The organism is Kitasatospora sp. NPDC090091 (assembly GCF_044747365.1).
Lineage (GTDB): Bacteria > Actinomycetota > Actinomycetes > Streptomycetales > Streptomycetaceae > Kitasatospora.
In genome coordinates, this window is sequence record NZ_JBIVDY010000020.1 from 57,672 (window position 1) to 160,883 (window position 103,212).

General features: G+C 74.9%; 85 protein-coding genes and 1 pseudogene (1 of these 86 cut by a window edge). 49 read left to right on the forward strand and 37 right to left on the reverse strand.

The window, feature by feature from the left end; all coding sequences use genetic code 11:
• Window positions 1-119, reverse strand: partial view of a TIGR03086 family metal-binding protein gene (locus ACIPSC_RS29810; RefSeq protein ID WP_400829831.1) — the 5' portion only. The gene continues 496 nt to the left of window position 1, outside the view; the window shows 119 of its 615 coding nt (coding positions 1-119); the start codon lies at window positions 117-119; its stop codon lies off the left edge, out of view.
• Window positions 120-417: 298 nt separating this feature from the next.
• The gene (locus tag ACIPSC_RS29815; protein WP_400829833.1) at window positions 418-2,001 is read right to left on the reverse strand and encodes a phytoene desaturase family protein; all 1,584 of its coding nucleotides are present in this window, start codon (window positions 1,999-2,001) and stop codon (window positions 418-420) included.
• Between the two features lie 161 nt (window positions 2,002-2,162).
• On the opposite strand from ACIPSC_RS29815, the gene ACIPSC_RS29820 reads away from it, so the two are divergent.
• The 4 genes from ACIPSC_RS29820 to ACIPSC_RS29835 all read left to right on the forward strand — a co-directional run bounded on the left by ACIPSC_RS29820 (window position 2,163) and on the right by ACIPSC_RS29835 (window position 9,395).
• Window positions 2,163-3,206, forward strand: a complete 1,044-nt coding sequence (locus ACIPSC_RS29820) for a magnesium and cobalt transport protein CorA (protein ID WP_400829836.1) — start codon at window positions 2,163-2,165, stop codon at window positions 3,204-3,206.
• A gap of 147 nt (window positions 3,207-3,353) precedes the next feature.
• Window positions 3,354-5,483: a SpoIIE family protein phosphatase gene (locus ACIPSC_RS29825; RefSeq protein ID WP_400829838.1), complete on the forward strand. Its 2,130-nt coding sequence runs from the start codon at window positions 3,354-3,356 to the stop codon at window positions 5,481-5,483.
• Between the two features lie 215 nt (window positions 5,484-5,698).
• Window positions 5,699-6,646: a polyphosphate kinase 2 family protein gene (locus ACIPSC_RS29830; protein WP_400829840.1), complete on the forward strand. Its 948-nt coding sequence runs from the start codon at window positions 5,699-5,701 to the stop codon at window positions 6,644-6,646.
• 34 nt (window positions 6,647-6,680) lie between these two features.
• Entirely contained in the window at window positions 6,681-9,395 is a 2,715-nt protein-coding gene (locus tag ACIPSC_RS29835; RefSeq protein WP_400829843.1) for a cation-translocating P-type ATPase, read from the forward strand.
• A gap of 28 nt (window positions 9,396-9,423) precedes the next feature.
• Here the strand turns inward: ACIPSC_RS29835 and ACIPSC_RS29840 are convergent, their stop codons facing one another.
• Window positions 9,424-9,915, reverse strand: coding sequence for an Lrp/AsnC family transcriptional regulator (locus ACIPSC_RS29840; RefSeq protein ID WP_400829845.1), 492 nt, complete (start codon window positions 9,913-9,915; stop codon window positions 9,424-9,426).
• A gap of 183 nt (window positions 9,916-10,098) precedes the next feature.
• On the opposite strand from ACIPSC_RS29840, the gene ACIPSC_RS29845 reads away from it, so the two are divergent.
• On the forward strand, window positions 10,099-11,772 hold the full coding sequence (locus ACIPSC_RS29845) for a histidine decarboxylase (RefSeq protein WP_400829849.1): 1,674 nt from the start codon (window positions 10,099-10,101) through the stop codon (window positions 11,770-11,772).
• Window positions 11,773-11,842: 70 nt separating this feature from the next.
• Here ACIPSC_RS29845 and ACIPSC_RS29850 read toward each other — a convergent pair whose 3' ends face one another.
• The 7 genes from ACIPSC_RS29850 to ACIPSC_RS29880 all read right to left on the reverse strand — a co-directional run bounded on the left by ACIPSC_RS29850 (window position 11,843) and on the right by ACIPSC_RS29880 (window position 19,427).
• Window positions 11,843-12,589, reverse strand: a complete 747-nt coding sequence (locus ACIPSC_RS29850) for an anti-sigma factor family protein (RefSeq protein ID WP_400829851.1) — start codon at window positions 12,587-12,589, stop codon at window positions 11,843-11,845.
• Window positions 12,586-13,146 carry a sigma-70 family RNA polymerase sigma factor gene (locus ACIPSC_RS29855; RefSeq protein ID WP_313766989.1) on the reverse strand — a complete coding sequence of 187 codons (561 nt, stop codon included), beginning with the start codon at window positions 13,144-13,146 and terminating at the stop codon, window positions 12,586-12,588. Before ACIPSC_RS29855 ends, ACIPSC_RS29850 begins: the two co-directional genes overlap by 4 nt.
• 57 nt (window positions 13,147-13,203) lie before the next feature.
• Window positions 13,204-14,265: a DUF1996 domain-containing protein gene (locus ACIPSC_RS29860; RefSeq protein ID WP_400829855.1), complete on the reverse strand. Its 1,062-nt coding sequence runs from the start codon at window positions 14,263-14,265 to the stop codon at window positions 13,204-13,206.
• 126 nt (window positions 14,266-14,391) lie between these two features.
• On the reverse strand, window positions 14,392-15,021 hold the full coding sequence (locus ACIPSC_RS29865) for a hypothetical protein (protein ID WP_400829858.1): 630 nt from the start codon (window positions 15,019-15,021) through the stop codon (window positions 14,392-14,394).
• 266 nt (window positions 15,022-15,287) lie between these two features.
• Complete coding sequence (locus ACIPSC_RS29870; protein ID WP_400829860.1) at window positions 15,288-16,874, reverse strand: alpha/beta fold hydrolase; 1,587 nt, start codon at window positions 16,872-16,874, stop codon at window positions 15,288-15,290.
• On the reverse strand, window positions 16,874-18,124 hold the full coding sequence (locus tag ACIPSC_RS29875) for an alpha/beta fold hydrolase (protein WP_400830048.1): 1,251 nt from the start codon (window positions 18,122-18,124) through the stop codon (window positions 16,874-16,876). The genes ACIPSC_RS29870 and ACIPSC_RS29875 overlap by 1 nt, the downstream gene beginning before the upstream one ends.
• Before the next feature lie 712 nt (window positions 18,125-18,836).
• Window positions 18,837-19,427: a cysteine hydrolase family protein gene (locus ACIPSC_RS29880; protein WP_400829862.1), complete on the reverse strand. Its 591-nt coding sequence runs from the start codon at window positions 19,425-19,427 to the stop codon at window positions 18,837-18,839.
• A 236-nt stretch (window positions 19,428-19,663) separates the two neighbouring features.
• Here ACIPSC_RS29880 and ACIPSC_RS29885 point away from each other — a divergent pair, with 236 nt between their 5' ends.
• On the forward strand, window positions 19,664-20,656 hold the full coding sequence (locus ACIPSC_RS29885; protein WP_400829865.1) for a GlxA family transcriptional regulator: 993 nt from the start codon (window positions 19,664-19,666) through the stop codon (window positions 20,654-20,656).
• 79 nt (window positions 20,657-20,735) lie between these two features.
• Here the strand turns inward: ACIPSC_RS29885 and ACIPSC_RS29890 are convergent, their stop codons facing one another.
• Window positions 20,736-21,305 (reverse strand): DinB family protein, encoded by a 570-nt coding sequence (locus ACIPSC_RS29890; protein ID WP_400829867.1) that lies wholly within the window; start codon window positions 21,303-21,305, stop codon window positions 20,736-20,738.
• A gap of 269 nt (window positions 21,306-21,574) precedes the next feature.
• Here ACIPSC_RS29890 and ACIPSC_RS29895 point away from each other — a divergent pair, with 269 nt between their 5' ends.
• The 3 genes from ACIPSC_RS29895 to ACIPSC_RS29905 all read left to right on the forward strand — a co-directional run bounded on the left by ACIPSC_RS29895 (window position 21,575) and on the right by ACIPSC_RS29905 (window position 24,548).
• On the forward strand, window positions 21,575-22,282 hold the full coding sequence (locus tag ACIPSC_RS29895; protein WP_400829869.1) for a hypothetical protein: 708 nt from the start codon (window positions 21,575-21,577) through the stop codon (window positions 22,280-22,282).
• Between the two features lie 125 nt (window positions 22,283-22,407).
• Window positions 22,408-23,229, forward strand: coding sequence for an alpha/beta fold hydrolase (locus ACIPSC_RS29900; protein WP_400829871.1), 822 nt, complete (start codon window positions 22,408-22,410; stop codon window positions 23,227-23,229).
• A gap of 263 nt (window positions 23,230-23,492) precedes the next feature.
• Window positions 23,493-24,548 carry an NAD-dependent epimerase/dehydratase family protein gene (locus tag ACIPSC_RS29905; RefSeq protein ID WP_400829873.1) on the forward strand — a complete coding sequence of 352 codons (1,056 nt, stop codon included), beginning with the start codon at window positions 23,493-23,495 and terminating at the stop codon, window positions 24,546-24,548.
• A gap of 161 nt (window positions 24,549-24,709) precedes the next feature.
• Here the strand turns inward: ACIPSC_RS29905 and ACIPSC_RS29910 are convergent, their stop codons facing one another.
• Both ACIPSC_RS29910 and ACIPSC_RS29915 read right to left on the reverse strand, forming a co-directional pair.
• Window positions 24,710-25,855 carry a sensor histidine kinase gene (locus ACIPSC_RS29910; protein WP_400829876.1) on the reverse strand — a complete coding sequence of 382 codons (1,146 nt, stop codon included), beginning with the start codon at window positions 25,853-25,855 and terminating at the stop codon, window positions 24,710-24,712.
• Window positions 25,852-26,580 carry a response regulator transcription factor gene (locus tag ACIPSC_RS29915; protein ID WP_400830051.1) on the reverse strand — a complete coding sequence of 243 codons (729 nt, stop codon included), beginning with the start codon at window positions 26,578-26,580 and terminating at the stop codon, window positions 25,852-25,854. The genes ACIPSC_RS29910 and ACIPSC_RS29915 overlap by 4 nt, the downstream gene beginning before the upstream one ends.
• A 218-nt stretch (window positions 26,581-26,798) precedes the next feature.
• On the opposite strand from ACIPSC_RS29915, the pseudogene ACIPSC_RS29920 reads away from it, so the two are divergent.
• The 3 genes and pseudogenes from ACIPSC_RS29920 to ACIPSC_RS29930 form a co-directional block, all read left to right on the forward strand.
• Window positions 26,799-27,533: pseudogene (locus ACIPSC_RS29920) on the forward strand (glycosyltransferase family 2 protein); the annotation flags it as partial.
• A 108-nt stretch (window positions 27,534-27,641) separates the two neighbouring features.
• Entirely contained in the window at window positions 27,642-28,169 is a 528-nt protein-coding gene (locus ACIPSC_RS29925) for a DUF2064 domain-containing protein (RefSeq protein WP_400830054.1), read from the forward strand.
• Window positions 28,166-28,837 (forward strand): SAM-dependent methyltransferase, encoded by a 672-nt coding sequence (locus tag ACIPSC_RS29930; RefSeq protein WP_400829879.1) that lies wholly within the window; start codon window positions 28,166-28,168, stop codon window positions 28,835-28,837. Before ACIPSC_RS29925 ends, ACIPSC_RS29930 begins: the two co-directional genes overlap by 4 nt.
• Window positions 28,838-29,235: 398 nt before the next feature.
• Here the strand turns inward: ACIPSC_RS29930 and ACIPSC_RS29935 are convergent, their stop codons facing one another.
• Window positions 29,236-30,615: a glycosyltransferase 87 family protein gene (locus ACIPSC_RS29935; protein WP_400829881.1), complete on the reverse strand. Its 1,380-nt coding sequence runs from the start codon at window positions 30,613-30,615 to the stop codon at window positions 29,236-29,238.
• Window positions 30,616-30,773: 158 nt separating this feature from the next.
• Between ACIPSC_RS29935 and ACIPSC_RS29940 the strand changes: the two genes are divergently transcribed.
• Entirely contained in the window at window positions 30,774-31,904 is a 1,131-nt protein-coding gene (locus ACIPSC_RS29940) for a molybdopterin-dependent oxidoreductase (RefSeq protein ID WP_400830058.1), read from the forward strand.
• Window positions 31,904-32,380 (forward strand): hypothetical protein, encoded by a 477-nt coding sequence (locus tag ACIPSC_RS29945; RefSeq protein WP_400829883.1) that lies wholly within the window; start codon window positions 31,904-31,906, stop codon window positions 32,378-32,380. Before ACIPSC_RS29940 ends, ACIPSC_RS29945 begins: the two co-directional genes overlap by 1 nt.
• Here the strand turns inward: ACIPSC_RS29945 and ACIPSC_RS29950 are convergent.
• The 4 genes from ACIPSC_RS29950 to ACIPSC_RS29965 all read right to left on the reverse strand — a co-directional run bounded on the left by ACIPSC_RS29950 (window position 32,346) and on the right by ACIPSC_RS29965 (window position 36,380).
• Window positions 32,346-33,200 (reverse strand): S-methyl-5'-thioadenosine phosphorylase, encoded by an 855-nt coding sequence (locus tag ACIPSC_RS29950; protein WP_400829885.1) that lies wholly within the window; start codon window positions 33,198-33,200, stop codon window positions 32,346-32,348. The two genes, ACIPSC_RS29945 and ACIPSC_RS29950, sit on opposite strands and share 35 nt — an antisense overlap.
• A 122-nt stretch (window positions 33,201-33,322) precedes the next feature.
• Entirely contained in the window at window positions 33,323-34,171 is an 849-nt protein-coding gene (locus tag ACIPSC_RS29955; protein ID WP_400829887.1) for an SURF1 family protein, read from the reverse strand.
• A 42-nt stretch (window positions 34,172-34,213) separates the two neighbouring features.
• Window positions 34,214-34,831, reverse strand: coding sequence for a TetR/AcrR family transcriptional regulator (locus ACIPSC_RS29960; RefSeq protein ID WP_400829890.1), 618 nt, complete (start codon window positions 34,829-34,831; stop codon window positions 34,214-34,216).
• A 34-nt stretch (window positions 34,832-34,865) separates the two neighbouring features.
• Complete coding sequence (locus ACIPSC_RS29965; protein WP_400829892.1) at window positions 34,866-36,380, reverse strand: MFS transporter; 1,515 nt, start codon at window positions 36,378-36,380, stop codon at window positions 34,866-34,868.
• A 365-nt stretch (window positions 36,381-36,745) separates the two neighbouring features.
• Between ACIPSC_RS29965 and ACIPSC_RS29970 the strand changes: the two genes are divergently transcribed.
• The 13 genes from ACIPSC_RS29970 (at window position 36,746) to ACIPSC_RS30030 (ending at window position 58,862) form a co-directional block, all read left to right on the forward strand.
• Window positions 36,746-39,037 (forward strand): MMPL family transporter, encoded by a 2,292-nt coding sequence (locus ACIPSC_RS29970; RefSeq protein ID WP_400829895.1) that lies wholly within the window; start codon window positions 36,746-36,748, stop codon window positions 39,035-39,037.
• A gap of 141 nt (window positions 39,038-39,178) precedes the next feature.
• Complete coding sequence (locus ACIPSC_RS29975) at window positions 39,179-42,769, forward strand: amino acid adenylation domain-containing protein (protein WP_400829898.1); 3,591 nt, start codon at window positions 39,179-39,181, stop codon at window positions 42,767-42,769.
• The gene (locus ACIPSC_RS29980) at window positions 42,766-46,764 is read left to right on the forward strand and encodes an amino acid adenylation domain-containing protein (RefSeq protein WP_400829900.1); all 3,999 of its coding nucleotides are present in this window, start codon (window positions 42,766-42,768) and stop codon (window positions 46,762-46,764) included. The genes ACIPSC_RS29975 and ACIPSC_RS29980 overlap by 4 nt, the downstream gene beginning before the upstream one ends.
• A 236-nt stretch (window positions 46,765-47,000) precedes the next feature.
• On the forward strand, window positions 47,001-48,128 hold the full coding sequence (locus ACIPSC_RS29985) for an acyl-CoA dehydrogenase (RefSeq protein ID WP_400829903.1): 1,128 nt from the start codon (window positions 47,001-47,003) through the stop codon (window positions 48,126-48,128).
• Between the two features lie 10 nt (window positions 48,129-48,138).
• Window positions 48,139-49,185, forward strand: coding sequence for an SDR family oxidoreductase (locus ACIPSC_RS29990; RefSeq protein WP_400829905.1), 1,047 nt, complete (start codon window positions 48,139-48,141; stop codon window positions 49,183-49,185).
• Window positions 49,182-50,423, forward strand: a complete 1,242-nt coding sequence (locus ACIPSC_RS29995; RefSeq protein ID WP_400829907.1) for an aspartate aminotransferase family protein — start codon at window positions 49,182-49,184, stop codon at window positions 50,421-50,423. Before ACIPSC_RS29990 ends, ACIPSC_RS29995 begins: the two co-directional genes overlap by 4 nt.
• Window positions 50,420-50,875 (forward strand): type II toxin-antitoxin system RatA family toxin, encoded by a 456-nt coding sequence (locus tag ACIPSC_RS30000; RefSeq protein ID WP_400829909.1) that lies wholly within the window; start codon window positions 50,420-50,422, stop codon window positions 50,873-50,875. The genes ACIPSC_RS29995 and ACIPSC_RS30000 overlap by 4 nt, the downstream gene beginning before the upstream one ends.
• Before the next feature lie 5 nt (window positions 50,876-50,880).
• Complete coding sequence (locus ACIPSC_RS30005) at window positions 50,881-52,653, forward strand: condensation domain-containing protein (protein ID WP_400829911.1); 1,773 nt, start codon at window positions 50,881-50,883, stop codon at window positions 52,651-52,653.
• Window positions 52,650-53,414, forward strand: a complete 765-nt coding sequence (locus ACIPSC_RS30010) for a thioesterase II family protein (protein WP_400829916.1) — start codon at window positions 52,650-52,652, stop codon at window positions 53,412-53,414. The genes ACIPSC_RS30005 and ACIPSC_RS30010 overlap by 4 nt, the downstream gene beginning before the upstream one ends.
• 139 nt (window positions 53,415-53,553) lie before the next feature.
• Entirely contained in the window at window positions 53,554-54,897 is a 1,344-nt protein-coding gene (locus ACIPSC_RS30015; RefSeq protein WP_400829918.1) for a salicylate synthase, read from the forward strand.
• A gap of 58 nt (window positions 54,898-54,955) precedes the next feature.
• The gene (locus ACIPSC_RS30020; RefSeq protein WP_400829920.1) at window positions 54,956-56,611 is read left to right on the forward strand and encodes a (2,3-dihydroxybenzoyl)adenylate synthase; all 1,656 of its coding nucleotides are present in this window, start codon (window positions 54,956-54,958) and stop codon (window positions 56,609-56,611) included.
• A 151-nt stretch (window positions 56,612-56,762) separates the two neighbouring features.
• Window positions 56,763-57,989, forward strand: a complete 1,227-nt coding sequence (locus ACIPSC_RS30025) for a 3-deoxy-7-phosphoheptulonate synthase (protein ID WP_400829923.1) — start codon at window positions 56,763-56,765, stop codon at window positions 57,987-57,989.
• Between the two features lie 57 nt (window positions 57,990-58,046).
• Window positions 58,047-58,862 (forward strand): MOSC domain-containing protein, encoded by an 816-nt coding sequence (locus ACIPSC_RS30030; RefSeq protein WP_400829926.1) that lies wholly within the window; start codon window positions 58,047-58,049, stop codon window positions 58,860-58,862.
• A 19-nt stretch (window positions 58,863-58,881) separates the two neighbouring features.
• Here ACIPSC_RS30030 and ACIPSC_RS30035 read toward each other — a convergent pair whose 3' ends face one another.
• Entirely contained in the window at window positions 58,882-59,781 is a 900-nt protein-coding gene (locus ACIPSC_RS30035; RefSeq protein ID WP_400829928.1) for a M56 family metallopeptidase, read from the reverse strand.
• Window positions 59,778-60,146, reverse strand: coding sequence for a BlaI/MecI/CopY family transcriptional regulator (locus tag ACIPSC_RS30040; RefSeq protein ID WP_400829930.1), 369 nt, complete (start codon window positions 60,144-60,146; stop codon window positions 59,778-59,780). Before ACIPSC_RS30040 ends, ACIPSC_RS30035 begins: the two co-directional genes overlap by 4 nt.
• 277 nt (window positions 60,147-60,423) lie before the next feature.
• On the opposite strand from ACIPSC_RS30040, the gene ACIPSC_RS30045 reads away from it, so the two are divergent.
• Window positions 60,424-62,826 (forward strand): collagenase, encoded by a 2,403-nt coding sequence (locus tag ACIPSC_RS30045; protein WP_400829932.1) that lies wholly within the window; start codon window positions 60,424-60,426, stop codon window positions 62,824-62,826.
• A gap of 276 nt (window positions 62,827-63,102) precedes the next feature.
• Entirely contained in the window at window positions 63,103-63,687 is a 585-nt protein-coding gene (locus tag ACIPSC_RS30050; protein WP_400829935.1) for a DUF6434 domain-containing protein, read from the forward strand.
• Between the two features lie 18 nt (window positions 63,688-63,705).
• Here ACIPSC_RS30050 and ACIPSC_RS30055 read toward each other — a convergent pair whose 3' ends face one another.
• Window positions 63,706-64,542, reverse strand: coding sequence for a LysR family transcriptional regulator (locus tag ACIPSC_RS30055; RefSeq protein WP_400829938.1), 837 nt, complete (start codon window positions 64,540-64,542; stop codon window positions 63,706-63,708).
• A 69-nt stretch (window positions 64,543-64,611) separates the two neighbouring features.
• On the opposite strand from ACIPSC_RS30055, the gene ACIPSC_RS30060 reads away from it, so the two are divergent.
• Window positions 64,612-65,307, forward strand: a complete 696-nt coding sequence (locus ACIPSC_RS30060) for an SDR family NAD(P)-dependent oxidoreductase (RefSeq protein ID WP_400829941.1) — start codon at window positions 64,612-64,614, stop codon at window positions 65,305-65,307.
• A gap of 66 nt (window positions 65,308-65,373) precedes the next feature.
• Here ACIPSC_RS30060 and ACIPSC_RS30065 read toward each other — a convergent pair whose 3' ends face one another.
• A complete protein-coding gene (locus tag ACIPSC_RS30065) occupies window positions 65,374-66,186 on the reverse strand; it encodes an alpha/beta hydrolase (RefSeq protein ID WP_400829945.1) in 813 nt (270 codons plus the stop codon).
• Window positions 66,187-66,357: 171 nt separating this feature from the next.
• Window positions 66,358-66,702 (reverse strand): DUF6401 family natural product biosynthesis protein, encoded by a 345-nt coding sequence (locus ACIPSC_RS30070; protein ID WP_400829949.1) that lies wholly within the window; start codon window positions 66,700-66,702, stop codon window positions 66,358-66,360.
• A 217-nt stretch (window positions 66,703-66,919) separates the two neighbouring features.
• Here ACIPSC_RS30070 and ACIPSC_RS30075 point away from each other — a divergent pair, with 217 nt between their 5' ends.
• The 5 genes from ACIPSC_RS30075 to ACIPSC_RS30095 all read left to right on the forward strand — a co-directional run bounded on the left by ACIPSC_RS30075 (window position 66,920) and on the right by ACIPSC_RS30095 (window position 71,898).
• Window positions 66,920-67,846 (forward strand): LLM class F420-dependent oxidoreductase, encoded by a 927-nt coding sequence (locus ACIPSC_RS30075; protein WP_400829951.1) that lies wholly within the window; start codon window positions 66,920-66,922, stop codon window positions 67,844-67,846.
• A gap of 256 nt (window positions 67,847-68,102) precedes the next feature.
• A complete protein-coding gene (locus ACIPSC_RS30080) occupies window positions 68,103-68,858 on the forward strand; it encodes an AAA family ATPase (RefSeq protein WP_400829955.1) in 756 nt (251 codons plus the stop codon).
• Between the two features lie 300 nt (window positions 68,859-69,158).
• The gene (locus ACIPSC_RS30085; RefSeq protein WP_400829959.1) at window positions 69,159-70,172 is read left to right on the forward strand and encodes a zinc metalloprotease; all 1,014 of its coding nucleotides are present in this window, start codon (window positions 69,159-69,161) and stop codon (window positions 70,170-70,172) included.
• Between the two features lie 394 nt (window positions 70,173-70,566).
• Window positions 70,567-71,010, forward strand: coding sequence for a universal stress protein (locus ACIPSC_RS30090; RefSeq protein ID WP_400829961.1), 444 nt, complete (start codon window positions 70,567-70,569; stop codon window positions 71,008-71,010).
• 51 nt (window positions 71,011-71,061) lie between these two features.
• Window positions 71,062-71,898, forward strand: a complete 837-nt coding sequence (locus tag ACIPSC_RS30095) for a DNA-formamidopyrimidine glycosylase family protein (RefSeq protein ID WP_400829965.1) — start codon at window positions 71,062-71,064, stop codon at window positions 71,896-71,898.
• 42 nt (window positions 71,899-71,940) lie between these two features.
• Here the strand turns inward: ACIPSC_RS30095 and ACIPSC_RS30100 are convergent, their stop codons facing one another.
• From ACIPSC_RS30100 to ACIPSC_RS30110, 3 genes are all read right to left on the reverse strand, one after another.
• A complete protein-coding gene (locus ACIPSC_RS30100; RefSeq protein ID WP_400829968.1) occupies window positions 71,941-72,576 on the reverse strand; it encodes a uridine kinase in 636 nt (211 codons plus the stop codon).
• Between the two features lie 128 nt (window positions 72,577-72,704).
• Window positions 72,705-74,018: a PQQ-binding-like beta-propeller repeat protein gene (locus ACIPSC_RS30105; RefSeq protein WP_400829971.1), complete on the reverse strand. Its 1,314-nt coding sequence runs from the start codon at window positions 74,016-74,018 to the stop codon at window positions 72,705-72,707.
• A 141-nt stretch (window positions 74,019-74,159) separates the two neighbouring features.
• Complete coding sequence (locus tag ACIPSC_RS30110) at window positions 74,160-74,504, reverse strand: DUF4326 domain-containing protein (protein ID WP_400829972.1); 345 nt, start codon at window positions 74,502-74,504, stop codon at window positions 74,160-74,162.
• Window positions 74,505-74,597: 93 nt separating this feature from the next.
• Here ACIPSC_RS30110 and ACIPSC_RS30115 point away from each other — a divergent pair, with 93 nt between their 5' ends.
• Window positions 74,598-77,159, forward strand: a complete 2,562-nt coding sequence (locus ACIPSC_RS30115) for a SpoIIE family protein phosphatase (RefSeq protein WP_400829975.1) — start codon at window positions 74,598-74,600, stop codon at window positions 77,157-77,159.
• 115 nt (window positions 77,160-77,274) lie between these two features.
• Here ACIPSC_RS30115 and ACIPSC_RS30120 read toward each other — a convergent pair whose 3' ends face one another.
• The 3 genes from ACIPSC_RS30120 to ACIPSC_RS30130 all read right to left on the reverse strand — a co-directional run bounded on the left by ACIPSC_RS30120 (window position 77,275) and on the right by ACIPSC_RS30130 (window position 79,002).
• Window positions 77,275-77,685 (reverse strand): peptidoglycan-binding protein, encoded by a 411-nt coding sequence (locus ACIPSC_RS30120; protein WP_400829977.1) that lies wholly within the window; start codon window positions 77,683-77,685, stop codon window positions 77,275-77,277.
• A 238-nt stretch (window positions 77,686-77,923) separates the two neighbouring features.
• Window positions 77,924-78,340 (reverse strand): peptidoglycan-binding protein, encoded by a 417-nt coding sequence (locus tag ACIPSC_RS30125; protein WP_400829980.1) that lies wholly within the window; start codon window positions 78,338-78,340, stop codon window positions 77,924-77,926.
• Between the two features lie 239 nt (window positions 78,341-78,579).
• Window positions 78,580-79,002 (reverse strand): peptidoglycan-binding protein, encoded by a 423-nt coding sequence (locus ACIPSC_RS30130; protein ID WP_400829983.1) that lies wholly within the window; start codon window positions 79,000-79,002, stop codon window positions 78,580-78,582.
• 306 nt (window positions 79,003-79,308) lie between these two features.
• Between ACIPSC_RS30130 and ACIPSC_RS30135 the strand changes: the two genes are divergently transcribed.
• Window positions 79,309-80,994, forward strand: coding sequence for a sensor histidine kinase (locus tag ACIPSC_RS30135; protein ID WP_400829986.1), 1,686 nt, complete (start codon window positions 79,309-79,311; stop codon window positions 80,992-80,994).
• A 62-nt stretch (window positions 80,995-81,056) separates the two neighbouring features.
• Here the strand turns inward: ACIPSC_RS30135 and ACIPSC_RS30140 are convergent, their stop codons facing one another.
• Window positions 81,057-81,440, reverse strand: coding sequence for a hypothetical protein (locus tag ACIPSC_RS30140; protein WP_400830060.1), 384 nt, complete (start codon window positions 81,438-81,440; stop codon window positions 81,057-81,059).
• 217 nt (window positions 81,441-81,657) lie between these two features.
• Between ACIPSC_RS30140 and ACIPSC_RS30145 the strand changes: the two genes are divergently transcribed.
• The gene (locus ACIPSC_RS30145; RefSeq protein WP_400829989.1) at window positions 81,658-82,326 is read left to right on the forward strand and encodes a response regulator; all 669 of its coding nucleotides are present in this window, start codon (window positions 81,658-81,660) and stop codon (window positions 82,324-82,326) included.
• 58 nt (window positions 82,327-82,384) lie between these two features.
• Here ACIPSC_RS30145 and ACIPSC_RS30150 read toward each other — a convergent pair whose 3' ends face one another.
• Window positions 82,385-82,816: an Lrp/AsnC family transcriptional regulator gene (locus ACIPSC_RS30150; protein ID WP_400829992.1), complete on the reverse strand. Its 432-nt coding sequence runs from the start codon at window positions 82,814-82,816 to the stop codon at window positions 82,385-82,387.
• A gap of 70 nt (window positions 82,817-82,886) precedes the next feature.
• On the opposite strand from ACIPSC_RS30150, the gene ACIPSC_RS30155 reads away from it, so the two are divergent.
• The 5 genes from ACIPSC_RS30155 (at window position 82,887) to ACIPSC_RS30175 (ending at window position 87,686) form a co-directional block, all read left to right on the forward strand.
• Window positions 82,887-83,579 carry a lysine transporter LysE gene (locus tag ACIPSC_RS30155; RefSeq protein WP_400829995.1) on the forward strand — a complete coding sequence of 231 codons (693 nt, stop codon included), beginning with the start codon at window positions 82,887-82,889 and terminating at the stop codon, window positions 83,577-83,579.
• A 528-nt stretch (window positions 83,580-84,107) separates the two neighbouring features.
• The gene (locus tag ACIPSC_RS30160) at window positions 84,108-84,860 is read left to right on the forward strand and encodes a transglycosylase family protein (RefSeq protein WP_400829997.1); all 753 of its coding nucleotides are present in this window, start codon (window positions 84,108-84,110) and stop codon (window positions 84,858-84,860) included.
• Window positions 84,861-85,065: 205 nt separating this feature from the next.
• Entirely contained in the window at window positions 85,066-85,815 is a 750-nt protein-coding gene (locus tag ACIPSC_RS30165; protein WP_400829999.1) for an SDR family NAD(P)-dependent oxidoreductase, read from the forward strand.
• 265 nt (window positions 85,816-86,080) lie between these two features.
• Window positions 86,081-86,692: a TIGR03086 family metal-binding protein gene (locus ACIPSC_RS30170; protein WP_400830003.1), complete on the forward strand. Its 612-nt coding sequence runs from the start codon at window positions 86,081-86,083 to the stop codon at window positions 86,690-86,692.
• 232 nt (window positions 86,693-86,924) lie between these two features.
• Window positions 86,925-87,686: a hypothetical protein gene (locus tag ACIPSC_RS30175; RefSeq protein ID WP_400830008.1), complete on the forward strand. Its 762-nt coding sequence runs from the start codon at window positions 86,925-86,927 to the stop codon at window positions 87,684-87,686.
• A gap of 112 nt (window positions 87,687-87,798) precedes the next feature.
• Here the strand turns inward: ACIPSC_RS30175 and ACIPSC_RS30180 are convergent, their stop codons facing one another.
• On the reverse strand, window positions 87,799-88,257 hold the full coding sequence (locus ACIPSC_RS30180; protein WP_400830010.1) for a (2Fe-2S)-binding protein: 459 nt from the start codon (window positions 88,255-88,257) through the stop codon (window positions 87,799-87,801).
• 17 nt (window positions 88,258-88,274) lie between these two features.
• Window positions 88,275-90,674: a molybdopterin cofactor-binding domain-containing protein gene (locus ACIPSC_RS30185; RefSeq protein WP_400830013.1), complete on the reverse strand. Its 2,400-nt coding sequence runs from the start codon at window positions 90,672-90,674 to the stop codon at window positions 88,275-88,277.
• 446 nt (window positions 90,675-91,120) lie between these two features.
• On the opposite strand from ACIPSC_RS30185, the gene ACIPSC_RS30190 reads away from it, so the two are divergent.
• The 3 genes from ACIPSC_RS30190 to ACIPSC_RS30200 all read left to right on the forward strand — a co-directional run bounded on the left by ACIPSC_RS30190 (window position 91,121) and on the right by ACIPSC_RS30200 (window position 95,189).
• Window positions 91,121-92,446, forward strand: coding sequence for an MFS transporter (locus ACIPSC_RS30190; RefSeq protein WP_400830016.1), 1,326 nt, complete (start codon window positions 91,121-91,123; stop codon window positions 92,444-92,446).
• Between the two features lie 273 nt (window positions 92,447-92,719).
• Window positions 92,720-94,312, forward strand: a complete 1,593-nt coding sequence (locus ACIPSC_RS30195; protein WP_400830018.1) for an alpha/beta hydrolase — start codon at window positions 92,720-92,722, stop codon at window positions 94,310-94,312.
• Window positions 94,313-94,496: 184 nt separating this feature from the next.
• Complete coding sequence (locus ACIPSC_RS30200) at window positions 94,497-95,189, forward strand: O-methyltransferase (protein ID WP_400830021.1); 693 nt, start codon at window positions 94,497-94,499, stop codon at window positions 95,187-95,189.
• Window positions 95,190-95,338: 149 nt separating this feature from the next.
• Here the strand turns inward: ACIPSC_RS30200 and ACIPSC_RS30205 are convergent, their stop codons facing one another.
• From ACIPSC_RS30205 to ACIPSC_RS30215, 3 genes are all read right to left on the reverse strand, one after another.
• Window positions 95,339-96,598 (reverse strand): NAD(P)/FAD-dependent oxidoreductase, encoded by a 1,260-nt coding sequence (locus ACIPSC_RS30205; protein WP_400830023.1) that lies wholly within the window; start codon window positions 96,596-96,598, stop codon window positions 95,339-95,341.
• A 164-nt stretch (window positions 96,599-96,762) separates the two neighbouring features.
• Window positions 96,763-97,566, reverse strand: a complete 804-nt coding sequence (locus ACIPSC_RS30210; RefSeq protein WP_400830025.1) for an MBL fold metallo-hydrolase — start codon at window positions 97,564-97,566, stop codon at window positions 96,763-96,765.
• Between the two features lie 228 nt (window positions 97,567-97,794).
• The gene (locus tag ACIPSC_RS30215; RefSeq protein ID WP_400830028.1) at window positions 97,795-99,171 is read right to left on the reverse strand and encodes an MFS transporter; all 1,377 of its coding nucleotides are present in this window, start codon (window positions 99,169-99,171) and stop codon (window positions 97,795-97,797) included.
• A 101-nt stretch (window positions 99,172-99,272) separates the two neighbouring features.
• Here ACIPSC_RS30215 and ACIPSC_RS30220 point away from each other — a divergent pair, with 101 nt between their 5' ends.
• Window positions 99,273-100,370 (forward strand): DUF5937 family protein, encoded by a 1,098-nt coding sequence (locus tag ACIPSC_RS30220; RefSeq protein ID WP_400830031.1) that lies wholly within the window; start codon window positions 99,273-99,275, stop codon window positions 100,368-100,370.
• A 72-nt stretch (window positions 100,371-100,442) separates the two neighbouring features.
• On the opposite strand, the gene ACIPSC_RS30225 is transcribed toward ACIPSC_RS30220, so the two are convergent.
• Window positions 100,443-100,838, reverse strand: a complete 396-nt coding sequence (locus ACIPSC_RS30225; protein ID WP_400830062.1) for a RidA family protein — start codon at window positions 100,836-100,838, stop codon at window positions 100,443-100,445.
• A gap of 141 nt (window positions 100,839-100,979) precedes the next feature.
• Between ACIPSC_RS30225 and ACIPSC_RS30230 the strand changes: the two genes are divergently transcribed.
• The gene (locus tag ACIPSC_RS30230; RefSeq protein ID WP_400830035.1) at window positions 100,980-101,951 is read left to right on the forward strand and encodes a helix-turn-helix transcriptional regulator; all 972 of its coding nucleotides are present in this window, start codon (window positions 100,980-100,982) and stop codon (window positions 101,949-101,951) included.
• Between the two features lie 189 nt (window positions 101,952-102,140).
• On the forward strand, window positions 102,141-103,025 hold the full coding sequence (locus ACIPSC_RS30235; RefSeq protein WP_400830038.1) for a PhzF family phenazine biosynthesis protein: 885 nt from the start codon (window positions 102,141-102,143) through the stop codon (window positions 103,023-103,025).
• The last annotated feature ends 187 nt before the right edge of the window (window positions 103,026-103,212 follow it).

The following is a 103,212-nucleotide window of genomic DNA, read 5'->3' on the forward strand; positions in this document are numbered from 1 at the left end:
GTGGGCGCCGTCCACTGCTCCTCGGCGACGGACTGCACCAGTCGGGTCACCTCCGCCCCGGCCGTCGCGTAGTGGTCGCGGACTTCGGTGTGGAATCCGTACGGGTGTGGGCAAGCCATCGCCGGGCCTCCGTTTCCCTGCCCTGCTCACTCCCAGTAAACCGCTACGGGGAGTGACGCGCCAGGTTTCCGGGCCGGCGGCCGACGGCGGGGGCGGACGGTGACCGCCGTGCCACCCTGGGCGTCCAGTTGGGGTGCTCGCCGGGGGAGTGGGACGGCTTCGGTGGACGCTCGGTGATCGACCCCGTCACTCGGCGTGTTCGGGCGCGGGAGTGCAGCCCGGCGCCCGGTCGGCCCCGCCCCGGCCGCCCCCGCCCCCGCCCCCGCCTCCGTCGAGGCGCGAGGGCCGGCCGGTGCGCTACCGGCCCAGCTCCTCCAGCACCGCCTGCGCCGCGTTGTGCCCCGGGATGCCGCTGACGCCGCCGCCGCGGACCGCGCCCGCGCCGCACAGCAGCACGTCCGGATGCGCCGTCGCCACGCCCCAGCGCGCCGCGGCGCTGTCCGGACTCCCCTCCGTGAAGGGGAATTCGAGGTCCCGGTGGAAGATGTGCCCGCCCGGCAGGCCGATCTCCCGCTCCAGGTCGGGCGGCGTCTTGGCCTCCACACAGGGGCGCCCGGCGGCGTCCGTCGCCAGACAGTCGGCGATCGGCTCGGCCAGGACCGAGTCGAGCTGCGCCAGGCTCGCCGCCAGGGCGCGCTCCTTGGCCGCAGGATCGGTGAACAGCCGGGCGGGCATGTGCAGGCCGAACAGCGTCAGGGTCTGGAACCCCTGCCGGACGGCCTCGGGGCCGAGGATCGAGGGGTCGGTCAGGGTGTGGCAGTAGATCTCGGACGGCGGCGCCGACGGGATCCGCCCGGCCTCCGCCTCCGCGTAGGCGGTCTCCAACTGCCGGTAGCCCTCGGCGATGTGGAAGGTGCCGGCGAAGGCGTCCCGCGGATCGACGGCGGCGTCCGAGAGCCGGGGCAGGCGGCGCAGCACCATGTTGACCTTCAGCTGGGCGCCCTCGGGCGCGGGCCCCGGCCCGGGCTGCTCGCCGAGCAGCCGGGCCAGTGTCGCCGGAGCGGCGTTCACGAGCACCCGGCGGCCCACCGCCGTTGCCTCGCCGCCCTGATGACGGTACGTCACCTCGGCGTCGCCGCGGCCGTCGGTGGCGATCGCGGTGACCTCGCAGTCGGTCCGGATCTCGGCGCCGGCGGCCCGCGCGGCCCCGGCCAGTGCGCCCGTCACCGCGCCCATCCCGCCGACCGGGACGTCCCAGTCGCCCGTGCCGTTGCCGATCACGTGGTAGAGGAAGCAGCGGTTCTGCCGCAGCGCGGCGTCGTGGGCGTGGGTGAAGGTGCCGATCAGGGCGTCCGTCAGCACCACGCCGCGTACCAGGTCGTCGGCGAAGGTCCGCTCGATCGTCTCGCCCAGCGGCCGTTCGAACAGGGCGTCCCAGGCGGCGTCGTCCGCGACCAGCCGGCGCAGTTCGGCGCGGGAGGGCAGTGGCTCGGTGAGCGTCGGGAACACCCGCCGGGCGACCTGCCCGGTTGTCCCGTAGAAGCGCTGCCAGGCCTCCCACTCCCGGTCCGCCCCGGTCAGTGCCCGGAACGACTCCCGCGTCCGGCCCGGGTCGGAGGCGTCCACCAGCAGCCCGGTGGGCTTCCCGCCCCGGACGGCGGGCGTGTAGGAGGAGATCCGCCGCCGCCGCAGGTCGAGCCGGAGCCCCAGGTCGCGCACCACCTTCCGCGGCAGCAGGCTCACCAGGTACGAGTAGCGCGACAGCCGGGCGTCCACCCCCGCGAACGCCCGGGCCGACACCGCCGCCCCGCCCACCTGTGGCAACCGTTCCAGCACCAGCACCCGGAGGCCGGCCCGCGCGAGGTACGCCGCCGCCACCAGCCCGTTGTGCCCACCACCGACGATCACGGCGTCGTGCCGCGCGGACGAGTTCGCGTTCACGCGGCCACGCTACGGCACCGGGGAGGCCCGGGGAACAAGGCGTGCAGACGCCGGTCGGCACCGCCCCCGCGGCCCCCGGGCGCGGACCGGAGGGAGCCGCGCACCGGATCGGCGGGATCATCGGAAGAGGGCGGCAGCGGCCGGACGCGAGGAGGAAGGCCATGATCGTCGACTGCGCGCACTACCGCGACGGACGCCGGCAGCACGAGGGCCCGATGCCGCTGGAGGAGGCGGCGGCGCGCTGCACCCAGGGCGGCTTCGTCTGGCTGGGCATGTTCGAGCCGGGGGAGGAGGAGCTGGCGAAGGTCCGCGAGAGCTTCGGGCTGCACGAACTCGCCGTGGAGGACGCCCAGGCCTTCCACCTCCGGCCGAAGGCCGAGCAGTACGAGGACGGCACGGAGCTGATCATCCTGCGCACCGCGCGCTACGACGACGAGCGCGAGGAGGTCGACACCGGCGAGATCAGCGTCTTCCTCGCCGAACACTTCGTGATCACCGTCCGCCAGGGGGTCGCCAGCGAGCTGGCCGGCGCGCGCAGCCGGCTGGAGCGCCGGCCCGAGCTGCTGCGCACCGGCAGCGCGTCGACGCTCTGGGCAATCCTCGACCAGGTGGTGGACGGCTACGCGCCCGTCGTCACCGAGCTGGAACGCGACATCGAGCAGATCGAGGCCACGGTGTTCTCCGGCGCGGTCGCCCCGACCGAGCGGATCTACTCCCTGCGCCGCGAGGCCACCGACTTCTACCGCGCCGTGCACCCGCTGCTCGGCGTGGTGGCCCGTCGGCTGCAGGCCGGCCGGGCGCCGAGCGAGCTCCTGCCGTACCTGCGCGACGTGCACGACCACCTGTTGCTGGTCAACGAGGAGGTCGCGGCCCAGCGCGACCTGCTGGCGACGGTCCTGGAGGCGAACATCGCGGTCATCTCGGTCGAGCAGAACCGGATCAACCTCCGGCAGAGCGCCACGATGGAGCGGCTCACGATTGTCGCCACCGTGTTCCTGCCGCTGTCCTTCGTCGTCGGCTTCTTCGGGCAGAACTTCGCATGGCTGGTCAGCCACATCAGCGGCTTCGCGCAGTTCCTCGTGCTCAGCGTCTGCGGCCTGGTGCTGCCCTGCGTGCTGCTCACCGTCTGGCTGCGCCGCCAGCGGCGCGCTGCGGCGCCGCCGGTGCCGGGGGTGGGCAACGGGAGGGCCGTGCGGAATCCGTGACCGCGCCCCCGCCGACCGTGAGGACGCCCCCGCCGTCGGGCCGGCAACGGGACGGATGGCACCCGGCCGGGCCAGTATGGAGGGGAGGCTACGGGCTCACCCGTCGGCTCGAACGGGGTTCGCTCGAATGGGGTTCTAGTGGTGGGCATGTCACGGGGTCCGTCCTCGGAGCCCGCACCCGAGGCTGCCGAGGCGACGGCGGGCCGCGGTCCTGAGCTGGTGGCGCAGATCCTGCGGTCGGTGCCGGAGCGCCTCGGCGCGCACCTGGGCGGCCTCTACCTGCTCTCGGACGACCGGCAGCTGCTCGAACTCGTCATGACGTTCGGGGCCGCCCGGCAGTTCACCAGGCCGTGGCAGCACGTCGGCATGACCGTGCCGATCCCGGTGGTCGACGCCACGCGCAGCGGCCGGGTCGTCTGGGTGGGCGGCGCCGAGGAGATGGCGCGCCGCTACCCGCGGGTGGCGGTCGCGATGCCGTACGCCTTCTGCCTCGCCGCCGTCCCGCTGGTCTCGCGGAGCACGACGTACGGGGCCCTCTTCCTGCTCTGGCCCGCCACGCACCCCCCGGAGCTGCCGCCCCGCGAACGCGAAGCGCTGGAGGCGCTCGCCCGGCGGCTGGCCGAGGTCCTGGCGGAGGCGGCCCGGGCGGGCCGTCCGGTCCGGCCCGGCCCGGTCCCGGTGGTGGCGGAGAACCGGGCCGCCGACCCCCTCGTCACCATGCCGGCCCGGCTGCCCGAGGGCGTCTGCGACATCGACCTGGACGGCCGGCTGGCCGCGGTCACCCCCACCGCGGCGGAGCTGCTGGGCGTGCCGGTGGAGAAGCTGCTGGGCGCGCGCCCGTGGTCGGTGCTGCGCTGGCTGCGCGACCCGGTGTACGAGTACCACTACCGGGCGGCGGTGATCGGCGGGCAGCCCACCTCCTTCGTCGCGCTGCGGCCGCCGGACCGGTGGCTGTCGTTCCGGCTCTTCCCGGACGCCTCCGGGGTCACCGTGCAGATCGTCGCCGCCGACGTCGCCCGGCCGGACGGACAGGGCGAGCGGCCCGCCGAGCGGACCGTGCACACCCGGCCCGGCGCGCTCTACCACCTGCTCCACCTCGCCAGCGCGCTCACCGAGGCCATCAGCGTGCAGGACGTGGTGACCATGGTCTCCGACCAGATCCTGCCGGCCTTCGGCGGCCAGGCCGTCGCCGTGCTGATGGCCGAGGGCGGCCGTCTGCGCATCGCGGGCCACCGCGGCTACCCGGCCGGGCTGGTCGACCAGTTCGACGGCACGTCGCTGAGCGAGTCCACGCCCGGCGTCCAGGCGTCGACCAACCCGGTGCCTGCGTTCTTCGAGACCCGTGCGGAGCTGGAACGGCTCTACCCGGACCGCCACGAGACCCAGGACGGCATGGCCGCCTGGGCCTACCTGCCGCTGGTGACCTCGCGCCGCCTGATCGGCACCTGCGTGCTGGCCTTCGCCGAGCCGCACCGCTTCGACACGGAGGAGCGCGCCGTCCTCACCTCGCTCGGCGGTCTGATCGCCCAGGCCCTGGACCGCGCCCGGCTGTACGACACCAAGCTGGTCCTCGCCCACGGCCTGCAGGAGAGCCTGCTGCCCCGGGCGCTGCCCGCCGTCCCCAGCCTGGAGATCAGTGCCCGCTACCTGCCGTGCACCGAGGACATGGACGTCGGGGGCGACTTCTACGACCTGATCCGGGTCGGGCCGGACAGCGTGGCCGTGGTCATCGGCGACGTCCAGGGCCACAACGTGAACGCCGCCGCGCTGATGGGCCAGGTCCGCACCGCGGTCCGCGCCTTCGCCGCGGCCGACGCCGACCCGAGCACCGTGCTCACCCGCACCAACCGCCTGCTGGCCGATCTCGACACCGCCCTGCTGGCCAGCTGCACCTACTTCTGCGTCGACCTCGACCGCCGCGAGGCCTGGCTGGCCAACGCCGGCCACCCGGTGCCGCTGCTCTACGGCCCGGACGGCCGGGCGCGCGCCCTGGAACCGCTCACCGGCATGGTGCTGAACGTCGACCCCGCCGCCGAGTACCCGCAGATCCGCATCGACCTGCCGATCGGCACCACCCTGGTCCTGTACACCGACGGCCTCATCGACGCCCCCGGCACCGACCTCGACCAGGCGGTGGCCGGCCTGATCGCCACCCTGGCCCGCCACGGCCGCGAACCGCTCGACCGCCTCGCCGACGCCCTCATCGGCCGCGCCGGCCAGGCCGAGCACCGCACCGACGACATCGCCCTGCTGCTGGTGCGCTCCGTGCCCCGGTAGACCTTCCGGCCCCAGACCTGCCGGCCACCGGCCCCGGAGCGGGCGCCGCAACCCGAACGGCCCAGCACGGTTGCCGCCCATGGCCGCTGGTCGGAGGGTGACAGAAGCGGTCCCGGGGTCGCCGGCCGCGGCGCGGTGCAGGCGGGCCGGGGCGCCCGACGGTCCGGGCCGTTGGCGGCGGTGCCTGCCGGACCGACGAGAGGGTGGTGCGGGCGATGGCGGACGGGCGGACGGCCGAACGCATAGCGGAGTTCATCGAGCCGCTGCGGGTGGAGCCGGGATCGACGGTGGACCTCACGCGGGACTTCGACCCGCGCTACAAGGCGGGGATGAAGAAGAAGGACGGAGCCGAGCTGCTCCGCACCGGTGTGGCGCTGCTGGCGGAGTACCAGGCACGACTGGCCGCCCAGGACACCTACGGGGTGCTGCTCTGCCTCCAGGCGCTCGACGCCGGCGGCAAGGACGGGACGATCCGCCACGTCATGAGCGGGGTGAACCCGCAGGGCGTCCACGTGAGCAGCTTCAAGGTGCCCTCCGCGGAGGAGCTGGACCACGACTTCCTCTGGCGGTACGCGCAGCGGCTGCCCGCCCGCGGGGACATCGCCATCTTCAACCGGTCGCACTACGAGGAGGTCCTGGTGGTGCGCGTCCACCCGGAGAACCTCGACCGGCAGCGGCTGCCGGCGGAGGCCCGGGGCCGGAAGATCTGGCGCCGCCGCTTCCGCGCGATCAACGACTGGGAGCGCCACCTCACCGACAACGGGTTCAAGGTGGTGAAGGTCTTCCTGAATCTCTCCAAGGAGGAGCAGCGCACCCGCTTCCTGAAGCGGATCGACCTGCCGGAGAAGAACTGGAAGTTCTCCGCGGCCGACATCCGCGAGCGCGGGTACTGGGACGAGTACCAGGAGGCGTTCTCCGAGATGCTGTCGGCCACCAGTACGCCCTGGGCCCCCTGGTACGTGGTGCCGGCCGACCGCAAGTGGTTCGCCCGCATCTGCGCGGCGGCGGTGCTCGCGCACACCCTGATGGAGATCGACCCGCAGTACCCGACGGTCGGCCGGACGGCTCTGAAGGAGCTCCGGGCCGCCAAGCGGCAGCTGGAGGCCGAGGCCCCGCACGGCGCCGCCCGGGATCCGTACGCGGCGCGGCACCGGGCCGGCTGAGCGGCCCGGACAGGCCGGACAGGAGGAGCGAGAGATGGCCGAGCCGACCGAGCCGCCGGGAGCGGACGCCGGGACACCGTGGTACGGGCGGTCCGCCGAGGAGGCCGCCGCCCGGTTCGGGGTGGATCCGTCCACCGGGCTGAGCGCCGCGCGGGTGGCCGAGCTGCTCACCGCGAACGGGCCGAACGCGCTGCCGGAGGAGCGGCCGAGGCCGGGCTGGCTGCGCTTCCTCGACCAGTACCGCAGCTACATGCAGCTCATCCTGGTGGCGGCCGCGGTGGTCTCGCTGGCGATCAAGGAGTGGTCCACCGGCATCCTGCTCGTCGTCCTGACCCTGTTCAACGCGGTGGTGGGTCTGCGGCAGGAGGGCAAGGCCGAGAGCGCGATGAACGCGCTGAAGTCGATGATGAAGGCGACCGCCCGGGTCCGGCGGGACGGCGCCGAGTCGGAGATCCCGGCCGAGGGGCTGGTCGTGGGCGACGTCGTACTCGTCTCGGCGGGCGACCAGGTGCCGGCGGACGGGCGGATCGTCCGGGCCAGCGCCCTGCAGATCGACGAGTCGGCGCTGACCGGGGAGAGCGTGCCGGCGGTCAAGGACACCGGCATCGTGCCGGGGGAGCGGCTGGCCCCGGGCGAGCAGTCGAACATGGCGTTCATGAACACCCCGGTCACCCACGGCAGCGGACTTCTCGTGATCACCGCGACCGGATCCGACACCGAGCTGGGCAAGATCTCCGGGATGCTCTCGGCGACCGAGAAGGAGCAGTCGCCGCTCACCCGCGAGCTCAACACCCTGACGCTGTGGATCGCGGGCGCGGCCGGACTGACCATGGTCGTGATGTTCGCGCTGGGCCGCAGCCGCGGGCAGGAGTGGGACGCGCTGTTCGTGAGCGCCGTGTCGCTGGCCATCGCCGCCATCCCGGAGGCGCTGCCGACCGTCAGCCAGGTCATCCTCTCGGTCGGCAGCCTCAGCCTGGCCAAGCGGAACGCGATCGTGAAGGAGCTGCCGTCCGTCGAGACGCTCGGCTTCACCTCGGCGATCAACTCGGACAAGACCGGCACCCTGACGATGAACCAGGTCACCGTCGTCGAGGTGCTCAGCCCCACCGACCGCTACACCGTCTCCGGCACCGGCTACCGTCTCGACGGCCGGATCCATCACGTCGCGGGGGCCTCGGCGGACGTCGAGGACGCCGTCCTGCCGTTCCTGATCGCCAACGACGCCGAGCTGGTGGACGGCGAGGTGGTGGGCGACCCCACCGAGGGCGCCCTGCTCGTGCTCGGGCACAAGGCCGGGCTGGACACCGAGGCCAGCCGGGAGCGGTACCCGCGGCTCGCCACGCTGCCGTTCGACCCCACCTACAAGCTGATGGCGGTCTTCACCGACGCGGTGGACGCGGGCGGCCGCCGGGTGGTGCGGTGCTTCGTCAAGGGCGCCGCGCCCGCGGTGACGTCGCGGGCCACCACCGCGCAGGCCGACGGGGCGGGCATCGCCTGGGACGCGGACCTGAGCGGGCGCGCCGAGGCGCAGGTCGCCCGGATGGGCGCCGAGGGCCGCCGGGTGATGGCCGCCGCGTTCCGGGACCTCGACCCGGCGGATTTCGACCCGGCGGGCGACCTGCTGGGCTACGTCACCGCGCTGCGGATGACCAGCCTGGTCGGCATGGTCGACCCGCCGCGTGCGGAGTCCAAGGACGCCGTCGCCAGCGCGCAGGCCGCCCACATCCGGGTCCGCATGGTGACCGGCGACGACGTGACCACCGGCGCGGCCATCGCCCGTCAGCTCGGCATCACCGGCGAGGCCGTGCTCGGTGCGGACTTCGCGGCCCTGCCCGAGCACGAGCGGCTGGCCCGGATCGACGGCATCGGCGTGGTCGGCCGGGTGGCGCCGGAGCACAAGGTGCTGCTCGCCGACACGCTCAAGAAGAAGGGCGACGTGGTCGCGATGACCGGCGACGGTGTCAACGACGCGCCGGCGATCAAGGCCGCCGACATCGGCATCGCGATGGGCAGCGGCACCGACGTGGCCAAGAACGCCAGCCGGATGGTGCTCGCCGACGACAACTTCGCCACCATCGTGCACGCCGTGGCGGAGGGCCGGAAGCTCTACGACAACCTGACCAAGTACATCCGCTTCGTCCTCCTGCTGCTGGTCGCCTTCGTGCTGACCTTCCTCGGCGCCACCGTCCTCAACATCGCGGCCGGCGAACCGTTCACCCCGCCGCAGGTTCTCTGGATCCACTTCGTGGTCAACGCCCCGTTCGGCTTCGCGCTGGGCTTCGACCGGGAGAGCCCCGGGCTGATGGCGCGCACCCCGCGCCCGCGCGGCGAGTCGGTGCTGACCAGGCCCGTGGTGGTCACCGTGGGCCTGGCCGGGCTGGCCGTCACGGCCGCGCTGCTCGGCCTGATCAAGCTGGGGGAGCGCCACTACGGCAGCGTTCACATCGGCAACTCGATGGCGTTCACGGCCTTCGCGCTCTGCCTGATCGTGGCGGCGTTCGAGTGCCGCAGCGAGCGCGCGTCGGTGCTGAGCACGCACACCTTCGACAGCAAGCAGATGAACCTGGCGGCCCTGGCGGAGTTCGTCCTGGCGGTGCTGGTGACGCAGATGGACGCGTTCCGCCGCATCCTCGGCACCACCGAGCTCAACGCGCGGCAGTTCGGCTGGGCGCTGCTGGCCGCGCTCGCGCTGCTGCTGCTCTGGGAGCTGGGCAAGCTCCTCGCCCGCCGCCGGCCCGCCCCGGCCTGACGGGGCGGGCCGAGGCCGTCGCGGGGCCTCAGCGCTCCGGGGCGAGGTAGCGGCGGCCCGGTATCTGCTCGAAGATCAGGTTGGTCCGGGTCTGGGCGACCGCCGGGTGGGTGGTGAGGTGGTCGACGACGAAGTCGCGCAGCGCCTCGGGGCCGGCGACGCCGACGTGCAGGAGGTAGTCGTCGGAGCCCGCCATGTGGAAGACCGCCAGCACGCCGGGCAGGTCGGGGGCGGTGCCGCGGAAGCTCTCGTTCTGCTCGCGGGTGTGCGCCCTGAGCCGGACCGAGATCATCGCCTGCAGCGGCAGGCCGATCGCCGCCGGGTCCACCTCGGCCCGGAAGCCCCGGATGATCCCGCGCTCCTGGAGCGCGCGCACCCGGGCCAGGCAGGTCGAGGGGGCGATGCCCACCGCCTCGGCGAGGGCGTTGTTCGGCAACCGGGCATTGTCGGCCAGGGCGCGGATGATCGCCCGGTCGACGTCGTCGACGGGCGCCCGGCGGGGCTGCGGATTGTTCGGCACGGCTCCCAGGATTCCAGCCGATCCCGTTGATTCGCAAGATCGTGCGGGCATCGGCCGAATGATGTTCGGAGACCCTTCCATCCGGTGGCGAGAAGTTCCATCCTGGGGCGCGAGCGGCGAACGCCCTCCGCCGTTCCCGCGCACGGGCCGGCCGATCTGTGACGACCCCGGAGTGCCGCAGCCATGAGCCCGACCGCCACCTTCGCCGCCGCGCCCACAGCCGCGCCCGCCGTCGACCCGGGGGCGGAGCTGGACCACCGGGAGTTCGTGCTCCCCGCGGGCGGCCTCGACGACGACCAGCGGCTGCGCGCCCTGGACACGGTGGACGAGTACCTGACGCGCAAGCGCCGGCACCTGATGGGCTACCAGGCCACCCAGGACATCCAGGGCACCGCGCTGGACCTGGCCCGGTTCATGCCGAACAACATCAACAACCTCGGTGACCCGTTCCAGAGCGGCGGCTACAAGCCGAACACCAAGGTGATCGAGCGCTCGGTGCTCGACTACTACGCGAAGCTGTGGAACGCCGAGCGCCCGCACGACCCCGCCGACCCCGAGTCGTACTGGGGCTACATGCTCTCCATGGGCTCGACCGAGGGCAACATGTACGCGCTCTGGAACGCCCGGGACTACCTGAGCGGCAAGGCGCTGATCCAGCCGCCGGCCGCGCCCTTCGACGCCCTGCGGTACGTCCAGGCGGCGCCCGACCGGGACAACCCGAACGCCCACCGCCCGGTGGCCTTCTACTCCGAGGACACCCACTACTCCTTCGCCAAGGCTGTCCGCGTCCTGGGCGTCGAGACCTTCCACGCCGTCGGCCTGGAGAAGTACGCCGACGAGTGCCCGCTGGCCGACCCCGTCACCGGCCGCCGCGAGTGGCCCACCGAGGTGCCCTCCGCCCCGGGGCCGTCCGGCGGTTCCTGGGACGGCCCGGGCGAGATCGACGTCGACGCCCTCGCCGTGCTGGTCGAGTTCTTCGCCGCGAAGGGCCACCCGGTCTTCGTCAACCTCAACCTCGGCAGCACCTTCAAGGGCGCCCACGACGACGTCCGCCGGGTCTGCGAGCGGCTGCTGCCGATCTTCGAGCGGCACGGCCTGGTCCGCCGCGAGGTGGTCCACGGCAAGGACCCGCGCACCGGCGAGCCGCTGGTCGACGTGCGCCGCGGCTTCTGGATCCACGTGGACGGCGCGCTCGGTGCCGGCTACGCGCCCTTCCTGCGGATGGCCGCCCAGGACCCGGCGGCGTACGGCTGGACCCCCGAGGTCGAGCTGCCGGAGTTCGACTTCGGCCTCCGGCTGCCCACCGCGGAGCTCGGCGACGTCGACATGGTCTCCTCGATCGCGATGAGCGGCCACAAGTGGCCCGGCGCACCGTGGCCGTGCGGCATCTACATGACGAAGGTGAAGTACCAGATCTCGCCGCCCTCCCAGCCGGACTACATCGGCGCGCCCGACACCACCTTCGCCGGCTCCCGCAACGGCTTCTCCCCGCTGGTCCTCTGGGACCACCTGTCCCGGCACTCCTACCAGGACCAGGTGGACCGGATACGCGGCGCCCAGGAGCTGGCCGGCTACCTGGAGGGCCGCCTGCAGGCGATGGAGCGGGAGCTGGGCGTCGAGCTCTGGCCGGCCCGCACCCCGGGCGCCGTCACCGTGCGGTTCCGCCAGCCCAGCCCGGAGCTGGTGGCCAAGTGGTCGCTCTCCTCCCAGGACGTGCTGATGGTCCCGGGCGACGAGTCCACCCGCCGCAGCTACGTGCACGTCTTCGTGATGCCCTCGGTCGACCGGGAGAAGCTGGACGCCCTGCTGGCGGAGCTCGCCGCGGACCGGGTGATCCTGGCCGGGCCCGCCGCGTAGTGCCCGCGTAGTGCCCGTGCAGTGCCCGGAGGGGGCCGGGCGGTCGTCCGACCGCCCGGCCCCCTCCCGCCTACACCGGGACCGTCACGAACGTCCGGCCCGCATCGTTCACCACCGAGACCGATGCGACGTCGTCCGGCGCCACCAGGGCCGAGCCGTCCAGGGTCGTGCCCTTCTCGGCGCCGGCCGGGGAGACCAGCCAGCTGCCGGCGTCGACCTTCGCCCCGCTCTTGCCGTTGACCACCAGGCGGCAGCGCTGGCCCGCCGGGATCCCCGTGACCGCCGCGCTCACCCGCACCCAGCCCATCGCCGGAGTGACCGTCAGCGTCATCCGCGCGCCCGTGGACGGCTCCGTCACCGAAGCGGTCCGGGTGCCCGCCGGGGGCGGTGCCACGGTCGCGGACGACGGGCCCGGACCGACCGCCACCGGAGGACGGTCGGACACCGTGCTCCGGCCCAGCGACACACCCGCGGCCAGCACCGCCGCAGCCGCGGCCACCGCGGCCACGCCGATCCAGGCCCGGCGCCGCAGGACGGCCGAGCCCCGCTCCGCCCGCGCCTGCCGCAGGGTCCGCTGCAGCAGCAGGTCGCCGCCCTCGGGCGGCCCGTCCACCAGGATCTCGGGCGGCACCTCGCCCAGGACACGCTCCAGATCCTGCAACTCGGCCACCTCCTGGGCACAGGGAGCGCAGCCGGCCAGGTGCCGCTGGACCGACGCCGCGTCCGCCGGCTCCAGCGCGCCCAGGACGTAGGCGCCGATGAGCTCCGCGTTCCGCTCGTGCTGCTCCGTGTTCGTTCCGTGCTGTTCCGTGCTCACACCGCCACCTCCTTCAACGTCCCGGCCTTGCCGGCGTACGACCGCTTGAGCGCCCGCAGTGCGTAGTGCGCACGGGACTTGACCGTCCCGGCCGGCACGCCCAGCTGCTCGGCGGCCTCGGCGACCGACAACTGCTGGAAGTAGATCGACCGCAGCACGTCCCGGTGCTCGGGCGAGAGCTGTTCGAGTGCCTCCGTCATCACCAGCGCCTCCACCACGCCCTCGGCGTGGTCGCGCTGCACCGGCACGGTGGCCGACTGCTCGGACACCTCGGCGACCTCGGCGGGGCGCGCGGCCTTGGCCCGGAACCGGTCGGTGATCAGGTTCCGCTCCACCGTCAGCAGCCAGCTGCGCACCGAGCCCCGGGCCTCGGTGAGGGCCTCGGGGTTCCGCCAGGCACGGATCAGGGTCTCCTGCACCGCGTCCTCGGCCGCCGCCCGGTCACCGGTGAGCCGGATGGCGTACGCGAGCAGCGCGCCGCCGTGTTGCTCGTAGAGCGTTCTGATCAGTGCCTCGTCGGCCGCGCCGCGCTGTGTCGCGGGTCGTGTCCTCGCCATCCGCCATTCCTCCGTCGTGGGGTGCCACGAAGAGCACGTACGCGGCGGCCGTCCGGTTCAACCGGATTCCCGGCAGCTGCGATTCTGGTTCAGACAGGCCACCAGCGCCGCCATCCGTTCGTCGGTCATGACCCCGATGAAGACCCCGTGGTCGGTGAGCGGGCTGTGGTGCTGTTCGGGGAAGGCGTCCAGGGCGAACGCCCGGCCGGGCGGGGGCCGGTAGCCGACGGTCACCCGGAGGTGGGGGATCGGGAAGGTCCGGTGCGGGCAGACCCCGGTGGCGGAGGGGAACACCGCGTGGGTGCGGTGGTCGGGACTGTCCGTGCCGCGCCCGTCCCAGCAGCTGGGGAAGTCGAGGGTGCGGGTGAGCAGGCTGCCGGCGGGGCAGAGCGGGTAGCGGTCGGTCGTCCGGGCGGGGAAGCCGGTGCAGCCCCACCGGGCCCTGGCCTCCGCGCCGCCGTCGGTGGCCGCGGTGGGATCGCCCTCCAGCAGCCGCAGGAAGCGCGGCATCGGCACGACCTTGCTCCACGGGTTGCCGCGGAAGTCGACGGTCACCGTCTCGGGGACGAGGATCTCGCCCACGTTGTCGTGCCCGGTCCGGCCGTTCTGCTCGCCGTGTGCGGAGTGTCCGACGTCCCCGTCCTGCCCGGCGGCCGGGCCGCCGGCGCGGTCGGTCCGGCGCAGCACCGGCCAGTAGTAGCTGGAGCGGTCGCCGCCGGTGCAGGTCGTCCCGGCGGCGGCGAGGGATGCGTCGGTGGCCAGGGCGTCGGTGGACAGGTTGCCCACGTAGTCGTGGACGTGGTGGGCGCCGCCCACGACTCCCGGCGAGATCACCACGTTGTCGCTGTTGCGGTGCCCCTCCAGGTTGCGGCCGCAGTCCTCGGTGTACGAGCCGGTGGAGGCGTCCGGGCCGGATTCCTCCGGTGCGGGCACACCGTCGGCGGCGCCGCCGGCGTGGACGGCTCCGACGGCGCCGATCTCGACGTAGTCGCCGGACTCCGCGGTCTTCGGCCAGAGCCGCACCGTCAGGAGGGAGAGCGCGAGGACGAGGCAGAGCAGGACGCCGAACGGGAGCACGGCGCCCGCCGACCAGCGGTGATCACGAACCAGGTGCAGCACCGCGACAGTCTCGCGGGGGGCTGCCGTGGAGGCAAGCACGCTCCGGAGGAGCCGCCCGCCTCCCGTGACGCTGTTCGGCGGGCCGTCCCGAGGCCGGTCGTCCGGCGACCTGCTTCGAGTGGCCCGTCAGTAGCCGTTCGGGTAACCGCCGGTCTGCGGCTTGCTCGCGGACGGTGCCGGAGCGCTCGCCTGCCCGGTGGCCGCGCCGCCGGCGGCGGCCTGGGCCTTCTTGCCCTCGGGCGTGCTGGCGAACCAGGTGCCGCCGACGCCCTGACCGTTGGTCTGCCCCGCCGCGGTGTCCCCGGCGAAGCGGTACAGCGGCCAGCCGTTCAGCGTGAGCTGCTTGCTCCCGTCGGGCCGGGTCACGGTGCCGACCAGGGCCGACTCGACGCCGGTGACGTCGACCTTCTCCTGGGCGGGGACCGGCGGCCACTTCGCGGCACAGGCGTCGACGCAGGTGCTGGCGGAGGGCTTGCTGGTGTCCTTGTCGAAGCGGTAGAGCGTGCGGCCCGAGCCGTCGGTGACGATCGCGCCGAGCGTGGGCGAGTCCGCCGCCACCAGCCGGCCGCCGCCGGCCGCCCCGGCCGCCCCGGGCGCGGACGCCCCCGAGCCGGCCGGGGCGGCGGCGGTTGCGGCGGCCGTGGCGGCGGCGTCGGTGGAGTCGTCGTCCCCGGGCCCGCAGGCGGTCGCGGTCAGAACGATGGCGGCGAGGCCGGCGGCGGCGAGCAGACGACGGCTTCCGGTGAACTTGGGCATGGCGAACTCCCCCTGTTGGTGGGTGTGTTGGCTTCGGGCCCGGGGCCCGGTGCGGCTCGGTACCGCGTGCACCACCAACACGGATGCCGGCGCGAGGTGGTTCAACCCCGGCGAGATTTCTTTTCCGCCGCCTACCCGCTGCTGACCCGCCGCCGACCCGCCGCAGCTCGGCGGGGTGCCTGTCCGCCGTTGGAGGACACCGGCATCGTGTCCTTGCCAGGTGTCCTCCCGGGGTGCGCGGCCGGCGGTTCGGTGGCCGGCCGGCCTCACGCCCCGATCTCGAACTCGGGCGGCCGGAGGCCGGCGAGGCATCCGGTCCTCGGTGCGCTCGGAGTGTCGAAGAACGACACCGTGATCGTCTGCGCGCACGCCGAGTCGGCGAAGACCACGTGGGCCACGTAGGGGACCGTGACCGCGGTCGACCGGCTCAGGGTGCGGGCGGCGTACGCCCCGTTGCTCGGCGCGGTCTGGGAGTCGAAGCCGCCGGACATGACGAGCGTCGGGATGTCGCTGCGCGTCACCTCCCGGATCGAGGGCGCCGCGGGCGGGACGTTCCAGGCGCGGCAGTCGTCGTGGAAGAAGGGCAGCGCCGGGGCGTTGGCCAGCACCGACCGGGGGAACGACGGGAACAGCCGCCGGCCGGCCCGGATCACGTCCTCCTCGCTCTCGAACGGTGTCCACTCGCTGCAGAAGACGCCGTAGGAGAGCCCGTGCGAGACCCGGCCCATGGCCGCCGGGCTGAGCTTGCCGCCCGCCCACTGCGCGGCGATCCGCTGCGGGTTGCCGTGGGCCAGCTCGTCGATGGAGCGCGGCACGCCGGCCGCCAGATGGCTGGCGAAGGTCAGCCAGCTCACCAGGACGCCGCCGTCCAGCACGACCTCCACCGGCGCCGGCTGACCCGGCACCGTGACGGTGGTGGTGACCGGCCGGGCCTCGACCTCACTCACGAGGCGTTCGAAGGTGGCCTTCAGGCCCGGATAGCGGCTGTTGCAGGCGGGCTGCTCCGCGCAGGCCTCGAAGATGCCGTCGAAGCCCTCCCTCGCGGCCTTCCAGGTGACGGCTCCGCTCGCCAGGGACGGCGGCAGGATGCCGTCGATCCCGACCGACCGAAGGCCCTCCGGGTGCCGGCGCATGTAGACGAGGGCCAGGTCGGTGCCGTAGGAGATGCCGAACACGTTCCACTGCCGCAGGCCGAGCGCCCTGCGCAGGTCCGCGTAGTCGTCGGCGCTCTCGGTGCTGTTGTACGTGCCGAGCTCGGCCCCGAGGCCCACCAGCCGCTCGCGGCAGGCGCGCGTCGCCCCGACGTGCAGGCGCCCGGTGGACGGCGCGCCGTAGACGAGGTCGAGGGAGTCCGCGTTGAACCGGTCGATGTTCGGACAGGTCAGTGCCGGGTCGGCCGAGTACGTCCCGCGCTGGGACATGAAGATCACGTCGCGGTCGCGGTTCAGGCCGCCGTTGAGCGCCATCCCGATCTCGGAGTTTGCGTCGTCCCCGGGCCCGCCGGCGAGCCACACGATCGGGTCGGGTGCCCGCCTGTGGGTGGCCGGCACGATCGCGACCGCGAGGGTGATCCGCTTCGCCCCGGGGCGGGAGCGGTTCTCGGGCACGGTGAGGGTTCCGCAGCGGGCCGTCTCCAGCGCGGGGGTCGGGTCGGCCGTCCGCGGGCAGGGGCCCGGGGCGTAGTGGGCGTGGCCGGCCGAACGGGCGACCGTGCCCAGCGGCTCGTCGGCGCCGTCGTCGGCCCGGGCGGGCAGTGCGGCGAGGCCGACGAGGAGGGCCCCGGCCGTGGCCCCGGTCAGAGCGGTCCGGAGCCGGCGCCAGGCGTGCCGGTGGTGGGGCGGGCGGTTGGACATCAGGTGCTCTCCGGCTCGGGGGTGATGGTGAACGGCTTCGGCGCGAGCCCCGCCACGCAGGCGGTGTCGGGCGCGGTCGGGTGGTCGAGGAAGGAGGCGAGGACGCTCGCCGCGCAGGGCGACTGGGGAACCACCCAGTGACCGATCCCGGGAATCTGCACGGGGGTCGAGCGGGTGAGCGTCCGGGCCGTGTACGGGCCCCAGCTCGCCCCGGTCTTCGCGTCGAAGGTCCCGGAGAGCACGAGCGCCGGCACCTTGCTGTAGGTGGCCACCCGCTGGACGGCGGTGCGGTCCGGGACGTTCCAGGCACGGCACACGTCGTGCTCGAAGGGCAGCTGCGGTGCCTGGGCGAGGACCGTGTCCGGCCACCCGGGGAAGGCCAGGCGCCCCGCCGTCAGCAGGTCGGACTCCGAGTGGCCCGGCACCCATTCGCTGCAGGCCACCGACTGCGTCAGGCCGTGGGCGAACTCGCCGACGACGGGCGTCGCCTCGGCGGCGCGGGCCCGCGCGAAGCGCTCCGGGTTGCCGTGGGCGAGCTCGTCGAGCGCCGCCGGGACGTCGACGGCCTTGACGGAGTTGGCGACCAGGATGTTCACCAGCGTGCCGCCGTCGAGGACGACCTGGACCGGGCTGCCTCCCCCCGGCGGCTGCGCCGTCAGCGTCAGGGGCTGCTCCTCCAGCCGCCGGACCTGCTCCGTCAGCGTGCGCCGGAGGTCCGGGTAGCGGCTCTGGCAGAGGGGCTGGGCGGCGCACGCCGCGAAGATCGCGTCGATCCCCTCCCGGGCGCTCTCCCAGGTCCACGGCAGGCTCACGACCCGCGGGGGCGCGACGGAGTCGATCGCCACCGAACGGATCCCCTGCGGATGGAGACGCAGGTAGGTGAGGGCCAGGTCGGTGCCGTAGGAGTACCCGTAGACGTTCCAGTGCTCGACGCCCAGCGCCCGGCGCAGGTCGGCGAAGTCCGCGGCGTTCTCGGTGGTGTTGTAGGCGCTCAGCTCGACGCCGTCGGCCGTCAGGCGGTCCCGGCACTCGGTGGCCGCGCGCACCAGGAGCCGCCCGGTCGACGGCGCGTCGTAGCGCAGCCCGACGGCGGCCGCGCCGAAGCGGTCGATCTCCGGGCAGGCGAGGCTCGGCTGCGAATGCAGCGTTCCGCGCTGGGCCATGACGATCAGTGCGCGGTCCCGGTTGACGCCGGAGGCGATCAGGAAGGGGATGCTCCCGAAGGCGTCGCCGCCGGGGCCCCCTTCCATGAACACGACCGGGTCAGTGGCCGGATCCGTCGACGCGGCCGGGACGACCGCGACGGCCAGCCGGATCGTCCGCCCGTGCCGCTCACGGCTCCCGGGCGCCCCGGGGTCCTCGGCCGCCTCGCGGCTCTCGGGCACCTCCAGGAACCCGCACCGCCCGGGGACCGGCTCGGGCGTCTCCGGACAGGGACCGGGCACGAACCGCGCCGGACCTTCCGGCCCGGGCCCGCGGTCGGACGGTGCGGCGCTGCTCGGTGTCACGCCCGCCGCGAGGAGGAGGGCCAGCACACCCGCGACGAGCGCCGCGCCGGTGGGCGCACCCCGGGAGCGTCCCCGTGCGTACCGGTGCTGCGCCCGCCTCCGTACGGACCTGCCCGTCCCGCGAACGGGCGGCAGACACCCCGGATCGATGCCCTGCTCCGTCATGTGATTCCGTCTCCCTGCTCCCGGCCGCCCCGGTCGGGACGGTGCCGCGCTGCTGCGTCGGCCCGCCGGCGTGGTCACGGGCGGGCTCCGGCCAGCGTGCGGCGGTGGGGAGACGCCCACCACTCGTGGGCTCCACTTGGAGCAGGTCCACGTCATCACACCGTCGGTTCCCCGGGCCTCCTGTCGCCCGGTCAGCCCCCCGGCCCCGACCTTGCGACGTGCGGGTCGGGAGCCAGGGACGGGGCGGCCGTCGGCCGAGCGCGGCCGGGGCCGCAGGGAGCTCCCGGGCTCAGCCGAGCGACGCCGCGGACTCCACGACGACCCCGTACAGGTCGGCGACGGTCGCGAGCGCGCTGCGGTGGAGCTCCCGGGCGGAGACCTCCACGCCGCCCGAGGGCAGCGGCCGGGTCGCGCAGGCGTCGGCGACCACGGTGGGCCGGTTGCCGCGCAGGAACGCACCGGCCGCGGTGAACGTGACGCACATGTGCGTCATGAAGCCGGCGACGACGACGTCCTTGCGGCCGGCCGCGTCGATCCGCTCACCCAGGTCGGTGCCGACGAACGCGTCCGGTACCTGCTTGACGACGACGGGCTCGCCCTCGACCGGCGCCACCCCCGGGTGGATCCGGCCGATCTCGGCCCGGATGTCGTAGGGGGTGTCCGGGCCGCCGTCGTTCACGACGTGGATGACCGGGGCGCCGGCCTCCCGGGCCCGGGCCAGCAGCGCGGCGGCGGAGTCGATCGCCTCCTGCCAGCCGGTCAGCTCCATCACGCCGGTGGTGTAGGTGTTCTGGTAGTCGATCAGGACCAGCGTCGCGTCGGCCAGGGACGGGGGCGTCTCGTCGAAGCCGTTGAGGGCGCGCAGGGTGGTCGTGGGCATGGGAGTACCGCCTCGGGTGTGGTGGTCGGGATGGGGCGGCGCACCCGCGGTGAGCCGCCTCCGAAACGCTAGGCGCGGCTCCGGCATGTCGGCAATGTCGTCTAACATGCAGAAACCGACATCGGCGATGTCGGTAGCGTGGGCGTCGGCACTGTTCGGGCGTTGGGCACCGGTGCCGTCCTGCGTCGGTACCGCGGACGCCGGCGCCGCAGCAGCCGACCGGGCGGAGGTCCCCATTGAGCACCGTCGAACGACTCGTCGTCATCGTCCTCTTCGAGGGCGTCGACCTGCTCGACGTGACCGGGCCGCCCGAGGTGTTCTCGCTCGTGCAGCGCGAGATGGACGACGCGACCGGCTACCGCGTCGTCCTCGCCGCCGAGACCACGGCCCCCGTCACCACCTCCGCCGGCGTGCGGATCCTCCCCGACCTGAGCTTCCGGGAGGCGTCCGCCCGGAGCATCGACACCCTGCTGGTGCCCGGCTCGGTCGAGGTCGACAGCCGGCGCCGGGTGCACGCGCTCACCGATCCGGTGGTGGTGGGCTGGGTGAAGGCGCTCGCCGAGCGGAGCCGCCGGGTGGCGTCGGTCTGCGTCGGCGCGCACCTCCTCGCCGCCGCCGGACTGCTCGACGGCAAGCGCGCCACCACCCACTGGTCCACCGCGCAGCAACTCGCCGCCGACTTCCCGGCGGTGGCGGTCGATGCCGACCCGATCTTCATCCGCGAGGGCGACGTGTGGACGGGCGCGGGCATCAGCGCCTGCCTCGACCTGTCGCTCGCCCTCGTCGCCGACGACTTCGGCGAGGGCGTCGCGCTGCGCGTCGCCCGGCAGTTGGTGATGTACCTCAAACGGCCGAGCGGGCAGAGCCAGTTCAGCGTGCCCCTCGAACCGGCCTCCACCACACGGCGGATCGATGACCTCCGTCTCCACATCGCGCGCAACCTGGCCGGCCCGCTGACCGTCGCCGGCCTCGCCGCCCACGCCCACGTCGGGGAGCGGCAGTTGACCCGGATCTTCAAGGCCGAGCTCGGTACGACGCCGAGCGCCTACGTCGAGTCGGCCCGCGTCGAACGGGCCCGCAACCGACTGGAGTCGAGCGACGAGACGCTCGAACGCATCGCCGCCACCTGCGGGTTCGGCACGACCGACACCCTGGTCCGGGCGTTCCGCCGGCAGCTCGACACCACCCCGACGGAGTACCGGCGCCGGTTCCGGACCGGGCCGGCCTGAGCAGGCCGCGCCCAGGACCGGCACCGGCGCCGTGAACTCCCTTTTCCACGAGAGCCGTTGATCGCCAGAAGGGGTCGGATCAGCCCATGCTCTTCGCGCCGTCCAGGCCCTCCCGGATGATGTCGGCGTGGCCGGCGTGCTGGGAGGTCTCGGCGATGATGTGCAGCAGCACCCGGCGGACGGACCAGTGGGTGTCCGTGAACCACGGGGCCGCCGGCAGCGGCTGCACGACGTCGAGGTCGGGCAGGGTCGCGACCAGCTCGTCGGTCCGGGCGGCGACCGCGGCGTAGTCGGCCAGGACGCCCTCCAGCGTCTCGCCGGGCAGCATCCGGAACTGACCGGCCCACGAGGCCTGGTCGGCCTCGGTCATGGCCGTGAAGTCCGGCATCGCCGACGGGCCCTCCAGGATGAAGTCCGCCCACCCCCGCTCCATCGCGGCGACGTGCTTGATCAGCCCGCCCACGCAGAGCTCGCTCGCGGTGGTCCGCAGCCCGGCCTGCTCGTCGGTCAGGTCGCGGGTGGTGAAGCGGAGGAAGTGCCGGTGCTTGGCCAGTACGGCCAGCAGGTCGGCGCGCTCGCCGGTGGGGGCCGGGGCCGCGGCGGCCGGGGCGGTGGCGGCGGGGGTGGTCTCGATCGCGGTGCTGCTCATGGATTTCTCCTCCGTCGGGTGTCGTTCCGTCGACGAGAACCACAGTAGGAGGCAACTGGGTCAGATCCTGTCCTAGATCGCGCGGTCGGGAGGCCGGTGTTCGTCCGGCCTCGCCGTCCCCGGCGGCGGTGCAGTTCCTTCCGGGGCAAGCCGGTGTGCAGCACGGGAGCACCGGCCCCGGGCCGGGCGGCCTAGCGTCTGTGGTGCGGCCGGGACGTTGCACCCCGGTCCGCCCCACCCACCCCAGCCACCTCGACGGAGCGGACACCATGACCACCAACGACAGCCCCGGGAAGGACGGTTCGGGCGGACGGCACTTCGAGGCGGATCTGCGCGGGATGACCCGGATCAACCTGCGCCCGATCGCCTCGCCGATGCCGCTCGGCTTCTACACCGTCGGCATCGCCTCGGTGATGGTGGGCTGCTTCCAGCTGGGCGTCTTCGAGGACGGCCGCCGGGCGGTCGGGCTGGCGGTCCTGCCGGCCTTCGTCCTGCAACTGGTCGTCGCGGTCTTCGCGCTCGGCGCCCGCGACGTCCTGGCGGCCACCCTGATGGCCTGCTTCTCCGGGCTCTGGCTGGCGAGCTCGCTCGTCCTGGTGCTGGAGCCGCCCGGCGGCACCGAGGTGCTCGGCGTCCTCAACGCCACCTTCGCCGCGTTCGCCCTGATGATGGCGGCGGTCGCGGGCCGGAAGCGGGCGCTCTGGCTGGTGCTCTGCGCCGCGGTGCCCCGCTTCGGGGTGGCCGCCCTGGCCAATCTGACCGGCGTCGGCTGGCTCGGCCGGCTCTCCGGCGGCCTCGGGCTGCTGCTCGCCGCCGTCGCGCTCTACACGGCGTTCGCGCTGATGCTGGAGGACATGCGGGGCGAGCAGGTGCTGCCGATCGGCCGCAGCGGTCCGGCCCACCACGCGGTGGTGGGTGATCTCGCGGTCCAGCTGCGCGATCTGGAACGCCAGGCGGGCGTGCGGCGCACGCTCTGACCGCCCCGCGGCGGCCCGACCGCCACCGCGACCCCTCTTTGACCTCCCGCCCACGCCGGTCCCGTCCGGGGCCGTGCACCCGCCCCACCGGTCGACACCGTTCGACATCACTCGAAAGGCCCACCATGCCCTTCATCACCCTCGCCGACGGCTCGCAGAAGTACTACAAGGACTGGGGCACCGGCCGTCCGGTGGTCCTCTCCCACGGCTGGCCGCTGAACGCCGACGCCTGGGACAGCCTCGCCGTCGCCGTCGCCTCGGCCGGCTACCGGGTCATCGCCCACGACCGCCGCGGACACGGCCGTTCCACCCAGACCTGGGACGGCAACCACATGGACCAGTACGCCGACGACCTGGCCGAGCTGATGGACCGGCTCGACCTCACCGACGCCGTGCTGGTGGGCCACTCCACCGGCGGCGGCGAGGTGGCCCGCTACCTCGGCCGCCACGGCAGTGCCCGGGTCGCCAAGGCCGTCCTGCTCGGCGCCGTCCCGCCGCTGATGCTGAAGACCGACGCCAACCCCGAGGGCACCCCGATCGAGGCCTTCGACGGCATCCGGGCCGGCGTCGCCGCCGACCGGTCGCAGTTCTACTGGGACCTCAGCGAGTCCTTCTTCGGCTTCAACCGCGCGGGCGCGGAGGTCTCCGAGGGCAAGCGCCGCGAGTTCTGGCTCCAGGGCATGCAGGCCGGGCTCAAGGGCGCGCTGGACTGCATCGCGGCCTTCTCGGCGACCGACTTCACCGAGGACCTGAAGAAGATCGACATCCCGGTCCTGGTCGCGCACGGCGACGACGACCAGATCGTGCCGATCGCCGCCTCGGCGGAGAAGAGCGTCAAGCTGCTCTCCCAGGGCGTCCTGAAGGTCTACCCGGGCGCCCCGCACGGCCTGGTCGGCGCCTACGAGGCGGCGTTCACCCGCGACCTGATCGAGTTCATCGGCGGCTGACCCGGGCGCCGGGGGCGGGGGGCGAGGCAGGCCGCGCAGGCCGCCTCGCCCCCGCTGCCTGTGCGGGCCCGCCGCCGGGGCCCGGAGAACCCGGTGGCGAAGAGCCCGGAGAACCCGGTCGCGGAGGGCCCCCGGAGAACCCGGTGACGCCCGGGCCGGCGCGGAGCGCCCCCGGGCCGCCGGGGTCCGTCCGGCTTACGGAAGGCTGACGGCCCGTGTGGGCCCCGGGCCTGCAGTGCCTCCGACCGCTAGCGTCAGGGGCCATGGAGATTCTGGTCACCGGCGGTGCCGGGTTCATCGGATCGGCCGTGGTACGGCGGCTGGTCGCCGCGGGCCACGGGGTACGGGTGCTCGACGCGCTGCTCCCCGCCGTCCACCCCTCGGGGCGGGCGCCGGACCTGCCGGACGGGGTGCCCTTCCTGCACGGGGACGTCCGGGACGCCCCGGCCCTGGAACGGGCGCTGGACGGGGTGGACGCGGTCTGCCACCAGGCGGCGATGGTCGGGCTCGGGACCGACCTGGACGACGCGCCCGCCTACGCCGGCTGCAACGACCTGGGCACGGCCGTACTGCTCGCCGCGATGGCCCGCGCCGGCGTTCGGCGGTTGGTGCTCGCCGGGTCGATGGTGGTCTACGGCGAGGGGCGCTACCGCTGTCCGGAGCACGGTGAGGTCGCACCGGGCCCGCGCCGCCCGGCCGACCTGGACGCGGGCCGGTTCGAGCCGCCCTGCCCGCGCTGCGGCGCCGGGCTGCTCCCCGGACTCGTGCCCGAGGAGGCCCCGGGCGACCCGCGCAACGTGTACGCGGCCACCAAGCTCGCCCAGGAGCACTTGGCCGCGGCCTGGGCGCGCGCCTGCCAGGGCGCGGTCCTGACGCTCCGCTACCACAACGTCTACGGCCCGGGCATGCCGCGCGACACCCCGTACGCCGGGGTGGCCTCGCTGTTCCGGTCCGCGCTGGCCCGCGGCGAGGCCCCGCGCGTCTTCGAGGACGGCGGTCAGCGGCGGGACTTCGTCCATGTCGAGGACGTCGCCACGGCCAACCTGGCCGCGCTGGCGGCGATCGGCGACCGGCCGCCGGGCAGCGCGCGGGCGTACAACACCGGCAGCGGCGAGGCGCACACGGTGGGCGCGATGGCGGCGGCCCTCGCGGCCGCGTACGGGGGCCCGGAGCCGGTGGTCACGGGGGAGTACCGGCTGGGCGACGTCCGGCACATCACGGCCGACTCGTCCCGGTTGCGGGCGGAGCTGGGCTGGCGGCCGCAGATGCCGTTCCTGGCCGGGATGGCCGAGTTCGCCGCCGCGCCGCTGCGCGACTGAGCACCGTCCGCGGGACGCCGGCCCGGGGCTCGCGCGGCGCCGGTGCTCGCGCGGCGCCGGTGCTCACGCGGCGCCGGTGCTCACGCGGCGCCGGTGCTCACGCCGTGGCGGGGCCGGCGAGGGGCCGGAGCCGGAGCCGACCGGCCCGGCTCCGGCCCGGTTCAGGTCCGGGGCGCCGGCAGGGCGATCTCGAAGCAGCAGCCGCCGGCGACGTTGTGCACGCGCGCCCGGCCGGCGTGCGCCTCGACGATGCCGCGCACGATGGCCAGCCCGAGCCCGGCGCCGCTGTCGCCGCCCTCCCCGCCCGTGCCCGGGTCGCGCCGCGGGGTGCGGGCGGCGGCGCCGCGCCAGCCGGTCTCGAAGACCCGCGCCAGGTCCGGCTCGGGGATGCCGCCGCAGCCGTCGGTGACGGACAGCACCACCTCGTCCGCCTCCCGCCGGGCGGCCACCTCGACCAGGCCGTCCTCCGGGGTCGCGCGGATCGCGTTGACCAGCAGGTTGCCGAGCACCCGGGTGATCTCGCGGCTGTCCACCTCGACCGGCTCGGCCGCCACCTGACGGCCCACCAGCCGGACACCGCGCCGGCGGGCCAGCGGATGGGCCCCGGCGAGGGCGTCGTCGACCAGGTCGTAGACGGACACGCGGCTGAGCGAGAGGGAGAGGGCGCCGGCCTGGATCCGGGACAGCTCGAACAGGTCGTCCACCATCCCGGTGAGCCGCTCGACCTCGGTGCGGATCCGCGCCAGGTACCGCTCCGGCTCGTCGGCGACGCCGTCCTCCAGCGCCTCCGCCATGGCGCGCAGCCCGGCCAGCGGGGTGCGCAGGTCGTGCGAGATCCAGGCGATCAGCTCGCGCCGGGAGCGGTCGAGCGCCTGCTCGCGGGCCCGGGACTCGGCGAGCCTGGCACTGGTGGCGGCCAACTCCGCACTGAGCGCCGCGAGTTCGGCGCCGAGCGGGCGGGCGGGGGCGGTGAACCCGGCGTCGGTGCCCACGGTGCGGGCCGCGACCGTAAGCGCCCGGCTGCCGGCCACCACCTGGCGGCCGAGCAGGGCGGCGGTGGCCAGCGACACCACGGCGGCCATGCCGAGGACGGTGATCACCACCCCGAGGTCGTGGGTGGAGAGGAACATCGCCTCCGCCACCGCGAACGTCCCGGAGGTCACCGCGAGGACGGTCACCACCGCGACGCAGAACAGCGAGAGCGCCACCGAACGGCGGCGCAGCAGTCGGACGGCCGGCCAGCCGAGCAGGCCCGCCCCGCCCGCGCCGAGGGCGGCGAACATCGCGATCAGCAACAGGTCGTTCATGCCCGGCGGTCCTTCGGGTCGGCCGGGTCGTAGCGGTAGCCGACGCCCCAGACGGTGTTGATCAGCGTGGGTGCGGCCGGGTCGTCCTCGATCTTCTCGCGCAGCCGGCGGACGTGGACCGTGACGGTGGAGAGGTCGCCGAAGTCCCAGCCCCAGACCTGTTGCATCAGGTCCTGTCGGGAGAACACCGCGCCGGGGTGCTGGAGCAGGAACGCCAGCAGGTCGAACTCCCGCATGGTGAGCGAGAGTTCGCGATCAGCGCGGTGGGCGCGGCGGGCCCGCGGGTCGAGTGTGATGTCCCCGGAGGCGAGCGGAGCGGCCGGGCCGCCGTCCGGACCGCCGACCGGCGCGGTGGCGGCCCCGGCGCGGGAGCGGCGCAGCACCGACTGGACCCGCAGCACCAGTTCGCGCGGGCTGAACGGCTTGGTGACGTAGTCGTCGGCGCCCAGCTCCAGGCCGAGGATCCGGTCCGCCTCGTCGCCCTTGGCGGTGAGCATCACCACCGGCAGCCCGGCGCCGCCGTCGGTGGCGCGCAGCCGGCGCAGCACCTCCAGGCCGTCCATGCCGGGCAGCATGAGGTCGAGTACCAGCAGGTCGGGGCGGGCGTTCCGGGCGAGGGCGAGGCCCTGCGGCCCGTCGGCGGCCCGGTCGACGTGGTGTCCGGCGCGGGTGAGGTAGCCGGCGACGACTTCGGCCACGGTCGGGTCGTCGTCGACCACCAGGATGCGGGAGGTGTCGGTCACCCGCTGAGGATAGGAGGCCGCGGGGCCCGACGGTTGCGCACCCCTCTTCCGTTCGGGTTCCGTAAGATCCGCCGGCCCCGCGGGGCGGAGGCCGCCCCCGGCCGGCTCCGCCGGACGGGTCGGCCGGACGGGTCGGCCGGTGCGACGTCCGACTTCCGTAAGGCTCCGGCACCGTCGGAGGCCGCAGCGGCGCGGTTAGCGTGAGCCGGGTGACCACACCCACCCCTTCTCCCACCACCGCCACCGCCGCGCCGGGCACCGTCGACGTCGTCCTGCCGTGCCTGGACGAGGCCGCCGCGCTGCCCTGGGTGCTCGGGCGGATCCCCGCCGGCTGGCGTGCGGTCGTCGTGGACAACGGCTCCCGGGACGGCTCCGCCGACCTCGCCCGCTCGCTGGGCGCCACCGTCGTCGAGGAGCCTCGACGGGGGTTCGGCGCCGCCTGCCATGCCGGGCTGCGCGCGGCCACCGCCGAGCTGGTCTGCTTCCTGGACTGCGACGGCTCGCTCGACCCGGCCCAACTGCCCCGGGTGACCGGCCCGGTGCTGGCCGGCACGGCGGACCTGGTGCTCGGTCGCCGCCGACCGGTCGCCGCCGGTGCCTGGCCGGCGCACGCCCGTCTGGCCAACGCCGTTCTGGCCCGGCGCCTGCGGGCCCGTACCGGTGCCCCGCTGCACGACCTCGGCCCGATGCGGGCCGCCCGCCGCGACCGGCTGCTGGCCCTCGGCCTGGGCGACCGGCGCTCCGGCTATCCGCTGGAGATGGTCCTCGCCGCCGCGTCGGCCGGGATGCGGATCGCCGAGACGCCCGTCGACTACCTGCCGCGCACGGGCCGGTCGAAGGTCACCGGCACGCTGCGCGGCACCCGGCAGGCGGTGCGCGACATGCGGGCGGTGCTGGCCGCGCCGCCGCCGACCCTGCTGGTGATCGCCAAGGCGCCGGTCCCCGGCCGGGTGAAGACCCGCCTCACTCCGCCCTGCACGCCCGAGCAGGCCGCCGCCCTGGCCGAGGCGGCCCTCGCCGACACCCTGCACACCCTGTCCACGGTGCCCGCCGGGCGGCGCCTGCTCGTCCTGGACGGCGAGCCCGGCGAGTGGCTGCCGCCCGGCTGGGAGGTCGTCCCGCAGTCCGGCGGCGGGTTGGACGAGCGGCTGGCCGCCGCCTTCGCGCACGCGGCCGCGGCGGCTCCGGACGCGCCCGCACTGCTGGTCGGCATGGACACTCCGCAGCTGGCCGCCGCCGCCCTGGCCGAGCCGCTGTCCGCCGCCCGCCGGGCCGGCGTGGACGCCTGGTACGGCCCGGCCGCCGACGGCGGTTTCTGGGCGCTCGGGCTGGCCCGCCCCACACCGGAGTCGGCCGTCCGGCTCCTGCGGGGCGTGCCGATGTCCGCCCCGGACACCGGCGCCGTGCTTCTCGAACGACTGGCCGCCGAAGAATTGACGATTCGTCAACTCCCTGTGCTCGTCGACGTGGACGTCATCCAGGACGCCCGCCTGGTCGCGGCCGAGGCGCCGCACACCCGGTTCGCCGAGCGGTTGCGGGCCGCCGACCCCGCCCCGGAGGTGCCGCGTTGACGCGCACCGCCGCCTGGGCGGACGACCCCTTCGCCGAGGCCGTTCGCACCGGTCGGGGCCCGCTCTGGCTGCGCGGCGAGGACGGCAGCCGGCTGCCCCTGGACATCGAGCGGTGGTGCGCGCCCGCCGCCGGGGCCGACCACAGCCTGCTGCTGCGCTGCGCCCACCTGGCCGCGCCGGTGGTGGACCTCGGCTGCGGGCCCGGCCGGCTGGTGGCCGCGCTGCTCGCCCTCGGCGTCCCGGCGCTCGGGATCGACGTCACCGGGGCGGCCGTGGCGCGCACGGTCGGACTGGGCGGTCCGGCGTTGCGCCGCTCGGTCTTCGACCGGTTGCCCGCCGAGGGGCGCTGGGGCGCCGCGCTGCTCGCCGACGGCAACGTCGGGATCGGCGGCGACCCGGACGCGCTGCTCCGCCGGGGCGCCGAACTCATCGCGCCGGACGGGCTGCTGCTGGTCGAAGTGGAGCGGGACGAGGTGGAGGAGATCGTCGTCGTCCGGGTCGAGGGCCGGGACGGCAGCCTCGGCCCGTCCTTCCCCTGGGCCCGGCTCGGAACGACCGCCGCCCTGCGCCGGGCCGCTGCCGTCGGCCTGACCGAGGCCGAGCGCTGGGCCTCGCACGGCCGGCGCTTCCTCGCACTTCGGCGGGGGCCGGGTCCGGGCCGGGAGTGAGATCGCGGGCGGGACCGGGGCGCGCTGTTCCCGGTCCGGACCGGAGTCGGGACCGGCGCCGCCGTGCTTCCGCCGCGCGGGGGCGGGGATGGGAGATTTGGGCCGGGGTCCAGGGGAGTCTTGCAGGGTGCCGGTCGTGCACCACGCGTGCGGCTGTCGCCCAACCGCCTCTCGGCTCCTCGGTCAGGGGTGCCCCGGCGGCACCCTTCGAGGCGTCGCGGCCGAGCCTGCCAGATGTGCCGGGCGGCAACAAGGGGTCGGGGGAAGAGGCCGGAAGAGCGCCACACGAGCGCCACACCAGGATCACAGTGGCACAGGAGGATCACAAGGAGTTCGGCGCCCACCTCCCGCCGCGGCCGGGTCCGCAGGTCACCTCCCGCCGCGGCCGGGTCCGCAGGTCACCGGCCGGCGGAGAGCTCCGCCCCGTCGGGCAGCGGCCGGCCGGGTCGCCGAACCCCCCGCCCGGGCCCCCGCCCCCGCCCCCGCCGCCGCAATGCCGCTCCCCCCGCCACGCACAACAGCGCCGCGCCGTACGCGGCCTGCTGGGCGCCCGTGCCACCGGTCAGGTAGAGAACCTGCCCGGCGGCCGGGACGGCAAGCCACTCCCACCGGCCGTCCAGTGCCACCAGGGCCACCACCAGCAGCCCGTACCAGGGGTAGGCCGGGGCCACCAGCAGCAGGGCCGTCCCGGTGACCAGCAGCGCGCCGCCCCAGGGGCGGGCCGGGTCCCCGCGCCGCAGGACCAGGACGACCACGGCCGCCAGCACCAGCCCGGCGGCCCAGGGCAGCAGCAGGTCCGGCAGAACCAGCCGTAGCAGCCCGAAGCGGTTGATGCTCCCCTGCTGGTAGCCCTCCTCGCGCAGGTAGCCCGGCAGGTATCCGAGCACCCCGGTGCCCGAGGCGGCCACGTACGGCAGGTAGGAGAACGCGAACGCGCCGATCGCCGCCCCCAGCAGCGCGACCGTCTCGCGTGCCGGGCGGCGGGCGAGAGCCCCTGGCAGTGCGAGGCCCGGGAGCAGCTTGGCCGCGATGGCCGCGCCGAGCAGCGCGCCCCCGGCCAACGGGCGCCGCCGGGCGGTGCAGCCCAGCCCGGCGACCAGCAGCAGGGCCCCCAGCGTGTCGACGTGGGCGTCGTTGACCGCCCAGACGGCGACGCCGGGGCACCACCCCCACAGCGCCGCCCGCCGTCCCTCCCGCGGGCGACCCCGGCCGACCGCGAGCAGCGCCCCCGTGGTCGCCACCGCCAGCAGCGCCCCCGCCGCCTGAACCCCGCGCACGCCGCCGCCGAAGGGATGGACGGTGAGGAACCACCCCTCCGCCACCGGTGGATAGATGGTGTGCACGGCGGGCCGGTTGATCCGGGTGCAGTCCCCGGCCGCCGTCCGACGCTCGTCCCAGCCGTCGCACGAGCCGCCGGTGGGCCAGAGCCCCGGCTCGCGCAGCCGGGCGAGCGCCGGGTCGTCGGGGGCATGGGCGTACGGGGAGATGCCGGCGGCCTGGACGCGGCCGTCCCAGACGTAGCGGTAGGAGTCGTCGCTGGTGCGCGGCGGTGCGAGCAGCCCGACGGCGGCCACCGCGACGCTGCCGGCCAGGACCAGCGGCACCACCTGACGATCCGGCACCCGCCGCAGAGCGAGCAGGGCGAGCGCGAACAGCGCGGCGTCGGCGGCGTACCAGCCGAGGAGCGGGGCGCGGTGGCCGAGCGTGCCGCCGCCGGTGACGGTGAGGGCGAGGCCTCCGACCAGGGCGGACAGGGCGAGCAGAGCACGAGTGAGCACGGGCCCACCCTGCCACCGGCCGGCGCCCCCCGGCCGCAGTGGCGTGGCGCCGTTCGGATTCCGTAAGCACGTCGGAGCCCCACCGGACGGCGGTCCGGCGGTTCGATGAACCCGTGACCTCGAATCCCCCCGGCGCAGGCCGCCAGTACGATCCTCCGCTGCCCGAGCCGCCCGCCTACCTGCGCCGCGGCCCGTTCCGTGCCGGCGCCTTCACGTCCGTGCTGCACGAGCCGCGGACGGCGGTCGTGCTCGGCCGCTGGCTCGGCGCGGCGCTGCTGACCTGCTTCCTGACCGGGCTGCTCAGCCACGTGCTGCAGGAGCCGCCCCACCGGCTGGTCCCGTACCTGTGGAGCCGGCCGGTGAACGGCTACCGGATCACCCAGGGCCTGCACGTGATCAGCGGGATCGCGGCGATCCCGCTGGTCGGGGCGAAGCTCTGGACGGTCTACCCCAGGCTGTTCGAGTGGCCCCCGGCGCGCAGCGTGCTGCACGCGCTGGAGCGCCTGGGCATCGCCCTCCTGGTGGCGGCGACCCTGCTGGAGCTGTTCACCGGGCTGTTCAACACCCTGCAGTGGTATCCGTGGCCGTTCCCGTTCCGGCAGACCCACTTCTGGCTGGGCTGGCTGGCCGTCGGCGGGCTGTTGGTGCACATCGCGGCCAAGGCCCCTCTGATCGCGCGGAACTGGCGCCGTCCGGCGGTGGGCCTGCCGCAGCGACGGGCCTTCCTCACCGCGGTCACCGCTGCCGTCGGTGCCGTCACCCTCACCACGGCCGGGCAGACCGTCCCCTGGCTGAGCCGGCTGGACCTGCTGGCGCCGCGCCGCCCCGATCTCGGTCCGCAGGGTCTGCCGGTCAACCGGACGGCCGCCCAGGCCGGGACGCTCACCGTTCCGGCCGACTGGCGGCTGCTGGTGGACGGCCCGCGGCCGTACCGGATGAGCCTTGCCGAGCTGGGTGAACTCCCGCAGCACAACGTGGTGTTGCCGATCTCCTGTGTGGAGGGCTGGAGCGCGTCCGCGCGCTGGACCGGCGTCCGGGTGGTCGACCTGCTGGCCCTGGCCGGCGCGCCGGCCGGCTCCGCGGTCCGGGTCACCTCGCTGGAGCAGGACGGGCCGTACCGGGTGATGGAGATGCCCGCCGAGTACGCGGACGATCCGCTGACCCTGCTCGCGCTGCGGGTCGACGGCGAGGTGCTGGCGGCCGACCACGGCTTCCCGGCGCGGATCATCGCGCCGAACCGGCCCGGGGTGCTGCAGACCAAGTGGGTCGAGCGGCTGGAGGTCCTCTGATGGTTCGATGGCTGCGCCCGGTCCTGCTGGCCGGCGGTCTCGCCCTGATCGGCTACGGCCTGGCGGGGATGCTCGGCGACCCGTACATCACCGCCCCGTGGGAGGTGTTGGTCTGGGCGGTGGGCGCGCCGGTGCTGCACGACGGTCTCTGGGTGCCGGCGGTCTGCCTGACCGGTGCCTACCTGGCGCGCGGGCCCGTGCTGCGGGGCTGGCTGGTCGTCGCGGCGGCGGTGACCGCGGTCGGTCTGCCGGCCGTGCTGCGGGCCGACATCGACCACGGCAATCCGTCGGTGCTGCCGCTGGCGTACCTGCGCAACTGGTTGCTGGTGCTGGGCGCCACCGCCGGGCTCGCGCTGCTGATCGCGCTCGCCCGGTGGTGGCGGCGCCGGCCGCCACGGGTCGGGCGCCGGCCGCCACGGGTCGGGCGCCGGCCGGTGCGGATCAGGCGCCGGGTACGCCCGGCAGACCCGTCGTGAGGCCGTCCAGGGCGTGCGGGCAGACGCAGTCGCGCGTCGCCGGCAGGCTCTCCAGCGCCTTGAACAGCACCGTGCGCAGCCGGTCGACGTTGCGGGCGAAGACCTCCAGCACCTCGGTGTGGGTGACCCCCGCCCCGCTCTCCACCCCCGCGTCGAGGTCGGTGACCAGCGTCAAGGAGGTGTAGCAGAGGCCGAGTTCGCGGGCCAGAGCGGCCTCGGGGTGGCCGGTCATGCCGACCACCGACCACCCGTTGGCGGTGAACCAGCGGGACTCGGCGCGGGTGGAGAAGCGCGGGCCCTCGATCACCACCAGCGTGCCGCCGTCCACCGGCTCCCAGTCGGCCGCGCGGGCGGCACCGAGCGCGACCTGCCGCCCGGCCGGGCAGTACGGGTCGGCCATCGACACGTGCACCACCTCCGGGACGGTGCCGCCGGGCAGCGGCAGGCCGTCGTAGAAGGTCTGCGTCCGGCCGGAGGTGCGGTCGACGAACTGGTCCGGCACCAGCAGCGTCCCGGGGCCGTACTCCGGGCGCAGCCCGCCCACCGCGCACGGCCCCAGCACCTGGCGCACGCCCAGGGAGTGCAGTGCCCACAGGTTGGCCCGGTAGTTGATCCGGTGCGGCGGCAGGCGGTGGCCCCGGCCGTGCCGGGGCAGGAACGCCACCTGCCGGCCGGCGACCTCGCCGATGAACAGCGCGTCGCTGGGTGCCCCGTACGGAGTGTCGACGCGCACCTCGGTGACGTCCTCCAGCAGTGCGTACAGGCCGGAGCCGCCGATCACGCCCAGTTCGGCGCTCGGCGCCGACTGATCCGTCGTCATGTTCACTTCCTCCCTCGGTAGCTGTCCGACCACTCTAGGAGCCGGTCTGCGCGCCGCGGCCCGGGACGCTCTTACGGCTTGCTGACGCCGTGCGGGCCGGCGTCGGCCGCAGGCCTTGCCGCTCACTCCCGGCGGAGTGCGCCGAGTGCGCCGAGGGCACCGAGGCTCCCGTCGCGGCCCGAGCCGTCGTCGTCGCCGGTGAGGCCGAGGTCGCGGTCCGCGGTGGTCTCGGCCTCGCGGCGGGCGAGGCGGAACCACATGAAGAGGACGAACCCTGCGAAGACGAACCACTCGCCCGTGTAGCCGAGGTTCTGGAACGACTTGAGGGTCAGCCCGGTGCCGGCCTGCACGGGCAGTGCGGCCACCGGGGTGAGGCCGTCGGGCGCGGTGTCGGCGGCGATCCAGCCGTCGTAGAGGGCGTACGGGAGCAGGTTGACCAGGGCCGCCGGGCTGATGGTGCCCAGCTGGCCCGCGGGCAGGCCCCCGGCCACCGCGCCGTGCTTGCCGCTGTTCTCCGGGGGGTGGAGGCGCCCGGTCACCGTCACCGGGCCGTCCGGCGCGGCGGGCGGTGGAGTGGCGGAGCCGGGGGCGCCGGCCGTCCAGCCGCGGACCACGGCCACGGCGCGGCCGGTGCCGGTGCGGAGCGGGGTGAGGACGTAGTAGCCCCGGCTGCCGTCCACGGTGCGGTCGGGTACGAGCAGTTGGTGCGCGCTGTCCCAGTGGCCGGTGGCGGTCACGGTGCGCCCGGCCGTGTCGGTGCGCACCACGGGTTGACTGTCCGTCAGAAGGCTGTCCAGCGGCACGGTTTCGGCGGCCTGGCGGGTGCTCTCGTGCCGGCCGGCGGCCGCCTTCTCGTGGAAGCGGCCGAGCTGCCACGTGCCGAGCCAGAGGCAGACGGTGGCGGCGGCCAGCGCGAGGGCCGTGCCGCCCAGCCAGCGGGGGGTGAGCAGGAATCGGTAGGCACTCGTCACGGGCCGGGCACCCCTGCCGACGGGCCGGCGGCCCGGTGCTGCTCAGGCGCGCCGCAGGGCGGAGGTGAGGGTGGCGTCCAGGGCGTCGAGGGCCTCCTCGGAGGTGAACCGGCCGGCCTCGACCTGGTCGCCGGCGGCCTGGACCAGGGCGTAGACGGTGCTGACCAGCCAGTGGGCCGGGAGGTCATCGCGGAACACTCCTTCCTGTCGGCCCCGGGTGATGAGGCGGTCCATCGCCGAGAGGATGCCGAGGTGGTGGTCGTGCACGGCTTCGGCGGGCAGGGCCCGGCGGGCGGCGTGCAGCATGCGCAGGTTGCGGTCCAGCAGTTGCCAGGAGGACCGGATGAAGGTGCGGAGCGTCTCGTCGGCCGGGCCCTCGTCGAGGCCGGTGGCCTCCAGAACGGTGGCGACCTCGGAGAGGGCGCGCTCCATCAGCTCGCTCAGCAGCGCCTCGCGCGAGGAGAAGTGGCCGTACAGGGTGACCCGGCCGACGCCCGCCGCAGCGGCGATCTCGGTCATGCTGGCGTTGGGGTTCTTGGCGAAGCAGCTTGTCGCGGCGGCGAGGATGGCGGCGATGTTGCGCTCGGCGTCGGCCCGACGGGGGTGGGCGGGCGTTCCCCGTCGGGCGTTCGCGGCGCCGCTGCGGTGTTCGGATTCCATGGGACGGAGTCTAAAGACCGATCGCGGTTCCCCTTCAGTGGACGTGAACGCCGGCGGGCATCTCGGGCTTGCCCTTGGGGATGACGACCAGTGCGACCACCGCGGCCACGGCGGCCGCGACGGCCAGCGCCGTGTAGGCGCCCGGGAATCCGGCCGAGGTGTGCGCGGCGATCCCGGTGGCGGCGACGGTGGACACCGTGGCCACCCCGACCGTCCCGCCGACCTCGTGGAAGGTGTTGACGACGCCGGAGGCGATGCCGGCCTCGTCGTGGGAGATGAAGCCGAGCGCCGTGGTGGTGGCGGAGACGAAGACCGGGATGATGCCGACGGCGCCGACCGCCAGCCCGACGACCGTACCCGCGGTGCTGTCGGAGACGGCGAGCACGACGCTGCCGGTCGCCGAGACCAGCAGCCCGGCCGCGGCGACCAGGCGGGTGCCGGCGTGGGCGATCAGGTGCGCGGCGAGGTGGGCGCCGACCGCCGTGGCGACGGCGACGGGCAGCAGCAGCGCGCCGGTGGAGAGGGCGGACAGTCCGCGCACGTCCTGGAGGTAGAGCGAGCCGAGGAAGACGAAGCCGAGCAGCAGGCCGGTGGCGACGAGCATCAGGAACGAGCCGGCGGCGACCGGGCGCTTGGCGAGGATGCGCAGGTCCATCAGGGGCGCGGCGGTCCGGCGCTCGACCAGCGTGAACGCGGCGTAGAGCAGGACGGCGGCGGCCAGTGGCAGCAGGGTGGCGGCCGAGGCCCAGCCGGCGTCGCCCGCCTTGATCAGGCCGTAGATCAGCGAACCGGTGGCCGCGGTGACCAGGACCGCGCCGGGCAGGTCGATCCGGCGGTCGCCGGGGGCGGGGGTCGCGGCGAGCAGCGGGGGGAGCGCGGCGAGCAGGGCGGCGCCGACCGGGACGTTGATGAAGAAGACCCAGCTCCAGCCCGGGCCGGCGGTGAGCACGCCGCCGAGCATGGCGCCGACCGCGAAGCCGATGCCGCCGAGCATCGCCCAGATGCCCAGAGCCTTGTTCCGCTCGGGGCCGTGGAAGGTGCGGGTGATGGTGGCGAGCGCGGCGGGGGAGAGCAGCGCCGCGCCGACGCCCTGCGCGAGCCGGCCGCCGATCAGGACGCCGGCGTTCTCGGCCAGGCCGGTCGCCAGCGAGGCGAGGGTGAAGACGACCAGGCCGGTGAGCAGCAGGCGCCGTGCTCCGAAGGCGTCGGCCAGGCGGCCGCCGAGCAGCATCAGGCCGCCGAAGCAGAGGGTGTAGGCGGTCACCGCCCAGGTCAGCGTGGTGCGGCTGAGGTCGAGGTCGGCGCCGATGCTGGGCAGCGCCACGTTGATCACGGTCACGTCCACGATCAGCATGAACTGCGAGAGGCAGAGCAGGGTCAGCAGCAGCCAGCGCTTCGGGTGCGCGGGCGGGTGGTCGTGGCCGTGCTCCTGGTCGTGGCCGTGGCCGTGGCCGTCCTCGTGTCCGTGTCCGTGTCCGTGTCCGTGCCCGTGACCGTGCCCGTGACCGTGGCGACCGGCGTCGGCGGCCGGGTGGGTGGCGTGCGCCATGAGGCCCTCCTCGTCTCGCTATCTCGTACAGCGTGTACGAGATAGGGATACCGCACGAGGGATAAGTTGAACAACTCTGTTTGAGTTATGGTCTCCCTCCGGAGAGTCCGGCCCGGCGGCCGCATGCCACCTGTGCAGGTGCATGCCATCGATTCGACCCTTGACCCTATGCCGCCTAGTAGTTAAGTTGGACAGCGTGTTCGACTTCGGGCGCCCTGCTGCGCCCGCTTCACCTGATGCGACGCCATGCCGTCCGTCCAGCAGGGCCCTTGAGGACTCTCCGGTCGCCTGGGCGCATGTCCCGGTCCGGGCCTGAGCAGAGCCGCACCGCCCCTCGCGGTGCGGCGTCCTCGTGAAGGAGCTTCGTGAACGTCATCGCCCGACTGGCGGTTGCCAGAAGAGGTCTGATCCTCGCCCTGACCGTGTTCGTCGCCGCCCTGGCGGGGTTCTACGGTGCGGGCGTCCAGCAGCACCTGGCCAACGGCGGGTTCCAGGACCCGGCGTCCGAGTCGATGCAGGTCGACGAGGCGCTGGCCGGGGACTTCGGCACCGGCGCGCCCAACCTGGTGCTGATCGTCTCCGGACGCGGCGGCAGGTCGCTGGAGGACCCGGAGGTCGTCTCCGCCGCCAACGGCCTGGTCGAACGCCTCCGCGGGTTCGACGGCGTGGTCTCGGCCGACTCCTACTGGAGCGCCGGCCGGCCCGCCTCGCTGCGGGCCAAGGACGGCGACAGCGGGCTGGTGCTGGTCCGGCTCGGCGGGAACGAGGGCGTCTACCAGGCCGCGGCCAAGCGGATCGTCCCTCAACTCGGCGACGACCGGCTCGACCTGAAGGTCACCGGGATCGCCCAGACCTACGTCGAGGTCGAGCGGGTGTCCGCCGACGACCTGCTGCGGGCCGAACTGATCGTCGCACCGATCACGCTCGTCCTGCTGGTGCTGATCTTCGGCAGCCTCGCCGCCGCACTCGTGCCGCTCGCGGTCGGCGGCATCTCCGTGCTCTCCACCACCGCCGTGCTGCAGCTGCTCACCGAGGCCACCCCGGTGTCGGTCTTCGCGCTCAACGTCACCACGGCGCTGGGGCTCGGACTCGCCATCGACTACAGCCTCTTCGTGATCAGCAGGTTCCGCGACGAGCTCGCGGCCGGCGCCGACGTGGCCGAGGCGGTGCGCACCACCGTCCGCACGGCGGGTCTGACCGTGCTCTTCTCCGGCGTCACGGTCGCTCTCTCGCTCGCGGCGCTGCTGGTCTTCCCGATGTACTTCTTCCGCTCGATCGCCTACGGCGGCATCGCCGTCGTGCTGGTTGCGGCGCTGACCTCGGTGGTCGCGCTGCCCGCGCTGCTGGCGGTGCTCGGCCACCGGGTGAACAGCCTCGACCTGTTCGCCAGGTTCCGGCGCCGCACGCCGAGCGGGTTCTGGCAGCGGCTGGCGCTGGGCGTGATGCGGCGCCCCGTCCCGATCGTGACCGTGATCGTCGGTCTGCTCCTGCTGCTGGGCAGCCCGTTCCTGTCCGCGTCGTTCAGCCTCGCGGACGACCGGGTCCTGCCGGCCTCCTCGCCGGCCCGCCAGTCGGCGCAGTACCTGCGGGACAACTACGACCTGGGGGAGACCAACCCGATCCCGGTCGTCGTGAAGGGGGTGGCCGGGGCCGACGCGCAGCGGCTGCTCCCCGGGTACGCGGAGCGGCTCTCGACGGTGCCGGGCGTGCAGCGGGTGGACGCCCTCACCGGGTCCTACGCGGCCGGCCGGCAGGTCGCGCCGCCGGCGCCGGCGGCCGAGCGCTTCACCGCCGCCGCGGGCAGCCGGCTGTCGGTCGTCTCCTCGGTGGAGCCGTACTCGCCGGAGGGACGCGCACTGGTGGCGGCCGTCCGGTCCGCCGACGGGGCGCCCGGCCCGGTGCAGGTCGGCGGGCAGGCCGCGCAACTCGTCGACACCACGCACGCCACCGGCGGGAAACTGCCGTTGGCGCTGGGTCTGATCGCGGTGATGACCTTCGCCCTGCTCTTCCTCTTCACCGGCAGCCTGCTCATCCCGGTGAAGGCGATCGTCCTGAATCTGCTGAGCCTCACCGCCACCTTCGGATCGATGGTCTACGTCTTCCAGGACGGCCATCTGAAATGGCTGGTCGGGGATTTCATCACGACCGGGATGATCGATGCGACAATGCCGGTCCTGATGTTCTGCATCGCGTTCGGACTGTCCATGGACTACGAGGTGTTCCTGCTTTCCAGGATTCGGGAGGAATTCCTCCGCAGCGGGGACAACGCGCAGTCCGTCGCGCTCGGCCTGGAGCGGACCGGGCGGGTGATGACCGCGGGCGCGGTGCTGATCGGAACGGTCTTCGTCACCTTCGCCTCCTCCGGGCTCACCCTGCTCAAACTCCTCGGCGTGGGCCTGGCCTTGGCGGTCGTGGTGGACGCCACGCTGGTCCGCGGCCTGCTGGTGCCCGCCTTCATGCGGCTGGCCGGGCGGGCGAACTGGTGGGCGCCGCCCCTGCTGCGCCGGCTGCACGACCGGATCGGCCTGCGGGAGTACGCCGACGAGCCCGCCGGCGCATTTCCGGCGACCGCTGCGCCGCTCGTTCGGCGGGAATCCGCGAATCCTCCGGAGGAGTCCGTCGAAGACGGTCCGGCAACTGTGCGAAGCGCCAAGTAGTTTGACGTCGACCGGGCCTTCTTGTAAGGTCCCGGAGGCGAATGTCCCGGGCCTGGATCCACCGCCCGGGAATCGAATGTGAATACTTCGAAGATGTCGCAACGGGGAGATTTCGAAATGCTGCTGGACGTGCTCAGAGAAATGCCTGCCGAGGGAATCGAGCTGCGTTTCCCGGCAGGCCCGTCGGCGCCGGACCTGCCCACCGCGACCCCCGCGGGGCAGCAGCCGGCCGGCGGCTCCACCGTCCGGCAGCAGCGCCTCGGTGCGGCGGCCTGGACGGCCGTCCGCGCCGAGGCGGAGCTCCGCGGGCTCACCCCCGCGGCCGTCCTGCTCACGGTCGGCGCGGACGTGCTGCGCCAGTGGTCCAAGCAGCCCGACTTCAGCCTCGACCTCGCCCTGCCAGGCCGGGGCACGGCCCGCACGCTCGCCTTCGACGTCCTCCCCGAGGACTCCTTCGCCGCCCGCGCCGAGCGAGTCCAGCAGCAGCTCGCCCAGGAGCCGGCCGGCGACGCGCCCGCCGAGCAGGAGCCGGCCCGATGTCCCGGCTACTCCGCCGTCGAGCAGGAGGGCGGGCTCGCCCTCACCTGGACCGCCCCGGACGGGCTGCTGCCCGAGGGCCTGACCGCGGACCTCGCCGCCGTCACCGCCGACGCCCTGGAGCGGCTGGCGGCCGGGGCGCAGGCCTGGGACACCCGGGCCCGGCTCACCGCACTGCCGGCCTGGCAGCGCGCGGAGCGCGAGAGCGCCAACGCCACCGCGGCCGACCTGCCCGTCACCACCCTCTGCCGGCTTGTCGAGACCCGTGCCGCCGAGCGTCCCGACGCCGTCGCCGTCATCGCCGAGGACGGCCGCCTCAGCTACCGCGAGGTGGTGGCCGACGCCCGGCGCCTCGCCCGCCGCCTCACCGACCTCGGCGCCACCCCCGGCACCCTCGTCGGCGTCGTCGTCGACAAGGGCCGCGCCCAGGTGCCCGCCGTCCTCGGCGTCACCCTCTCCGGCGCCGCCTACCTGCCGGTCGACCCGGCATGGCCGGCCGCCCGCCGGGCCCAGGTCCTGGCGCAGGGCGGCGTGCGGATCGTCGTCACCACACCGCGCCTGCGCGACACGGCCGAGTGGCCCGCCGGCCTCACCCTGGTCACGCCCGACGACGCCGAGGTGTGCGGCGCGAGCGCCGAACCCCTCGCCACCGCCCCCGCCCCGGAGGACCTGGCGTACGTCATCTTCACCTCCGGCTCCACCGGCCGGCCCAAGGGCGTGGTGATCGACCACCGCGGGGCGGCCAACACCGTCCAGGACATCAACCGGCGCTTCGGCATCGGCCCGGACGACCGCGTGCTCGCGCTCTCCTCGCTCAGCTTCGACCTCTCGGTCTACGACGTCTTCGGCACCCTCGCCGCCGGCGCCGCCGTGGTGATGCCCGCCCCCGGCCGCGCCCACGACCCCGAGCACTGGAGCGCGCTCGTCGCCGAACACGGCGTCACCGTCTGGAACTCCGTCCCCGCGCTGATGCGCCTCTGGCTGGACAACCCGGCCGGCGCCCCGTCCGGCGCCGCCTCCACCGTCCGGGTGGTCATGCTCAGCGGCGACTGGATACCCGTCTCGCTGCCGGACGCGATCCGCGCCGCCCACCCCGGTGCCCGGGTGATCAGCCTCGGCGGCGCCACCGAGGCGTCCATCTGGTCCATCTCCTTCCCCGTCGGCGAGGTGCCCCCGCACTGGAGCCGCATCCCCTACGGCAAGCCGCTCGCCAACCAGACCATGCACGTGCTCGACCACCGGCTCGACCCGTGCCCGGTCTGGACGACCGGCGAGATCCTCATCGGCGGCATCGGCGTCGCCAAGGGCTACTGGGCCGACGAGGCCCGGACCGCCGAGCGCTTCGTCGACCACCCCGTGACCGGGGAGCGCCTCTACCGCACCGGCGACCTCGGCCGCTACCTGCCCGGCGGCGACATCGAGTTCCTCGGCCGCGACGACACCCAGGTCAAGCTCAACGGCTACCGGATCGAGCTCGACGAGATCGCCGCGGTGCTGCGCCGCCGGCCCGGGGTCGGCGAGGCCATCGTCACCGTCGACACCAACCCCGCCACCGACCGCCGCCAGCTCGTCGCCCACCTGCTGCCCGAGGACGCCGCCGAGGCGGTGCCGGCCCGGGACGCCGAGGCCGTCCACGCCCGGGTGCTGGCGGCCGGTCAGGCCGAGGTGCAGCGCGCCGCCGCCGAACTCGCCCCCGCCGTCGCCGACTTCCGCGACCTCTGGCACCGGCTGGAGGCGCTGGCCCCCGCCGTGATGGCGCGCAACCTGGCCCGGCTCGGCGCCCTCACCACCGCCGGCGGCAGCGCCACGGCCGACACGATCGTCGCCGCCGGTGGCGTCCGCCCCCTCTACCGCGGGCTGATCCACCAGTGGCTGGCCGTCCTCGCCGCCGAACGGCTGCTCACCGCCACCGGGACGCCCGGCGAGTACCGCACCGAGCAGCCCCTCGACGCCGACGCCCTGGACGCGGAGATCAAGGCCGCCCTCGGCGCCCTCACCGCCACCGGCACCGACCGCGTCCTGCTGGACTACTTCACCGCCTGCATCGACCAGCAGCTCGCGATGCTCCAGGGGCAGGTCCGCCCGCTCCAGCTGCTCCTGCCCGACGGGGACTGGAAGGTCACCCGGGCGCTGTACGCGGGCAACCCGGCCGCCCGGCTGCAGAACCTGGTCGCCGCCGCGGCGGTCCGCGCCTTCGTCGACCAGGCCCCGGCCGACCGCACGGTCCGGATCCTCGAAGTCGGCGCCGGCACCGGTGCGACCTGCGACCAGGTGCTGCCCGCCCTGCCCGCCGACCGGGTCCGGTACCGCTTCACCGACATCTCGACCGCCTTCACCGCGCCCGCCCGGCAGCGCTACGCCGACGCCTACCCCTTCGTCGACTACGGCCTCTTCGACATCGACGGCGACCCGGCCGCGCACGGGCTCGCCCCCGGCTGCGCCGACGTCGTCATCGGCGCCAACGTCCTGCACGACGCCAAGGACCTCGGCCGGACCCTGCGCAGCGTCCGCGGCCTGCTCGCCCCCGGCGGACTGCTGGTGATGATCGAAGGCACCGTCAACTCCCCGCTGAACATGATCAGCTTCGCCTTCCTCGAAGGCTTCGGGAACTACCAGGACCAGCGCGAGGCCACCCTGCTGTCCGTGCCCGAGTGGCAGGAGCAGCTGGCGGCCGCGGGCTTCGCCCGGGCCGCCTCCGTCCCGGAGGGCGCACCGGCCGTGGACGCCCTGGCCCAGCACGTGCTGATCGCCGGCGCCCCCTCGGGCCGCGCGGCACTCGACACCACCGCCCTGCACCGGGAGCTCGGCGAGCTGCTGCCCGACTACATGCTCCCGCACCACTACCTCGTCCTCGACGAGCTGCCGCTGAGCGCCAACGGCAAGGTCGACCGCTCCGCCCTGCCCTCGCCGTGGCGCGAGAGCGCGCCCGAGGAGCGGGCCTCGCCGCAGTCGGTGCTGGAGCAGCGGCTGTTCGAGATCTGGAGCGAGGCGCTGGGCCGGAACGACTTCGGCGTGGCGGACAACTTCTTCGACCTCGGCGGCGACTCGCTGCACGCCGTGCGCATCATCGGCCGGCTGCGCGCCGAGCTCGGCCTCACCCAGTCCGGCGACGAGGCCGTCGACATGCTGTTCCAGGCGCCGACGATCGCCGAACTCGCCGCGGTGCTGGCCGACCGGCCGGAGGCCGCCCGGTGACCGCCCACGACCCCTTCCCCCTGACGCCGCTGCAGGAGGCCTACCTCGTCGGCAGCTCCCGACTGGTCGAGCTCGGCGGCTTCAGGCCCGCCTACTACGTCGAACTGGACCTGGTCGGCGCCGACCTGGCCCGCGCCGAGCGGGCGCTCCGGCAGCTGGTGCGCCGGCACGCCCACCTGCGCACCGTCGTCGACGAGGGCGGCACCCAGCGGGTGCTCCCGGAGGAGCAGGCCCCGCCGGTCCGCCTCGCGGTGACCGACCTCGGCGGCCTCGACGAGGACGCCCGCCGGGCCGCGCTCGCCCGGACCAGGGAGACCATGTGCCGCGAGGGCGTCGCCCCCACCGGCCGGCAGCTCTTCGAGATCAGGGTGAACCGGCTGCGGCCGCACCGGGTCCGGGTGCACCTGGCGATGAGCCTGCTGCTGCTCGACGGCCGGGGCATCCGCCAGGTCATGGACGAGTGGCGGGCCCTGTACCACGACCCCGACGCCGAGCTGCCCGAGCCCGGGGCGACCTACCGCGACTGCCGGCTGGAGCTGCTCGCGAACGAGGACACGCCCGGCTACCGGGAGCAGTGGCGGTACTGGGAGCAGCGGCTCGACGACCTGCCGGACGCGCCCCGGCTGCCGCTGGCCGTCCAGCCGGCCGCGATCGCCGAGGTGCGGTTCACCCGCCGCACGCACCGGCTCACCCGTACGCAGTGGCAGCGGCTCTCCGCCGCCTTCCGCCACCACCGGGTGCTGCCGACCACCGCGCTCTGCCACGTGTTCGCCGAGGTGCTCGGCGCGTGGGCCGAGGCACCGCACTTCAGCCTGAACCTGCTGCACCAGAACTGGGCCACCACCCGCCCGCACATGGCGGGCGTGGTCGGCCAGTTCGGTGCCACCCTCCCGCTGGAAGTGGACCTGCGAGGGTCCGACGACTTCTGGGAGCGTGCCCGGCTGCTGCAGCGCCGGATCTGGCAGGACCTCCAGAACGCCGACGTGGCCGGGGTGCGGATCACCCGCGAGCTGGCCGCCCGGCGCGGCTGGACCTCCCGCGCCGCCCTGCCGTACGTCTTCACCAGCATGCTGAAGGCCGGCGGCGCGACCGCTCCGACTCCGGTGGACGGCCGGGACCGGCTGGCCTGCCGCGAGGTGGCCAGCGATCTGCGCACCCCCCAGGTGCTGGTGGACAATCAGCTCCACGACGGGCCGGACGGCGGCGTCGACTGCGTGTGGGACGTGGTCGACGAATCCTTCCCGCCGGGCCTGCCCGAGCTGATGTTCCGCGCGTACGGGCGGATGCTGGACGAGCTGGCCGGGCCCGACGGGGCCGCGGCCCGGCCGGACCCGGTCCCGGCCGCCCACCGGGCCAAGATCGCCGAGCTGAACGCGCCCGCCGGTCCCGTGCCGGCCGAGCGGCTGGAGGACGGCTTCCTGCGACAGGCCGCCCGCCGACCGGGCGTCATCGCGGTACTGGCCGCCGACAAGGTGCTGAGCTACGGCGAGCTGGAGGCCCGCTCGCGTGCGGTCGCCTGCTGGCTGGGCGCCCACGGCGTGGGCCGGGGCGACGTCGTCCCCGTCGTCATGACCAAGGGCTGGGAGCAGGTGGTCGCCGTCCTCGGGGTGCTGCGGGCCGGTGCGGCCTACTGCCCGGTCGACGCCGCCCTGCCGGACGAGCGGATCGCCCGGCTGCTCGACGGCTGCTCCGCGCGGGTCGCCCTGGTGCAGTCCGCGGCCGAGGAGCGGATCGGCGCGCTCGGCACCCGTCCGCTGCTCGCCGCCGACCGGGCGGAGCCCGACGCCGGGCGGACCTGCGCCCGGGTGGGCGACCCGGCCGACCTCGCCTACGTCATCCACACCTCCGGCTCGACCGGGCAGCCCAAGGGCGTGATGATCGACCACGCCGCAGCCGTCAACACGGTCACCGACATCAACCGGCGGGTCGGACTCACGGCCGACGACCGGGTGTTCGGGATCTCCTCGCTCAGCTTCGACCTCTCCGTCTGGGACGTCTTCGGCACGCTCGCCGCGGGCGCCGCGCTGGTGCTCCCGGCGGCGAGCCGCCGCCCCGACCCGCTGGGCTGGGCGGCGACCGCCGTCCGGCACGGCGCGACGGTGTGGAACTCGGTGCCCGCCCTGGCCCAGATGCTGGCCGAGGTCGTCGGGCAGCGGCCGGAGGCCGGCGTCCCGCCGGTCCGGGCCTTCCTGATGAGCGGTGACTGGATCCCGACCGACCTGCCGGACCGGCTGCGCTCGACCTGGCCGGCCGCCCGGGTGATCGCGATGGGCGGGGCGACCGAGGCCGCCATCTGGTCGAACATCCACGAGGTCGACCGGACGGACCCCGCCTGGCGCAGCGTCCCCTACGGCGTTCCGCTGACCAACCAGACCATGACGGTGCTCGACCACCGGATGGAGCTCCGCCCGCCGTGGGCGGTCGGCCGGATCCACATCGGCGGCGCCGGCCTCGCCCGCGGCTACTGGCGGGACGCCGCGCGCACCGACGAGCGGTTCGTCCGGCACCCGCGGACGGACGAGCGGCTGTACACCACCGGTGACCTCGGCTGCTACTGGCCGGACGGCACCATCGAGTTCCTCGGCCGGGAGGACCGCCAGCTCAAGATCCAGGGCTTCCGGGTCGAGCCCGGCGAGGTCGAGGCGGCGATCCGGGAGCTCCCGGCGGTGCGGGACTGCGCGGTCAGCGGCGAGGCCGCCGCGGGCGGGCAGCGGCGCCTGGTGGCGCTGGTGGTCCCGCGCGAGGGCGCGCCGCTGGCGCGGCAGGCCCTGCTCGACCACCTGCGTTCGCGCCTGCCGCACTACCTGGTGCCCGGGCGGATCGAGCTGCTGGAGCGGCTCCCGCTGACGTCCAACGGCAAGGTGGACGTGGCCGGCGCGCTGGCAGGCCTGGCCGCGCCCGAGGCCGCCCCGGCCGAGGCGGTCGGCGCCGCGGGGGAGGGCGACGCCGGGCCGGCCGGGCTGACCGGACGGCTGCAAGCGATCTGGGCCGAGCTGCTCGAACTGCCGGCGGTCGAGCCGGACGGCGACTTCTTCGCGCTCGGCGGCAACTCGCTGCTCGCGCTGCGGCTGATCAACCGGATCCGGGCCGAGCTGGGCGTCGAGCTCCAGTTCGGCCAGGTCTTCGAGGCACCGACCGTGCGGGCGCTGGCCGGGCGGATCGCGGCGCAGGAGCGCGCCGCCGGCTGCCGCGTCACCCTGGCCGGTGGGTCGGCCGAACCGGACGGCGGGGCCCCGGAGCTGTTCCTGTTCCACCCGGTGGGCGGTTCGGTGAGCAGCTACCCGGCGTTGGCCCGCGCCTGGGCCGGTCCCGTCCACGCCTTCCAGAGCCGGGCGCTGGCCGAGGGCACGACCGCCGCCCCGGAGACGGACCTGGTGGCGATGGCCACGGCCTACCGCGAGGAGCTGCAGCAGGTGGCGCCCGAGGGGCCGTACCTGCTGGGCGGCTGGTCGATGGGCGGCGTGCTCGCCCACGAGGTCGGCCGGCAGCTGGCCGAGCGCGGCCACCGGGCCCGGGTCTTCATGATCGACAGCGACCTCACCGAGGTCCGGCCGACCGCCACGGAGGCCGACGGCCACCTGGAGTTCCTCACCGACCTGGCGGGTGGTCACCTGCCGGCGGAGGTGCGGACGGGCGTCCTGGACGCCCCGGCTGGCATCCGGGCCACGGCCGCGGCGCGGCTGGCGGCCGACCACGGCTGGCTGCCGGAGGGCACCGACGAGCAGCAGTACGACCTGCTGATGCGCGTCCACGCGCACAACCTGGCGGCCCTGGGCGCCTACCGGCCGGAGAAGTCCGACCTGCCGACGCTGCTGCTGGTGGCCGGCGCCGTGGACCGGGCCGACCCCGTGCCGGCCTGGCGCGACCTCTGCCCCGGCCTCGACGTCGAGGTCTGGCCGGAGGACCACTACTCGATCGTCGCCGGCGACCGGCCCGCGGCGATCGCCCGGCGGGTCGCGGCCTGGTCCGCTGGCCCGCGGCCCACCGGGCGGTAGCCGGCCGCCGGGGCCGGCAGGGGCCGGTCCGGCGCACCGGCGGTCGGGCGGGGCCGGCGGTCGGGCGCGCCCCGAGGGCGCGGCACCACCACGTCCACGGACCGGCCCGGCCCGCCTTCAGCACGTCAGCACGTCAGCACGTTCAGCGCCTTGAGCACTTTCAGCATCTCCGGATCCACCTTCGGGTCCACTTCGAGATCCACCTTCACACGCACAGGCAACGGGGGAGTTCGACCATGCGGTTCCTGGAAACCGAGCGCCAGACGCTGGAGAAGTTCATGCCGGGCCTGGACGGCCGGCTCGCCGCCGTCCCGCTCGCCGAGCTGGAGCGGCCCGGCAACCCCGCCCTCGCCCTCTTCAAGGCGTCGGGCGGACCCAACCTGCTGATCCCCGCCGAACAGGGCGGCGCCGGCGCCACCGCCCTGGAGGCGACCCGGGTCATGCGGGCGATCGGAACGCGCTCGCCGTCGCTCGGCGTCGCCTCGACCATGCACCACTTCTCGGTGGCCAGCCTGGCCGAGGCCAGCCTCGGCGACGGTTTCGAGTGGATGCTGCTGGAGGGCATCGCCGCCGGGAACCTGCTGCTCGCCTCCGGCTTCGCCGAGGGCCGCACCGGGGCGTCCATCCTCGCCCCCAACCTGCGCGGCGAGTGGCGTGACGGCAACCTCGTCGTGACCGGCGCCAAGAAGCCCTGCTCGCTGTCCCGTTCGATGGACCTGCTCACCGCCTCGGTCGCGGTCACCGACGAGGACGGCCGCGAGCGGATGGCCGTCGTCGTCATCCCCTCGGACAGCCCCGGCCTGGAGATCAGGCCGTTCTGGAGCAACTTCGTGCTGGCCGGCGCGGAGAGCGACGAGGTCGTCCTCAAGGACGTCGAGGTGCCCAAGCGCCTCGTCGTGATGACCGACAGCATCGACGCCCAGCGGCCCGACCAGCTGCAGACCAGCGGGTTCATCTGGTTCGAACTGCTCGTCACCGCCTCCTACCTGGGCGCGGCCTGCGCCTTGGTCGAGCAGGTGCTGGCGGTCGGCCGGGCCGATGCCGTCGAGCGCGCCGCCCTCGTCATCGAGGCCGAGTCCGCGATGGCGATGCTGGAGGGCGTCGCCCGCGCCAAGGACGCCGGCGAGCAGGGCGAGGAGATGCTGGCCGAGGTGCTCTGCGTCCGCTACGCCGTGCAGGACGCCATCGGGCGGATCAACCGCCGCGCCGTCGAGTTGCTCGGCGGGATGGCCTACATCGGTTCGAGCGACGCGGCCTACCTCTCGGCCGCCTGTGCGGGCCTGATGTTCCACCCGCCGTCCCGTACCCACATGTCCGAGCAGCTGTGCGAGCACTTCGCCGGCCGCCCGCTGCGCGTCGGCTGAGAGAGCGGTCATGAGTGTCACTGTGAAGCCCCGCGGGACCGTCCTGCTCACCGGGGCGAGCGGCGTCGTCGGCCGGGCGGTGCTGGAGCGGCTCGCCGACCACACCGTCGTCTGCCTCACCCACCGGAAGCCGGTGGACGCCCCGCACGCGGTCGGCGTCGCCGGCGACCTGACCCGCCCGTACTTCGGCCTGGGGCGGGCGGCCCACGATGAGCTCGCCGACCGGGTCGACGCGGTGGTGCACTGCGCGGCCGTCACCGGCTTCGGCGTCGACGAGCGGCTGACCGAGGACCTCAACGTCCGCGGCACCGCGCGCGTCCTGGCCTTCGCCCAGCGGGCGGGGGCGGTGCTGCACCACGTCAGCACCGCCTTCGTGACCCGCCGCGACCTCGCCCGGGACGGCGGCAGCACGGCCCGGCCCGAGGTCTACCTGGACACCAAGCGCCGCGCGGAGCAGGCGCTGCTGGACTCCGGCGCGGCCGTGAACGTCATCCGGCCCTCGGTGGTGATCGGCGACTCGGTCACCGGCCGGATCTCCCAGTTCCAGGGCCTGCACGCGATCGCCGGAGCGCTGCTGAAGGGCGCCCTCCCGATGCTGCCGCTCGACCCCGGCAACCGGATCGACTTCGTCCCGCAGGACCTGGTCGCCGGCGTGATCGCCGCCCTGGTGCGGGCCGGGACGACCGGCGGCGAGTACTGGGTCACCGGGGGCGCGGACGCCCCGACCGCGCAGCGCGTCGTCGAGCTGGGCCTGGAGCTCGGCCGCAGCCTCGGCCTGGAGCCGGAGCGGCCGCGCTTCGTCGAGCCGGACATGGTGGACCGGCTGATCCGGCCGGTCTTCCTCGACGCCCTGCCGCGCAGCGGTCGGCGCCGGGTCGACGACATGCTCGCGATGACGGCGCTGTTCGACACGGTGGAGCCCTTCGCCAGCACCTACCACCACGCCCCCGGTGTCGACCGGCTCTCCGCCGAGCGCCTGGAGGACGCCTTCACCGCCTCGATGCGCCACTACGCGCAGGAGAAGGGCCTGGTCCGGCCGAGCGAGGTGGCGGCATGACCGTGCAGACCGGGTGGCCGGAGCCGGCCATCCCCGAGCTCTACCGCCGCCACCTCAGCCGGGGCCGGGCCAGCCTGGCCGAGCTGACCGGCGGGGACCTCGAACTCTCCTCGCACGGCGCCTACGTGTACGGCGCCGACGGCCGCCGCTTCCTCGACTGCGGCGGGTACGGGGTGTTCCTCGTCGGGCACACCCACCCGGCCGTCGTCGAGGCCGTGGTGACGCAGGTCCGCACCCACCCGATGTCGACGAGGCTGCTGCTGGAGCCCACCGCGGCGCTCGCGGCGGCGGCCCTCGCCGGCGTCACGCCCGCCGGGCTCGACCGGGTCCACTTCGTCAACTCCGGTGCCGAGGCGGTCGAGGCGGCCGTCAAACTGGCGCGGGCGCTCGGCAAGCGCCGGCTGGTCTCGGCCCGGGGCGGCTTCCACGGGAAGACCATGGGGGCGCTCTCGCTCACCGCCAAGGAGCTCTACCAGGAGCCGTTCCGGCCGCTGCTGCCGGACGTCGCGCACGTGCCCTACGGCGACGTGGCCGCGCTCGCCGACGCCGTCGACGCGGACACCTGCGTCGTCCTCGAACCCGTCCAGGGCGAGGGCGGCGTGGTCGTCCCGCCGGCCGGCTACCTCACCGAGGTCCGGCGGCTCTGCACCGAACGCGGGGCGCTGCTGGTCCTGGACGAGATCCAGACCGGCCTGGGCCGGCTGGGCACCTGGTGGGGCGCCGACCGGGAGCAGATCGCCCCCGACGTGCTGCTGGTCGGCAAGGGGCTGAGCGGCGGGGTGGTGCCGGTCGCGGCCATGGTGGCCACCGACGCCGCCTACGAGCCGTTCAACCGGGACCCGTTCCTGCACACCTCCACCTTCGCGGCCTCGCCGATCGCGATGGCCGCCGCCCGCGCCGCCGTCGGCACGATCCGCACCGAGGGCATGGTCGAGCGCGCCGACACGCTCGGCCGCACCCTGCTGGACGGCCTGGCCCGGATCGCCGCCGAGCGCTGCCCCGGGCTGGTCACCGAGGTCCGCGGCGCGGGGCTGCTGATCGGCGCCGAGTTCCGGGACGAGCACACCGCGGGCTCCTTCGTCCTCGAACTCCAGGACCGCGGCGTCCTGGTCAACCACAGCCTCAACGCCCACCGGGTGATCCGCTTCACCCCGCCCGCCGTACTCACCCAGAGCGACGTCGACTGGCTCTTCACCGCCTTCGACGACGCGGCCACCACCCTGGAAGGATCGCTGTGACGCGACAGGTCACCCTGGAGGCCCTGGTCTCCGACGCCGACGCCGACACCGTCTTCGCCCGGCTCGCCGACTTCGAGCGCTACCCCGAGTTCACCGACGCCGTCCGCGAGGTCCGCGTCACCGAGCGCGCGGACGGCGTGATCGACTCCGCATGGGCCGTCAACTTCCGCAACGGCATCCTGCGCTGGAGCGAGAACGAGGTGATCGACCGGGCCGCCCGGACCATCACCTTCGCCCAGACCACCGGGGACTTCGAGTCCTTCGACGGCACCTGGCGGGTGGAGGAGCGGGACGGCGGCGTGGTCATCCGCTTCGAGGCCGAGTTCGACCTGGGCATGGCCAGCCTCGCCGCGATCATCGACCCGATCGCCGAGCGCGCACTGGTCGAGAACCTGCAGCGCATCCTCACCGGCCTGAACGGGCCGTCCACCAGCTACCTCGGCCGGGTGTGAGCGCGATGAGCGGAAGAACCCCCCGCACCCCCGCCGCGGAGCTGTCGCTGGAGGACGTCCGGCAGGCCGTGGCGGGGCTGCTCCAGGTCGAGCCCGGCACGATCGGCGACGCCGACAACCTGATCCGCCACGGCATGGACTCCATCCGGATGATGCGCCTGGCGGGCGGCTGGCGCCGCACCGGTGCGGACGTCAGCTTCCAGAAGCTGGCCGAGACGCCGACCGTGGAGCACTGGCACCGGCTCCTCACCGTCCCCGCCGCGGTGGCCGCCGCCCCCGGGGCCACCGCGGCGGTCCGGCCGCCGGTCGAGACCGGCGCGCCCTTCGACCTCACCCCGGTCCAGCGGGCGTACTGGATCGGCCGCGGCGACGACATGGCCCTCGGCGGCGTGGGCTGCCACGCCTACCTGGAGTTCGACGGCCGTGCAGTCGAGCCGGGCCGGCTGGAGGCGGCGGTCCGTCAGGTCGCCGCGCGGCACGGCATGCTGCGGGCGACGTTCCTCGACGACGGGCGCCAGCAGATCCTCGACCGCAGTCCGTGGCCGGGCCTCACCGTGCACGACCTCACGGCGGCCGGCGACCCGAGCGCCGCCGGCCGCCCGAGCGCCGCCGCCGACGCGACCGACGCCGCCGACCCGGCGGGCGCCGCTGCGGAGCAGGGCCTCGCGGCGGTGCGGGCCGGGCTGTCGCACCGCCGGCTCGACGTCGCCGCCGGCGAGGTGTTCGACGTCCAGCTCTCGCTGCTGCCCGGCGGCCGGACCAGGATCCACCTCAACATCGACCTCCTGGTCGCCGACGTCGCCAGCATCGAGGTGCTGCTCGCCGACCTCGCCACCGCCTACGGAGCCCCGGAGCGGCTCGCCCCGGCGGGCGACTACGGCTTCGCGCAGTACCTGGCGGACTACCGGGCCGCGGCCGGCAGCCCTGCCGACCCCGGCAGTCCGCTCGCCGCGGCCCAGCGGTACTGGAAGGAGCTGCTGCCAGAACTCCCCACCGACGGGCCGCAGTTGCCGCTGGCCAAGCGCCCCGGGGAGCTCGGGCGGACGCGCTTCTCCCGCCGCAGCTTCGTGCTCGGGGCGCAGGAGTGGCAGCGCATCACCGCCCGGGCCCGCGAGCACGGCCTCACCACCGCGATGGTGCTCGCCACCGCCTACGCCGAGGTCCTGGGCGCCTGGAGCGAGGAGCCCGCCTTCCTGCTCAACGTGCCGCTCTTCGACCGGCAGCCGCTCGACCCGGCGGTGGCCGGCATGATCGCCGACTTCACCAACCTGGTGCTGCTGCCGGTGGACCTGCGCCGGCCCGCGCCTTTCGCCGAGCGGGTGCGCGGGCTCCAGCGCTCCGTCCAGCGGAACGCCTCGCACGCCCAGTACTCGACGCTGAACGTCCTGCGGGACCTGCGGCGTGCCCACGGCGGCCGGCGCGTCGGTGCCCCGGTGGTGTTCGCCTGCAACCTCGGCTCGGACTTCGTCGCCCCCGCGTTCCGGGCCGGGCTCGGCGAGCTCACCTGGATGCTCTCGCAGACGCCCCAGGTCTGGCTGGACCACCAGGTGTACCGCACCGACGACTCGGTGCAGCTCGCCTGGGACGCCGTGGACGAGCTGTTCCCCGCGGGACTGCTGGACGCCATGCTGGGCGCCTACCGGGAGCTGCTGGAGCGGCTGGGCGCAGCGGAGGACCGCTGGCACCTGCCCGCCGAGGTGACGGCCGGGGCTGCTGCGGACCGGGCCACCGCCGAACGCGCCGCCGCCGAACCGGCCGCCGCCGGGGCCGTCCGGTGAGCGCGGCGGTCGCGGCGGACTCCCGCTGGCTCAAGCGCTTCCACCCGGCGGACGGCGCGCTGGCCCGCCTGGTCTGCCTGCCGCACGCCGGCGGGGCGGCCGGCTTCTGGTTCCCGCTCTCCGAGCGGCTCGCCCCCGAGGTCGAGACGCTCGCGGTCCAGTACCCGGGGCGTCAGGACCGGCGGGCGGAGCCGGGGCTGGGCGACATCGCCGAGCTCGCCGACGGCGTCGTCGAGGCGCTGCTGCCGCTGCTGGACGGGCGGCCGCTGGCCCTGCTCGGCCACAGCATGGGCGCCGTCCTGGCCTACGAGGCGGCCCGGCGCCTGGAGCACGAGGCCGGCTACCGGCCCGACGTGCTCTTCACCTCCGGCCGCCGCGCGCCCTGCCGGCGCCGCGAGGAGAACGTCCACCGGCAGCCGGACCAGGCGCTGCTGGCGGAGCTGCGCGAGCTGGGCGGCACCGCCCCCGAACTGCTCGACGACCGCGACGTCATGGCCCTCCTGTTGCCCTCCGTCCGCCGCGACTACCAGGCGATCGAGACCTACCGGCACCGCTCCGGTCCGGAGCCGAGCTGCCCGATCACCGTGCTGACCGGCGCCGACGACCCGCGGACCACGGTCGACGAGGCACGCGACTGGCGGCAGCACACCTCCGGCGACTGCACCGTCGAGGTGTTCCCCGGCGGCCACTTCTTCATCGGGGACCACTTGGCGGAGGTGGCCGCCCTGGTCACCGGCCGGCTGCTGCCGCTCCGGCGGTAGGCCAGTACCGGCTGCCCCGGGTCACCGATCGGCCCGGCCGCTGCCGTCCCCACCGCCACCGCCCCCGCCACCGCCCCACGCCGGCCCGCGCCGGCGGCCCCCACCCGCCCGCACGGGCGCCCGAAACGAGGTAGCAACCATGAACCGGTACCAGGACCTGGCCGTCGACGGGCCGTTCGACCCGCTGGTCACCGCCACCGCGCTCGCCCGCGCGGGGCTCTTCGACAGCCACGTCGTCTACGAACGCGAACAGGAGTGGTGTTACGCGGGCGGAGCCCTCGCCGAGCTCGTCCTCGACGCCGACCGGCTCCGGGTGCGCTTCGACGGCGAGGAGACCGTCGAACCGCTCGGCGACCGCCCGCTCGCCCAGGTCGGCGCGGCCCTGCAGCGCCTCCCGATCGCCGGCTGGAACGCCTACGGCTGGCTGGCCTTCGAGCTCAGCTACCTGGCCCACCGCCGGGCCGACATCCCGGCCGGCGCGCCGCTGCTCCACGTGGTCGTGCCGCAGACCGAGGTCCGGCTGCGCGCCGACCGGGCCGTGGTCCGGACGACCGGACAGCTGCCGGCGGACGACGTCCGCAGATTCCTGGAGAACCCGCCGGCCGAGCCGGCCGGGACGCCGGCCCCCGTCGCGGTCGACAGCTACGGTGCGGAGATGTACCAGAAGTCGGTCGCCGTCGCCGTGGACGACATCCGCCGCGGCGAGCTGCAGAAGGTGATCCTCTCCCGGCCGGTCCCGATCAGCGGGCCGGTCGACCTCCCCGCGACCTACGTGCACGGCCGCCGCCGCAACACCCCCGCGCGCTCCTTCCTGCTCGACCTCGGCGGCTGGCGCGCGGCCGGCTTCAGCCCGGAGACCGTGGTCGAGGTGGACGACGACGGTGCCGTCTCCACCCAGCCGCTGGCCGGCACCCGCGCGTTCGGGCTCGGCGCGGAGCAGGACGCCCGTCTCCGCGCGGAGCTGCTCGGCGACGCCAAGGAGGTCTTCGAGCACGCCATCTCGGTGAAGCTGGGCTACGAGGAGCTGCTCACCGTCTGCGACCCCGACTCGGTGGTGGTCGGCGACTTCATGACCGTCAAGCCCCGCGGCAGCGTCCAGCACCTCGGTTCCCGGGTGCTCGGGCAGCTCGCCCCCGGCCGGACCGCCTGGGACGCCCTGGCCGCGCTCTTCCCGGCGATCACCGCCTCCGGGGTGCCCAAGGAGGCCGCCTACGAGCGCATCGTCCGGCTGGAGCCGAGCGCCCGCGGGCTGTACTCCGGCGCCGTCCTGACCGCCTCCAGCGACGGCTCGATGGACGCGGCGCTGGTCCTGCGCGCCCTCTACGAGCAGGACGGCCGCGCCTGGCTGCGGGCCGGCGCGGGCATCGTCGGCGACTCCGTCCCCGCCCGCGAGCTGGAGGAGACCCGCGAGAAGCTGTCCAGCGTGGCCCCGCACGTGATCGGCGCCGGCCCGGCGGCCGAGGCGTCCGCCCCCGCCGCCTGACCCGCCACCGACGACCGACCCGACGACCGACCCGACGACCAGAGGGAGCCGAATCAAGATGCTTGCGGGGTTCACGCCGTGGCCGGAGGAGCTGGCGCAGCGGTACCGGGAGGAGGGCTACTGGCAGGACGTCACCATCGGCGGCCTGCTGACCACCTGGGCGGACGCCTACGGTGACGCCGTGGCCGTCACGGCCGGCGACCGCCGGGTGAGCTACCGCGAGCTGGACGGCTGGGCCCACCGGCTGGCCGGCGGACTGCGGCGGCTCGGCATCGCGCCGGGCGACACCGTCCTCCTCCAACTGCCCAACGTGGTCGAGTTCCTGCCGGTGTTCTTCGCGCTCTGCCGGATCGGCGCGCTGCCCGTGCTGGCGCTGCCCGCCCACCGGGAGCACGAGATCGGCGCACTGGCCGAACTGACCGGGGCGAGCGCGTACGTGATCGCCGACCAGGACCTCGGCTTCGACTACCGCGAGCTGGCCCGCCAGGTCCGGCGCCGGGCCCCCGGCCTCGAGCACGTCGTGGTGGCCGGGGACGCCGCCGAGTTCGTCCCGCTGGCGAGCCTGGACGCGCCGGGCGGGGCGGACGGCGACGCCGGGGCGGACGGCGGGGCGGACGGCTCCGCGCCGGCCCCGGCCCGCCCGGTCGCCGAGGACGTGGCGTTCTTCCTGCTCTCCGGCGGTACCACCGGGCAGCCGAAGCTCATCCCGCGCACCCACACCGACTACGCCTACAACGTCCGGGCCAGCGCCGAGGTCTGCGAACTCGGCCGCGACACCGTCTACCTGGCCGCCCTGCCGGTCGCGCACAACTTCGCGCTCGGCTGCCCCGGGGTGCTCGGCACGCTGCACGCCGGCGGCCGGATCGTCCTCACTACCGACGCGAGCCCGGACACCGCCTTCGCGCTGATCGAGCAGGAGGGCGTCACCGTCACGGCCCTCGTCCCGCCGCTGGCGCTGCTCTGGATGCAGGCCGTGGAGTGGCTGGACGACGACCTCGCCACCCTGGAACTGCTCCAGGTCGGCGGGGCCAAGCTGCCGGCCGAGGCCGCCCGCCGGGTGCGCGGCACCCTGGACTGCACGCTGCAGCAGGTCTTCGGGATGGGCGAGGGGCTGCTCAACTTCACCCGGCTCGACGACCCGGACGAGCTGGTCGCCACCACCCAGGGCCGGCCGCTCTCGGCGGCCGACGAGCTCCGGGCGGTCGACGAGGAGGGCCGCGAGGTGGCGCCCGGCGAGGCCGGACAGCTGCTCACCCGCGGTCCCTACACCCTGCGCGGCTACTACCGGGCGGGGGACCACAACGCCACGGCCTTCACCCCGGACGGCTTCTACCGCACCGGCGACCTGGTGCGGCTGCTGCCCGACGGGTACGTGGTCGCGCTCGGCCGGACCAAGGAGGTCATCAACAAGGGCGGCGAGAAGGTGGCCGCCGAGGAGCTGGAGAACGAGCTGCTCGCCCACCCGGCCGTCCGCGAGGTGGCCGTCGTGCCGGTGCCCGACCCCGACTTCGGCGAGCGGATCTGCGCGTTCGTCGTCGCGCCGGGCATCGGCCTGGGCCTCGCCGAGGCGGTCGACTTCCTGGTCGGGCGCGGCCTCGCCACCTACAAGCTGCCCGACCGCCTGGTGGTCGTCGCCGCCCTGCCGCTGACCACGGTGGGGAAGGTGAACAAGCGGGCGCTGACGGACCGCCTGGCGGCCGAAGCGGCCGGGTGACCCGCCGGCGGCCGGCCCGGACCCCTCGCCCGGGCCGGCCGCCACCCCGGCCGTGCCGGCCGGAGCGCCGCACCGCCCCGACGGCCGGACCGCCGCAGCACCGCCCGGACCACCGACCAGTCCACCGGATCCACCGGAGAGAGAACCGCTGATGTCTTCCTTCCCGGCCGAGGGCCCGAGAGTTCTCGCCGACGACGAACCGCTGGTCTGGGACCTGCTGCCGGCCGCGCAGCAGCCCGACTGGCGGGACCACACCGCCTACCGCCCGACCCGCCGCGCCCTGCTGCAGGCCGCGCCGCCGGTGCTCTTCGCCGAGACGGCCGAGCTGCACCGGAGCCTGGCCGAGGTCGCCGCCGGCGGGGCGTGGCTGCTGCAGGTGGGCGACTGCGCGGAGAGCCTCGCCGAGCAGACGCCCGGCCACCTCGCCGCCCGGCTGGCCGTCCTGGACGCGCTCGGCGACCGGCTCGCCGACCGGACGGGCGGGCGGGTCGTCCGGGTCGGCCGCATCGGCGGCCAGTTCGCCAAGCCGCGCTCGGCGCCGACCGAGCTGCACGGCGGCGTCGAACTCCCGGTCTTCCGGGGACATCTGGTCAACTCCGAGGAGCCCACCCCGCAGGCCCGCCGGCACGACCCCCGGCGGATGCTGCTCGCCCACCGCGCCGGTGCACGGGTGTGCGAGCAGCTGCGCCGGATCCGGCGCGAACGCGCCGGGACGGACGCCCGTCGGCCCGCGGCCGGGCCCTGGGCCAGCCACGAGGCGCTGGTCGTCGACTACGAGGGCCCGCTGGTGCGCCCCGCCCCCGGCGGCGGCGAGTACCTCGCCTCCACCCACCTGCCCTGGGTGGGGGAGCGGACCAGGCAGCCCGACGCCGCGCACGTCGAGCTGCTGGCCGCCGTCCGCAACCCGGTCGCCTGCAAGATCGGGCCGGCCGCGAGCCCCGCCGACGTGCTCGCCCTCTGCCGGCGGCTCGACCCCGAGCGCATCCCCGGACGGCTCACCCTCATCCTGCGGTTCGGTCGCGCGGAGGTGGACCGGGTGATGCCGGACCTCGTCGACGCCGTCCGGCGGGCCGGCCACCCCGTGGTGTGGACGACCGACCCGATGCACGGCAACACCGTGCGCGCGGCCGGCGGCCTCAAGACCCGGCACCTGCGGGCGATCGCGGAGGAGGCGGCCGCCTTCCGCCGCATCCTCGAACGCCGCGGCCGGCACGCCGGCGGCCTGCACCTGGAGACGGCCGCGACCGACGTCACCGAATGCCTCGGCGGGAACGTCCGCACCGAGGCGGCGCTCACCGACCGCTACCGGACCCTGTGCGACCCACGGCTCAACCCCGAACAGGCGAACGAGCTGATCGACCTGCTCTTCCCCGCGTAGGGTCGCGGGGTGAGGCCCGGGCAATCCACGCAAGGTCCCTGGAAAGGCGGACCCCTGATGAAGGACACGGCCATCCCCGTCGGCACGGTCGGGGAACTGTGGCGGTACCCCGTGAAGTCGATGCTCGGCGAGCGCCTGCCCGCCGCCGACGTCACCGACCGCGGCATCGACGGCGACCGCCGGCACGCGCTGCTCGACCCGCACACCGGCCGGGTCGCCAGCGCCAAGAACCCGCGCCTCTGGCGTCGCCTGCTCGCCCTCACCGCGGCGACCACCGCCGACGGCGTGCGGATCACCGACGCGGACGGCACCGAGCTCGGCCCCGAGGGCCTGTCGGCGGCGGTCGGCCGCCCGGTCGCGCTGGTCGCCGAACCGCCGGCGGAGGCCACCCTGGACCGGGCCGAGCCCGAGGAGGTGCTGCGCGGCGGCCCGGACGCCGAAGTCCCGCTGCACGCCATCCGGTTGCCCGCCGGCACCTTCTTCGACCACTCGCCCCTGCACCTGCTGACCACGGCCACCCTCGACCGGATCGGCGAGCTGAGCCCGAACGGCCCGGTGGACCTGCGGCGCTACCGGCCGAACCTGGTGGTCCGCACCGCCGGCAGCGGCTTCGTCGAGAACGACTGGATCGGCCGGGAGCTGGCCGTCGGACCGCAGCTGCGCCTGCGGATCACCGTGCCCACCCCGCGCTGCGCAGTGCCCACCCTCGCCCACGGCCCGCTGCCGCGGGACCCGGAGGCACTGCGGGTGCCGGCCCGGCACAACCGGCTGGAGCCGCTGCCGGGGATGGGCCCGCACCCCTGCGCGGGCGTGCACGCCCAGGTGCTCGCCCCCGGCCGGATCACCGAGGGCGACCGCGTCCTGCTGGTCTGAGGCCGGTGCGCGCGCGGCCTCAGCCGAACACCGGCCCGCAGGTCAGGAAGTAGGGGAGCGCCGCGGCGGCCGCACCGAGCAGCAGGACGGCGCAGCGCGCGGCCGGATGGAGCGGGGTGTCCGGGCGCAGCAGCCGCTTCAGCCGGACCAGCACGGCCGCGCCGTCGGCCGCGAAGGCCGACTGCGGGGTGGCGCCCGTCGCCACCTCGCACATCGCGTCCGCGAGCGCCCGCGCCGAGGAGGTGCGCAGCGCGCGGTCGTCACAGGCCATCTCGACCAGCTCGGCGGTGTGTTCGCGGGCGGCGCGGGCCAGCGGCAGGACGCGGTAGGCGCGGCCGAAGGCCTCGGCGGCGGCCATCGCGAGGTGGTGGCGGCCGGTCAGGTGGGCCCGCTCGTGGGCCAGGACGGCCTGCAGCTGGTCGGGGGTCAGGGTGTCGAGGGCGGCGCTGGTCAGGACCACCCGGGCGGGCCGGCCGGGCAGGCAGTAGGCGGCCGGGCGGTCGTGGTCCAGGACGACGGCGCCCAGGTCGGGCACCGGCCGGCCGACCAGGTCGACCAGTCGGGCGTGGCGGCGCCGCCGGCGGCGGGCGGAGACGGTGACCGCCGTGAACCAGGCCGCCGGCCAGAGCGCGGTGAGGCCGACCGGCAGCAGCAGCCCGAGCCCTTCGGCGCCCCCGGCGGCGTGCGGTTCGCCCAGCCACTGCTCGGCGGCCCCGAGCAGCCCGTGCAGGTGCCGCCCGGACGCGGTCACGTGGTACCAGGCGAGTGCGACGGTGACGACGAACGCGGCCATCAGCGCCTGCCAGAGCAGGATCGCCGTGCGCGGGGCGCGCAGCGGCCACCGGGCCCGGGCGAGCAGCGGAGGGACGGCGCATCCGAGGACGGCGGCGTACCCGGTGAGGACGAGGGAGCCGATCACTCCGGGTCGCCGCTGGTCAGCGACCGCAGCGCCTGCCGGAGTGCCTCCTGCTCCTCCGGGGCGATCTGCTCGACGAAGTGCGCCAGGGCGCTGGAGCGGTCGGTGCTGGAGCCGAGGGCGTCCTGCATGAGCGCCGCGGTGTACGACTCCCGGCTGCGGGTGGGCTCGTAGAGCCAGGCCCGGCGCTGCTTCTCGCGGCGGAGCACGCCCTTGCCGTGGAGCGTGTCGGCCACGGTCATCACCGTGGTGTACGCCAGGGGGCGTTCCCGGTTGAGGTCCTCGACGAGCTCGCGCACGGTCGCGGGCCGGCCCCAGCTCCACAGGCGGTCCATGATCTGCGCTTCCAGATCCCCCAGCCGTCGCACTCCCGATTCGCCCCCCGCCTCGTTGCCGCTGGTCCGGCCACGGGTCGTGGACGGTCTTCCCGGCCATCGTAGACGGACCTGACGCAGGCCCAAAAGACGGCCATGCACAACCTCTTGTTAGTGCAATTTCACATTGCTATGTTACCGCTCGCATCGCCATCGATGACGACACACCCCCACCGGCCACCCCTCGGGCGGCCCTTCCCGGGTCGGTGGGCCACGGCCGCCGCCGACCGTTCTGCGCCACTCCCTCCGCCCCCCACTTTCAGGAGAACCGGTGTCAACTCGCCGTACCGCGCGCCGAGTCCTGCTGGCCGCCACCCTGGCCGCCACCCTGACGCTGCCCGCCCTGCAGAGCGCCCAGGCCCTCACGCCCCGCGCTGCTGCGCCGGCCGCCGCCCCCGCTCCGGCCGCGGCCGCGCCCGCCCCGGCCCAGGACGCGCCGCAGACCACCGCCTACGACGAGGTGGACCACCTCGGCGACTCCGCCCCCAGGGCCGGCACGGCTGCGCCCGCACCGGGCGGTGGCTCGCTCGGCGACTCGCTGATCCCCGGTCTGCTGCCCGACCACGTGGGCGCCCCCGCCCCGACGGCCGACCGGGCCGCCGGCGCCACCGCCGCGGCGCCCGCCGCCGTCACCGCGGCCGGCGTCCCCTGCACCCTCGACGGCATGACCGGCCTCGGCCCGGCCCAGCTGGCCGACTTCCTCGCCGACCCCGCCGTCACGGCCGACGGCTGCCTCAAGTCCTTCCTGTGGACCTGGGACGCCCGCTTCGCCACCACCATGGACGACGCCCACGTCCAGGCCGTCGCCGACCGGGCCACCGCCCTCGCCGCCGGCGACGACGGCACCGGCGCCTCGCACCTCTACGAGCTGTGGACGTTCCTGCACGCCACCGCCTACCACGACTTCACCCACGCCGAGATCGACATCACCGACCCGGCCACCAGCAGCGCCGTCCAGCGTGCCCTCGACGCCTACCGCACCAGCCCGCACGCGTTCGACCGCACCGACCTCGCGGCGCGGACCCTGCGCGAGGCCGCCATCACGGCCGGCAGTACCGGTCTGCGCCAGCACAACCTCGACCTGGCCCGGCAGATCCTCGCCGTGCTCGCCCCCGGCACCACCGTCGCCGACAACCCCGAGTGGGGCAAGGCCGCGCTCCAGGCGCTCAACCTCAACTACCTGGGCATCTACAACCAGGACCAGGCGTTCACGGCGGCCGTCGCCGCCGACCCGCAGTACCGCGCCACCTTCCGCGCCTTCGCCTCCTACGGGCACCTCAAGGGCACCAAGAACGCCTGGGTCGCCCGCGACGCCATGGCCGAGTACGGCCGCTTCGGCCAGATAGCCGCCCTGCGCGCGGACGTGGTCGCCGACACGGGCGCCGCCCTGGACGCCACCAAGGCCGCCTTCGGCGAGTGGTCCGACCCCTGGGCGAAGCTGATCGGCTGGGCCGCCTACTACGGCGTGTGCGAGCAGTACGGCGTCTGCATCAGCCAGTTGGAGGCGCGCGTCTTCCCCAACACCTACACCTACGACAACGGCGCCATCGAGGTCCGCACCGCCCTCGACAAGGCCACCGTCGACCAGATGTACTACGCGAGCAAGCAGGTCAAGAGCCAGTTCTTCCGCGTCCTGGGCACCGACCAGCCGCTCGCCGGCGACCCCAACCCCACCCTGCACATCCACCTGTACGCCTCGCGCGCCGACTACGAGGTCTACCACCCCGTCCTCACCGGCTACTCCACCGCCAACGGCGGCGTCTACATCGAGCGCGGCGCCACCTTCCACACCTACCAGCGCCGCGTGCCGCAGGACTCCCAGCTCACGCTGGAGGAGCTGTTCCGGCACGAGTACGTCCACTACCTGAACGGCCGCTGGGCCGTGCCCGGCTACTTCAACGAGCCGCGCTGGTACGCGGGCGACAAGACCACCGCGATGGACGAGGGCACCGCCGAGTTCTTCGACGGCTCCACCCGCGAGGACGGCATCCTGGTGCGCAAGTCCCTGGTGCGCAAGCTCGCCGCCGACGAGGCCAAGGGCATCCCGCGGCTGACGGTCGGCCAGCTCATCCACCGCACCTACCAGGACACCCCGGCCTTCCACTTCTACAACTACGCCGGCACCTTCTTCGAGTTCCTCTGGATCGAGCACCCCACCCTGCTCCGCGAGATGTACGGGTACCTGCGCGCCGACGACCCGGCCGGCTTCGACGCCTGGCGCAACCGGGTCGGCGCCGACGCCGACCTCCAGGCCGAGTACAACGCCTTCCTCGACGAGCAGATCCGCAACGTCGACAGCCTCTACGTGCCGTCCACCTCCTTCGTCCCCAACGACCGGCTCAACCTCGCCACCCCCGCCGCCGTCCAGGCCGCCTTCGCCAAGGCCACCTGGTCCACCCCCGACTGCAAGGACACCGGCGACCCCACCGGCAAGCCGGGCCGCTTCGTCTGCACCGGCCGGATCACCGCCAACCTCGCCGACCCGTCCGACCCGGACGAGGTGTTCCGCGACATGGGCGACACCGTCGACTACTTCATCCTCACCCGCACCCGGGACGTCGCCGGGGCCAACAACCTCAACGACATGAATTGCACCTTCGGCAAGGTCGACATCTGGACCAACGGCAAGGCCGGCACCTCCGACTACACCTGCGAGGGCCCGCTCCGCCGCTGACCGCCAGGGCCCTCGATCGGGCGGCGGGGGGGGGGCCCCCCCCCCCCCCCCCCCCCCCCCCCCCCCCGCCCCCCCCCCCCCCCCGGCCGGGCGGGGGCCCCCCCCCCGCCCCCCCCCCCCGCCCCGCCCCCCACGGGGGGGGGGCCGGGGGGGGCGGGGGCGGGGGCGGGGGGGGGGGGGGGGGGGGGGGGGGGGGGGGGGGGGGCGGCCCCCCCCCCCCCCCCCCCCGCCCGCGGCCCCGAAGGCCCGTCCGCAGGAACGGGCAGAATGGCGGCCATGAACGAGAACCGGAGCGCCGGTGCGAGCGTCGCCGAATCCAGACCGCCGCTGACGGCCGGCCTCACCGGGGCCGAGCTGCAGCGCTGGTACTGGACGCTGGACGAGCTCACCGCTCTCGCCCGGACGATGGGCGTCGCGCGGTCGGGCGGCAAGACGGCGCTCACCGCCCGGCTCGCGGCGGCGCTGGACGGCCTGCCGCTGCCGGCCGCCCCGGCGCCCCGCCGGCCGGCGACCGCGCAGTTGGCGGCGCCCGTCGACGGCGGCACCGTGATCCCGCCCGGCCAGCGGTGCAGCCAGGTCCTGCGGGCGTACTTCGTCGAGGCGATCGGCCCCGGCTTCCACTTCGACGCCTTCATGCGCGACTTCGTCGCCCAGGGCGCCGGCCGGACCCTGGGGGACGCGGTGGCCCACTGGCACGCCACCCGCCCGGACGTGGCCCGGCCGCGCGAGATCGCGGAGCAGTTCGAGTTCAACCGCTTCACCGTCGCCTGGCACCGCCGGAACCCGACCGGCACCCGCGCCCAGGCGCGCGACGCCTGGTTCGCCCACCGCGCACTCCCCAGGACGCCCGCCGGAGGCTGACCCGCGCCCGACCGCCGGTCAGACGGAGGCCGGGAGTGCCGCCGCCGCGGCACGGCGCAGCACGGTGGTGGCGACGGCCAGGAACTCCGGTACCGGGTCCGCGCAGTCGCGCTCCGGCACCGCCAGGCAGGTCTCGACGGCCGGGAAGTCGGTGACGGGCAGGTAGCGCAGGTCGGAGCGGGAGTACCGGCCGGAGATGCTCGCCGGGACCAGGGCGATGCCCTGCCCGGAGGCGATGAGCTCGAACTTCTCCTCCAGTGAGGAGGTGCGTCGCGTCCGGGAGTCGAGGATCGGCTCGCCGTCGAGGTCGGCCGTGGTGAGGGCGGTGCGGTGGGCCAGCGGATGCGTCACGGGCAGGCAGGCGACCTTGCTCTCCCGGCCGATGGGGACGGTGCGCAGCCCCGTGTCGTCGAAGGGGCGCCGCAGGAGGCCCACGTGTGCGCGGCCGTCGCGCAGCGGCGCGTCCTGCTCCCACCAGCGCAGCGGGAGGACGTCGACCGCGACCTCCGGGCGGCGCGCCGTGAACGCCCGGATCGCCTCCGACGCCTGCAGGCCGGGCGAGAAGGCGACGACCAGCCGCTGCTCGCCCCGCGCGGCTTCCTGGACGCGCTGCAGCGCGGTGTCCACCACGGTGGCGATCCGCCGCGCCTCCTCGTACAACTGCCGCCCGGCCGGAGTGAGTTCGACGCTGCGCGTGGTCCGGGTGAACAGCGTGCAGCCCAACTCCTGCTCGAACGCCCGGATCTGTCGGCTGAGGACAGGTTGTGCGATGAACAACTCCTGGGCCGCCCGGCCGAATTGCCCGTGCTCGGCCACCGCGGTGAAGTAGCGGAGCTTCCGCAGGTCCAGATCCATGCCCCCACGGTATCAATGCGCCCGGAAGGGTATTGGACGCCCGGTCGGACGGCCCCGGAGACTCGGATCATGACCGACATGCGCAAGACCGCCCTCGTCATCGGCGCCTCCCGGGCCCTGGGCCTCGGGCTCGCCGCCGAACTCCTCCGCCGCGGCTGGGACGTCATCGGCACCGTCCGCGGCAGCGGGCGCACCGGCCTCCACGACCTGGCCGACGCCTCCGGAGGCCGGCTGACCGTCGAGCAGCTGGAGATGACCGACCCCGGGCAGACCGCGGCGCTGCGCGACGTATTGGCCGGTCGCACCCTCGACCTGCTCTTCGTCAACGCCGCCATCACCCGCGGCGACCTGCCGATCGGCGAGGTCCCGACGGACATGTTCACCGAGGTCATGGTGACCAACGCGCTCAGCCCGATGCGCGTCGTGGACGTCCTCGGCCCGCTGGTCGCGCCGACCGGGACCATCGGCGTGATGTCCTCCGACCAGGGCAGCATCAGCCTCAACTCCCACGGCGGGCAGGACCTCTACCGGGCCAGCAAGTCCGCGCTGAACCAGCTGATGCGCTGCCACGCCGCCCGCCACGCCGCGGACACCCGGACGCTGCTGCTGATGGACCCGGGCTGGGTGCGCACCGAACTCGGCGGCCCCGAGGCCGAACTGAGCGTGGAGGAGAGCGTCCCCGGGGTGGCGGAGACCATCGAGCGCCACCGCGGAAAGCCCGGCCTCCACTTCGTCGACCACCTGGGGAACGTCGTGCCCTGGTAGTGGCCGACCGGTACACGCCGTCGTCGTGTGGCGCGGCCGGTCGCGCCGACCGCGGTGGCCCCCCGGTCAGGCGTCGGTGGGCAGCGTCGTGGGTGTGGGCCGGGGAGCGGGAGTGCGGGGCTGGGGCGGGAGCGGGAGGGTGAGCGCGTCTTCGGAGCCGGCGGGCAGGGCGAGAGCGGCGGCGGTCTCGGCGGGGAGGTCGCGCAGGCCGAGCAGGCCGGCGCCGAGGCGGGCGGTGGCGCGGTGCCAGTCGCCGATCCGCTGGAGCAGCGCATGGCCGCTGCCGGCCACCGTGTATCCGCAGACCCGGGCCCCGGCGGCGCGGCTGCGGACGGCGAAGGCGAGCGTGTCGGCGGGGGCTGTCACCCGGTCGCGGTCGCCGTGCAGCATCAGGACGTCCCGGTCGGCGAGCTGCTCGCAGGCGTCCTCGGCCGGGCACCACGGCGCCAGGGCGACGACCCCGGTCACGTTCGGGTGGCCGGCCGCGTAGAGCGCGGCGCGGCCGCCCATCGAGTGGCCGACCAGGACGGTGGGCACCCGGCCCAGCTCCTCGGCGAGGTCGCCGAGGGCGGCGCGGGTGTCCCGGCCGGCGTCGGCGCGCTCGCCGTTCCAGCCGCGGTGGCGGTAGCGGACGGTGCCGATCGCCACGCCGGCCCTGGCGGTCTCGCGGCGCAGTGCGCGGACGAAGCCCTGCATCCGCAGGCCAGGCAGGTTGATCGGGCCCGGCCGGGAGAGGCTGTGCTCCTCGCCGCCGTGCAGGACGAGGACGGCGGCCGCCGGCTGTTCCGGCAGCTCGCGCCAGACCAGGGCGCGGTGCCCGCCCGTGCCGGCCTCGCGGCCGGTTCCGACCGTGTGCGCCGTGTCGCCGTCCCTGCTCATGCGCTACCGCCCCGCCCTGCTCTCCGTCCGTGGACCGCCACTGTACGCGGCGGCGCCCCGGCCGCGCCCGGGTGGTTCCGGCGACGGTCAGGAGATGGCCAGGGGACGATCAGGAAGCGACAAGAAAGCCGGCAGGGGTGGCGCGCAGGGGACGGACGGCACAGGGGACGGCTAGGGGGCGAGCAGGCCGTGCTCGCGCGCCAGCCAGCAGACCGCGGTGAGCCGGTGCACCGCGTACTCGTACGCCGGCCGGTCCAGCCGGCCGCTCTCGGCGAGCGCGTCGAGCAGGCCGAGCGCGTAGTCCGACAGCTCCGTACGGTCCAGACGGCGGGGGAGCAGCTCGGGCCCCTGGGCGTACAGCAGCTCGCGCACGGCCGCCGCGTGCTGGTCCACCGCCGCGACGAAGCCGGGCTCGACGGCAGGCCCGGCGAGCCGCGGGCCGAAGGCGGCGGCGATCCAGGGAAGGGGGCACCCCGCCGGCTGCTGGGCGGAGCGCCGGCGAAACTCGTCGGGCATGGCGAACATCCGTCCACGGTAGGCGACCGGCCCGCCGGGCACGGCAGCCCGCGGCGGATCGGTGCTGAGACCTTGGCCACCCCGGGGGCGCGCGGACGCCGGCCGGCGGCGTTCCGACCGGCGCTGCGCCCGCCGCGCGGCGGCGTTCCGATGCAGGTGCGGCCGGATCGGCGGATCGCCCCGGAGTGCGGGGGTGCTCTGTACCAGAATGGCCCTTATGGATCTTCGAATCTTCACCGAACCCCAGCAGGGCGCGAGCTACGACACGCTGCTCACCGTCGCCCGCACCGCCGAGGAGCTGGGCGCCTTCAGCGCCTTCTTCCGCTCCGACCACTACCTGAAGATGGGCGGCGTGAGCGGCCTGCCCGGCCCCACCGACGCCTGGATCACGCTGGCCGGCCTCGCCCGCGAGACCAGCACGATCCGCCTCGGCACCCTGATGACCGCCGCCACCTTCCGGCTGCCCGGCGTGCTCGCCATCCAGGTCGCCCAAGTCGACGCGATGAGCGGGGGCCGGGTCGAGTTCGGCCTCGGCGCCGGCTGGTACGAGGAGGAGCACACCGCCTACGGCGTCCCCTTCCCCAAGGAGAAGTTCGGACGGCTGGAGGAGCAGCTGGCGATCATCACCGGGCTCTGGGGCACCAAGCTCGGCGACACCTTCGACTTCGAGGGCGAGTACTACCGGCTGACCGACTCGCCGGCGCTGCCCAAGCCGGCCCAGGAGAAGATCCCGGTCCTGGTCGGCGGCACCGGGCCGACCAGGACCCCGGCGCTGGCCGCCCGCTTCGCGGACGAGTTCAACCTGCCGTTCACTTCGATCGAGGGGAGCGCCGCCCAGTTCGGCCGGGTCCGGGCCGCCGTCGAGCAGGCCGGCCGCCGGCCGGACGAGCTGGTGTACTCCAACGCCCTGGTCGCCTGCGTGGGCCGCGACGACGCCGAGGTGGCCCGCCGGGCGGCGGCGATCGGCCGCGAGGTGGACGAGCTGAAGGCGAACGGGCTGGCCGGCACGCCGGACGAGGTGGTGGAGAAGATCGGCCGCTACGCCGAGGTCGGCACCGAGCGGGTCTACCTGCAGATGCTGGACCTGGACGACCTCGACCACCTGGAGCTGATCGCCTCCCGCGTCGCGCCGCAGCTCGGCTGACCGTCCCGGCGGCGCGCGGCGGGGCGCGGGGGGGCGACTGCGGAGGCGCCCGCGCCCCGCTCGCGCGCCCCGGTACCCCGCCCCTCGCCCGCCCGCCGGGGCCCCGGTACCCCGCCCGCCGCCACGGGTGGGCGGGGGTGCGGTGTTGTGGCCGGTCGGTGAAGGTCATGGGTCGGCCCCTGCCTGAGCACTAGTCTTTACTCTCTCTTGAGCAGGGAAGGCTCCTTGCGAGGCGGAGGCCGGGGAGTCAGGGGGAGTGCCGGTGGTAGAGGTCGAGGTGTCCGGGGCCGAGGCGCCCGTGCCGAGAGCCGTGGACCGGGTCGGCGAGCGTGCGGCCGGCGAGCGCGCAGCCGGGGACTGCGCGGCCGGCGAGTGCGCGACCGGGCCCGTGCTGCGGCCGCGCGGCCTGCACGACCTGCGCCGGGCGGCCCGGGGCGGTGCCGACGCCGCCCCCGACGGCCCCGCCGACGCGCCGGTCGCCCTGCACTACCGCGCCGACGACCTGCTGGTCGTCTCCGGGCTGCCCGGCAGCGGCAAGAGCACCCTGATGCGCCGGTGCATCCGGGCCGGGCTGGTCGACTCCCAGCAGGTGCGGGAGGAGTTCGCCAAGCGGCTGCCCGACAAGCTGCCGTACTTCGTCTACCGGCCGCTGGTCCGCGTCGCGCACTACCGACGGCTGCGCCGCGCGGTGCTGGACGGCGGGCCGGTCGCGGTGCACGACTGCGGCGCGCTGCCCTGGGTGCGGCTCTGGCTGACCCGCGCGGCGGCGCGGCAGGGGCGGCGGGTGCACCTGATCCTGCTGGACGCCACCCCCGGTGAGGCCCGGGAGGGGCAGCGCGCCCGCGGTCAGGGGGTCTCGGCGTACGCGTTCGCCCGGCACCGCAAGGCCGCCGGGCGGCTGCGCCGCAGGCTGGCGGGGACGGGGGAACCGCCCGCCGGCTGTGCGTCGGCCGTGGTACTCGACCGGGCCGGTGCGCGCGCCCTGCGGGAGATCGTCTTCGTGGCGTCGTAGTCTCGGCGAGGCGGTGCGGGGCCTCCGCCGAGCCGTCCGGGGTGCCTCTCCGGAGGCCCTGTCGGGCGGACGGCAAGTCAACTTTCGGACAACTCGGGGGCATCACCCCGATCGCTGGACACCGGAAATGCTCCACCTGAGACCGGCGTCGATCGATCGGGCTTCCGGGCGCCGTCCGATTTGTCGTCAGAACTTTCAGGCCGAAAGAGAACTGACGCGTACACGCGGCCCTGCGTAGCCTTAGGATTCGGCGGCCCCCCAACGGCCGCCGCCCCCCACAACTCCCTTTCAGGAGCGCAGATGCGTCGTTCTGCCCGCGTCCCCTCGCGTGTCCCCCGCAGATTCCTCAGCGCCGCCGCCCTCGTCGCCGCCCTCGGCCTCAGCCAGTTCGCCGCGCCGTCCGCGTTCTCCACCGCCGCCGCCCAGGCCCCCTCCGCGGCCCAGTGCGTCGCCGGCGAGAGCGGTGCGAGCCAGGACGCGGCCGCCCGCAAGCCCGCCGGCAGCGCCACGAGCCAGGAGCCCAACGCCGTCTCCGACGTCCAGGCCAAGGCCATGGACGCGGACCTGCAGGCCCGGCTCACCAAGCTGGCCAACTCCGCACAGGGCAACGCGCTGCTCGCCCCCGGCACACTGGCCGCCGCCACCACCATCCCGGTGTACGTGCACGTCGTCCACTCCGGGTCGACCGGCAAGCTCAGCGCCACGACGATCGCCAAGCAGATCTCCGTCCTGAACGCCGCCTACAGCGGCCAAGGGGCCGGCAACACCCCGAGCCAGTTCCAGTTCCAGCTGGTCGCGACCGACTACACCGACAACGCGACCTGGTACAACGGCATCACCCCGGGCTCCTCGGCCGAGAAGTCGATGAAGACCTCGCTGCGCAAGGGCGGCGCCAACGCCCTCAACCTCTACACCGCCAAGCTCGGTCAGTCGCTGCTCGGCTGGGCGACCTTCCCGAGCTCGTACCGGTCGAACCCGTCCGACGACGGCGTGGTCATCCTCGACTCCTCGTTCCCCGGCGGCTCGGCCGCCAACTACAACGAGGGCGACACCGCCACCCACGAGGTCGGCCACTGGCTGGGGCTCTACCACACCTTCCAGGGCGGCTGCAGCGGCCAGGGTGACTACGTCTCCGACACCCCGGCCGAGAAGAGCGCGGCCTTCCAGTGCCCCACCGGCCGGGACACCTGCACCGCCAGCGGGGTCGACCCGATCCACAACTTCATGGACTACACGTACGACTCCTGCATGACGCAGTTCACTGCCGGTCAGGTCGCCAGGATGGCCAACTCCTGGGCCGCCTACCGGGCCTGACGGCCGACAGCCGTCTCCGGAGCTCCTGCCGTGTCCGGCGGGGGTCCGCGGGGCGGCCGGCGGAGCGCCGTCCGCGAAACGCTGGCGGGTGCGCGGGTGATGGGACCCGTGCACCCGCCAGTACCAATTCCGGGGGCCGGCGCGGGGCCGGCGCGGAGGCGGTGCAGGGCCGGTGCAGGGCCGGTGCAGGGCCCGTGCGGTGCCACCCGCCGGCTGCGCGGGCACACGGTTCGACAGCGCCGGGCGTCACCGGCGTGCCAGCCGGCGGGGGAATGTCCGTATTGATCTATGTTTGGGGCGTCGAGTCGGCCGTCGGGCTTCCTCGGGCAGAGCGGGCCGGCCGCCCGCTCGGTCGGGAAGCCGGGGCCGGGCAAACCGAGCAAGGAGCAGCGGCATGGCCAACAGCGCGCAACCCCGGATCGTCGTCGGCGTGGACAGCTCACCCGCCTCGGAGCAGGCGCTGCGCTGGGCCATCGGGTACGCCAAGCTGACCGGGGGCACCGTTCACGCCATCGCGGCCTGGGAGTACCCGGCGTTCTACGGCTGGGCCGGGCTCAGCGCGCCCCCGCCCGAGGGGCTCAACCCCGAGGAGCTCGCCGGGCAGGCGCTCTCCGAGACGGTCCGGCGGGTGGCCGGGGACGACGCCGGGGTGTTGATCTCCGAGGCCGTGATGCCGGGCAACGCCGCCAAGGCGCTGCTGGACGCCGCGAAGGGCGCCGCGCTCGTCGTGGTCGGCAGCCGGGGCCTCGGCGGGTTCACCGGTGCGCTGCTCGGATCGGTCAGCCGCCACCTCACCGAGCACGCACCCTGCCCGGTCGTCGTGGTCCGCGAGGACTAGACGAGACAGGCCCTGTCTTGTGGATCGGCCGGGCGGGGGCAGGATGGAGGCATGCCTGAAGGTGACTCCGTCTTCCGCGTGGCGGCCCGGTTGCACGAGGCCCTCGCCGGCCGGGTGCTGACCACCGCAGATCTGCGGGTGCCCGCCCACGCCACCGCCGGCCTCGCCGGCCGCCGGGTCCTGGAGGTCACCCCGCGCGGCAAGCACCTGCTCACCCGGTTGGAGGGCGGCCTCACCCTCCACACCCATCTGCGGATGGACGGCCGCTGGGAGGTCTACCGCCCCGGCGAGCGGTGGGCCGGCGGTCCCGCCTGGCAGATCCGCGCCGTCCTCGCCACCGAGGCCGGGACGGCGGTCGGCTACCGGCTGCCCGTCGTCGAACTGCTGCGCACCGCGGACGAGGAGCGCGCGGTCGGCCACCTCGGGCCGGATCTGCTCGGCCCCGACTGGGATCCGGCGGAGGCCGTGCGCCGGCTGCTCGCCCACCCGGGCCGACCGGTCGCCGAGGCGCTGCTCGACCAGCGCAACCTGGCCGGCATCGGCAACGTCTACGCCAACGAGCTCTGCTTCCTGGCCGGCGTCACGCCGTGGACCGCGGTCGGCGAACTGCCGCGCGCCGACCGCCTGGTGGAGCGGGCGCGGCAGCTGCTCGACGCCAACCGGCTGCGCGAGGGCCACGTCACCACCGGCGACACCCGGCGCGGCTACCGGCACTGGGTGTACGGACGGGCCGGGCGGCCGTGCCCGCGCTGCGGCACGCTGGTGCTGACGGCCGCCCAGGGCACGCCGCCGCAGGAGCGGGTGGCCTACTGGTGCCCGTACTGCCAGCGCGGCCCGGCCCCCGAGGCGGTCAGGCCCGGCGCCGGTGCCCGCCGCCCGACACGCTGAGCGGCCCGCCGGGGCGTCAAGCGCAGACGGAACGGACGCTCTCTATCCGTGCTCGACCAGGGCCGGGTGGCGGGGGTCGTCGACCCGGACGGTGACGTCGGCGGCCTCGGCCGGGCCGGTTTCGGCCTCGTAGCGGGCGAAGGCGGGCAGCGTCCACTGCTCCTCGGGCGCCGTGCGACGGGCCAGGGCGGCCGGGGTGAGCGCCAGATGGACGGCCAGCTCGAACGGCAGCCAGCGTCCGAGCAGCAGCGCGCCGTCCAGCAACAGCACGCCGCCCGGCGGCAGTTCCCGGTAGGGGGCGCGGGTCGAGCGGTCCGTCACCGGGTCGCGCAGGGACGGCAGGACGCGGCCGGTGCCGCCGGGGTCCAGCGGGGCGAGCACCTCGCGGAGCAGGGCGCCGTCGTCGAGCCAGAGGTCGTGGAAGGCGTCCGCGTCCTGCTTGCCGTACTCCAGCCGGACCGAGGCCGGGCGGAGGAAGTCCGCGGCCGAGACGCGCAGCGCGGGGCGACCGCGCAGCCGCAGCGGCTCCACCAGCGCGTCCGCGAGTGCCGCGGGCCGGGCGGCGGCTGCGCCGTCCACCGCCACCCGCTGCCACGTGCCGTCCGCCCCGGGCAGGGCGGCGATGCGGTCGGCGAGCAGTTCGGCGAGCCGGTCGGGCGAGATCGGGTGTACCTGCACCCGCCCATCCTGCCCCGGCCCCGGCGGGGGCGGGGCCGCGGGGGCGGATCCGTCGAGGTGCGTCCGGCTGCGTCAGATGGGCCCCGGCCGGGACACCGGCGGCTCGGACGGGGGCCGTGGACGGCCGTTCAGGCGAGCGGGAGGGCGTGCAGCACGTCGTCGTGGCCGGCGTAGAGCCGGTGGTCGTCGGCGGCCAGCGACCAGACGTCCACGCCCGGGCCCGAGTCGCGGAACGTCCACCGCTCCTCCCCGGTGGCGGCGTCGAGCGCCTGGACGCCCGAGGCGGCCGGACCGGGGACCAGGAGGAGCCCGCCCGCCACCAGCAGGCGGCTGCGCCGGTCCAGCCGGAACGGCAGCGGGACACCCCAGAGCCGCTCCCCGGTGGCGAGGGAGTGGGCGGTCACCAGGCCGTTGTCGCGCGGGACGAAGACGGTGCCGCCGGAGGTCACCGGCGGCAGGCAGCGGCTGGAGTCGGCGGGGCCGGGCTCGACCGACCAGTGCGGCGTTCCGTCGGCCACCCGCAGCGCCCGGACGGAACCGGGGTGGCGCGGGACGTAGACGTGCTGCTCGTCGGCCACCGCCCAGCCCAGGCCGACCTCCGTGGGCACCTCCCAGAGCCGCCGGCCGGTGGCCGTCTCCATCAGGACGAGCCGGCCGCCGCCGGCCGAGGTGTCCAGGAGGGGGATCCGGCCGCCCGCCGGGGTCGCCGGGGAGAACGGCCGTTCGGCGCCGGTCGAGGCCCGGGACCAGAGCACCGCCCGGTCCGGGTAGCGCACGGCGAACAGATTGCCGGTTCCCAGGAAGGGCCGGGACTCGGCCCGGCCGAAGACGATGTCGCCGTCGGCGCCGAACAGGGTCGCGCTGGTGCCCAGCTCCTCGGTCAGCGGCAGGCTCCACTCGGCGGCCGGCTCGGTGAGGTGGCGGGAGTCGAGGTGGCCCGGCGAGGCGGTGAACAGCCGGTCGCCGGAGACGACCACCCGCAGGCCGGGCAGGTCGGTGTCGCTCGGCCAGTCGGACCTCGGCGCGTCGAGGGCCAGGGTGCGCAGCACCGAGCCGGTGGCGGGGTCGAGCACCTGGAGGCCGGCGCGGGAGAGGAACAGCGGGCGCGCGGGGCGGTCGCCCAGCCGCTCGGGCGTCATCCCCTCGGGCCCGCGGTACGACCAGAGCGGGGCCGGCCCGCTGAGCCGGGTGGGCTGCGGCTTCGGTGCCGGTTCCGGGGCGTCGCCGCCCGAGCGGCCGAACGCCCAGGCCGCCGCGCCCGCCGCGAGGACCCCGGCCCCGCCCAGCAGCAGCCGGCGCCGGCTCGGCCACGGCCCGTCGTCGTCCCCGCGGCCACCGCCGATCACGTCGGCCGGTGCCTCCGGCGCTCCCCCGGCGTCGCCGTCCCACTGCCAGGAGGCGGCCTCGGCCGCGTCGGTCCGCCCGGACGCCGGGTGCTGCATCTCCGTACTCGATTCCCCCTGGGCAGCCGCTGTGCTGCACGTTCCGACGGAGGATATCCGAGCGGTGCCCGGTCGTTCGCAGGCGCCCGGGCGCTCCCCGCCCGGGACGGACCGCCGGATGCGTCTGCGGACGGCCTGCGGTTACGCCTCCCTCGGGGGGTGGTCGGCGAGGTCGGCGAGGACGTCGGCGTGGCAGGGGAGCGGGACGCACCAGCAGCCCAGACGGCGGCCGCGCAGCCCGGGGACGAGGGCGAGCAGCTCGGGGCGGTCGAGCAGGTACGCGCGGTAGCGGACGAGCATCTCCTCGCGGGTGAGGTCCGGGCCGGGCCGGTACGGGCAGTGCAGCGGGGACTCGGCCAGGTGCCAGCCGCCGCGGTGCATGGCGCGCCCGACGTACACCACGTCGGCGTAGTCCGGGTCGTCGCGGTGGCCCTTGAGGTTGACCACGGTGGTCGGGCCGGGAGCGGGGCCGGGGGTGGGCGGCATGCCCACCATGCTGGCGCAGCCGGGGCGGGTGGGCACCCCGGGGCGGCCGGGGCTCGTCTTGACAGTCCCTTGACCCCGGCGTAGCAAGAGAGGATGCGCCAGGGTGTGCCGGCGGACCCGTCCGGTCCGCAGCCGACCGCTAGTGCCCGGGCGACGCGCCCCGACCCGCGCCGTCCGCGGCAGAGCGACGCCGCCACCCGGGCTGCCCACGAGCGGGACTCCCTGCTGGCCACGACCGTCCGCAACGCGCTCGAAAGCACCGGTGCCTACGGTGCGCTGGTCTACCTGCGCTCGCGCGACCGCCGCTCGCTGGTGCTCTGCACCATCGCGGGCGTGCCGCTCTCGCTGATGAGCGCGTTCCGCCGGGTCGCCGCGGCGGGCCCGATGCCGGTGGCGGTGTGCTACCGCACCGGGCGGACGGTCACGCTGTCCGACACCGAGGACACCATGCGGCGCTTCCCGCAGCTGGCCGTCGGCCTGCCCTACGACTACGCCTCCGCCTGCGTGCCGGTCCGCACGGGCGAGCAGCGGTACGGGGTGGTGAGCGCACTCTGGCCCTCCTCCGACGAGGGGGTGCCGGAGGAGGCGCGGCTGCACCTGCGGAAGGTGGCCGACCGGCTGGCCGCCGGGCTGGCTGAACTGGAGGGAGCCGGGTACCCGGTCGAGCCCAACGGCGACACCGCGGTGGTGGAGCTGGCACCCCCCGGGCCGCCCACCACCCGGGTCGGGCTCTTCGACTGGAACGTGGCCACCGGGGCGCTCTCCGCCGACGACCAGTTCTGCGAGATCCTCGGCTTCGACCCGGCCGAGTTCGACGGCCGGGCCGCCAGCCTGGCCACCCGGATCGCCCCCGGCGACCTGCCCGAGTTCCGCGCCGCCGCCCGGGCCGCGCTCGACCACGGCCGGATGCTGGCCGCCCGGGTCCGGGTGCTGGACCGCGACGGCCACCCCTACCCCGTCGAGCTCTGGGCCCGCGTCCCCGAGGGCGTTCCCGACGGGCGCGCCCACCTCGTCGGCGCCGTCCTGGACACCCGCACCGGCACCGCCGCCGCGGCCGCGGTCGAGCGGTTGCACGACGGCGTCTTCTCGCTCGACCCCGACGGCCGGATCACCTATGCCAACCGCAGCGTCGAGCTGCTGCTGCGTACCCGCCGCGAGGACCTGGTCGGCCACCACCCCTGGGAGGTGCTGTCCTGGCTCTCCGACCCGGTCTACGAGAACCGCTACCGGGCCGCGATGCTCTCCCAGCAGCCCACCGCCTTCCTGGCGGCCCGCCCGCCGGACGACTGGTTCGCCTTCTCGCTCTACCCGGACGCGCACGGCGTCACCGGCCGGGTGGTCGCCGCCGAGCCGCCGCCCGGCCGCTCAGGGAAGCCGACCGAGCCCGAGCCCGACCTCGGCGCCCGCCCCGGCGTCGGCGGCATGTACCACCTGCTGCAGCTCGCCAGCGCGCTCAGCGAGGCCGTGACCGTCCGCGAGGTCTGCCGCGCCGTCGAGGACCAGATCCTGCCGGCCTTCGGCGGCCAGGAGCTCGCCATCTACGCCGTTCGCGACAAGCGACTGCACCTGATCTCGCAGAGCGGCTACCCCGACGGGTTCCTGGACCGCTTCGAGGGCACCCCCACCGGTGCCCGGGTGCCCGGCGCCGAGACGCTCAGCACCGGCGCGCCGATCTTCTTCGAGGACGTCCGCGCCCTCGCCGCCGCCTACCCCGGGATCGCCCTCGACGAGATGGGCGCCTGGGCGTTCCTGCCGCTGATCGCCTCCGGGCACCCCGTCGGCAGCTGCATCATCGGCTTCGACGAGCCCCGCGCGTTCACCGTGGAGGAGCGCGGCCTGCTCACCGGCCTCGGCGGGTTCATCGCCCAGGCGCTGGAGCGCGCCCGGCTCTACGACGCCGAGTTCACCCTCGCCCGCGGCCTGCAGCAGGCCCTGCTGCCGCACCGCCTGCCCGTCCTGGAGGACGTCCGGATCGCCGCCCGCTACCTGCCCGGCACCCAGGGCATGGAGATCGGCGGCGACTGGTACGACGCCATCGTCACCGGCCGCGACCTCACCCTGGTCATCGGCGACGTCGAGGGCCACAGCGTCGGCGCCGCCGCCACCATGGGCCAGCTGCGCAGCGCCGTCCGGGCCTTCGCCACCAGCGGGCACGCGCCGGACGAGGTCCTCGTCCGCACCAACCTCCTGCTGCTCGACCTGGACCCGGGCCTGCTCGCCAGCTGCTGCCTGATCCGGCTCACCCCGGGCGACGGCAGCGCCCTGGTCGCCCGCGCCGGGCACCTGCCCCCGGTGGTGCGCCACCCCGACGGCAGCACCGAGGCGCTGTACGTGGCGGGCGGGCCCCTGCTCGGCATCGACCACCTGGCCGAGTACCCGGTGAGCGACCTGGAGCTGGCCCGCGGATCGCTGATCGCCCTCTACACGGACGGGCTGGTCGAGGACCCGGCGATCGCGATCGACCAGGGCGTGGACCGGCTGCGGCTCGCGCTCGGCGAGCTCGTGTCGGGCGCGGGGGAGGGCGACCCGGCGGACGGCGAGCTGGACCGGATGGCGGAGCGGCTGCTGCGCGAGGTGGGCTCCACGGAACGGGTGGACGACGTCGCGCTGCTGCTCACGGCCTACGGCCGCCTCCCGGGGGGCCGGCGGTCCTGAGGCGGACCGGATCCGCGGTGTGCGCACACCGCGAATCCGGTCCGGGACCGTGTTGCTGTGCCGTCACGCCGTCACGCCGTCACGGCGCATAGGGCGTTCCGAACCGGTCCGATGATCAGTGCGGGATCTTCTCGGGGCACTTGTCGGTGAAGAGCCACTTGACCCTGCCGTTGTAGTCCCCGGGGCTCACCACGCCGGCGTCGTAGAACGTCGCCTGGTAGAGCCGGCCCCCGGTGGCGGAGTCGAACACGCCGGTCTGCGGGAGCGGGTTCTGGCCGAAGACCCGGAGCGACTGGAACTTGGCGACGGCGGTGGCGGTGGCCTGGTCGTAGCTGCCGCTGACCGTGAGGCCGGCATTGATCTCAAGGTTGAGGCCCTGCTGGATGCAGGTGACGGCCGGGCCGGTGTCGCCGAGCTTGACGGTGCTGGGGGCGGTGGCGGCGCCGGCGGAGCCGACGGTCAGGGCGAGGGCGGCACCTGCACCGGCGGTGAGGGTGGCGGCGCGAAGGGCCCAGGGCTTGTGCATGGGTCGATTCTCCTTGGTGTCAAAGGAAGTTGTTTCAGGGCTGTGCTCGGTGTCGGGCCCGACGGGTGCAATCCTGCGTCCACAAACGGGCGGAGGGGTCTCTTCCGGGGATGGCTGACCGCAAGTTGACAACTTGTGAAGCCGCGGGGAACGTGCGGTCCTTCCGTCGGGGGCGGACGCATCGAGCCCTCCCCGCGTGGTGCGGGGAGGGCTCACAGACCTACGGGCGGTGCGTTGGTCAGCGGGGGAGTCGGGGGATCAGGGTGGGGCAGCTGCCGACGAGCCAGGCCTTCCGGCCGGTGTTGTCTCCGCGGTTGACGAGCATGAAGTCGTACCACACGGTCTGGTAGAGCTTGTCCCCGGTGGCGGCGTCGACGATGCCGGTCGCCGGCAGCTGCTTGAGGTCGTCGTACCGGAGTGGCTGGAACTTGGCGACGGCGTCGGCGGTGGCCTGGTCGTAGCTGCCGTTGACCGTGAGGCCGGAGTTGAACGAGTAGTTCAGGGCCTGCTGGATGCAGGTGACGGCCGGGCCGGTGTCGCCGAGCTTGACGGTGCTGGGGGCGGTGGCGGCGCCGGCGGAGCCGACGGTCAGGGCGAGGGCGGCACCTGCACCGGCGGTGAGGGTGGCGGCGCGAAGGGCCCAGGGCTTGTGCATGGGTCGATTCTCCTTGGTGTCAAAGGAAGTTGTTTCAGGGCTGTGCTCGGTGTCGGGCCCGACGGGTGCAATCCTGCGTCTACCAACGAGCGGAGGGGTCTCTTCCGGGGCTGGCTGACCGCAAGTTGACAACTTGTGCAGCTGCGGAGAACGCGAGATCTCCTCACCCGGGGGCGGAAGCACCGAGCCCTCCCCGCGTGGTGCGGGGAGGGCTCACAGACCTACGGGCGGTGCGTTGGTCAGCGGGGGAGTCGGGGGATCAGGGTGGGGCAGCTGCCGCTGATCCAGGCCCTCCGGCCGGCGTTGTCGCCGGGGTTGACGATCATGAAGTCGAACCACACGGTCTGGTAGAGCTTGTCCCCGGTGGCGGCGTCGACGATGCCGGTCGCCGGCAGCTGGCTGTTCTTGATGAGCACGTGGTTCATCGGCTGAAACCTGGCGACGGCGTCGGCGGTGGCCTGGTCGTAGCTGCCGTTGACCGTGAGGCCGGAATTGATCGAGTAGTTCAGGGCCTGCTGGATGCAGGTGACGGCCGGGCCGGTGTCGCCGAGCTTGACGGTGCTGGGGGCGGTGGCGGCGCCGGCGGAGCCGACGGTCAGGGCGAGGGCGGCACCTGCACCGGCGGTGAGGGTGGCGGCGCGAAGGGCCCAGGGCTTGCGCATGGGTGGATTCTCCTTGGTGTCAAAGGAAGTTGTTTCAGGGCTGTGCTCGGTGTCGGGCCCGACGGGTTCAATCCTGCATCCACCGACGGGCGGAGACGTCTCTTCCGGGGCCGGTCGACAACAAGTGGTCAGGCCGCGGCACGGTGTCGGCCGGATCGACCGGATCACGCGTCCGCGCGGGCGCGGCGGGAGAGGGACGACGAGACCGGGCCGGGCCCCCGGCACTCCCGCTCGCGACTTTCGTCGGGGGGCGGTCGCGACGAATGGTGAAGGCGCCCGGGCTGCCCGCTTCGCTAGCCTCGGCGGGTGGATGCACTGGTAAGAGCCTGGTCGAAGGCGGTACGGACGGCACTCCCCGGTCCCTGGCGGACCGGTCTGGTGGTGCGCGAGGTCGGCTTCGCGTTGGTGCTGGGAGCACTCGCGACGCTGCTGGACTACGTCGGCAAGACCGAGTTCTACCTGGCTTTCGGGCCCGCCGTCGCACTGCTCTTCCTGCTCCGGCGCGGCCTGCCCTCGACCGTCCTGGTGCTGACCGCGGCGGTGGCCGGTGCGGGCGCCGGTCCGCTGCTCCTGCTGGTCTGCGCCGGCTGGTCGGCCGGTGCCCGGATCAAGCGGGTCGGGGTGCTGGTCGGCTCGTTCACCGCCGGATACCTGCTGATCGCCGGCATCGGCATCGTGAAGGAGGCCGGCTCGGTACCGCTCAAGGCACTGGCCGGGCTCTCGCTGGGCGCCTACCTGCTGCTCGCGGTGCTGCCCGGACTCTGGGGCCGCTACCGGGCGCAGCGCCGGGCGCTGACGGACGCGTTGCGCGAGCGCAACGAGCAACTGCTGCGCGAGCGTGCCATGGTCGCCCACCAGGCCCGGCTGCGCGAGCGGCACCGGATCGCCCAGGACATGCACGACAGCCTCGGCCACCAGCTCGCCCTGATCTCAGTCCACTCCGGCGCGCTGGAGGTCGACCGCACCCTCACCGACAGGCAGCGGGAGGCGGTCGGCGTGCTGCGGCTGGCGGCCGTCGCGGCGATGCGCGAGCTGCGCGACGTGGTCGGCGTGCTGCATGACGAGTCGAGTGCCGTGCCGAGCGCGCAGGGCCCCGGCCCGGCCCTCGGCTGCGCGGGCCGCGGCGGCGTGGAGGGGATCGCGGAGCTGGTCGAGTCCTCCCGCGCGGCCGGCACGGACGTCGCCTTCGGCCAGGACGGAGAGCGGCGTGAGCTGACCGCCAGCGTCGGTCAGGCCGCGTACCGGATCGTCCAGGAGGCGCTCACCAACGCGCACAAGCACGCGCCCGGCGCCCCGATCACCGTCGCGCTGCGCTACGAGCCGGACGCCCTGGTGGTGGAGGTCGCCAACCCGCCCGCCCCCGAGCCGGTCGGCGCGCGGGTGGGCGGCGGCACGGCCGTGGTCAGCGGCGGCCAGGGGCTGACCGGCCTGCGCGAGCGGGCCCGGCTGGTCGGCGGCATGGTGCACGCCGGCCCGACCGCGGAGGCGGGCTTCCGGCTCGCCGCCCTGCTGCCCTACGACGGCTCCGGCGGCGGGGCCGACGGTTCGTCCGCGGGCCCGGCGGCCGGCGTCGACGACTGGACAGTGGACGGGCTGCCGCCCGTCGCCGGTGGCCCGGGAGAGCAGCGCCGGCGCAGCCCAGCGATCGGCTGCGCGGTGGGCGGGGTGCTCGTCGTGCTGACCGTGCTGGGCCTGATCGTCTGGGGCGTGATCGCCTTCATCCAGGCCTTCGACGAGTCGAGTGTGAAGGGATCGCTCTACGACTCCATCGAGGTCGGGAGCGCGGAGGCCGACGTCCTGCGCCGGCTGCCCTCCGGCAACGGCTTCTTCACCAGGGACTACGAGCACCTCGGCCCGACCCCACCCGCCGGCTCCCACTGCCGCCACTTCATCGCGGCCGAATCGGACGGCAGCTGGGGCGACGACAGCGTGATCCGGTTCTGCTTCAAGGACGGCGTCCTGGTGGAGAAGCAGCACTTCCCGACCAAGTGACCCGGGGCGCCACCGGACGGGCGGTCCGTGGTCGTCGCACGCCGACCGCAGCGGCTCCACGCTCAGCGCTTCGGCATTCCTCCGTGGGGGCTGTTGACGACCAGGGGGACGGAGCCCTCGGCGAGGTAGAAGTGGTCGGGGTGGTACTCGACGTGGAGATGGCCGCCTTCGGTGGCGGAGGCCATGTCACGCACGTTCTCCGCGAGCACGGCCCGCGCTGCGGCGTCGCCGCCGATCACGAGCAGCTGCCGCTCGGAGTCGTAGTGGACGAGCACTCCGGGGCCGGGAGTCGTCCTGACCTCTATTCCCGTCAGGGCGTTGCCGCTCGGCGTGGTCGTGGCCGCGAGCAGGCCGGTGCCGCGGACGACCGCATCGGCCAGCCGGCTCAGCTCTTCCGCCGACGCTCCGAGGTCCACTTCGCCGTACACGGGGTCACGGTCGAGCATCACGGGAGGGCTCCTTCACGGTCGGACGTGCGCGTGCTGCGGCGGCTGATTGTCGATCACCGGTCGAGGCGGGCTCAAGGCGATTTCGCGATTCCGGGGTCGTGAACAGGGAGAGTGGCCGGGGTGCTGGGGGGAGGTCAGGTGAGGCGCCGGACCGGGAGGGTGTGAGGATGGTGGCGAGCAGTGCCACTTGCACCGATCGAGGGGACGACCAGCAGTGATCCGAGTCCTCGTCGCCGACGACGAGCCACTCATCCGGGCCGGGATCAGGATGATCCTGTCCTCCGCCGAGGACATCGACGTGGTCGCCGAGGCCGCCGACGGCCGGCAGGCCGTGGACCTCGCGCTGGCGCACCGGGCCGACGTCGTACTGCTGGACATCCAGATGCCGGTGATGGACGGCCTCACCGCGCTCGGCGAACTGCGCCGGGCGGTCCCCGGCGCGCGGGCGCTGATCCTCACCACCTTCGGGGAACGCGACAACGTCCTGCGCGCCGTGACCGAGGGCGGCGCCGGCTTCCTGCTCAAGGACACCGCGCCGGCGGAGCTGATCCAGGCCGTCCGGGCGGCGGCCACCGGGAACGCCTTCCTCTCGCCCGCCGCCACCCGGCACATCGTGGACTCGCTGGCCGGCGGCCGCAGCGGACCGGCCGTGGCGCGTGGTGCGGCGGCCCGGCGGCGGCTGGAGGTGCTGACCGAGCGCGAGCTGGAGGTCCTGGCGCTGCTGGGCGAGGGGCTGTCCAACGCGGACGCCGGAGCCCGGATCCACATGAGCGAGGCGACGGTGAAGACGTACGTGAGCCGGATCCTGGCCAAACTCGGCTGTGAGAACCGGGTGCAGGCGGCACTGCTGGCGCGGGACGCCGGGTTGGGCGGCGGGGTCTGAGACACGGCGGGCCGCCGGCCCGGCCCCGGCCACGGCCCCCCGGGCCCAGGCCCCGGGCTCAGCGCGAGGCGATCCGCAGGGCGATGCGGGTGTTGGAGTGGGCGACGCCGGCCTCGTGCTTCAGCCGGCGCAGCAGCTGGTCGAGCCCGGCGGCGTCGGTGGCACGCGCCCGCAGGACGTAGTCGTACTCACCCGTGACGTGCGCGGTCTCGGTGACGCCGGGCAGCCGTAGGGCGAGCGCCTCGAAGGCGTCGCTGTCCACGTCCGGGCGCAGCCGGACGTCGATGAAGACGGTCAGGCCCGGTCGGGTGGCGTCGGCGCCCGGGTCGACCAGCGCGGTGAAGCCGCGGATGACGCCGGTGCGGAGCAGCCGCCGGACGCGGTCGGCGGCCGCGTTGGCGCTCAGGCCCACCCGGGCTCCGAGGTCGCGGTAGGAGATCCGCGCATCCGCGCGCAGTTCGTCGAGGATCTCTCTGTCCAGGTCGTCCATACCGCGATTATCGCGGTGTGCGCCGGAATCCGGCCGCGCTTCCCGGGGCCGGTGCGCCACCGTGGCGGCCATGGTGAACGGGATGGGAACGGCGGCGCTGGCGGGCGTCGGAGCGGGGTTGGGTGTGGCGGTGCCGCTGGGGGCGGTCGGGGTGCTGCTGTTGGAGGAGGGGCGGCGCGGGCGCGCGGCGGCGGTGAGTGCAGCGTCTGCGGTGGCCTTCGTCGACATGGCTTACGCGGCGCTCGCCACCGCGCTCGGTTCGCGGCTCGCATCAGCTCTCTCGGGGTGGGAGGCCTGGGCGCGGGCCGCTGCGGCGGTGGTGCTGGCGGTGGTGGCGGTCCGGGGGCTGCTGGGGCTGCGCCGGGCGCCGGCGGTGGGTGCGGAGCCGGCACCGGGCGCGGCCGCTGGGTCCGGACCTGGCCCGGAGGACGCCGGAGCGGCCGTGGCGGCCTCCGGCCGGCCCGGCCGGGTGTTCCTGCGGTTCGCGGCCCTGACCGCCGTGAACCCGACCACCGCGCTCTACTTCGCGGCCCTGGTCACGGGCGGTGGCGCGGGCGCCCTGTCCGGCGGCTCGTACGGTGCCGCGACCGGGGCCGCCTTCGTGGCGGGTGTCCTGGTGGCCTCGCTGATGTGGCAGCAACTGCTCGCGGCGGTGGGTGTTTCGCTCGGTGCGCGGCTCTCGCCGCGGGTGCGCCGGGTCACCTACTGCGTCGGATACGGACTGGTGGTGTACTACGCAGTGTGCATGGCGTGGACACGGTGAGTCACCCTTGTGGTGCAGGTCACTCCGCGGTCGCGCGGAGCGGGGAACTCCGGTGCCAGTGATGACGGTCGGTCACGTCACTCTTGCGCTGAGTTGACTGATTGTTAGATCCGACAATCGGACAAGTGTGAGTGACGGCACGGAAATTGACTATTTGATCTCGATAATTCGGTCAAACCCATCCATTTTGGATACGGTTTCATGATCCGTACCGCCGGTAACGGTCGGCTGACCTGGGACCTCCGAGAACCGCTTGAAGCCGTGCCGGGAGGGCCCTTAGCTTCATTGGCGGTGCAACGAGCACCACCCGGGTCCACCCCCGACGCACGGCCCGCCGACTGACCACCGGCGCGAGGGCGGTGCCTGCCGACACGGCCGGCTCGAACAGGCCGTCACCGAGCGGGGGTGACCGGGGCGGCACGGCACGTCCGACACGTGCGAGGCCGCCCATCGAGTGAGGTGAGCGCGACAGGCCCTGCCAAGGGTCTGGTTCCGCCTGCCTGCCCGGGGCTTGCCGAGAGGACTTTCATGGACCTTCGTCACGAGACCGCCGCTGCCACCACCAACGCCACCACCGTCGGGAAGCGCCGCAGCCGTGCCCGACTCGCGCTGGTCGGAGGGGCCGTCGCGGCCCTTCCGGTCGCCGGCCTCGTCACGGCCACCTCGGCCTCCGCCGCGCCCACCTCGGCCTGGGACGCCGTCGCCCAGTGCGAGAGCGGCGGCAACTGGAGCATCAGCACCGGCAACGGGTTCTACGGCGGACTGCAGTTCACCCCGTCCACCTGGGCCGCGTACGGCGGCACCGCGTACGCGCCGCAGGCCAACCGGGCGACCAGGGCGCAGCAGATCTCGGTCGCCGAGAAGGTGCTCGCCTCGCAGGGCCCGGGCGCGTGGCCCGTCTGCTCGAAGAAGGCCGGCCTGAGCAAGGGCGGCGCCCCGGCCGCCGTCGACACCCCGGCCCCGGCGGCCAAGCCCGCCCAGCAGCCGGCGCCGCAGAAGGCGGCCCCGCAGCAGGCCAAGCCTGCCCAGAAGTCGGCCCCGCAGAAGCCGGCGCCGCAGAAGGCCGCGCCGCAGCCGGCCAAGCCCGCCCAGAAGGCCCCGCAGCGGGCCGCGGGCACCAACGCGCCGTCGGCCGGCAGCTACACCGTCAAGAGCGGCGACACCCTGAGCGGGATCGCGGCCAAGTTCGGCACCGACACCGCGAGCCTGTACGCCAAGAACGTCAAGACGATCGGCGCCAACCCCGACCTCATCTTCCCGGGCCAGGACCTGAGCCTCTGACGGTTCGCCCGCCCGCACCGAGCGGCCGCCCCTCCGGAGGGGGTGGCCGCTCCGGCGCACCCGGCGGACCGGGCCGCGCACGGCGGCGCTCAGCGGATTGTTGAACGTTGAACGCGATGTCCGAATACCGCCGGACTCGCGGGGCGCCGGAGCCGAGGATCGAGTCATGTCCGAGAACGAGACGAGGAGTTCGAACGATATGACGATGACCAAGCTCGCGAAGCTCGACGGCAAGGTGGCCCTGGTGACCGGCGGCAGCCGGGGGATGGGCGCGGCGACGGCGCTGCGGCTCGCCGAGGACGGCGCCGACGTCGTGGTGACCTACCTGGGCAGCGCCGAGCGGGCCGAGGGGATCGCGCAGAAGATCACGGCGATCGGCCGGCGCGGCTGGGCGGTCCGCGCGGACAGCGCCGACCCGCAGGAGGTCCGCAACGTGGTGGCGGCCGTGGCCGAGCGCTTCGGCCGGCTCGACATCCTGGTGAACAACGCCGGCGTCGGCGCGGTCGGCCCGATCGAGGACGTGGCGCTGGAGGACGTGGACCGGGTGCTGGAGGTCAACGTCCGGGCGCCGTACCTCTTCGCCCAGGCCGCGGCGGCCCATCTCGGCGAGGGCGGCCGGATCATCACCATCGGCAGCTGCCTCGCGAACCGCGTCGCCTTCTCCGGCGCCACGCTGTACGCGGCGAGCAAGGCCGCGACGGTCGGGCTCACCAAGGGGCTGGCCCGCGAGCTCGGCCCGCGCGGCATCACCGTCAACGTGATCCACCCGGGGCCGATCGACACCGACATGAACCCGGCGGACGGCCCCGGCGCCGACTTCCAGCGCGGGCTGACCGCCCTCGGGGAGTTCGGCTCCGCCGCGGACGTCGCCGCGACCGTCTCCCACCTCGCGGGTGCGGACGGCCGGTACATCACGGGTGCCGAGATCGCCGTCGACGGCGGCGTCGTGGCCTGACCCGGCTGCCGAGGGTGCAGCACCGCGCCGGCCCGGGCACCCGGGCCGGCGCGCGACCGGCGGGGTAGGGGTGGCGCGGCCGGCCGGCGCGCGACCCGATCGAACGGCGCGTGCGTCTCCTAGGCCGAACGGCGCGTGCGTCACCCGGCCGAACCGCGCGTGACTCGACCGGCCCGGCGCGGTGTTGCGCCGGCCCGGTTGTCAGTGCGCCCGTTTACGATCGGCCGGTCCGCTCAGCTGACCGAACCACCGAGAGGCGCCTCCCATGACCGGAAGCGGGAACCCGAGCTCCGACCCGATCGAGCTGCTCGCCCGGGCCCTCGCCCAGACCGCCGGTCTGATCGACGGCGTCGGCACCGAGCTGGCCGGCCACCCGACGCCGTGCCGGTCCTGGGACGTCGGCGACCTCATCAGCCACCTGGTCTTCGATCTGCGGCAGTTCACCGTCCGGGCGAACGGCGGCAACCCCGACTGGTCGCTGTCCTTCGAGCGGATCGAGGACGACTGGCTGCACGTCTTCGAGGCCGGGGCCGAGGAGCTGGTCGCCGCCTGGCGCGGCGCGGGTGACCTGGACGGGGTGATCGAGCTGCCCGGAGGTGCCGAGGTGCCGGCCCGCTTCCCGCTGGACCAGCAGATCGCCGAGTTCGCCGTCCACGGCTGGGACCTCGCGCACGCCACCGGCCAGTCCACCGAGGGCCTGGACCACGAGGTGGCCCGCGCCTCGCTGGCCTGGGCCCGGGCCGCGCTGCGCCCGGAGTTCCGGGGGAGCGAGGAGGAGAACCACGCCTTCGGCCCGGAGATCTCCGTCGCCGAGGACGCTCCGCTCTACGACCGGCTGGCCGCCTTCTTCGGCCGGGACCCGCAGGGCAAGTGGTAGGGGAGCCCTGTCCGAGGCTCTCCCGCCGCGTCGGCCGGGTGCAGCGTTCGAACGGGCTTGTCGTCCGTAGCGTCGGAATCGGACGTCAGTGTGATGATTCATCGGTTCATGCGCCAATCGGGCTGATTGGCTGAATGCCGCCCGTCCGCTTTGCCAGCATGTCCTCGCCCGGATGCCGCCGGCCGCCCCCTGGTGGTCGGCGGCACGTATGTGACGTGGACGGAGAGAACTGATGCGAGGCAACCGCGTGGTCCGGCTGGCGTTCGGCTTGTCGGCGGCCCTGATGGCCGCGGCGTGCGGGAGCTCGGGGACGGGCGACGGCAAGGCGGCTGCAGACAGCCCGACGGCGCCGGCTGCGGCCGCCCCGGCGACTGTTCCCGCCTCGGGGGCGCCCGCGCCCGCCGGCGCGCAACCGCCCGCGCCCGCGCGGGTGCTCGACGCGGCAGAGCTGCAGGCCGCCGTCCTCGCCACCGGTGACCTGCCCGGCTACACCGGGATGGGGTGGCCGGCCGAGACCGGCAAGAGCGAGCCGCTTCCCACCACCCCGCAGGACTGCCAGCCGGTGGAGAACATCCGGACCGGGAAGATCAGGCCCGCGGCCTCGGCGAAGGCCGCCGGCAGCGTGATGTCGGCCGATGCGGGCAGTGCCGGGGCCGGCGTCGGCATCCTCCTCAACGGCTTCGAAGGTGACGGCGCGAAGCAGGTGCTGTCGGCGCTGAAGGCCGCGTTGAAGGGCTGCACCCACTACGAGGGAGGCGTCCCCAGACCGGCCACGGTGACGGCGCTGCCCGCGCCGGCCCTCGGGGACGAGGCGGTCTCCTACACCCTGGCCTACGGCGCGAACACCCAGGAGGTGACGGTCGTCCGTCAGGGAGCGGTGGTCGCCGTGTTCGCCCCCGGCAGCATGTCGGGCGGCAAGGGCGGCCCGGCGATGAAGGTGCCGCAGGAGGTGGTTGTGCGTCAGCTGGAGAAGCTCCGCAAGGCGGCCGGCTGACACCCGCTCACTGTTCCCGGCCCGACACCCGGCCCGGGCCGGCCACCATTCGGCCCCGGGCGGGGTGTCGGGCGCCCGGCCCGCGCCCCGGCCTCGGTCCACCGAAGCGCCGCTACGCCGTCCGGGCCGCCGCCTGCTTGATGGCCTCGCGGATCCGGGGGTAGGTGCCGCAGCGGCAGATGTTCTGGATCTGGTCGATGTCGGCGTCGGTCGGGGCGGGCGTGCGGCGGAGCAGGGCGACCGCGGTCATGATCTGGCCGGGCTGGCAGAAGCCGCACTGGGCGACGTCGCAGGCGAGCCAGGCCTCCTGGACGGGATGCAGGGTGTCGCCGTCGGCCAGGCCCTCGATGGTGGTGACCTGCCGGCCGGCGCAGTCCTTGACCGCCACCGTGCAGGGCTGGAACTCCGCGCCGTCCAGGTGGCTGGTGCAGGCGCGGCAGACACCCACCCCGCAGCCGTACTTGGGGCCGGTGACGCCGAGCTTGTCGCGCAGGACCCAGAGCAGGGCCATGTCGTCCGGGGCCTCGACGGTGACCGGCTGCCCGTTGAGGACGAAGGTGTGGCTGGGCATGGGGAGGTCGGGGCCCTTCAGAAGTCGATCGGGAAGGAGCGCGGGCTGGTGCCGGTCGCGCGGGCGTAGGCGTTGGCGACCGCGGCCGAGGCGGCCGGGACGCCCAACTCTCCTGCGCCGCCCGGTGATCCGGTCGGCGGCAGCAGGTGGATCTCGACCGACGGCGGGCTCTGCCGCTGCCGGGCGTAGCGGAAGTCGGCGTAGCTGCCCTCGCGGACGGCGCCGTGGTCGATGTGGATGCCGGCCTGCAGCACGACCGAGATGCCGTCGATCAGTGCGCCGGTCAACTGGGCCTCCAGGCCGCGGGGGTTGACCACCCGGCCGACGTCGGCGGCGACCACCGCGCGGGTGACGCGCGGCTGCTTCGGGTCGGTGGCGTCCAGCTCGACGAGGTAGGCGACCCGACTGCCGTGCTCGTCGTGGTACCCGATGCCCTGGGCCTGGCCGGCGGGCATCGGCCGGCCCCAACGGCCCGCCTCGGCGGCCTTGTCCAGCACGGCCCGGGCGGCGGCGCCGCGCAGCCGGGCCCGGCGGAAGGCGACCGGGTCCTGGCCGAGGCGGCGGGCGAGTTCGTCCATCATGATCTCGTCGGCGACCCGTACGGTGCCGGAGTAGACCGAGCGCCAGCTGCCGGTGGGCACCTCCAGCGGGACCTCGGCCAGCAGCTGGGTCGGGATGCCGACGTCGTAGGGGTTCTTCTCGCTGAGCAGGAAGAAGGCCTGGGCGAGGCTGAGTCCGGCGACCGAGAGGTTGAAGCCGGCGGCGGTGAGCGCCTCGCCGAGGCCGTGCCGGAAGTCGGTGGCCACGGTGGCGGCCCGGTGCTCGTAGGTGAGGACCTGGCCGAGGGCGTGGGTGGCGCGGATCCGGTGGTGGCCGGCGGGGCGCATCCGGCCGTGGCGCATGTCGTCGTTGCGGGTCCACATCAGCTTGACCGGCCGGCCGGCGGCCCGGGAGACCTGGGCGGCCTCCAGTGCGGCGTCGAAGAAGAGCCGGCGGCCGAACGAGCCGCCGCCGCGCACCACGTGGACGGTGACGGCGTCCTGCGGCAGGCCGAGCTCGGCGGCGATGGTCTGCTGGGCGACGATCGGGGTCTGCGCGGCGAACCAGAGTTCGGCGCGGCCGGGCCGGACGTCGGCGACGGCCGTCAGCACCTCCATCGGCGCGTGGTTGACGAAGGCGAAGTCGAACTCCGCGTCCACGTACTGGGTGAGCAGCGGCGGGATGAGGAACGGCGCGTGGGCGGCGCGGAGCTTGGCCTTGATGTCGGCGGTGGAGAGGGCGGCGACCGGGCCCGGGTTCCAGGTGGTCACCAGGGCGTCGCGGGCCTTGAGCGCCTGGTCGAAGGTCTCGGCGAGCACGGCGACGCCGGTCGGGATCCGGACCACGCCGAGCACGCCGGGCATCGTGCGGGCGGCAGTGGCGTCCAGGGACTTGAGGGTGCCGTTGAGGGTGGTGGGGCGGGCCACCACACAGGGCACGGCGCCGGGAACGGCGAGGTCGCCGGCGTACTTGGCCTTGCCGGTGACGATGTCACGGGCGTCGATCCGGCCGGTCGGCCGGCCCACCAGACGCTGTTGGTCGGGGGACTTGGGGGCGGCGGAGACGGCGGGGACGGCCACCTGTGCTGCCTCCGCGGCGAGTTCGCCGTAGCCGGCCCGGCGGCCGTCGGGGGCGAGGACGGCGGAGTCTGCGGTGCGCAGGCTGCCGGCCGGCAGTGACCAGCGGCGGGCGGCGGCGGTGACCAGCCGGGCGCGGGCGGCGGCCGCCGCGGCCCGGACCGGGTCGTACAGCGAGCGGACCGAGTTGGAGGCGCCGGTGAGCTGGTTGAAGAGCAGGTCCGGGCGGCCGTCGGAGAGCGGGACGTCCACGTCGGTGAGCCGGGCGTCGAGCTCGTCGGCGACCAGCATGGCGATGGCGGTGGTGAGGCCCTGGCCGACCTCCAGGCGCGGCAGGTGCAGCGCGGCGCGACCGTCGGCCGTGATCTCCAGCACCAGCAGGTGCGAGGTCGGCAGGCCGGCCAGGATCAGGGCGTCGCCGAGGTCGATGACGTCGGGGATGCCGGGCAGGCCGAGCAACTGCGGTGGGGCGGAGGCCTGTTCGGCGGCGGTGCGGACGGCGGCCCGGGCGGTGGCGGGCGCGGCGGCGTCCAGGCCGGCGCGGGTGGCGACGGTGAGGGTGGGCGCGGCCAGCAGGTAGGTCAGGAAGCGGCGCCGGCCGGGGTGCGGTGAGTCCGGCGCGGTGGATCCGCTGCCGGGGGCGGCCGGGGCGGCGGGGGTCTGCGGCGTGCCGTCCGTGGGGGCGTCGGTGGGTGCGACGGGGGTGCTGATGGGAGGAGTCCTTCGAGCCGGTGACGGCTCCGGTCGGGCGGGCCGGAGCGGCCCCGGCCCCGGTGCCGGATCGCGAACGCGGACGAGCATAGGAGCGGGCAATGGACCGGTCAACACCGTCACTTCGGCCGGGCGCGGACATCCGGTGGTCCGGATGGGCCGGACACGGACGGCACCGGGCGGGCCCGGGTGCCTGCGCTGCCGCCGTCCGGGTGGCGGCCCGTCCGCGTGCGGACGACAGTTCGGGCCGCGCCCGGCCGTGCGGCGGCCGCCGTCGGACACGTTCGCGCGGGCCGGCGGGCCGGCGGGCCGGTGGGCCTCGCTCGCGCCCGCCGCCGGGCATCGCCGGTGCCGGCCGTCGCACACCGTCTGCGCCGGCCCTCGGACGGACTGAAGTGGCCCATGATCTCGGGCCTCGGCTGGACCTGCCCAATGGTCCACTGCTCTCCTAGGATCGAACCTGCCAGTCAGGAACCAATGAGGAAGGTTCCCCTGAGGAACGGTCGGCCCCGGGGGCCGCGGCATCGAGGAGTCCAGTGTCGCCCGTACGTCCCGTCCCGCCCGCCGGCCCGCAGCGCACGCTGGCCGTCGCCCAGTTGATCGGCTCCATCGGCGACGGCGCCTACTACACCTGCTCCGCGCTGTACTTCACCCGCGTCATCGGCATGTCCCCCACCCGGCTCGGCGTCGGCCTCGCCATCGCCTGGGCGATCGGCTCACTGGCCGGCGTCCCGCTCGGCCACCTGGCCGACCGGCGCGGACCGCGCGGTACCGCCGTGCTGCTCGCCCTGACCACCGGTACGGTGGTGGCCTCCTTCCTGGCGATCCGCTCCTTCTGGCCGTTCCTGCTCGCCGTCAGCCTGTACGCCACCGCGCAGTCCGGCCTGACCGCCGCCCGGCAGGCGTTGATCGCCGGCCTGGTCGCGCGGGCGGAGCGGACGGCGCTGCTGGCCCGGCTGCAGTCGACGCTCAACGCGGGCCTGGCGCTCGGCGCAGCGCTCGGCGGCGTCGTCCTGAGCAGCGGCAGCCGCACGGGGTACCTGGTCGCCTTCGCTGTCACGGCGGTGGGCTTCGTGGTGAGCGGGCTGATGCTGCTCCGGCTCCCGGCCCCCGCCCAGGCCCCCGCCGAACCGCGGCCGGCCGGCGGCGGACCGCGGGCCGAGCGGAGGCTCGCCGTGCTCTCGGACCGGCGCTACGCCCTCGTCACCCTGGTCAACACCGTGCTGCTGCTGCGGATGCCGCTGCTCAGCCTGGTGATCCCGCTCTGGATCGCGGCCCGGGCGGAGAGCCTCGGCTGGCTGGGGCCCGTCCTGTTCGTGCTCAACACCGCCGGCGTGATGGCCTTCCAGGTCCGCACGGCACGAGGCGTCACCGGGCTGCGCTCCGCCTCCCGCACCGTCCGCGACGCCGGCGCCTTCCTGCTCGCCTCGTGCGCCGTGTTCGCCCTCACGGCGACGGACGTTCCGCTCTGGGCGACGGCCGTGCTGCTGGTGGCCGCGGCGACGCTGCAGCTGGTGGGCGAGATGAAGCAGTCCGCCGGCTCCTGGCAGATCAGCTTCGACCTGGCCCCCGCCCACCAGACCGGCCAGTACCAGGGGTTCTTCGGCTCGGGCGTGGCGGTGGCGCGCACCGTCGGACCGCTGCTGCTCACCACCCTGCTGCTGGAGTGGGGTGCGCCCGGGTGGCTGCTGCTGGGCGGCCTCTTCCTGGGGGCCGGCTGCGCGATGGGGCCGGCGGTGCGCTGGGCGGAGCGCGACCGGCCGGGGGTGATGGCGGCGGTGCCGGCGGAGGAGGTCCCTGAGCTCCCGGCAGCCGAGACGGCGGAGACGGCGGAGACGGCCGCGGTGGCGGCGCGGGCCTGAGCTCGCCGAGGCCCCGCGGAGGGCCCCGCCGCCCCGTGGCGGTGGTCCGCCACGGTGGAGGCACCGACAAGATGGCGATGGACCGTCACTCAATGCAAAAAGACCGTCAAATCAACGTCTGAGCAGCGAAAATGGCGGAATGCCGGTGTCCGCACGGCAGAATCGGCCGTTGTCGATGCTCTTCCCCTCCGGAACAACCACTGCCAGGCTGGCCGGGTTTGCAGAACCGGAGGAGGTTTCGTGTCCCGCGTGTCACGCATGTCCACTGCGGCGTTGGCGATTGCCAGCGCGTTCGCCCTCGTCGCCGGCACCGCCGCCGCGGCGTCCGCCGCGCCCGACCCCGGCGCGGTCGCCTCGGCTGCCGAGGCCCGCGTCGAGCCGGTCGCCTGGACGCCGTGCAACCCCGACCCGACCAAGCCGGACCCGGGGATCTACGACTGCGCCGTCTACCCGGTGCCGCTGGACTACGACAACCCGTCCGGCGAGAAGATCGGCATCGCGATGATGCGCCGCCGCGCCGCCGACCCGGCCAAGCGGATCGGCTCGCTCTTCCTCAACCCCGGCGGCCCGGGCGGCAGCGGCTACCTCTGGGCGACCACCACCCGCTTCGGCAAGGACGTCCAGGACCGCTTCGACCTGGTCGGCTTCGACCCGCGCGGCGTAGCCCGCAGCAACCCGCTCAAGTGCTTCACCACCGACGAGGAGGCCGCCGCCGTCTTCGACCGGCAGGTCGGCGTGCCCGTCACCAAGGCGGAGGTCGACGCCACGCTCGACGCCACCGAGGACTACACCGACGCCTGCTCCCGCAACGCCGGCCCGCTCATCGAGCACATGTCCACCGATGACGTCGCCCGCGACCTCGACCGGATGCGCCGGGCCGTCGGTGACAAGCAGCTCAGCTTCGCGGGCTTCTCCTACGGCACTCTGATCGGCGCCACCTACGCCAACATGTACCCGGACAAGGTCCGCGCGGTGATCATCGACGGCAACGTCGACCCCAACCTGCGGCTGCACAACGGCCTGGAGTACGACCGGCAGCGCGCCGCGGGCTTCGAGCTCGCCCTGGACGAGTTCCTCAAGCGCTGCAAGGCGGCCGGCGCCCCGCGCTGCGCCTTCGGCGAGGGTGACACCCGGGCCAGGTTCGACGCGCTCCGCGACCACCTGCGCACCTCCCCGGTCACCCTGTCGGACGGCACCACGGTGACCCTCTCCAGCTTCACCAGCCAGGTGGCCAACGCCCTCTACGCGCAGAGCCGGCAGGCCCCGCTGGCCAAGTCGCTGCAGGCGCTGGACGACGCGATCGCGCAGCAGGGTGCCCCGTCGCTGGTCGCCCCGAAGGCCGCCGGCGACGACGCCAAGGCGCTGGCCGTGACCGTGCCGTCCGCCCTGCGCGAGGCCCTGCCGGAGACCCCGTACAGCGCCGACGACTCCTACTACGGCGTCAACTGCCAGGACAAGCCGTACCCGTCCAACCCGCGGGTGTTCGCCAACCTGGCCCGCGCCTGGGAGAAGGAGTCGCCGACCTTCGGCCGCTACCAGGCCTTCGACGCGCCCGCCTGCGCCAGCTGGCCGGCCCCCGCGCGTGACGCCGAGCGCTACTCCGGCCCGTGGAACCGCCGCACCGCCAACCCGGTCATGGTGATCGGCAACCTCTACGACCCGGCCACCCAGTACAAGTTCGCCGAGCGGATGCAGCGCCAGCTCGGCAGCGCGGTGCTGGTCACCGTCGACGTGGTCGAGCACTGCGCCGTCGGCCGCAGCGCGGAGCTGGGCAAGCTGGTCACCGCCTACCTGGTGGACAAGACCGTGCCCGCGCCCGGCCAGGTGCTGAAGCCGGACACGGAGGCCTTCCCGCCCGTCTCCTGACGCCGGATCACCGCAGCCGCTCTCCGCGGCACACCACGGCTCACCGCGAGGGCCCGCCCCGGGCGCACCACCCCGGGGCGGGCCCTCGCCGTTGGGTGCCGGGCCGGGGGCGGCGTGCAGGGCCGGCGGGACATCGGGTAGGTTCCCTATCGGAACCCAGTAAGTCTCGGAGAGGAACCCGATCGTGTCCACGGAGACCCGCCGCCCGGACCCGCAGCAGACCTGGACCGCCGTCGACGGCTACTTCAACGGTTTGCTGGTCGAGGAGGACGCCGCCCTGCTCGCCGCCGTCGCCACCAGCGAGGCGGCCGGCCTGCCGCCGCACCAGGTCGCTCCCAACCAGGGCAAGTTGCTGTCCCTGCTCGCCCGGGTGCACGGCGCCCGCCGGATCCTGGAGATCGGCACCCTCGGCGGCTACAGCACCATCTGGCTGGCCCGGGCACTGCCCGAGGGCGGACGCCTGGTCACCCTGGAGGCCGACGAACGCTGCGCCGACGTCGCCACCCGCAACCTCGAACGTGCCGGGCTGGCCGGCGTCGTGGAGGTGCGCACCGGCCCGGCGCTGGAGACCCTGCCGCAGTTGGAGGCGGAGGGCGCCGAGCCGTTCGACCTCGTCTTCATCGACGCCGACAAGCCCAGCAACCCCGCGTACCTGGAGTGGGCGCTGCGGCTCACCCGGCCCGGCAGCCTGATCATCGGCGACAACGTGGTGCGCGACGGCGCGGTCACCGACGAGCGGAGCACCGACCCGCGGGTGCAGGGCGTTCGCCGCTTCACCGAACTGCTCGGCGCCCACCCGCGGTTGACCGCGACCGCCGTACAGACGGTGGGGGAGAAGGGGTACGACGGCTTCGTGCTGGCCCTGGTCACGGGGTGAGCGGCCGCGCCCACCGGGCCGGGCGGGAGCCGGGGCCGGTGGACGCGCGCCCAGGCAGGCGAGCCCCCGCCGGGTGGGTCCGCCAGGCCGGCGGGCGGACCCGTCAGAGGCCGGTGGGCGGACCCGTCAGAGGTCGGTGAGCGGCCCCGTCAGAGGTCGGTGAGCGGGACGTTCGGGTCGGCGAGGGCTTTCGGGTCCACCGTCCGTCCGGACCGGACCAGTTCGCGGATCGGGTCGGTGACGTCCCAGACGTTCACGTTCATCCCGGCCAGCACCCGCCCGCCGGCGAGCCAGAACGCGATGAACTCGCGGGTGGCCCGGTCCCCGCGGAACACCACCTGCTCGTAGCCGCCGGGCTCGACGTAGCCGGTGTACTCCATGCCCAGGTCGTACTGGTCGGTGAAGAAGTACGGCACCCGGTCGAAGACCGCGTCCTCGCCGAGCATCGCGCGGGCCGCGGTCTGCGGCTGGTTGAGCGCGTTCGCCCAGTGCTCGACCCGCAGGTGGCGGCCGAACAGCGGGTGGAAGGCGTTGGCCACGTCGCCGGCCGCGTAGACGTCCGGGTCCGAGGTCCGCAGGTGCTCGTCGGTCTTGATCCCGTTGTCGACCGTCAGGCCGGCCGCCTCGGCGAGCGCGGTGTCCGGCGCGATCCCGATGCCGACGATCACCACGTCCGCCGGCACCGTGGCGCCGTCCGCCAGCCGGACGCCGCTCACCCGGCCGCCCTCGCCGGTCAGCTCCTCGACCCGCACGTCGAAGCGCAGCTCCACGCCGTGGTCGCGGTGCAGATCGGCGAAGACCTGGGCGACCTCCCGGCCCAGCACCCGCAGCAGCGGCAGCTCGGCCGCCTCCAGCACGGTGACCTCGGCGCCCGCCGTCCGGGCGGCCGCCGCGGTCTCCAGCCCGATCCAGCCGGCCCCGATCACCACGACCCGAACACCGGGCCGCAGCGCCGCCTTGATCCGGTCGCTGTCCTCCACCCGGCGCAGGTAGAGCACGCCGTCCTGCTCGGCCCCGGGCACCGGCAGCCGGCGCGGCACCGAGCCCGTGGTGAGCAGCAGCTTCGCGTACTCGATCCGGCCGTCGTCGGCGAGCCGCACCGTGTGCGCGGCCGGGTCGACGGCGACGACGGCGGTGCCGAGGCGCAGCGTCACGTCGTGCTCGGCGTACCACTGCGGCGGGTGGACGTAGATCTTCTCGCGCGAGGTCTTGCCGAGCAGGTAGCCCTTGGAGAGCGGCGGCCGCTCGTACGGCCGCTCGTGCTCGTCGCCGATCAGGACGATGCCGCCCCGGTACCCCGCCTCGCGCAGCGCCTCCGCGGCCTTGGCGCCGCCGAGCGAGGCACCGACAATGACGATCGGCCGCCCGTTCCCGCTGCCGCCGGCCGTTCCTGCTGTGCCCGTGCTCATGCTGAACCCCTCGCTCTCCGGCCGGAATCACCGACAGCCTGCCGCCGGGTGGGGGGAGTGTCGAGGGCAGGCGGGGCGCGCCGCGCCAGGCTCCCCCGAACGGGTGAAGCGCGCGGTGGCGGGTGTTTGAGTCCGGGCGGGAGGGCAAGCGGGCCGGGGCCGGCTCAGCCCCAGGTCAGCTCGCCCTTGGCGACCTTCGTCCCGAGGTCGACCGCCAGCGGCATGCCCAGCTCCGGGAAGCGCCGTTCCAGCGCGTCCTTGGCCGCCGCGGCGTCCGGGGCCCGGCCGATCTCCGTCTCGAAGGCCCGCAGGTAGTCGCGGGTGTGGTTGATCGCGGTGGCGTCGGTGGGAGCGCCGGCGGTCCGGTGCCCGGCCACCACGAACTGGGGCTCCAGCGCCTCCATGCCGTCCAGCAGGTCGATCCAGGCGGCCCGTTGGGCGGGCGTCGGCGTGTCGGCGGTCCAGACGTGCAGGCCCTCGAAGAGCAGTACGCCGCCCAGGATCGTGTGGTGGTGGTGCTGCCAGAGGTAGTGCCGCTCCGGGAGGTGGAAGTCGGCGCCGCGCAGTTCGAACCGGTGGCCCTCGAAGACGATCTCGTCGGTGTGCATCGGCTCCGGGCGCACCAGGCGGGTCGGCAGTTCGGGTCCGAGGTGCGACCAGGCCCTCAGCTTGGCGTCGAAGGTCTCCTGGATGTGCTCCACGGTGGCCGTCGTGGCCAGGAACCGGGCCTGCGGGAAGGCGTCCTGCACCTCCTGTGCGCCGAAGTAGAAGTCGGGGTCGCCGTGGCTGACGAAGACCGTGGTCAGCCGCTTGCCGCCGGCCCGCACCCGCTCGACCAGCCGGCGCCCGTCCGAGCGGGTGAATCCGGCGTCCACCAGCAGCGCGTCGTTGGGGCCGGTCACCAGCACGGACGTCTTGTTGAGCGAGCTGTCGGGCGTGTCGATGACCTCGAAGTCGAGGGAGCTCATGCGCGGTCCTTCCTCGGGCCGGCCCGGCCGCCGAACACCGGGCACGCGTCGCCGCCAGCATCGGCGACCGCCGGACCGCCCGCACCTCGGACGGAGCCGGAGGAGGGGAGCGGGCGGCGGTGCCGCCCGGGGGCGTGGGCGGGCACGGGCCGGCGGGGCGGGCGGGCACGGCCGGGGACGTGCGCGGGCACGGGCCGCAGGGGTGGGCGGGGGCGGCCGGGGCGGCCCTCACGCCGCCGGGGCCAGCCGGGCCACCGCGGCCGCCGCGAGCAGCGTGGCCCCGGCGAGGGCGGGCCAGAGCACACCCGGCCCGGCGGCCAGCAGCGCGGTCAGCACCGCCGGGGCGAGCGTCTTGCCGAGGCCCGTCGCCAGCTCCCAGCGGGCGAGTGCCCGGCCGAGCAGTCCGGGCGGGGCGGCGGCCGCGACCAGGGCGGTGCCGGCGCCGCTGTAGAGGATCTCGCCGAGCGTGAAGACCACCGAGACGGCCGCCACGGCGGCCGCACCGCCGGTGCCGCCGACGGCACCGGCCGCCCAGAAGCCGAGGTAGGAGAGGGCGAGGACGACGCCGGACGCGGCGAGGACGGCACGGCGCGAGCGCTCGGCGAGGCGGAGCACCACGGCGAGCTGAAGCGTGATCACCAGCACGGTGTTGCCCACGAACACGCCGGAGGACCAGGCGGCGGAGGCGTGCAGGTGGAGCACGAGCAGGGCGGGCAGGGCCACCTCCAGCACGTCGAAGCTGAAGGCGTAGGGGAGGTTGGCCATGCTCAGCAGCGTGATCCGGCGCAGGGCCGGGTCGGACGGGGCCGCCCGGCCGGCGGCCGGCTCGGTCCCGGTCGGTGCTGTGGCGGCGGGGGCGGGGACGGTGGGTCCGGTGACGCGGAGGGAGTGGACCAGCACCGCCGCCACCAGGCAGGCGGCGGCCGTCACCGCGGCGAGTGCACGGACCGCGCCCGTCCCGCCGGCCACCGCGAGCGTGGCGAGCAGCGCGCCCGCGCCCAGCCCGGCGTTGCGCAGCGTCCGCCCGGCCGCCAGTGCGGTGTCCCGGGTGCGGCCGGTGGTCAGGGTGCTGACCACCGCCGCGTGGGTGGCCGGCCAGGACTGGCTGCCGATGCCGAGCAGCACGGCGGCGGCCGTGAAGCCGACCGGCCCGTCGGCTCCGAGGAGCGCGGCCGACCCGGCCGCCCGGACCAGCAGGGTGGCCGCCGCCGGCAGGCTGCGCGCGCCGCGGTCGATCCAACGCCCGGTCAGCGGCAGCACCAGCAGGCCGGCCAGCATCCCGGCGGAGAGCGCCAGCCCGGCAGCGCCCGCGCCGAGGTGCAGCACGCCGATGCCGTACAGCAGCAGGAACGGGCGGAGCAGGCCGGCCCCGAGCGCGTCGACCAGCAGCGCGGCGGCGTAGCGGCGCCCGCCGGCGGCGGTGAGCATCCCGAGCAGGGCGGCGGGGCCCCGGCGGTCGGCGGCACCACGCCGGGCCGGGCGGCCGGTGGGTTCGGTGTGTTCGGTCGGTTCGGTGGGCCCGGCGGGGTGCGGGGCGGGCGGTGGTGTGGTCGGGGGCTCGACGAGGGCCGGTGCAGCGGCGGGTGCTTCGGTGATCGGGCTCATGCCCCGTACCGTCCGCCCGCCCACCGGCTCCGGGCACGTCGATTGACGAGTCCCGTCAATCGACGCGGACGCCGTTCGCGCAGGCTGGCAGGATCGGCTGGGTGAGCCTGACCATCGACCTCGCCGCCCTGCCGGACGAACGCGTCCTCTTCACCCCCTCGCCGCTGGCCGAGCTGAGCGCGATGCTGCACGTCCTCGGCGAGCCCGCGCACCACCCCGCGCTGCACGGCTGGGCCGTGAGCACCGCCGCGGCGATCGCGCCCGAACTCTCCGAGCGCCTCGCCGAGGCCGACTTCCTCTGGCGCTCGTCGCGCGCCGACTTCCTCGTCCCGGGCGTGCCGGGCGCCACCCTGGCCGAGGAGCTGGACGCGGTCGACCGGATCGACGACGAGCTGTACGTGCGGGCCGCGGTCATCATGAGCTGCGGTGCGTCGCGGCTCTCGCACCGGTTCGACTCGCCGCTCACCGACCCGGTGGCGCAGGAGCGGGCCCGGGAGCTGGCGCTCGCCCGCGGCCCCCGGCAGGCCGCGTTCGCGGACCGGCTGTTCGCCGACCCGCCGGCCGTCCGGTCGATGGTCCGGCGGATGCTGGAGGACTGTCAGCAGGCGTTCTTCGCGGACGCCTGGCAGCGCGTCCTGCCGGACCTCGCGGCCGACGCCCGGCACAAGACCGACCTGCTGCTCCGGCACGGCGCCGGGGAGGCACTGGCGGCGGTGTCGCCCTCGGTCGCGCTGGAGGCGGAACCGGGCGGCCGGCGCCGGATCGTCGTCGACAAGCTGCAGGACAACACCACCAGCGCCGCTGCCGCCGGGGGAGTGACGTTCGTTCCGACCGCGTTCGGCCGCCCGCACCTGCTGGTGGTGTCCGCGCCCGGATGGCGCCCGGTGGTGCAGTACCCGCTCGCGCAGCCCGGGGTGCCGGAGCCGGTCTCGCTGGCCGTGATGCAGCAGCGGCTGGAGGCGCTGGCCCACCCCGTCCGGCTGCGGCTGGCGCGCACCATGGCGCGCGGGCCGCACACCACGACCGAACTGGCGGCGGCCTGGCACCTCAGCGCGCCGGAGGTGTCGCGGCACCTGGCCGTGCTGCGCAGGGCCGGACTGCTCACCACCCACCGCCGCGGACGCTACATGCTGTACCAGCTGGACCTGGCCGGCAGCGCCCGGCTCGGCACCGACCTCCTGGAGGCCGTGCTGCGGTGACCGGCGCCGCCCGCCGGCTGCCGCCCGCGCCGGTCCGGCCGGCCCGGGCAGCGAGCGGCGGCTGGGGCGGCCTCAGTCGACGGCGGTCCCTTCGAGCTCGACCAGCTGGCCGGGGACCGCCAGTCGCGTCACCCCGAGCATGGTGGTGGCCGGGGCCACCCCGGCGGCGCCCAACCGCGACGCCAGCACGCCGTAGTGCGGGAACAGCAGGTCGACGTCGGTGGTGTAGACGTTCAGCCGGACGAGGTTCGCGAGGGACATGCCGGCCCGGCCGAGCACGGCCTCCAGGTTGTCGAGGCTCAGCGCCAACTGTGCGGCCATGTCGCCGTCGTGCCGGGGCCCGCCGTCGCCGGCCGTCGCGGTCTGCCCGGAGCAGTACAGGGTCCGGGTGTGCCCGGAGACGAGCTCACCCTGGTTGAAGCCCAGCTCCACCGACCACGTCACCGGGTTGACCGCCGTTCGTTCCACTGCCACATCGGCTCCATTCGATTCGATTTGTCGGGCGTACGGGCGCCCGTCGGTGCGGTATCCGCCGTCGTCGACGTCGGTGCTGATGAGCCTTCCAACGAATCACGACATCCTCGGTCGTGTATTCGATAGCGTTCTCGCATGCGCGCCGATCGGCTGGTCTCGCTGGTGCTGTTGCTGCGTCAGCGCGGTCGGCTGACCGCGGACACGCTGGCCCGCGAGCTGGAGGTGTCCACCCGGACCGTGCTGCGCGACATCGAGGCGCTGTCTGCAGCCGGCGTCCCGGTCTACTCCGAACGCGGCCGGCACGGGGGGTTCGCGTTGTTGCCCGGCTTCCGGACCGAGCTCACCGGGCTGAACCACGACGAGGCGCTCGCCCTGCTGACCGCCGGATCGGGGCGCGGCGAACAGGTCTTCGGCCTCGGCTCGGCGCTGGCCTCGGCCATGCGCAAGGTGGTCGACGCGCTGCCCGAAGGCCACCGGGCCACCGCGAACGACGCGGCCCGGCGCTTTCTCGTGGAGCCGGAGACGGACCTGCTCTCGCGCCGGTCGGCCACCGAGGAGGTGCCGGACAGGACGATGGTCGAGATCCGGCGCGCGGTGCTCGCCGGACACAAGCTGCGCCTGCACTACGCGGCCGCTGACCGGACACCGCAGTGGCGCACGGTGGACCCGATCGGCCTGGTCACCGTACGGGACCGGGGCTACCTGTTGGCCACGCGATCCGGCGCGGACCGCACCTACCGGCTGTCGCGGGTGCTGGCCGCCGAGGAACTCCCCGAGCCGGCCCAGCGGCCGGACCGGGTCGACCTGGACCGGGTCTGGCGGGACCGCTGCGCGCAGTTCCTCTCCAGCGATCACATCGCAGTGCTGATGCGGGTGGACCCGGAGCGGCGGGGGGATCTGCTGAGCACTGCGGTGGCCGTCCGCGCCGCAGAACCCGAAGCGGACGGCTGGCTTCGACTGGAGGCGACGTTCCAGGACCTGCGGCACGCCGAGTGGGCGCTGTGGCAGCTCGGCACGGACGCGGAGGCCCTGGCCCCGGCGTCGTTGCGCACCTCCCTGCGCGACCGCGCCGCCGCGATCGCCACCCGCTACGGGGACGCGTCCTGAGAGCCGATCAGGGTGCCTGGGTGCCCGGCTGGTCGGGTGGTCGGGCAGTCCGGAGCTTCGCCAACAGCCGGCCCGCCCCTGAGGGCGGTACGCACGACGAAGGCTTCCGCGAAGGGGTGGCGGCCGCACTCGCCGAACGCAGGCCGGGCGGTCGGGAACAGGGGGGTGGAGTGAGGCGTTCGAGCGGTCATGACCAGTGATGCCGATTCCGTGACCGCCTCCGCCGTCGAGCCCGAGGTCCTGCGCTACACCGCCTTCGCCACGGACCCGGCCGGGGGCAACCCGGCCGGGGTGGTGCTCGACGCCTCCGGCCTCTCCGACGAGCGGATGCTCGCCATCGCCGCCGAGGTCGGCTACTCCGAGTCGGCGTTCCTGATCCCCGGCACCGCCGAAGGCGCCTACACCGTGCGGTACTTCAGCCCGTTGGCGGAGGTTCCGTTCTGCGGCCACGCCACCGTCGCCTCGGCCGTCGCGCTCGCCGAGCGGCACGGCCCCGGCGCGTACGTCTTCGCCACCCGGGCCGGGGAGGTGCCGATCGAGGTGGAGAAGGGCGCGGACGGCGTGCTGCGCGCCACCCTCACCAGCGTCGAGCCCCACGTGGAGGAGATCGGCGAGGCGGACGTCGCGGAGGCGCTCGCCCTGCTCGGCTGGTCGGCCGACGAGTTGGACGCCGCGCTGCCGCCCCGGGTCGCCTTCGCCGGCGCGCGCCACCTCGTCCTGGCGGCCGCGACCCGGGACCGGCTGGCCCGCCTGGACTACGACTTCGACGGCCTCGCCGCCTTCATGACGGCCCGGGGCCTCATCACGCTCCAGCTGGTCCGGCGCGAGAGCGAGCACGTCTTCCACGTCCGCGACCCGTTCCCGGTCGGCGGCGTCGTCGAGGACCCGGCCACCGGCGCCGCGGCCGCCGCCTTCGGCGCGTACCTGCGGGAGCTCGCGGCCGTCACCGTGCCGGCGACCCTGACCCTGCACCAGGGCGACGATCTCGGGCGGCCGGGCGTGCTCCGGGTCGAGCTGCGCGAGGAAGACCGGCGCGTCCGCGTGTCGGGCGCGGCCGTGGTGATCACTCACTGACCGCCCGCCGCCCGTGCTGTGGCGGGGGGGGGGGGGGGGGGGGGGGGGGGGGGGGGGGCGCGGGCGGGGGGGGGGGGGCACGGGGGGGGGGGGGGGCCCTCGGCGGCGGCGTAAGCGGCCGGAGCAGTGGGGGCGGTGGAAGCGAGGACGGGAACGGCCAGCGCGCCGGCGCCCAGCAGCATCCCGG

Excerpts from the sequence above, each read along its gene's own strand:
- ACIPSC_RS29835 (WP_400829843.1), top strand. The coding sequence starts at position 6,681 with ATGGCCGAGCCGACCGAGCCGCCGGGAGCGGACGCCGGGACACCGTGG.
- ACIPSC_RS30095 (WP_400829965.1), top strand. The coding sequence starts at position 71,062 with ATGCCTGAAGGTGACTCCGTCTTCCGCGTGGCGGCCCGGTTGCACGAG.
- ACIPSC_RS30165 (WP_400829999.1), top strand. The coding sequence starts at position 85,066 with ATGACCAAGCTCGCGAAGCTCGACGGCAAGGTGGCCCTGGTGACCGGC.
- ACIPSC_RS29875 (WP_400830048.1), bottom strand. The coding sequence starts at position 18,124 with ATGGAAGGGGGCCCCGGCGGCGACGCCTTCGGGAGCATCCCCTTCCTG.
- ACIPSC_RS29880 (WP_400829862.1), bottom strand. The coding sequence starts at position 19,427 with ATGCCCACGACCACCCTGCGCGCCCTCAACGGCTTCGACGAGACGCCC.
- ACIPSC_RS30090 (WP_400829961.1), top strand. The coding sequence starts at position 70,567 with ATGGCCAACAGCGCGCAACCCCGGATCGTCGTCGGCGTGGACAGCTCA.
- ACIPSC_RS30025 (WP_400829923.1), top strand. The coding sequence starts at position 56,763 with ATGTCTTCCTTCCCGGCCGAGGGCCCGAGAGTTCTCGCCGACGACGAA.
- ACIPSC_RS29995 (WP_400829907.1), top strand. The coding sequence starts at position 49,182 with ATGACCGTGCAGACCGGGTGGCCGGAGCCGGCCATCCCCGAGCTCTAC.
- ACIPSC_RS30005 (WP_400829911.1), top strand. The coding sequence starts at position 50,881 with ATGAGCGGAAGAACCCCCCGCACCCCCGCCGCGGAGCTGTCGCTGGAG.
- ACIPSC_RS29900 (WP_400829871.1), top strand. The coding sequence starts at position 22,408 with ATGCCCTTCATCACCCTCGCCGACGGCTCGCAGAAGTACTACAAGGAC.
- ACIPSC_RS29965 (WP_400829892.1), bottom strand. The coding sequence starts at position 36,380 with ATGGCGCACGCCACCCACCCGGCCGCCGACGCCGGTCGCCACGGTCAC.
- ACIPSC_RS29985 (WP_400829903.1), top strand. The coding sequence starts at position 47,001 with ATGCGGTTCCTGGAAACCGAGCGCCAGACGCTGGAGAAGTTCATGCCG.
- ACIPSC_RS30215 (WP_400830028.1), bottom strand. The coding sequence starts at position 99,171 with ATGAGCCCGATCACCGAAGCACCCGCCGCTGCACCGGCCCTCGTCGAG.
- ACIPSC_RS30175 (WP_400830008.1), top strand. The coding sequence starts at position 86,925 with ATGCGAGGCAACCGCGTGGTCCGGCTGGCGTTCGGCTTGTCGGCGGCC.
- ACIPSC_RS29830 (WP_400829840.1), top strand. The coding sequence starts at position 5,699 with ATGGCGGACGGGCGGACGGCCGAACGCATAGCGGAGTTCATCGAGCCG.
- ACIPSC_RS30075 (WP_400829951.1), top strand. The coding sequence starts at position 66,920 with ATGGATCTTCGAATCTTCACCGAACCCCAGCAGGGCGCGAGCTACGAC.
- ACIPSC_RS30065 (WP_400829945.1), bottom strand. The coding sequence starts at position 66,186 with ATGAGCAGGGACGGCGACACGGCGCACACGGTCGGAACCGGCCGCGAG.
- ACIPSC_RS30130 (WP_400829983.1), bottom strand. The coding sequence starts at position 79,002 with ATGCGCAAGCCCTGGGCCCTTCGCGCCGCCACCCTCACCGCCGGTGCA.
- ACIPSC_RS30050 (WP_400829935.1), top strand. The coding sequence starts at position 63,103 with ATGAACGAGAACCGGAGCGCCGGTGCGAGCGTCGCCGAATCCAGACCG.
- ACIPSC_RS30180 (WP_400830010.1), bottom strand. The coding sequence starts at position 88,257 with ATGCCCAGCCACACCTTCGTCCTCAACGGGCAGCCGGTCACCGTCGAG.
- ACIPSC_RS30115 (WP_400829975.1), top strand. The coding sequence starts at position 74,598 with ATGCGCCAGGGTGTGCCGGCGGACCCGTCCGGTCCGCAGCCGACCGCT.
- ACIPSC_RS30140 (WP_400830060.1), bottom strand. The coding sequence starts at position 81,440 with ATGCTCGACCGTGACCCCGTGTACGGCGAAGTGGACCTCGGAGCGTCG.
- ACIPSC_RS29825 (WP_400829838.1), top strand. The coding sequence starts at position 3,354 with ATGTCACGGGGTCCGTCCTCGGAGCCCGCACCCGAGGCTGCCGAGGCG.
- ACIPSC_RS30015 (WP_400829918.1), top strand. The coding sequence starts at position 53,554 with ATGAACCGGTACCAGGACCTGGCCGTCGACGGGCCGTTCGACCCGCTG.
- ACIPSC_RS30150 (WP_400829992.1), bottom strand. The coding sequence starts at position 82,816 with ATGGACGACCTGGACAGAGAGATCCTCGACGAACTGCGCGCGGATGCG.
- ACIPSC_RS30070 (WP_400829949.1), bottom strand. The coding sequence starts at position 66,702 with ATGCCCGACGAGTTTCGCCGGCGCTCCGCCCAGCAGCCGGCGGGGTGC.
- ACIPSC_RS29975 (WP_400829898.1), top strand. The coding sequence starts at position 39,179 with ATGCCTGCCGAGGGAATCGAGCTGCGTTTCCCGGCAGGCCCGTCGGCG.
- ACIPSC_RS29895 (WP_400829869.1), top strand. The coding sequence starts at position 21,575 with ATGACCACCAACGACAGCCCCGGGAAGGACGGTTCGGGCGGACGGCAC.
- ACIPSC_RS30060 (WP_400829941.1), top strand. The coding sequence starts at position 64,612 with ATGACCGACATGCGCAAGACCGCCCTCGTCATCGGCGCCTCCCGGGCC.
- ACIPSC_RS30085 (WP_400829959.1), top strand. The coding sequence starts at position 69,159 with ATGCGTCGTTCTGCCCGCGTCCCCTCGCGTGTCCCCCGCAGATTCCTC.
- ACIPSC_RS30110 (WP_400829972.1), bottom strand. The coding sequence starts at position 74,504 with ATGCCGCCCACCCCCGGCCCCGCTCCCGGCCCGACCACCGTGGTCAAC.
- ACIPSC_RS30235 (WP_400830038.1), top strand. The coding sequence starts at position 102,141 with ATGACCAGTGATGCCGATTCCGTGACCGCCTCCGCCGTCGAGCCCGAG.
- ACIPSC_RS30055 (WP_400829938.1), bottom strand. The coding sequence starts at position 64,542 with ATGGATCTGGACCTGCGGAAGCTCCGCTACTTCACCGCGGTGGCCGAG.
- ACIPSC_RS29865 (WP_400829858.1), bottom strand. The coding sequence starts at position 15,021 with ATGCCCAAGTTCACCGGAAGCCGTCGTCTGCTCGCCGCCGCCGGCCTC.
- ACIPSC_RS30020 (WP_400829920.1), top strand. The coding sequence starts at position 54,956 with ATGCTTGCGGGGTTCACGCCGTGGCCGGAGGAGCTGGCGCAGCGGTAC.
- ACIPSC_RS30120 (WP_400829977.1), bottom strand. The coding sequence starts at position 77,685 with ATGCACAAGCCCTGGGCCCTTCGCGCCGCCACCCTCACCGCCGGTGCA.
- ACIPSC_RS29820 (WP_400829836.1), top strand. The coding sequence starts at position 2,163 with ATGATCGTCGACTGCGCGCACTACCGCGACGGACGCCGGCAGCACGAG.
- ACIPSC_RS30185 (WP_400830013.1), bottom strand. The coding sequence starts at position 90,674 with ATGCTCGTCCGCGTTCGCGATCCGGCACCGGGGCCGGGGCCGCTCCGG.
- ACIPSC_RS29950 (WP_400829885.1), bottom strand. The coding sequence starts at position 33,200 with ATGACGACGGATCAGTCGGCGCCGAGCGCCGAACTGGGCGTGATCGGC.
- ACIPSC_RS29845 (WP_400829849.1), top strand. The coding sequence starts at position 10,099 with ATGAGCCCGACCGCCACCTTCGCCGCCGCGCCCACAGCCGCGCCCGCC.
- ACIPSC_RS30030 (WP_400829926.1), top strand. The coding sequence starts at position 58,047 with ATGAAGGACACGGCCATCCCCGTCGGCACGGTCGGGGAACTGTGGCGG.
- ACIPSC_RS30160 (WP_400829997.1), top strand. The coding sequence starts at position 84,108 with ATGGACCTTCGTCACGAGACCGCCGCTGCCACCACCAACGCCACCACC.
- ACIPSC_RS29905 (WP_400829873.1), top strand. The coding sequence starts at position 23,493 with ATGGAGATTCTGGTCACCGGCGGTGCCGGGTTCATCGGATCGGCCGTG.
- ACIPSC_RS30125 (WP_400829980.1), bottom strand. The coding sequence starts at position 78,340 with ATGCACAAGCCCTGGGCCCTTCGCGCCGCCACCCTCACCGCCGGTGCA.
- ACIPSC_RS29855 (WP_313766989.1), bottom strand. The coding sequence starts at position 13,146 with ATGGCGAGGACACGACCCGCGACACAGCGCGGCGCGGCCGACGAGGCA.
- ACIPSC_RS29990 (WP_400829905.1), top strand. The coding sequence starts at position 48,139 with ATGAGTGTCACTGTGAAGCCCCGCGGGACCGTCCTGCTCACCGGGGCG.
- ACIPSC_RS30205 (WP_400830023.1), bottom strand. The coding sequence starts at position 96,598 with ATGAGCACGGGCACAGCAGGAACGGCCGGCGGCAGCGGGAACGGGCGG.
- ACIPSC_RS29870 (WP_400829860.1), bottom strand. The coding sequence starts at position 16,874 with ATGTCCAACCGCCCGCCCCACCACCGGCACGCCTGGCGCCGGCTCCGG.
- ACIPSC_RS29945 (WP_400829883.1), top strand. The coding sequence starts at position 31,904 with ATGGTTCGATGGCTGCGCCCGGTCCTGCTGGCCGGCGGTCTCGCCCTG.
- ACIPSC_RS30155 (WP_400829995.1), top strand. The coding sequence starts at position 82,887 with ATGGTGAACGGGATGGGAACGGCGGCGCTGGCGGGCGTCGGAGCGGGG.
- ACIPSC_RS29960 (WP_400829890.1), bottom strand. The coding sequence starts at position 34,831 with ATGGAATCCGAACACCGCAGCGGCGCCGCGAACGCCCGACGGGGAACG.
- ACIPSC_RS30170 (WP_400830003.1), top strand. The coding sequence starts at position 86,081 with ATGACCGGAAGCGGGAACCCGAGCTCCGACCCGATCGAGCTGCTCGCC.
- ACIPSC_RS30210 (WP_400830025.1), bottom strand. The coding sequence starts at position 97,566 with ATGAGCTCCCTCGACTTCGAGGTCATCGACACGCCCGACAGCTCGCTC.
- ACIPSC_RS29890 (WP_400829867.1), bottom strand. The coding sequence starts at position 21,305 with ATGAGCAGCACCGCGATCGAGACCACCCCCGCCGCCACCGCCCCGGCC.
- ACIPSC_RS29910 (WP_400829876.1), bottom strand. The coding sequence starts at position 25,855 with ATGAACGACCTGTTGCTGATCGCGATGTTCGCCGCCCTCGGCGCGGGC.
- ACIPSC_RS30230 (WP_400830035.1), top strand. The coding sequence starts at position 100,980 with ATGCGCGCCGATCGGCTGGTCTCGCTGGTGCTGTTGCTGCGTCAGCGC.
- ACIPSC_RS30105 (WP_400829971.1), bottom strand. The coding sequence starts at position 74,018 with ATGCAGCACCCGGCGTCCGGGCGGACCGACGCGGCCGAGGCCGCCTCC.